The organism is Gottfriedia acidiceleris (assembly GCF_023115465.1).
GTDB lineage: Bacteria > Bacillota > Bacilli > Bacillales > Bacillaceae_G > Gottfriedia > Gottfriedia acidiceleris_B.
Window position 1 is genome coordinate 2,882,670 of sequence record NZ_CP096034.1, and the last position, 115,343, is coordinate 2,998,012.

At 32.8% G+C, this 115,343-nt stretch carries 101 protein-coding genes, 10 pseudogenes and 3 riboswitches (2 of these 114 cut by a window edge); of the genes and pseudogenes, 30 read left to right on the plus strand and 81 right to left on the minus strand.

Going from position 1 to position 115,343, the window contains the following annotated elements; all coding sequences use genetic code 11:
• A protein-coding gene (locus MY490_RS13735; RefSeq protein ID WP_248266234.1) for a magnesium transporter CorA family protein crosses the window boundary here: on the plus strand, positions 1-260 show its 3' end. The gene continues 697 nt to the left of window position 1, outside the view; 260 of the gene's 957 nt are visible here — the last part of the coding sequence; its start codon lies off the left edge, out of view; it ends in the stop codon at positions 258-260.
• An 8-nt stretch (positions 261-268) separates the two neighbouring features.
• On the opposite strand, the gene spoVK is transcribed toward MY490_RS13735, so the two are convergent.
• On the minus strand, positions 269-1,216 hold the full coding sequence (gene spoVK, locus MY490_RS13740; RefSeq protein WP_248266235.1) for a stage V sporulation protein K: 948 nt from the start codon (positions 1,214-1,216) through the stop codon (positions 269-271).
• A 258-nt stretch (positions 1,217-1,474) separates the two neighbouring features.
• Here spoVK and MY490_RS13745 point away from each other — a divergent pair, with 258 nt between their 5' ends.
• The gene (locus MY490_RS13745) at positions 1,475-2,464 is read left to right on the plus strand and encodes a tyrosine-type recombinase/integrase (RefSeq protein WP_248266236.1); all 990 of its coding nucleotides are present in this window, start codon (positions 1,475-1,477) and stop codon (positions 2,462-2,464) included.
• A gap of 47 nt (positions 2,465-2,511) precedes the next feature.
• Here MY490_RS13745 and MY490_RS13750 read toward each other — a convergent pair whose 3' ends face one another.
• The 3 genes from MY490_RS13750 to miaA form a co-directional block, all read right to left on the minus strand.
• Positions 2,512-3,138, minus strand: a complete 627-nt coding sequence (locus MY490_RS13750; RefSeq protein WP_248266237.1) for an FMN-binding negative transcriptional regulator — start codon at positions 3,136-3,138, stop codon at positions 2,512-2,514.
• Between the two features lie 105 nt (positions 3,139-3,243).
• Positions 3,244-3,465 carry an RNA chaperone Hfq gene (gene hfq / locus MY490_RS13755; RefSeq protein ID WP_056470298.1) on the minus strand — a complete coding sequence of 74 codons (222 nt, stop codon included), beginning with the start codon at positions 3,463-3,465 and terminating at the stop codon, positions 3,244-3,246.
• Between the two features lie 23 nt (positions 3,466-3,488).
• On the minus strand, positions 3,489-4,451 hold the full coding sequence (gene miaA / locus MY490_RS13760; protein WP_432707081.1) for a tRNA (adenosine(37)-N6)-dimethylallyltransferase MiaA: 963 nt from the start codon (positions 4,449-4,451) through the stop codon (positions 3,489-3,491).
• A 198-nt stretch (positions 4,452-4,649) separates the two neighbouring features.
• Between miaA and MY490_RS13765 the strand changes: the two genes are divergently transcribed.
• Complete coding sequence (locus MY490_RS13765; protein WP_248266238.1) at positions 4,650-6,500, plus strand: dihydroorotate dehydrogenase; 1,851 nt, start codon at positions 4,650-4,652, stop codon at positions 6,498-6,500.
• 41 nt (positions 6,501-6,541) lie between these two features.
• On the opposite strand, the pseudogene MY490_RS13770 reads toward MY490_RS13765, so the two are convergent.
• The 8 genes and pseudogenes from MY490_RS13770 to ilvA form a co-directional block, all read right to left on the minus strand.
• Positions 6,542-7,855, minus strand: a pseudogene (locus MY490_RS13770) (APC family permease).
• A gap of 51 nt (positions 7,856-7,906) precedes the next feature.
• Positions 7,907-8,914 (minus strand): bifunctional threonine ammonia-lyase/L-serine ammonia-lyase TdcB, encoded by a 1,008-nt coding sequence (tdcB, locus tag MY490_RS13775; RefSeq protein WP_248266239.1) that lies wholly within the window; start codon positions 8,912-8,914, stop codon positions 7,907-7,909.
• 153 nt (positions 8,915-9,067) lie between these two features.
• Positions 9,068-10,030, minus strand: a complete 963-nt coding sequence (locus MY490_RS13780) for an L-threonine 3-dehydrogenase (RefSeq protein ID WP_248266240.1) — start codon at positions 10,028-10,030, stop codon at positions 9,068-9,070.
• Between the two features lie 48 nt (positions 10,031-10,078).
• Positions 10,079-11,272, minus strand: coding sequence for a glycine C-acetyltransferase (locus MY490_RS13785; RefSeq protein ID WP_098233631.1), 1,194 nt, complete (start codon positions 11,270-11,272; stop codon positions 10,079-10,081).
• 652 nt (positions 11,273-11,924) lie between these two features.
• On the minus strand, positions 11,925-13,115 hold the full coding sequence (locus MY490_RS13790; RefSeq protein ID WP_248266241.1) for an MFS transporter: 1,191 nt from the start codon (positions 13,113-13,115) through the stop codon (positions 11,925-11,927).
• Positions 13,116-13,227: 112 nt separating this feature from the next.
• Positions 13,228-14,328: an alkene reductase gene (locus MY490_RS13795; RefSeq protein ID WP_248266242.1), complete on the minus strand. Its 1,101-nt coding sequence runs from the start codon at positions 14,326-14,328 to the stop codon at positions 13,228-13,230.
• Positions 14,329-14,404: 76 nt separating this feature from the next.
• The gene (locus MY490_RS13800) at positions 14,405-14,668 is read right to left on the minus strand and encodes an ArsR/SmtB family transcription factor (RefSeq protein WP_097978717.1); all 264 of its coding nucleotides are present in this window, start codon (positions 14,666-14,668) and stop codon (positions 14,405-14,407) included.
• 294 nt (positions 14,669-14,962) lie between these two features.
• Positions 14,963-16,222 carry a threonine ammonia-lyase IlvA gene (gene ilvA, locus MY490_RS13805; protein WP_248266243.1) on the minus strand — a complete coding sequence of 420 codons (1,260 nt, stop codon included), beginning with the start codon at positions 16,220-16,222 and terminating at the stop codon, positions 14,963-14,965.
• 238 nt (positions 16,223-16,460) lie between these two features.
• Here ilvA and MY490_RS13810 point away from each other — a divergent pair, with 238 nt between their 5' ends.
• Positions 16,461-17,342 carry a 5'-3' exonuclease gene (locus tag MY490_RS13810; RefSeq protein WP_248266244.1) on the plus strand — a complete coding sequence of 294 codons (882 nt, stop codon included), beginning with the start codon at positions 16,461-16,463 and terminating at the stop codon, positions 17,340-17,342.
• Between the two features lie 330 nt (positions 17,343-17,672).
• Positions 17,673-18,014: a hypothetical protein gene (locus MY490_RS13815; RefSeq protein ID WP_248266245.1), complete on the plus strand. Its 342-nt coding sequence runs from the start codon at positions 17,673-17,675 to the stop codon at positions 18,012-18,014.
• Between the two features lie 35 nt (positions 18,015-18,049).
• Here the strand turns inward: MY490_RS13815 and MY490_RS13820 are convergent.
• Positions 18,050-18,369 (minus strand): annotated as a pseudogene (locus MY490_RS13820) (IS1595 family transposase); the annotation flags it as partial.
• A 611-nt stretch (positions 18,370-18,980) separates the two neighbouring features.
• Here MY490_RS13820 and MY490_RS13825 point away from each other — a divergent pair.
• Entirely contained in the window at positions 18,981-19,796 is an 816-nt protein-coding gene (locus tag MY490_RS13825; protein WP_248266246.1) for an LCP family protein, read from the plus strand.
• 282 nt (positions 19,797-20,078) lie between these two features.
• Here the strand turns inward: MY490_RS13825 and MY490_RS13830 are convergent, their stop codons facing one another.
• Positions 20,079-20,627: a histidine phosphatase family protein gene (locus MY490_RS13830; protein ID WP_248266247.1), complete on the minus strand. Its 549-nt coding sequence runs from the start codon at positions 20,625-20,627 to the stop codon at positions 20,079-20,081.
• Between the two features lie 272 nt (positions 20,628-20,899).
• Between MY490_RS13830 and MY490_RS13835 the strand changes: the two genes are divergently transcribed.
• The gene (locus MY490_RS13835; RefSeq protein ID WP_248266248.1) at positions 20,900-21,712 is read left to right on the plus strand and encodes a MerR family transcriptional regulator; all 813 of its coding nucleotides are present in this window, start codon (positions 20,900-20,902) and stop codon (positions 21,710-21,712) included.
• A gap of 88 nt (positions 21,713-21,800) precedes the next feature.
• Complete coding sequence (locus MY490_RS13840; RefSeq protein ID WP_248266249.1) at positions 21,801-22,484, plus strand: DUF554 domain-containing protein; 684 nt, start codon at positions 21,801-21,803, stop codon at positions 22,482-22,484.
• Between the two features lie 130 nt (positions 22,485-22,614).
• Here MY490_RS13840 and MY490_RS13845 read toward each other — a convergent pair whose 3' ends face one another.
• From MY490_RS13845 to MY490_RS13860, 5 genes and pseudogenes are all read right to left on the minus strand, one after another.
• Positions 22,615-23,037 (minus strand): VOC family protein, encoded by a 423-nt coding sequence (locus MY490_RS13845; protein WP_248266250.1) that lies wholly within the window; start codon positions 23,035-23,037, stop codon positions 22,615-22,617.
• A gap of 132 nt (positions 23,038-23,169) precedes the next feature.
• A complete protein-coding gene (locus tag MY490_RS13850) occupies positions 23,170-23,640 on the minus strand; it encodes a hypothetical protein (RefSeq protein ID WP_248266251.1) in 471 nt (156 codons plus the stop codon).
• Between the two features lie 125 nt (positions 23,641-23,765).
• Positions 23,766-24,293, minus strand: coding sequence for a cysteine hydrolase family protein (locus MY490_RS13855; RefSeq protein WP_248266252.1), 528 nt, complete (start codon positions 24,291-24,293; stop codon positions 23,766-23,768).
• A gap of 255 nt (positions 24,294-24,548) precedes the next feature.
• Positions 24,549-24,623 (minus strand): annotated as a pseudogene (locus MY490_RS22350) (class I SAM-dependent methyltransferase); the annotation flags it as partial.
• 163 nt (positions 24,624-24,786) lie between these two features.
• Positions 24,787-26,241 carry an NAD(P)/FAD-dependent oxidoreductase gene (locus MY490_RS13860; RefSeq protein ID WP_248266253.1) on the minus strand — a complete coding sequence of 485 codons (1,455 nt, stop codon included), beginning with the start codon at positions 26,239-26,241 and terminating at the stop codon, positions 24,787-24,789.
• A 385-nt stretch (positions 26,242-26,626) separates the two neighbouring features.
• On the opposite strand from MY490_RS13860, the gene MY490_RS13865 reads away from it, so the two are divergent.
• Positions 26,627-27,049, plus strand: coding sequence for a hypothetical protein (locus MY490_RS13865; RefSeq protein ID WP_248266254.1), 423 nt, complete (start codon positions 26,627-26,629; stop codon positions 27,047-27,049).
• Positions 27,050-27,189: 140 nt separating this feature from the next.
• On the opposite strand, the gene MY490_RS13870 is transcribed toward MY490_RS13865, so the two are convergent.
• From MY490_RS13870 to MY490_RS13900, 7 genes are all read right to left on the minus strand, one after another.
• On the minus strand, positions 27,190-28,374 hold the full coding sequence (locus tag MY490_RS13870; RefSeq protein ID WP_248266255.1) for a trans-sulfuration enzyme family protein: 1,185 nt from the start codon (positions 28,372-28,374) through the stop codon (positions 27,190-27,192).
• Between the two features lie 5 nt (positions 28,375-28,379).
• Positions 28,380-29,549, minus strand: a complete 1,170-nt coding sequence (locus tag MY490_RS13875) for a trans-sulfuration enzyme family protein (protein WP_248266256.1) — start codon at positions 29,547-29,549, stop codon at positions 28,380-28,382.
• Between the two features lie 81 nt (positions 29,550-29,630).
• Positions 29,631-29,734: riboswitch (SAM riboswitch) on the minus strand.
• 79 nt (positions 29,735-29,813) lie between these two features.
• On the minus strand, positions 29,814-32,087 hold the full coding sequence (locus tag MY490_RS13880) for an ATP-dependent DNA helicase (protein WP_248266257.1): 2,274 nt from the start codon (positions 32,085-32,087) through the stop codon (positions 29,814-29,816).
• A gap of 124 nt (positions 32,088-32,211) precedes the next feature.
• Positions 32,212-32,739: a YcxB family protein gene (locus tag MY490_RS13885; RefSeq protein ID WP_248266258.1), complete on the minus strand. Its 528-nt coding sequence runs from the start codon at positions 32,737-32,739 to the stop codon at positions 32,212-32,214.
• Positions 32,740-33,146: 407 nt separating this feature from the next.
• Positions 33,147-34,934 (minus strand): ABC transporter ATP-binding protein, encoded by a 1,788-nt coding sequence (locus tag MY490_RS13890; RefSeq protein WP_248266259.1) that lies wholly within the window; start codon positions 34,932-34,934, stop codon positions 33,147-33,149.
• Positions 34,934-36,670, minus strand: a complete 1,737-nt coding sequence (locus MY490_RS13895; RefSeq protein ID WP_248266260.1) for an ABC transporter ATP-binding protein — start codon at positions 36,668-36,670, stop codon at positions 34,934-34,936. Before MY490_RS13895 ends, MY490_RS13890 begins: the two co-directional genes overlap by 1 nt.
• A 380-nt stretch (positions 36,671-37,050) precedes the next feature.
• On the minus strand, positions 37,051-38,679 hold the full coding sequence (locus tag MY490_RS13900) for a glycoside hydrolase family 13 protein (protein ID WP_248266261.1): 1,629 nt from the start codon (positions 38,677-38,679) through the stop codon (positions 37,051-37,053).
• 484 nt (positions 38,680-39,163) lie between these two features.
• Between MY490_RS13900 and MY490_RS13905 the strand changes: the two genes are divergently transcribed.
• Positions 39,164-40,057: a L,D-transpeptidase family protein gene (locus MY490_RS13905; protein WP_248266262.1), complete on the plus strand. Its 894-nt coding sequence runs from the start codon at positions 39,164-39,166 to the stop codon at positions 40,055-40,057.
• Positions 40,058-40,464: 407 nt separating this feature from the next.
• On the opposite strand, the gene MY490_RS13910 is transcribed toward MY490_RS13905, so the two are convergent.
• The gene (locus MY490_RS13910) at positions 40,465-41,502 is read right to left on the minus strand and encodes a M42 family metallopeptidase (RefSeq protein ID WP_025671177.1); all 1,038 of its coding nucleotides are present in this window, start codon (positions 41,500-41,502) and stop codon (positions 40,465-40,467) included.
• Positions 41,503-41,673: 171 nt separating this feature from the next.
• Between MY490_RS13910 and MY490_RS13915 the strand changes: the two genes are divergently transcribed.
• A complete protein-coding gene (locus MY490_RS13915; RefSeq protein WP_248266263.1) occupies positions 41,674-42,231 on the plus strand; it encodes a hypothetical protein in 558 nt (185 codons plus the stop codon).
• A 114-nt stretch (positions 42,232-42,345) separates the two neighbouring features.
• On the opposite strand, the gene MY490_RS13920 is transcribed toward MY490_RS13915, so the two are convergent.
• From MY490_RS13920 to MY490_RS22355, 3 genes are all read right to left on the minus strand, one after another.
• Positions 42,346-42,813, minus strand: a complete 468-nt coding sequence (locus tag MY490_RS13920; protein WP_248266264.1) for a UPF0158 family protein — start codon at positions 42,811-42,813, stop codon at positions 42,346-42,348.
• 168 nt (positions 42,814-42,981) lie between these two features.
• A complete protein-coding gene (locus tag MY490_RS13925) occupies positions 42,982-43,380 on the minus strand; it encodes an RDD family protein (protein ID WP_248266265.1) in 399 nt (132 codons plus the stop codon).
• Positions 43,381-43,732: 352 nt separating this feature from the next.
• Complete coding sequence (locus MY490_RS22355) at positions 43,733-43,933, minus strand: hypothetical protein (RefSeq protein WP_432707010.1); 201 nt, start codon at positions 43,931-43,933, stop codon at positions 43,733-43,735.
• Between the two features lie 308 nt (positions 43,934-44,241).
• On the opposite strand from MY490_RS22355, the gene MY490_RS13930 reads away from it, so the two are divergent.
• Positions 44,242-45,282, plus strand: a complete 1,041-nt coding sequence (locus MY490_RS13930) for a glycoside hydrolase family 5 protein (RefSeq protein ID WP_248266266.1) — start codon at positions 44,242-44,244, stop codon at positions 45,280-45,282.
• 339 nt (positions 45,283-45,621) lie between these two features.
• The gene (locus MY490_RS13935; RefSeq protein ID WP_097978684.1) at positions 45,622-45,747 is read left to right on the plus strand and encodes a GapA-binding peptide SR1P; all 126 of its coding nucleotides are present in this window, start codon (positions 45,622-45,624) and stop codon (positions 45,745-45,747) included.
• Between the two features lie 160 nt (positions 45,748-45,907).
• Here the strand turns inward: MY490_RS13935 and MY490_RS13940 are convergent, their stop codons facing one another.
• Together MY490_RS13940 and MY490_RS13945 are read right to left on the minus strand one after the other, a co-directional pair.
• Positions 45,908-46,360 carry an NUDIX hydrolase gene (locus MY490_RS13940; protein ID WP_248266267.1) on the minus strand — a complete coding sequence of 151 codons (453 nt, stop codon included), beginning with the start codon at positions 46,358-46,360 and terminating at the stop codon, positions 45,908-45,910.
• 445 nt (positions 46,361-46,805) lie between these two features.
• Positions 46,806-48,146 (minus strand): PQQ-dependent sugar dehydrogenase, encoded by a 1,341-nt coding sequence (locus MY490_RS13945; protein WP_248269376.1) that lies wholly within the window; start codon positions 48,144-48,146, stop codon positions 46,806-46,808.
• A 240-nt stretch (positions 48,147-48,386) separates the two neighbouring features.
• Here MY490_RS13945 and MY490_RS13950 point away from each other — a divergent pair.
• Positions 48,387-48,710: pseudogene (locus tag MY490_RS13950) on the plus strand (YnfA family protein).
• Positions 48,711-48,848: 138 nt separating this feature from the next.
• Positions 48,849-49,216, plus strand: a pseudogene (locus MY490_RS13955) (hotdog domain-containing protein).
• 151 nt (positions 49,217-49,367) lie between these two features.
• On the opposite strand, the gene MY490_RS13960 reads toward MY490_RS13955, so the two are convergent.
• Together MY490_RS13960 and adh are read right to left on the minus strand one after the other, a co-directional pair.
• On the minus strand, positions 49,368-49,640 hold the full coding sequence (locus tag MY490_RS13960) for a hypothetical protein (protein ID WP_248266268.1): 273 nt from the start codon (positions 49,638-49,640) through the stop codon (positions 49,368-49,370).
• A 148-nt stretch (positions 49,641-49,788) separates the two neighbouring features.
• Positions 49,789-51,306, minus strand: coding sequence for an aldehyde dehydrogenase (gene adh / locus MY490_RS13965; protein WP_248266269.1), 1,518 nt, complete (start codon positions 51,304-51,306; stop codon positions 49,789-49,791).
• Positions 51,307-51,471: 165 nt separating this feature from the next.
• On the opposite strand from adh, the gene MY490_RS13970 reads away from it, so the two are divergent.
• Positions 51,472-52,290 (plus strand): YitT family protein, encoded by an 819-nt coding sequence (locus MY490_RS13970; protein ID WP_248266270.1) that lies wholly within the window; start codon positions 51,472-51,474, stop codon positions 52,288-52,290.
• A 155-nt stretch (positions 52,291-52,445) separates the two neighbouring features.
• Here the strand turns inward: MY490_RS13970 and abc-f are convergent, their stop codons facing one another.
• The 11 genes from abc-f to MY490_RS14025 all read right to left on the minus strand — a co-directional run bounded on the left by abc-f (position 52,446) and on the right by MY490_RS14025 (position 69,520).
• On the minus strand, positions 52,446-54,278 hold the full coding sequence (abc-f, locus tag MY490_RS13975; RefSeq protein WP_248266271.1) for a ribosomal protection-like ABC-F family protein: 1,833 nt from the start codon (positions 54,276-54,278) through the stop codon (positions 52,446-52,448).
• Between the two features lie 418 nt (positions 54,279-54,696).
• Positions 54,697-55,191: an acyl-CoA thioesterase gene (locus tag MY490_RS13980; RefSeq protein ID WP_248266272.1), complete on the minus strand. Its 495-nt coding sequence runs from the start codon at positions 55,189-55,191 to the stop codon at positions 54,697-54,699.
• 16 nt (positions 55,192-55,207) lie between these two features.
• Positions 55,208-57,496: a 5-methyltetrahydropteroyltriglutamate--homocysteine S-methyltransferase gene (gene metE / locus MY490_RS13985; RefSeq protein WP_248266273.1), complete on the minus strand. Its 2,289-nt coding sequence runs from the start codon at positions 57,494-57,496 to the stop codon at positions 55,208-55,210.
• Between the two features lie 147 nt (positions 57,497-57,643).
• Positions 57,644-57,842, minus strand: a riboswitch (cobalamin riboswitch).
• Between the two features lie 269 nt (positions 57,843-58,111).
• Positions 58,112-59,500, minus strand: a complete 1,389-nt coding sequence (locus MY490_RS13990) for an amino acid permease (protein WP_248266274.1) — start codon at positions 59,498-59,500, stop codon at positions 58,112-58,114.
• 127 nt (positions 59,501-59,627) lie between these two features.
• A complete protein-coding gene (brnQ, locus tag MY490_RS13995; protein ID WP_248266275.1) occupies positions 59,628-60,983 on the minus strand; it encodes a branched-chain amino acid transport system II carrier protein in 1,356 nt (451 codons plus the stop codon).
• Positions 60,984-61,257: 274 nt separating this feature from the next.
• Positions 61,258-62,637, minus strand: coding sequence for an MATE family efflux transporter (locus MY490_RS14000; protein ID WP_248266276.1), 1,380 nt, complete (start codon positions 62,635-62,637; stop codon positions 61,258-61,260).
• Positions 62,638-62,758: 121 nt separating this feature from the next.
• Complete coding sequence (locus tag MY490_RS14005; RefSeq protein WP_248266277.1) at positions 62,759-63,178, minus strand: MarR family winged helix-turn-helix transcriptional regulator; 420 nt, start codon at positions 63,176-63,178, stop codon at positions 62,759-62,761.
• A gap of 541 nt (positions 63,179-63,719) precedes the next feature.
• A complete protein-coding gene (locus tag MY490_RS14010) occupies positions 63,720-65,066 on the minus strand; it encodes a GntP family permease (protein WP_248266278.1) in 1,347 nt (448 codons plus the stop codon).
• 22 nt (positions 65,067-65,088) lie between these two features.
• Complete coding sequence (gntK, locus tag MY490_RS14015) at positions 65,089-66,633, minus strand: gluconokinase (protein ID WP_248266279.1); 1,545 nt, start codon at positions 66,631-66,633, stop codon at positions 65,089-65,091.
• Positions 66,633-67,358, minus strand: a complete 726-nt coding sequence (locus MY490_RS14020) for a GntR family transcriptional regulator (RefSeq protein WP_248266280.1) — start codon at positions 67,356-67,358, stop codon at positions 66,633-66,635. The genes gntK and MY490_RS14020 overlap by 1 nt, the downstream gene beginning before the upstream one ends.
• A 494-nt stretch (positions 67,359-67,852) precedes the next feature.
• Positions 67,853-69,520, minus strand: a complete 1,668-nt coding sequence (locus MY490_RS14025; RefSeq protein ID WP_248266281.1) for a S53 family peptidase — start codon at positions 69,518-69,520, stop codon at positions 67,853-67,855.
• A 712-nt stretch (positions 69,521-70,232) separates the two neighbouring features.
• Here MY490_RS14025 and MY490_RS14030 point away from each other — a divergent pair.
• Complete coding sequence (locus tag MY490_RS14030) at positions 70,233-70,487, plus strand: hypothetical protein (RefSeq protein WP_248266282.1); 255 nt, start codon at positions 70,233-70,235, stop codon at positions 70,485-70,487.
• 79 nt (positions 70,488-70,566) lie between these two features.
• Here the strand turns inward: MY490_RS14030 and MY490_RS14035 are convergent, their stop codons facing one another.
• Complete coding sequence (locus MY490_RS14035) at positions 70,567-73,320, minus strand: dynamin family protein (protein WP_248266283.1); 2,754 nt, start codon at positions 73,318-73,320, stop codon at positions 70,567-70,569.
• Positions 73,321-73,523: 203 nt separating this feature from the next.
• Here MY490_RS14035 and MY490_RS14040 point away from each other — a divergent pair, with 203 nt between their 5' ends.
• A complete protein-coding gene (locus MY490_RS14040) occupies positions 73,524-73,988 on the plus strand; it encodes a hypothetical protein (protein ID WP_248266284.1) in 465 nt (154 codons plus the stop codon).
• Positions 73,989-74,047: 59 nt separating this feature from the next.
• On the opposite strand, the gene MY490_RS14045 is transcribed toward MY490_RS14040, so the two are convergent.
• Positions 74,048-74,191, minus strand: a complete 144-nt coding sequence (locus tag MY490_RS14045) for an imidazoleglycerol-phosphate dehydratase (RefSeq protein WP_248266285.1) — start codon at positions 74,189-74,191, stop codon at positions 74,048-74,050.
• Between the two features lie 101 nt (positions 74,192-74,292).
• Between MY490_RS14045 and MY490_RS22165 the strand changes: the two genes are divergently transcribed.
• Positions 74,293-74,427 (plus strand): hypothetical protein, encoded by a 135-nt coding sequence (locus tag MY490_RS22165; protein WP_282439797.1) that lies wholly within the window; start codon positions 74,293-74,295, stop codon positions 74,425-74,427.
• Between the two features lie 89 nt (positions 74,428-74,516).
• Positions 74,517-74,699: a hypothetical protein gene (locus tag MY490_RS14050; RefSeq protein ID WP_248266286.1), complete on the plus strand. Its 183-nt coding sequence runs from the start codon at positions 74,517-74,519 to the stop codon at positions 74,697-74,699.
• A 46-nt stretch (positions 74,700-74,745) separates the two neighbouring features.
• Here MY490_RS14050 and MY490_RS14055 read toward each other — a convergent pair whose 3' ends face one another.
• From MY490_RS14055 to MY490_RS14145, 19 genes and pseudogenes are all read right to left on the minus strand, one after another.
• A complete protein-coding gene (locus MY490_RS14055; RefSeq protein ID WP_248266287.1) occupies positions 74,746-75,321 on the minus strand; it encodes a GNAT family N-acetyltransferase in 576 nt (191 codons plus the stop codon).
• A 161-nt stretch (positions 75,322-75,482) separates the two neighbouring features.
• Positions 75,483-75,740 (minus strand): annotated as a pseudogene (locus MY490_RS14060) (GNAT family N-acetyltransferase); the annotation flags it as partial.
• 15 nt (positions 75,741-75,755) lie between these two features.
• On the minus strand, positions 75,756-76,226 hold the full coding sequence (locus tag MY490_RS14065; RefSeq protein ID WP_248266288.1) for a DinB family protein: 471 nt from the start codon (positions 76,224-76,226) through the stop codon (positions 75,756-75,758).
• A 295-nt stretch (positions 76,227-76,521) separates the two neighbouring features.
• Entirely contained in the window at positions 76,522-76,713 is a 192-nt protein-coding gene (locus MY490_RS14070; RefSeq protein WP_248266289.1) for a hypothetical protein, read from the minus strand.
• Between the two features lie 331 nt (positions 76,714-77,044).
• On the minus strand, positions 77,045-77,869 hold the full coding sequence (gene hisJ / locus MY490_RS14075; protein WP_248266290.1) for a histidinol-phosphatase HisJ: 825 nt from the start codon (positions 77,867-77,869) through the stop codon (positions 77,045-77,047).
• Positions 77,866-78,513 (minus strand): bifunctional phosphoribosyl-AMP cyclohydrolase/phosphoribosyl-ATP diphosphatase HisIE, encoded by a 648-nt coding sequence (gene hisIE / locus MY490_RS14080; RefSeq protein ID WP_248266291.1) that lies wholly within the window; start codon positions 78,511-78,513, stop codon positions 77,866-77,868. Before hisIE ends, hisJ begins: the two co-directional genes overlap by 4 nt.
• Positions 78,514-78,524: 11 nt before the next feature.
• Positions 78,525-79,283: an imidazole glycerol phosphate synthase subunit HisF gene (hisF, locus tag MY490_RS14085; protein WP_248266292.1), complete on the minus strand. Its 759-nt coding sequence runs from the start codon at positions 79,281-79,283 to the stop codon at positions 78,525-78,527.
• Positions 79,253-79,984: a 1-(5-phosphoribosyl)-5-[(5-phosphoribosylamino)methylideneamino]imidazole-4-carboxamide isomerase gene (hisA, locus tag MY490_RS14090; RefSeq protein WP_248266293.1), complete on the minus strand. Its 732-nt coding sequence runs from the start codon at positions 79,982-79,984 to the stop codon at positions 79,253-79,255. Before hisA ends, hisF begins: the two co-directional genes overlap by 31 nt.
• Positions 79,962-80,585, minus strand: coding sequence for an imidazole glycerol phosphate synthase subunit HisH (hisH, locus tag MY490_RS14095; protein ID WP_248266294.1), 624 nt, complete (start codon positions 80,583-80,585; stop codon positions 79,962-79,964). Before hisH ends, hisA begins: the two co-directional genes overlap by 23 nt.
• Positions 80,586-81,164, minus strand: a complete 579-nt coding sequence (hisB, locus tag MY490_RS14100; protein ID WP_282439798.1) for an imidazoleglycerol-phosphate dehydratase HisB — start codon at positions 81,162-81,164, stop codon at positions 80,586-80,588.
• Positions 81,161-82,447: a histidinol dehydrogenase gene (gene hisD, locus MY490_RS14105; protein ID WP_432707082.1), complete on the minus strand. Its 1,287-nt coding sequence runs from the start codon at positions 82,445-82,447 to the stop codon at positions 81,161-81,163. Before hisD ends, hisB begins: the two co-directional genes overlap by 4 nt.
• Positions 82,428-83,075, minus strand: coding sequence for an ATP phosphoribosyltransferase (gene hisG / locus MY490_RS14110; protein WP_248266296.1), 648 nt, complete (start codon positions 83,073-83,075; stop codon positions 82,428-82,430). The genes hisD and hisG overlap by 20 nt, the downstream gene beginning before the upstream one ends.
• Positions 83,072-83,989, minus strand: a complete 918-nt coding sequence (locus MY490_RS14115) for an ATP phosphoribosyltransferase regulatory subunit (protein ID WP_248266297.1) — start codon at positions 83,987-83,989, stop codon at positions 83,072-83,074. The genes hisG and MY490_RS14115 overlap by 4 nt, the downstream gene beginning before the upstream one ends.
• Positions 83,990-84,487: 498 nt before the next feature.
• Positions 84,488-85,123 carry a hypothetical protein gene (locus tag MY490_RS14120; protein WP_248266298.1) on the minus strand — a complete coding sequence of 212 codons (636 nt, stop codon included), beginning with the start codon at positions 85,121-85,123 and terminating at the stop codon, positions 84,488-84,490.
• 231 nt (positions 85,124-85,354) lie between these two features.
• On the minus strand, positions 85,355-86,443 hold the full coding sequence (locus MY490_RS14125; protein ID WP_248266299.1) for a DUF871 domain-containing protein: 1,089 nt from the start codon (positions 86,441-86,443) through the stop codon (positions 85,355-85,357).
• Complete coding sequence (locus MY490_RS14130; protein ID WP_248266300.1) at positions 86,443-86,901, minus strand: DUF3284 domain-containing protein; 459 nt, start codon at positions 86,899-86,901, stop codon at positions 86,443-86,445. Before MY490_RS14130 ends, MY490_RS14125 begins: the two co-directional genes overlap by 1 nt.
• Positions 86,901-87,227, minus strand: coding sequence for a PTS sugar transporter subunit IIA (locus MY490_RS14135; protein ID WP_248266301.1), 327 nt, complete (start codon positions 87,225-87,227; stop codon positions 86,901-86,903). The genes MY490_RS14130 and MY490_RS14135 overlap by 1 nt, the downstream gene beginning before the upstream one ends.
• A 70-nt stretch (positions 87,228-87,297) precedes the next feature.
• The gene (locus tag MY490_RS14140; protein WP_248266302.1) at positions 87,298-88,635 is read right to left on the minus strand and encodes a PTS sugar transporter subunit IIC; all 1,338 of its coding nucleotides are present in this window, start codon (positions 88,633-88,635) and stop codon (positions 87,298-87,300) included.
• A gap of 45 nt (positions 88,636-88,680) precedes the next feature.
• Positions 88,681-88,983 (minus strand): PTS sugar transporter subunit IIB, encoded by a 303-nt coding sequence (locus MY490_RS14145; protein ID WP_248266303.1) that lies wholly within the window; start codon positions 88,981-88,983, stop codon positions 88,681-88,683.
• A gap of 1,603 nt (positions 88,984-90,586) precedes the next feature.
• Here MY490_RS14145 and MY490_RS14150 point away from each other — a divergent pair.
• Both MY490_RS14150 and MY490_RS14155 read left to right on the plus strand, forming a co-directional pair.
• Positions 90,587-90,811, plus strand: a complete 225-nt coding sequence (locus MY490_RS14150) for a hypothetical protein (RefSeq protein ID WP_248266304.1) — start codon at positions 90,587-90,589, stop codon at positions 90,809-90,811.
• 114 nt (positions 90,812-90,925) lie between these two features.
• Positions 90,926-91,892: pseudogene (locus MY490_RS14155) on the plus strand (IS3 family transposase).
• 58 nt (positions 91,893-91,950) lie between these two features.
• Here MY490_RS14155 and adhE read toward each other — a convergent pair.
• Positions 91,951-94,551, minus strand: a complete 2,601-nt coding sequence (gene adhE / locus MY490_RS14160; RefSeq protein ID WP_248266305.1) for a bifunctional acetaldehyde-CoA/alcohol dehydrogenase — start codon at positions 94,549-94,551, stop codon at positions 91,951-91,953.
• 170 nt (positions 94,552-94,721) lie between these two features.
• Between adhE and pflB the strand changes: the two genes are divergently transcribed.
• The 3 genes and pseudogenes from pflB to MY490_RS14175 all read left to right on the plus strand — a co-directional run.
• The gene (gene pflB / locus MY490_RS14165; protein WP_248266306.1) at positions 94,722-96,947 is read left to right on the plus strand and encodes a formate C-acetyltransferase; all 2,226 of its coding nucleotides are present in this window, start codon (positions 94,722-94,724) and stop codon (positions 96,945-96,947) included.
• 14 nt (positions 96,948-96,961) lie between these two features.
• Complete coding sequence (gene pflA, locus MY490_RS14170) at positions 96,962-97,720, plus strand: pyruvate formate-lyase-activating protein (protein ID WP_248266307.1); 759 nt, start codon at positions 96,962-96,964, stop codon at positions 97,718-97,720.
• 404 nt (positions 97,721-98,124) lie between these two features.
• A pseudogene (locus MY490_RS14175) lies at positions 98,125-98,310 on the plus strand (aldo/keto reductase); the annotation flags it as partial.
• 182 nt (positions 98,311-98,492) lie between these two features.
• Here MY490_RS14175 and MY490_RS14180 read toward each other — a convergent pair.
• From MY490_RS14180 to MY490_RS14220, 9 genes and pseudogenes are all read right to left on the minus strand, one after another.
• Positions 98,493-98,693 carry a hypothetical protein gene (locus MY490_RS14180; protein ID WP_248266308.1) on the minus strand — a complete coding sequence of 67 codons (201 nt, stop codon included), beginning with the start codon at positions 98,691-98,693 and terminating at the stop codon, positions 98,493-98,495.
• 259 nt (positions 98,694-98,952) lie between these two features.
• Complete coding sequence (locus tag MY490_RS14185; protein WP_248266309.1) at positions 98,953-100,464, minus strand: M36 family metallopeptidase; 1,512 nt, start codon at positions 100,462-100,464, stop codon at positions 98,953-98,955.
• 1,052 nt (positions 100,465-101,516) lie between these two features.
• A pseudogene (locus MY490_RS14190) lies at positions 101,517-101,771 on the minus strand (CPCC family cysteine-rich protein); the annotation flags it as partial.
• 194 nt (positions 101,772-101,965) lie between these two features.
• Positions 101,966-103,048, minus strand: coding sequence for a histidinol-phosphate transaminase (gene hisC / locus MY490_RS14195; RefSeq protein WP_248266310.1), 1,083 nt, complete (start codon positions 103,046-103,048; stop codon positions 101,966-101,968).
• A 174-nt stretch (positions 103,049-103,222) separates the two neighbouring features.
• Positions 103,223-104,374 carry a homogentisate 1,2-dioxygenase gene (locus MY490_RS14200; RefSeq protein ID WP_248266311.1) on the minus strand — a complete coding sequence of 384 codons (1,152 nt, stop codon included), beginning with the start codon at positions 104,372-104,374 and terminating at the stop codon, positions 103,223-103,225.
• 10 nt (positions 104,375-104,384) lie between these two features.
• Positions 104,385-105,281 carry a fumarylacetoacetate hydrolase family protein gene (locus MY490_RS14205; RefSeq protein ID WP_248266312.1) on the minus strand — a complete coding sequence of 299 codons (897 nt, stop codon included), beginning with the start codon at positions 105,279-105,281 and terminating at the stop codon, positions 104,385-104,387.
• Between the two features lie 4 nt (positions 105,282-105,285).
• Positions 105,286-105,897 (minus strand): flavin reductase family protein, encoded by a 612-nt coding sequence (locus tag MY490_RS14210; RefSeq protein ID WP_248266313.1) that lies wholly within the window; start codon positions 105,895-105,897, stop codon positions 105,286-105,288.
• Between the two features lie 12 nt (positions 105,898-105,909).
• The gene (hppD, locus tag MY490_RS14215) at positions 105,910-107,025 is read right to left on the minus strand and encodes a 4-hydroxyphenylpyruvate dioxygenase (protein ID WP_069034473.1); all 1,116 of its coding nucleotides are present in this window, start codon (positions 107,023-107,025) and stop codon (positions 105,910-105,912) included.
• Positions 107,026-107,358: 333 nt separating this feature from the next.
• Positions 107,359-107,679 (minus strand): winged helix-turn-helix transcriptional regulator, encoded by a 321-nt coding sequence (locus MY490_RS14220; RefSeq protein WP_248266314.1) that lies wholly within the window; start codon positions 107,677-107,679, stop codon positions 107,359-107,361.
• 335 nt (positions 107,680-108,014) lie between these two features.
• Between MY490_RS14220 and MY490_RS14225 the strand changes: the two genes are divergently transcribed.
• Both MY490_RS14225 and MY490_RS14230 read left to right on the plus strand, forming a co-directional pair.
• Positions 108,015-108,551: a flavodoxin family protein gene (locus MY490_RS14225; RefSeq protein ID WP_248266315.1), complete on the plus strand. Its 537-nt coding sequence runs from the start codon at positions 108,015-108,017 to the stop codon at positions 108,549-108,551.
• Positions 108,552-108,574: 23 nt separating this feature from the next.
• On the plus strand, positions 108,575-109,732 hold the full coding sequence (locus tag MY490_RS14230; protein ID WP_248266316.1) for an iron-containing alcohol dehydrogenase: 1,158 nt from the start codon (positions 108,575-108,577) through the stop codon (positions 109,730-109,732).
• Positions 109,733-110,112: 380 nt separating this feature from the next.
• Here MY490_RS14230 and MY490_RS14235 read toward each other — a convergent pair whose 3' ends face one another.
• Entirely contained in the window at positions 110,113-111,066 is a 954-nt protein-coding gene (locus tag MY490_RS14235; RefSeq protein ID WP_248266317.1) for a carbohydrate kinase family protein, read from the minus strand.
• A gap of 182 nt (positions 111,067-111,248) precedes the next feature.
• Positions 111,249-111,293: riboswitch (PreQ1 riboswitch) on the plus strand.
• 5 nt (positions 111,294-111,298) lie between these two features.
• Between MY490_RS14235 and MY490_RS14240 the strand changes: the two genes are divergently transcribed.
• Positions 111,299-111,784, plus strand: a complete 486-nt coding sequence (locus tag MY490_RS14240; RefSeq protein ID WP_248266318.1) for a QueT transporter family protein — start codon at positions 111,299-111,301, stop codon at positions 111,782-111,784.
• 48 nt (positions 111,785-111,832) lie between these two features.
• On the opposite strand, the gene MY490_RS14245 is transcribed toward MY490_RS14240, so the two are convergent.
• Positions 111,833-112,210 (minus strand): VOC family protein, encoded by a 378-nt coding sequence (locus tag MY490_RS14245; protein WP_248266319.1) that lies wholly within the window; start codon positions 112,208-112,210, stop codon positions 111,833-111,835.
• A gap of 183 nt (positions 112,211-112,393) precedes the next feature.
• Here MY490_RS14245 and MY490_RS14250 point away from each other — a divergent pair, with 183 nt between their 5' ends.
• A complete protein-coding gene (locus MY490_RS14250) occupies positions 112,394-113,059 on the plus strand; it encodes an O-methyltransferase (protein WP_248266320.1) in 666 nt (221 codons plus the stop codon).
• Positions 113,060-113,290: 231 nt separating this feature from the next.
• Here MY490_RS14250 and MY490_RS14255 read toward each other — a convergent pair.
• Together MY490_RS14255 and MY490_RS14260 are read right to left on the minus strand one after the other, a co-directional pair.
• Positions 113,291-113,442 (minus strand): annotated as a pseudogene (locus tag MY490_RS14255) (phage tail protein); the annotation flags it as partial.
• 1 nt (position 113,443) lies between these two features.
• Positions 113,444-113,923 (minus strand): GyrI-like domain-containing protein, encoded by a 480-nt coding sequence (locus tag MY490_RS14260; protein WP_248266321.1) that lies wholly within the window; start codon positions 113,921-113,923, stop codon positions 113,444-113,446.
• A gap of 108 nt (positions 113,924-114,031) precedes the next feature.
• Here MY490_RS14260 and MY490_RS14265 point away from each other — a divergent pair, with 108 nt between their 5' ends.
• A complete protein-coding gene (locus MY490_RS14265) occupies positions 114,032-114,994 on the plus strand; it encodes a helix-turn-helix transcriptional regulator (RefSeq protein ID WP_248266322.1) in 963 nt (320 codons plus the stop codon).
• A gap of 320 nt (positions 114,995-115,314) precedes the next feature.
• On the opposite strand, the gene mutL is transcribed toward MY490_RS14265, so the two are convergent.
• On the minus strand, positions 115,315-115,343 hold the 3' end of the coding sequence (gene mutL, locus MY490_RS14270) for a DNA mismatch repair endonuclease MutL (RefSeq protein WP_248266323.1). 1,915 nt of this gene lie beyond the right edge of the window; 29 of the gene's 1,944 nt are visible here — the last part of the coding sequence; its start codon lies beyond the right edge, outside the window; its stop codon occupies positions 115,315-115,317.

Genomic DNA, 115,343 nt, shown 5'->3' on the forward strand with positions numbered 1-115,343 from the left:
GAGGCATTATCGAACTGCAAATGTCCTTAAAATCTGACCGGACAAATGATATTATGAAAACTTTAACACTCATAAGTGCCATTTTTTTACCGATGTCTTTTATCGCAGGATTTTATGGCATGAATTTTGCAAATATGCCTGAGTTAAAATGGAAATATGGCTATTTATATTGTATTGCCCTCAACATTTCAATTGGGATCATTATTTCAATTTATTTTTACGTTAAAGGTTGGTGGGGTAGAAAGCACCAGATAAAATAGGTAATCGTTTAATTAATCGAATCGATTTTATCTGTTGTAAATAGATCTTTTTCTTCAATCCTCATTAGTATTTCTCGATTAAATTGAGTCTCTGTTACTAATCTTGTTGCTTGTGTCCTAATCGATTTTTCAACAATATTACGGACAAATCGCCCATTGCTAAAATGAGCACGATTTTCAAGTTTTGCCTTTTGGATAAAGTCTCTTAATCGGTATTCCGCTTCTCGAGATAAAATATATTCTCGGTCAACAAACATTTTTTTTGATATATCTAGAAGCTCTTTGACAGAATAATCCTGGAATTCTAAAATGAATGGAAATCTTGATTTTAGTCCAGGATTCAAACTTAAGAAATAATCCATTTCGGTAGAATAACCTGCTAAAATTAGTACAAAGTCGCCATGTTTGTCTTCCATATGTTTAACAAGTGTATCAATCGCTTCTTTACCGAAATCTTTTTCCCCACCACGGCCAAGTGAGTAAGCCTCATCAATAAAAAGAATCCCACCATTTGCTTTTTTTACTAAATCTCTAGTTTTTTGAGCAGTGTGTCCAATATATTCTCCGACTAAATCAGCTCTTTCTGCTTCGATTAAGTGGCCTTTTGACAATACACCCATTTTCAAAAATAATTGACCAATAATCCTTGCTACAGTCGTTTTTCCAGTTCCTGGATTCCCTTTAAATAACATATGCAATACTTGTTTTTCGGCTTTTAAGTTTAATTCTTCTCTTTTTTTATTAATAAATATCCAAGCATAAATTTCATGAATCATTTTTTTTATTTCTTCCATGCCAATTAAATGTCTTAATTGATCTTCTATTTCAATTAATAACTCATGTTTAGGCTGTTTTGCTGTTTCGATACTTGGATTTGGAGAAACCTCTCCCCTTTTCACTGTATTAAGTACAACATTTATTTGGCCGTTATCTTTTAAACGAATTGGCTGCTCCAAACATGACACCTCTCTTATTCTGTCGAACATTTTTTTTTGTATTTATAGAAAGCACTCCGCGTGAAATCTAAATTCGTACGTTTTATGCGCTTTTGAAAGTATTTTACTAAATAAGTTTTTTACTATTATATGTACGAACAATTCGTTTCAAAACTTTTATTCTCCAGACTAACTGTTAAATGGATAAGATTGCTAAATTTTGCTAAATTCTATTAACTTATTTGATATAATGAGAGAAAAAGAGAAGAGTTGATAAATTTGACGATTCCAAACTTAACGACTGCTACTTTACCTGATGTCATCTTGCAATTTGCCTCTCATTTAAATAGTAAGGGAAGAAAAGAATCTACTATTAAGCGTTATTGCTATGATTTAGAAGAATGTTTCCGTTACTTTAAAAAAGTTAATGAAAGTTTTAGTACATTACAAGTTCAAGATTTTAATAATTATTTCTATTTTTTAACAGCTGAACGTGGATATAATGAGAAAACGATGCATCGAATTTATGTCGTACTAAATCAATTTTATAAATTTTTACATTCAAATAATTCTTCAATCGAGAATATCATTCCATTCACTAACTATTTAGCAGGACCTTCTCGCGCCCTTTCAACGGACGATTTTATCTCAGAAGAAGAAGAAAAAAAATTACTATCAATCGTTCAGTCCACTACAGATTTGTCTGAAAAACAGTTAAAAGCTAGATCATTTTTAATGGATCGTAACGAAATTATGATTCGTTTTATGCTGTTTTATGGACTGACTTTAAAGGAATTAATTGATTTACAAATGAGAGACATTAACTTCGCTTTAAATGAACTTGTTGTCCATAGCAAAGAAGGTACTAAAAGAACAATTATTCTCACAAAAGAAGATCGAGTACTATTATATAATTATTTTGTGACGATACCCGAGCCCGTAAGACCTCACTATCATTCAACTCATCCGCTCTTTGTTGCATTTGATTTTAACCGCATGACATTCCATTGGGTGTACGATACAGATTCACCGAAAGCACTAACTGAAATTGCATTTCAAAAAATGCTTAGGTTGGAAGTTAAAAGAGCTGGGCTTAGAAAAGGACTTTGCTCACAACATTTAAGAAACACTTTTATTCTACGGAAAATAAAAGAGGGATTATTAGTGGAAGATATTCAGCATTTAGTTGGATTGAAGACATCAGTTTCTTTAAAACGATACTTTCAATATTTTCAAGAAAATGAACGCCCAAATAAAAAGGAGTTATGATTTCTATCATCATAACTTCCTCCTTATTCTTTGTAGGTAACTTCTTTCTAAGAGCTTGTATTTAGTTTTGCTTTCATAAGTTCCGCGATTTCTTGCGAAGAATATTTTTCTTCATTTTGCAAAGCTGCAATCACTTTTTCTCTTCTTACAATCGAATGATTTTGACTTAATTTCTTTTTACCGATTAACTCTGTTACATCTATTTTTAAACAAACAATTCCTGAAAGTAATTTTTCAACATAATCTGCGTGATCTTCGTATTTCCATGGTTTTGATTGTCCTTTTTCAAAATAGTCGGTCGTTTTTAAAACAATTTGTCTCATTTCATCCTTCTTTTCAATTGTTGTTACTTTTCCATAAGCATGGATTGCTGTGTAGTTCCAAGTTGAAACTGTATTTTTTTCTTCATACCATGAAGCAGAAACGTATGCATGTGGCCCTGGAAAAATGATTAAACATTCTTTTCCGTCGATCGTTTTCCATTGAGGATTTGGCTTAGCTAAATGTGTAATGATCATTATATTCTCTTTGGCTTCTTGTATGATAAATGGTAAATGAGTTGCTTCTATTTTTGCCTCGTCATTATTTGATAATAATATTCCGAAGTTATTTTTCTTCATTTCGTCTATTAATCGATTTAAATCTGTTTCTTTAAATTCTTTTGGGACATACATTTGATTTCCTCCCTTTAGTTTACATAATATAATTATCTTCTTAATTTATAACATAATAAAAAAAGAACATTGACCATAAGATCAATGCTCTTTTTTCAATTTATTTTACATTTCAATTTGTACATTTTTAGATGGTACAAACGTTGAAATTGCATGTTTATATATTAATTGTTGTTTACCTTCAACATCTAACAATACCGTAAAGTTATCAAAGCTTTTTACTTTACCTTTGATTTGAAATCCATTTAGCAAAAATACTGTAACCGCTAGATTGTCTTTACGTAATTGGTTTAAGAACTGATCTTGAATGTTGATTGATGTTTTCATGTCCTTTTCCTCCTCTTCTACCTCTACATATATTTATTCGAGATGAAATAGCCCTTTCCTTCAAGTATAGCTAAAATTTCCAGTTTTTTTATATCAAAATTATGTCCATCCATATCAAACCACTGGATGTTCATTTTATTTCTAAACCACGTCATTTGCCTTTTTGCATACCTTCTTGAGCTTTGTTTAATTAGATCAATTGCTTCCTCTTTTGTTAAGATTCCATCAAAATAATCGTAAAGCTCTTTATAGCCAATCGCTTGCACAGATTGACAATTTCGAATACCTTTGTCGTAGAGCATTTTTGCTTCATCTACTAGTCCTTCTTCCAACATTAGATCAACTCGTAAATTAATTCGATTGTATAGTAGCTCTCTTTCCATCGATAATCCGATTATTTCTGCATCATATAAATACTCTGGCTCTTTTTTAAATGCGGTCTCTGAAAATTTTTGTCCCGTTAGTTTGAAAACTTCAATTGCACGGATTACTCTTCTGACATTATTCATATGTATTTGCTTTGCACTTTCTGGATCAATTTCTTTTAATTGATCATGTAATGCTTTATTCCCAGAAGCCATCGCAAAACCCTCTAATTGGTTTCTTAAAAGCTCATCACCTTCTTGCTCAGCAAATTCATATTTAGTTAATACACTTTGGATATATAATCCAGTACCACCAACAATAATTGGAATTTTCCCTCGATTAGCTATTTCTTTAATCTTCTCTCTAGCTAAAGTTTGAAAATCAGCAACTGTAAACGAATCTTTTGGATCAAGGAAATCAATTAAATGATGCGGAATTCCTTCCATTTCTTCTTCTGTAATTTTAGCTGCTCCAATATTTAATTCCTTATAAACTTGAGTTGCATCACCATTAATGATTTCTCCATCAACAGCTTTTGCAAGTTCAATACTTAGTTTTGTTTTCCCTACTGCTGTAGGACCAACGATGACTATCACTTTTTGCATATTTACCATTGTAATCACATATACGCCTTTCTATACAACCTTTTCCTTACTTGTCTTACTAATTTTGAAAGTAGATAACTCTTTTTATTTATACCATATTTATACAAAAATTCCAATGCGTTGTGAACTGATTCACAATATTAAAAGAAAGTGTTTTCATTTTATATTTGTCAAAGTAAACTAGAAGTAATCTGAAAAAAATGAGGTTATGCTATGCCTGATTGGTCTTATCATACAATTTTTAAACCATTGCTCTCAAGGCTTCCTTCAAGAGTTTCAAGAGAATTCATTCATGGTAGTATGAATAGAATCTCTACTATACCATTTGGTCCGAATCTAATCGAATTTCTAGGTCATTTAAACAATGATAGTTCCCTTGAAAATGAGATTCATCATTTGACAATAAAAAATCAAATTGGATTGGCCTCTAAAATTGACCCCTATCTATCTGGCACAAATGCTTTTATGAATTTAGGATTTGGTGTAATTGAAATTGGACCTATTTCGATAAACGACACTTTTATAAGCAAAAGTCCGCTCATTGATTTAAAACATAATCAATTAATCGGAACAGAGGAAAATAAAGTATTAACGGTAGAACAAACCATTCAAAAACTTTCAAAAATACATAAGAAGATTCCCATTTTTGCTAGAATAGTTGGGAGTTTTGATGAATTTAAACTGATTGAATCAAGGCTTTCTAATTTTGTTGATCTATTCATATTAGATTTTAATTTGGCCAGGAATTTAGCAGAAAATAATTTGGCTTCTACTAAACCTATTTGTCTATCAATTTGCCCAAATGAAATAGATGTTTTTCTTAAACAAGAAAATTACCCATTCCATTCAATTTTGATTGAAGAATTTCCAAATACAACTGATTTAGAGCAAAAAAATAACTTAATAAATACAATTCAAAAGTTAAAATCAAAACAACTAGAGAAACCAATTTTTACAAAAGGCGGAGTGGTTGAACCGATTGATGCTATTGAATTAATCGATACTGGAGCATCATTAATATTTTTGACTCATGGATATGTACTCAGTGGTCCTGGTTTACCGAAACGCATCAATGAAGCGATAAAGTATAGAAGAAAAAAAGCGAAGCCTAGTTTAAATGACGGTTGGAGATGGTACTTTTTATTTGGCCTTTTCATGTTTATTGGCGGATTACTTGCTCTATATATTAGTTTAACTTCCATTGTCCTTCCATATGATGAGCATTTTTTAACGATTGATCGTCAATTTATTTTACAATTTAATGATCGAATTCTCCCATTTATGTCACATGATCGGATGACACTTTCTGGGACGATTATGTCGGGTGGAATATTGTTCATGTCATTAGCCAGAAATGGAGTTAAACATCATTTTCATTGGGCAAAAAAAGCAATTGACACAAGTGCGTTCATAGGTTTTTTAGCAATATTCTTATTTATAGGATATGGTTACTTTGACTGGTTACACGTTTTATTTTGGGTCGTTTTATTAATACCATTCTTAATTGGTTTCTTTAAAACAAGAGGAATAAATAGAAGTCCAGAATCTGAAAATTTAACAAATAACAGCGTTTGGAAACTTAGTTTAATAGGTCAATTATTTTTTATTATACTAGGATTTTCGATTCTAATCGGGGGGTGTATTATTTCCTTTGTGGGTGTCACTACTACCTTTGTTAAAACAGATTTAAATTATTTATGTTTAACGCCTTCTGAGTTGGATGCATTTAATCAACACTTAATACCTGTTATCTCACATGATCGCGCCGGTTTTGGAGGTGGGTTAGTAAGTGTCGGTTTACTAGTACTCATGATTTCATTATGGGGCTTCCGACAAAATCAAAAATGGATCTGGTGGACTTTATTGTTCGGAAGCTTACCTGCGTTTATAACTGCGTTTGCAGTCCATTTTATGATTGATTATACAGATTTTTATCATCTATTACCACCAATCATTGCCAGTTTGTTTTTATTGATTGGAGTCATTACATCTTATAAATTTTTGAACTTTACTAAGAAGGATTCGAACGAAAACAATTTTCCTAAACTAAACAACCAGATATAAATTCAATAAGCAGACTAAAAGGTAGGAGGCATCCTACCTTTTTAGTCATCTACTACAACATGTTTTTTCGGTAACATGAAATAAACGGGAAGTCCAATTATTGTTAAACCAATTCCCCAAAATGCTAAAATAGGTTGCGTCATAAGTGTATTAACGACGATAAAGACTCCCCCAATTATTGCGATTGAGAGAACTAATGGTAAAAAAGGTACCCTATATGGCCTTTTCAGATTTGGTTCCCGTTTTCTTAAAATATAAACCGCAATAAATGTTAAAGTATAGAAAATCCAAATGACAAATACTAACATATCAGTTAATAAGTCAAATCCACCTATAAACATCATAAATATGGCAACTATTAGGATAAATAGACCAGAATTATATGGCACTCCAGTTTTAGATAATTTACCAAACCAACTACTAAAAGGAAGTTTTTGTTCTTTAGCCATTACATATGGGACCCTCATACCTGTCATTGTATAGCCATTAATTGTACCAAATACTGAAATCAAAATTCCGATCGAGACGAGTTTCCCTCCAAAATTACCGAATAGAACTTTCGAAACTTCAGTAGCAGGTGTGGATGTACCAGCTAATTGCGCTGCGGTTAATACAAATAAAAATGATATATTAATCAAAAGATATACCGCCATTACAGCTGCTAAACCAAATACGATTGCTTTTGGCAAATCATTTTTAGGATTTTTCATTTCGCCGGCAATATTTCCAACAAGTATCCAACCGTCATACGCAAACATCGTAGCAAGTAAAGCTGAACCAAGTGCTGGCAAAAAACTTCGATCAGTTCCTACCTCAATTGGAAAAAGCTGAAAAGTCACATTTCCTTCATGTAATAACCCAAATATTATTAAAATCGCCTAAGGTATTAGTTTACAAAATGTAAAAAGCGATTGAATACTACCAGCAGTTTTTGCTCCTAAAAAATTCATTAATGTGATAAAAATTGCAGTAACTACAGCAATAATCGTTACAGTGAACTTATTAGAACTGGCAGGAACCCCAAAAATGGAAACTGCTTGCGTACCAAATATAATCGAAAGCGCAGCAATATTAGCTGGAAAATAGATAATCGTTTGTGCCCAACCAAGTAAATAAGCTGTCAGATCTCCATATGTATGCTTTAAATAGGCAACCATTCCTCCTGTTTTTGGTATGGCTGCGGCAAGCTCAGCACCAGATAAGCCAGCACAAATTGTAATGATGCCTCCAATAATCCATGCTAATAAACCTAAGCTTGCAGATCCAGTTGCCCCGTATACAGCAGTGGCTTTAAAGAAAACACCACCACCAATTACAGTACCAATTACAGTAGTTAAAGCTGCAATAAACCCCATTTCTCTTCTTAGTTTATTTTCCGACAATAGGATCACCCATTCTTAAAAAAATCACTTTACTTCATTTCCAAAGAAATGTTCACAAACACTGGAAATTCTCTCTAGGTCAACATTACCACCCGATATGATTGCTACTACTTTTTTATCTTTTATGTATTTTGAAGCCTTACCTGATAAAATTGCTGCTGTTGCTAGGGCACCTGATCCTTCTACAACTGCTTTACCTCTTTGTAGTAAATCCTTCATTGCAACTTCTATTTCATCCTCACTCACTAGGATGATTTCGGTTACTAATTCCTTTACAATTTCATATGTTAATTTTCCTGGTACCTTAACAGAACAACCATCGGCTATTGTAGGAGCAATATAGTTACTCACTATTTCTCCGGCGTCTATTGATGCTTTCATGCCATGTACATTCTCTGCTTGAACACCAATAATGTCTATTGTAGGGTTAAATGATTTCAAAGCGACTGCAATTCCCGAAATTAGTCCACCACCACCAATTGGAACAATTATTGTATCAACATCCCAGAGATCATCTAAAATTTCAATACCGATAGTCCCTTGGCCAGCCATAATGTAAATATCATCGTATGGATGAATGAATGTTTCGCCAGTTTCTTCTCGTACTTTTGCACAATAGTCTTTCGCATCATCAAATGTATCACCGTGTAAAATGATATTTGAACCATAGCCTTCTGTTGCTTCAACCTTTGCTTTTGGTGCAGTTGAAGGCATGATGATTTTACTCTTAATATGCAGTAGCTTTGATGATAAAGCGACACCTTGTGCATGATTACCAGCTGAACATGCGATAATTCCTTTTTTTCTTTCTTCCTCAGTTAAATGAGAAATTTTATTAAATGCGCCTCGAAATTTAAATGAGCCTGTTAATTGCATATTTTCAAGTTTTAAATAAATTTCTCCTTCTGACTTTGAAGTTAAATAAAATGACTTTACTAAAGGTGTTTTTCGAACTTTACCTTCTAAAAGTTCATATGCCGTTTTAATCTCTTTAATCGTTAATGGTAATCCCTTATGATCTAAATTATTCATCTTCTAGCTTCCTTTTTATCAGCATTTTAATTTATCATTCTTTCTTGATACATGTTAAGTTTGTGTCAAAGTACGAAACAAAATACCAAAAACAGGAATTAGTAAAGGAAGAGAAAATAAAAAGAAGGCGACAATTGTCTCCTTCTTTTTAAATTAAGCTTGAGTTACGTTTAACTTTGCAGCTAATTTGTTTAACATATCTTCAGACATACGATCTAAATCAAATTTTGGATCGAAGCCCCACTCTTCTTTTGCAGCAGAGCTGTCAATTGAATTTGGCCATGAATTAGCAATTCCTTGACGAATAGGGTCAATGTCGAAATCTAATGTAAATTCAGGGATGAATTTACGAATTGATGCCGCAATTTGAGTTGGTTCAAATGACATCGCTGAAATATTAAATGCATTACGATGTTTAAGTTTTGATGGATCTGCTTCCATTAACTTAATAATAGCATCAATTGCATCAGGCATATACATCATATCCATGTAAGTTCCTTCACCGATAAATGAAGTATATTTCTTATTTTTTAATGCTTCATAATAAATATCAACAGCATAATCAGTAGTACCTCCACCAGGCACTGTATCATAAGAGATTAAGCCTGGGAAACGTACACCGCGAGTATCTACACCAAATTTTTCATAGTAGTAATCACATAATAATTCTCCAGCTACTTTTGTAACACCATACATTGTAGTAGGGCGTTGGATTGTATCTTGTGGTGTGTTATCCTTTGGTGTTGCTGGTCCAAATGCACCAATTGAACTTGGAGTAAAGAATTTTAAGCTTAATTCTCTGGCTACTTCAAGAGCATTCACTAATCCACCCATATTTAAGTCCCAAGCTAATGTAGGTTTTGCTTCTGCAACTGCTGATAAAAGAGCAGCTAAATGAATGAAGGTATCAACTTCATACTTTTTAGCAATCTCTAGCATTTTTTCTTTATCCATTACGTCTAAAATTTCAAAATGACCAGTTTCTAAAATTGGACTTCCTTCAAGACGGCGAATATCTGTCGCAACAACATTTTCATTACCGTATTCATTTCTAAGACGCATAGTTAATTCTGAACCGATTTGTCCAAAACAACCAGTTATTAATATTTTCTTCATTCCTTAGTCCACCTTATAGTAATAAAATATCGAAATTAATAGATTAAATTATTTAATAACGTTTAATTCGCGACCAACTTTTTCATAAATAGCTAAAACTTCATCTAGCATTTCTTTAGTATGCGCAGCTGTTGGCATATTACGAATACGACCAGTTCCAAGTGGTACTGTTGGGAATACGATTGACTTCGCATAAACTCCCTCTTCGTATAAACGTTTAGAAAATTCTTGTGTAAGATTTTCGTCACCGATAATACATGGTGTAATTGGTGTTTCAGACTCACCAATATTAAAACCAAGTTTTGATAAACCAGCTTTTAAGTAATCACCATTTTCCCAAAGCTTTTCGATTTTTTCTGGTTCTTCAGACATAATACGAATTGCTTCAATACATGCAGCAGCATTTGCTGGTGTTAAAGAAGTAGAAAATAAGAACGGACGTGCACGAACTTTTAACCAATCGATTAATTGTTGTGAACCAGCTACATATCCACCTACAACGCCAACTGCTTTAGAAAGTGTACCGATTTGGAAATCAATTTTATCTGATAATCCAAAATGCTTAACAGTTCCAGCTCCTTTACCCATAACGCCAGAACCATGAGCATCATCGATATATGTAATTAAGCCAAATTCTTCTGCAATTTTTACGATATCAGGAATATTTGCTACATCTCCATCCATAGAGAAAACACCATCTGCAATATACATAACTTTCTCGTATAAACCACAAGTTGTAGCTTCTTTTGCTTTTTCACGTAAATCATCCATATCTTGGTGCTTTACACGAATAATTTTTGCCCCAGAAAGTCTGCAACCATCGATAATTGAAGCATGGTTTAATTCATCAGATAGAATTGCATCTTTTTTTGTCATGACCGCTGAAATAGCACCCATATTACAGTTAAAACCAGATTGGAATGCAATAGCAGCCTCTGTATGTTTAAATTCAGCAATCGCTTTTTCAAGTTGATCGTGGATATCCATCGTACCATTAATCGTACGTACCGCTCCTGCACCAACTCCATATTTTTCAGTCGCTTCAATAGCAGCTTGTTTTAAACGAGGATGAGTCGCAAAACCAAGATAGTTATTTGAAGATAAATTTATAAATTGTTTACCACTAATTTGAATAGTAGCTTCGTTAGAACCTTCTAAAGAGTTAATCTCATTATAGAGCCCTTTCTCTTTTAACTCAGCTAATTGTGGAGTTAAAAATGCTTCTAATGTCTTGCTTGACATAAATACCAGCTCCTTAATTAAGTTTATTTATCTAAAAGGAGTAAGCCCCCATTTTATATCTATTATTTATTATTAAATAAATATAAAAAATTATCGTTTTATTATTTTCCATTTTTGTAAAAGAAAATTTTTTATGTATTGTTTAGGCTTTCCGAATTCAATTATAAATCGGTTACATTGCATTAGGAATACTTTTATTCAAAATTTATTCGAAAAAGGTTGAATTTAAATTATTATAAAAATTCATATAATTCCAATATTATTCAATTTGTTTTTTTTAGTAAAACATCTAGTGGTTAAAAAGGGGGTGAAGGAGAATCATGTCGATTTAAGTTGGGCTGTAAATAAATAGTTGAGAAGTACAAATAAATGATGAATTCCTACAAATAAACAATGAACTGCAAATAATTTTCGAAAAACTCAATTAAAATTTTCAAAACCACAATTTGCTCTCATCCTTACTAAAACCTATAAAAAATTTCTTATTCTCTCTAAAAAAGCTCCACTAAAACACTCATTCATTCTATTTTATAAATAAAAATAGGGCGGTCATTAGTCAATTAAACCGACACATAAGACAGCCCCATAAAATATAATTTATTTTTTCACAAAACTAAGTAATAAAATTTGTTTCAATTATAAATTAGTCCATTTAGGCTCTAATTTGTGTGCCAACGCCCTGTCTAACTTTCTTTTCATTCATTAAATAACGTGATAATCCAAATGTTATGATTAAAGAAACAAAAACAGGAATTGAACCCATCCATGTAATTGAACGGATTGACAATTGACTGACTGCAAGCCCTCCGATTGCTGCACCAAACGCAAAGCCCAATTGCATCATAGACTGATTTAAACCTAATAAAACATCAGATGATTTAGGAGAAATTGTTGCTAAGTTAAATTGTTGTGTAGCACCAGATGACCAACCAGAAAAAGACCATAATGTAAGGATAATAATCACTGTATTGATTGAACTAGAGATGAGAGATAATAATAAAATCGATAAAATATTAAGTACTAGTCCTCGTTTTAAAGTAAGCGAAATTCCCCACTTGTCTGCACTGAATCCCCCGAATTTAGATCCAAATAAACTTGCTATACCAAGTATTAGAAGAGCAAAACTTAATACGTGATCGCTCATTTTAGTAGTTTGAATAAGGTACGGTGATAAATAAGTAAACACGATTCCATATCCACTCATTAAGAAAAAAGTAATCGATAAAGCTAATGCAATTTTTGGTTGTTTAATCAGTGAAATTTGTTGCAATAATGGAATCGGTTGATCACCCATTGTTTGTGGTATTGTCTTAACGATAACTGCTAAAGAGATTAAAACGAATATGGCAACTCCAAGAAAGACGAATCTCCAATCATAAACAGCTGCTATAAATCTGCCAATTGGGACACCTATGATCAGTGAAGCAGTAAATCCCATGACAACAGTGGCAATTGAACTTGCCTTTCTATCTGCTGGAGCAATCTTTGCAGCCAAGCTAAGTACTGTTACAACAGTAACTCCCGCACTTAACGCCATTATAATGCGTGCAACCATAAACAAACCGTAACCAGGTGCAATTACTGCTAATAAATTTCCTAAAATAAATACGCTTAAAGAAAATAAAAGTAATTTTCGGCGTTCCATTTTGGCTAATAGGGCCATTAATATCGGTGTACCGATCGCATAAATCAATGAATACACCGTAATTAGTTGCCCTGCGGCCTCGATCGAAATACCTAATTCAACGGCCATTTTATCTAAGATTCCAGAAATAACATATTGTGAAGTTCCTACTAAAAAACTTATCATTGCTAAAATATAAATTTTCCCTTTATTTGTCATAAAATAATTCCTTTCAACATAATTATATATTTCTATAAACACCGAAATATAAAACTTTAGAGAAGGAAGCCAATTGATTAGCTTCCTTCCTACTATCTATTCATATCAAAGCTTAGATTAGAACATTTAGATGCTTTTTAACATCATATTCTTCAATTGCTTCACCATTTTTTAAACGGTGTAAAAGATCTGGATTCGAAATTAGAGGACGCCCAAACGCAGCAACATCAATTGTTCCTTCATTGATAGCTTTTTCTGCCATTTCAGGATTTAACGTACCTACTCCCACAATAATGCCATCCCAGTATTTTCTAACAAGTTGATGCATCGTTTTACCATCTGCAAGTATGCGATCAAATTGCATAATCGAAGGATGTAATAAAGTTGCACCTACTTCTTTAAATGCTTCAATAAATGTACGAATTGCATAATCTGGATCTTCCCACATATAGCCCGGAATATCAGCTTTATGTGCAGAAAATCGAATCATCGTTCTTTCAGTTCCTATGGCTTCGATAACTGCTTTTATTACTTCTTTCATGAAAGTTAATCTTTGTGGAAGCTCACCACCGTATTGATCTGTACGATGATTTGTAACATCTGAATTAAACTGATCGATTAAGTATCCATGTGCAGCATGAATTTCGACTCCATCAAAACCAGCTTCAATCGCATTTTTAGCTGCTTGAGCATATTGATTGATTACTTCTTTAATATCCTCGGTAGTCATTTCTTCTGGTATGTCATATGGTTTACGAAAACGAGAAACTAATCCCTCTGCAGGAATCGCTGAAGGTGCTTGTGGTGGCATATTTCCAGCAAGTTCGTGATGAGATAATCGGCCTACGTGCCATATTTGAGAAATCATTGTGCCACCCTCTTTATGAACAGCATCAGTTACCTTTTTCCAAGCTTTAACTTGATCCTCAGAATAAATACCCGGAATACCTGGGTAACCTTTTCCACGCGGACTAATTACTGTTCCTTCAGAAATAATCAAACCTACACCATCTGCAGCTCGTTTACGATAATATTCGACTATATCTTCTCCAACTACACCTGTTTGATCATCTGCAAAACTTCTTGTTAATGGTGCCATTACAGTACGACTACGTAAATTCCAAGCACCTATTTTTACTGGTTCAAAAAGCTTACTTGCTAGACCATTTTCTAATTTTCCCCAACTAGTTTCATCTTTGCTTACTAAACTCATATTCTCAATTCCCCCTTAAATTATTCGGTATTTCTACAAATACTGAAATATAAACTAAAATTATACCGCTTTATTTTTAAAGTAAAGCGGGTGCATATTTTTCCAAAACTTCTCGTTGTAAACTATAGTATCTGAAGGTTCCTTCTTTGCGAACTGTTAGCAAGCCGCAATCAAGTAATGGTTTTAAATGATGTGTCAATGTAGAATTGGCCGAGATCTTTATTTGATTTTTCATTTCTGAACAAGCTAATTCAGATTGCTTAGCCAGTACTTTAACAATTTGTAAACGAGTGGATTCTCCTAATGCTTTATAAACTTTTACTGCAATATCATCGTTCACCACTTTAACCTCCTCTCATTGCCTAATACTTATTTCAGTATTTATAGAAATATTGTATTTCAACTAATTTATGATGTCAAGAGTCAAGATTCAATCTAATAAAAAAAAATTTCGCTAATAAAATAGTTGGACTTGTTCACTTAATTTTAGAGTGTTGATTTTTTTAGAGGAAGACGATTTTAAGAAATAAGTACTTTATTCATTAACTATATATTCCACTTGTATAGTGTATTTTGCGAGAAATCAAAAACCCCACAAGGGAATTAATTACCTTGTGGGGTTTTTCACTTTCTACTAGATGAGTAGATTAAACAATGTTGGGTTATTGTTTATTTCCATGAATTGAATTTCATGACAATTCATTCGCTCAATCAATGCTTTGTAATCGGATTTATTGGCCAATTCTATTCCAACTAATGCTGGCCCATTGTCCTTATTGTTTTTCTTTGTGTATTCAAACCTCGTAATGTCATCGTTTGGTCCAAGTACTTTATCAAGAAATTCACGTAATGCGCCAGATCGTTGTGGGAAGTTGATGATGAAATAATGTTTTAGTCCTTCATGAATTAAAGACCTTTCTTTTATTTCTTGAAGTCGGTCAATATCATTATTTCCACCAGATACGATACAAACGACATTCTTTCCTTTTATTTCATCCTTAAATAATTCTAAAGCTGATACAGACATAGCTCCAGCGGGCTCTGCAATGATTGCATTTTTATTATAAAGCTCTAAAATCGTTGTACAAATCTCACCTTCTGGAATAGCGACAACTTGGTCAAGTACTTCTCTACAGATTTCATATGTTAAATAACCAACTTGGCCAACCGCTGCTCCATCCACAAACTTTTCAATGAAAGGTAAAGTTACAACTTTTCCATTTGCAATCGATTCGGCCATTGAAGCAGCACCCATCGGCTCTACTCCAATTACCTTAGTTGAAGGACTAATTCCTTTTATGTATGTTCCAACTCCAGAGCTTAATCCACCTCCGCCGATTGCTACGAAAAGATAATCTACTGGACGGTCAATTTCATTTAATATTTCAACTGCAACTGTACCTTGTCCTGCAATTACATCTTGATCATCAAATGGATGAATAAATGTCATTTGATTTTCATTGCAATAAGCTTGGGCATTTTGATGAGCAATATCAAAGGTGTCACCGATTAATATAACTTCAACAAATGGTCCACCAAAGAATTTCACTTGAGATACTTTTTGATTCGGCGTTGTTGATGGCATAAATATTTTCGCATACACCTGCAAATGATTACATGTATATGCTACACCTTGGGCATGATTGCCTGCACTTGCACATACAACCCCTTTTTGTCTTTCTTCATAAGACAAGTTGCTAATTTTGTAATATGCTCCTCTAAGCTTAAATGAGCGGATTATTTGTAAATCCTCTCGCTTTAAAAATACGTTACAATCATATTTTTCACTAAGCATTGTACTAATCTGCAAAGGTGTTTTATTCGTAACTTCTTTTAACATATTATAGGCAACTAAAATATCCTCAATCTTAACAGTACTTTTTACTTTCTCCATATAACTACCTACCCTTTGCATTTTTTTATATAGATTCCATTATAGTAAAAGTTAATTAATAAATAAACAGAAAATTCAATATTCTAATGAAAGTTTTATGTCATTATACATAAATGAAATAAAATGGGCTTAATATTCGTACTTTCATTCTAATTGGCAGTAATACACTAGTTATCATTTTTAGTCGGATATGCTATCATTTTCATATTAAATAAATAGATATTAGGTGATTTATAAAATGGAAAATCAATCTTTATTATTAATTGATGGCTTTAACTTATTAAGTAGAGGCTATTTTGCAACTTCTTATGGGAGAAGTGATGAACAACTTTCTAAGACGAAAGATGGCGTTTATATAAATGCATTAAGAGTATTTATTCCAAAGCTTTTTAACTTAATTAAAGAACACGACATTACTCATCTTGCAATTACTTGGGATGTTAAACGTGAAGAAACTGATCGTCGAAATAAATATGATTTTTATAAAGCAACTCGTGGAGAATTACCTACACCACTTATCGAACAATATTTCACTTTAAAAACAGCATTAGAAGAGATCGGTATTGCTCAACTAGAAATGGCACCATATGAAGCAGATGATTTAATAGGTACCCTATCTAATAATTGGTCTAATTCTGTTAAAAATAAATGCTATATTTATAGTAATGATCGAGACTTACTACAATTAATAAACGAGCATACATCTCAAATCATTGCTCAAAAAACTGGTGAAATTGTTTACTCCCTTGAGCATTTCAGTAATGATTATGGAATCCATCCCAAACAATGGGTTGATGTAAAGGCATTATTAGGTGATTCTAGTGATAATATACCTGGTTGCCCTGGAGTAGGAGAAAAATCGGCTATTCCATTAATTCAACTTTATAACTCCGTTGAAGAATTGTACGAAAATATGGAAAATCTTGATTCTAAATTTAATCGCTACAAAAAGAAACTAGAGGCTGGTAAGGACTCTACTTTTATTAGTAAAGAGCTTTCTGCCATTACAATTGATATACCTCATTTTGCTCAATATACTTTTGAGGATTTAAAAATTAGTATTAATGAAGAAAAATTGTCACTTAAGCTTGAGGAATTAGAAATTCGTGTTAAGCGATAAAAGTCGGTAATTATGATGGATGGGAAACTCTTGTTATCAAAGAATAAACATTAACTTCAAAAAATAAAATATGCCTTAAAAATTATAGATAAAAGAACACTACATTTTTCAATAACTAAGGTAGTGTTCTTTTTAATTGGCTCTTTTCGGAAAGTTTGTGGCTTTTAAAATTAATAGGAATTTTTGTAGAACGATTATCATAAAGATTGTTCGACTAAGTGTTAGTTGCATAAGCAATATATGAATGGGGAAAATTTATTTCAAATGTTTTTTAAACACGATAAAAATTCAATTTTTTTACTAACTTGAAGAAAAGGAAGGAGCAAAGGGATGGAAAAAAAGATTGCTAAAATTTGTGCGATAATTTCAACAATTATTTTTATCGCAAATGTTTTTTATATAAAAATATACATAATCTCTATATTTGCTTTTTTATTACTTACTGTACCAGCTATAATTTATAGAACAAAAATTATTATTAGTAAGAGGTATATATCGCTTAAAGAACTTATAAAAGGAGAAAAAGGTGATTTCCTTATTATAATTGCAATAATATTATTTGGGTTTCAGGTAGTATTTGAGAGTCCTACTTTTACACCAAGTCCACTAATTGGAATACTTGCTTCTTATGGTGTAATTGTTAAAAATAAGCAACAAAAAAAAGCACGATAAACTTTGGATGACCAGTTCTCTAATGATATCCTATTTCGTAAATACTTAACTGTAATGTCATTAAGATTTTGACAGGAACCTAACATCATACCCTTTACTCTCTCCTTAGTACTAACTTCTTATTTTGTTGTAAGAATTTGAACCAGTATAGGTAGTTGTCGACATATTTAGTGGCTACTCCTTGAAATCTATCCATCCAATCTCCAAGACGTTTATGAAAGCTATTGACATGCTGAACATGATCTATGCCTTTTTTCACATCCCCTTCTTTACTGACATTAATTGTTTCGTGTTTTAGACCTTTATCCAAAGCAAACTTTTTATAATTCGTAGCATTGTCAGTGCATAACAAAGCTATGATAAGCTAATCTCTTTAATTGCCCCTATTGCCGCATTAATTTGGATAAAAAAAATAATTCATTTTGCCTTGAAATACTAAATATCCTGAATTACTCATAATCATTTCTCCAGATTTAGGCATACTAATAGTTCAAATAGATTTACTAAGAATATCAATAGATAGCAATTTGACCTGTTAGTGTAATTAGAAGTAAAGTCGTTTTAATATACATTTCCTCAAAGGTTTTCTGGATTTTAAAAAAGTAAGTTTAGATTTTAAACAAAATTGCTCAAATTCCAGTTGAAATTGTTCTTTTTGGTTTATTCATTAAAAAAATTTAACAAAATCTGTATTGTAGAATAACGGCATAAATGTTTAAATTATACTAGTCATTTTTATCTTAAATATTCTTATTCAAATTAAAGGCAATACAAAAATCTCAAAAGGAGCCCGCCATTACTAAGCAAATGAAAGAAAAGCATAAAAAAATCAGAAAAACAAAAAGAATGTCTCTTAAAATATTGCTTGTGATTGTTCTAATTCTTATAGTATTCATAGGATATAAGGGAATAAAAACATACTATAAATTACAGAATGCTACTCAGGGTGAAGCTATTCACTCAAGTATGCGAAAACAAGAAATAAAAGATACTCAACCGTTTTCCATTTTATTTCTTGGAATTGAAAACTACGCAACAAAGGGTGAAGGTGGTAGAACTGATACCATCATTTTAGCAACTGTTAATCCCAAAGATAAAACAATACAAAAAATGAGCATTCCTCGTGATACATACGTGGAAATTCCAGATCAAAAAAGAAAATCTAAAATTAATGGTGCATATAATAGTGGTCTTCAATCAACTGTAAATACAGTAGAAAACTTTTTACATGTCCCAATCGACTATTATGTTACTGTAGACTTTGGTGGTTTTAAAAATATTGTAGATGAGATTGGTGGAATTGATGTTAATGTTCCATTTGATTTTTGGCAATATACTGATACTAAACCACGTTATAAGGTTTACTTCAAAAAAGGAAATCAACATCTAAATGGTACAGAAGCTTTAGCCTATGCTCGAATGAGAAAGCGCGATCCACGTGGTGATTTTGGACGCGAAGAACGTCAACAACAAGCTATGCTGGCAATTATCGATAAATTAAAGTCTCCCGAAACATTATTTAAAATAGATAAATATGCAAGTGTATTCAGTAAAAATGTCAAAACCAATATGAGCTTGTCTGAAGGTTTATACTTATTTAATGACATGAAAGGAGCAAATTCTAAAAACATCACTACATTAAAATTGGACGGAAAAGACGATTATATCAACAAGATTTACTATTATATGCCTAATCAAACTAGCGTAAATAATATATCAAGTAGTTTGAGAAACCATCTTGAGCTTGATAAATTACCAGCTAATTCAATTGAATCAAAATAATTGCATGTATCATTAATTTTTAATAAAAGAGGTAAATGAGTAAGCATACTCATTTATCTCTTTTCTTTTTTAAATCGATTTAGATTTCAATACATTTAACTTTTAGAGGCATAACTCTGAATGCTAAATCAATTAGTTTTTTTTGGAAACCCTTCAAGCATACCTTAGTTCTATAAGGAAATGTTTTGTAGAATACCTTAATTGTTTAGGTATTTTATTACTTTATTGAGAGAATCAATAATTTGTTTGCTTAGGCGAATTATACTTTTGTTATCGATTTTGTTATTCAACTTGCCACAAACGCTCAAAATCAAACTCGTTATTCTTATACTTCAAAAGATAAAGATCAGGATTACGTAAACTTTTCCAATTCTCAAAACCAAATTCTATGTTAAACTGTTTTAAAATTAAAGACATCAAATTCCCATGAGTGACAACGATTGTAATTTGATTTTCACTTTTGATGATCTCATCTATTACGCTCATTGCACGATTAGTAGCTTCTTGACTTGATTCACCACCATCAAATTTCAATTCTAGATCTTCAAATGTGGCTTCTAATTTTTCAAGCCAGTCAGGTAAATCAATCGAGCTTAGTTTCCGTTCAGACAGTCGCTCATCGAGAACAATGTCTATTTTCTTTTCATTACTTGTCGGTTCGATTGATTGAATTGCTCGTAAAAAAGGGCTTGATATAATTTGGTCAATTTTAATTTTTGAGAAAAATTCACTCAAATGCTTAGCCTGTGTTAAACCTCGCTTTGTTAGATTTGCTTCAAATGGCTGACCTTCTGCTTCACAGTGTCTAACTAAATAAATCTCTTTTTCCATTTTATCTGCTCCTACTTTTCATTAATTGATTGAATATACAAGTTTTCTTTCTATTTTTTTATATTATCATTAACTATTCTAATTTTGATAATTGAAGTCTCTGATTTTCATATTGGTCTTTATTAATTGATGACGTTCTGAATTGAATGTATTATTTAAATTACAACAATCATTCGAAGGTAATTATATTTATCAAAAGAGGTTATTTAATTAATGAATTTTTGAATATAAGGGATTTCATTTTCATAGCAAAATAGAGGGGTTTTTACGTAATGAAAGAGTATTTTACAATTGGTGAAGTATCAAAATTATTCCAAGTCAAAATTGGGACTCTTAGGTATTATGATCAGATTGGTCTTTTACGTCCGGAATTTATCGATAAAAAGACCAACTACAGATATTATTCAACACAGCAGTTTGAAAGGTTGAATTCAATAAAATATTTGAGGGCTTTAGATTTACCAATAAACGAAATTATAGATTTTTTTAATTATCGGGAGATTGATGCTCTTGTTGAAATGTTAAAAAAACAAAAAGATGAAGTTGCCCAAAAAAAGAAAGAATTGGAGATTATTGAAACTAAAATATCACGCCGCTTATTGCAAATTGAAGATGCTGTTAGTACACCTTTAGATAAAATATCGCAAATAAAACTTCCTGGAATGCATGTAGCATATTTACGTCATGATTACGTTATAGGCGATGACATTGAATTACCTATTACAGAATTAAGGAACAGTTTTGGAATTAATGAAGAAATTTTTTTAGGGAAAATAGGAATCTCAATTTCAGCTTCTAATTTGAATAATAGTGTTTTTGATAAATATTCTAGTATTTTCATGATACTAGAAGATGGTGATCACATTCCTGCAAACTCGATTCTTATTCCATCTAGAGATTATTTAAGAGTTCGATTTAAAGGTACTCACATTGATGCAGTTGGTTATTATAAAAAATTGTTGAACTATATGAAAAAACATAATTTTGAACTGTTAGACGATTCGTTTGAAATTACGCTTATTGATTATGGCTTTACCAACGATGAAGAAAAGCATGTCACGGAAATTTTATTACCTTACAAGTAAACATAATGATAAAAATCCACTTGACCCTCTAGTTACTAGAGGGTTTATTTTTTATTAATATACTATTAATAAAAGGAGAAATGGAATGATGTTTGGCACGATTTTTAACACAATGATGATTATAGTCGGGAGTTTGATTGGAAGCATCTTTAAAAAAGGGATAAAAGAAGAATATCATGAAATTCTTATGCAGGCGATGGGATTAGTAGCTTTGGTATTAGGGATAAACTCACTAGTACAACATTTGCCTTCCAGCAAATATCCAGTACTTTTTATTGTAAGTTTAGCCATTGGTGGATTAATTGGGCAAAAACTCAAGTTGGAATCAAGATTTAATAGTTTAGTTAATAAATATTCTAAAGGTAATTTGGCTGAAGGGTTATCAACTGCTATTTTATTATTTTGTATTGGAACATTATCGATTTTAGGACCAGTAGAAGCAGCGTTAAAAGGGGATTATACGTATCTCCTTGCAAATGGTACGTTGGATGGTATTACTTCGATTGTTTTAGCATCCACTTTTGGGATCGGAATCGTTTTTGCTGGCATCGCTTTATTTACATGGCAGGGTTCCATCTATTTAATTGCAGTACTAATGAAGAATTCCTTAAACAATGATCTTCTAAATGAAGTGACGATCGTCGGAGGTATATTAATTATAGCTTCAGGCTTAAGTATATTGGGGATTAAGAAATGTAATACTTTAAATCTTCTACCATCATTAATGATTCCTCCTATTGTATTTTTATTTATGCATTTATTCCATTTATAATGTTTGTGTAATGAATAAAAAAGCTTGGGAACCTCGCCAAAATGGAGGTTCCTCTAATTACTTTAGTATTCATCTAAATAAACGTTAACTGGAATTACTCAAAAAAATTTTAATAATCAAGTAAAAACTTTTATTTTATTCTTTTTGCAAGTGGATGATTGTCAATGTATTGTATTAAGTCCCATAAATTTCCGTATAAATCCTTAAATACCGCAACCGTACCATAATCTTCTACTTTTGGTTCTCTTACAAACTCAATTCCTTTTGAAATCATTTCGTCATAATCTCTCCAAAAATCATCCGTTCCTAAAAATAGAAAAACTCTTCCACCAGCTTGATTGCCAATGAATGGCTCTTGTTCTTGTTTCGATGCCTTAGCAAGTAGAATAGTCGTTCCAGAAGAACCAGGTGGACTTACAACTACCCATCTCTTATCTTGTTCAGGCTGATATGTATCTTCAATTAAATTAAAATGTAGTTTCTTAGTATAAAACTCGATAGCCTCATCATAATCTTTTACGACTAATGCAATATGAACGATTGACTGGATCATTGTCTTTTTCTCCTAACATGTTTTCTATTAAAAGTACTACTTGTTGATTTATATTTCAATCTAATAATATTCCCTTTATTAATTACTCATCTAATTTAGCATAATAAAAAGACTGCCGAAACAGCCTTCGTATTACTCATTTAATTTTGAAGCAAAAATTGGAATGATTATGATTGTAATAAAGATTAATGCCAAAACGATTAATGAGTTTTTCCATCTAAAATCATTTTCTCCATCATTTTTATGTTGATTTATGAATTCATCATATATTTTTGATGAAACAAATTTTCCTGGATCTAGTATTTCTCCAGTTTTTTCATCCAGTAAATACGTATCATAATTCGCTGTTTTAAAGAAACGATCTCTTACAGTGTCGTATTTTGCAGCAATAGCCACTACATTTTCGTTTGTGTTATTCTCTTTATTTGTTAAACTAAATTCTTTTTGTTCGACAATCACTGTTGATTTCTTTAGATAATAATTAACTTCCTTACGATTATTCTTATCTATTTGATCTAAATAGCGCGATGTTGCATTTGAGGTTGAGACATTAGATAAAAATAACAAAAAGAAACAGAAGATGCAAAATGCAACTCTTTTCATTTATATCCCCCCACTTCTATCCAAATCTACTAAATTATATTCACTAGATTTTTAAATAGTCCTAGAGAGTATTTCTCACCTACTCATTAATCTGGAGTAGCTAATTTTTTGCTAAAGCTCCCGCGTTATTTTACCTCTATTCTGAAATCATCTTCTATAACATTTAAAAATCGATGATTCCATATTTTTTCATAAAAATCAATTGTCTCTTTTGCAGACATGAATGGATTATTTAATGTAGACGTCGCTCCGTTTACCATGAAGTTTTCGTAACCTAATCCATGTGCAAATTTAATTGTAGCATCCATACAGTATTCAGTTTGGGCGCCGCAAAATTCTATTTTATGTACTGCTAATTGATCTAAAAGATTTTTTAAGTTTGTTTTGAAAAAAGAATTTGCATGTATTTTCTTAATAAAATAATCTTGTTCTTGAACATCTAGATTAGCATGAATAGCCCAAAGTTCTTCTCCAGGTACTAATTCTTCATCACAATGTTGAACAAAAATAATTGGCTTACTTAATTCTCTATATAATGATATTCTTTTATTAACTTTACTGATTAAATTTTGTAATTCAAATAAATGCTCACCGCTGTAACATACACCATTTTGCAAATCGATCACAATTAAAACATCTGCACAAGTATCCATTTTATCTACCTCATTTCTATTTGTATTGTGATATGTATATAATTCACTTAACGTTGAATTATATATAAATTAAACAAATTCAACTATTTGTTTTATTAAGATTTACATACTCTTTTAACAAATGGAATTTATTAATAGGAAACTCATCATTTCCCCATAATTCTTTGTACCCATCTGTTCCATGTTTTTCAAAAGTTTTTCTAATGAAATTGACAACTGTTTTACAAAAACCAACTATAATACATACTTCCTTCAATAATCAAGAGTTTGTACAGACGTAGGAAAAGCCTTTGCGAGTTTAATAATCAACGAACCGCTGCCAGTACCAATAACTAAAAGTGTACCGTTCCATCACACTTCACTTTTGACACGATTACAAAAAAATCTCGTTAATTATTTATTAAGCCAAAAGGTAAAAAATTGCTTATTGAATTGTCTAACAAATCAAACCTCTAATGCTATAACAATGCACTAGAGGTTTATTAATTAAGTATTAAACAGTAACTAATTCTTTTTCTTTATTACCGATTTTTTTAACGATATCACGAGCAATCCAGACGCCACATGCGCTTGCTTGAGCTAAACCACGAGTAACCCCTGCTCCATCTCCACCTAGATATAAACCAGAGATTTCACTTTCAAAGTGTTCATTAAGCTTTGGTCGAGCTGAATAGAATTTTGCTTCTACCCCATAGAAAAGTGTATGTTCCGCAGCGATACCTGGAGTCACATGGTTTAAAGCTTCTACCATTTCAATTAAACTTTTCATTGTGTTATATGGTAAAACTAATCCTAAGTCACCTGGTACTGCTTCTTTTAAAGTTGGTTCTAAAAAGCCTTCTTTAATACGTTTTTCAGTCGAACGGCGACCTTTTAAAATATCTCCGTATTTTTGTACGATTACTCCACCATGTGAAAGCATGTTTGCAAGGCGTGAAACCTCATGTGCATATTCATTTGGTTTGTCAAATGGTTCTGCGAATTGATGCGATACTAATAAGGCAAAGTTTGTATTTGGACTTCCTAATTTAGGGTCTTTATAAGCATGTCCATTAGCAGTCATAATTCCTGAATGATTTTCAACTACTACATGTCCAGACGGATTACTACAGAATGTTCTGACTTTTGTACCCACGCTAGTATTAAATACAAATTTTCCTTCGTATAAGTGCTTGTTGATCTCTTCCATTACTACGTTTGAAGTTTCAACACGAACGCCAATATCAACTTGATTCGTTGACATTTTTAATCGACGTTTTTTCATAACATCAGTTAACCATTTTGAGCCATCACGACCAGGTACAATTACAACTTTCTCAGCATGTAATTCTTCACCTTTTTTTAATTTAATTCCCTTTATGATATGAGTACCTTCAACCTTTTCAGTAATTAAGTCCTCTACTTCAGTTTTATACTTCATATCGATTTTCGTTTTTAAATACTCATAAATGCTTTTTAGAATTTCTAAATTTTGTTCTGTTCCTAAATGACGAACTTGTGCACGTAATAATTTAAGTCCTGCTGCGTAACCACGGCGTTCAATATCTCTAACTTCTTCTGTTAAAGGATCCGTAATTGATTCAGTGGCACCATGTTCTAGATTAATTCCATCAACGTATTTAATTAATTCAACTACTTGTGAATCAGATAAGTAATCTGTCATCCATCCACCAAATTCACTTGTAATATTAAATTTTCCATCTGAATATGCTCCAGCACCACCAAAACCATTTGTTATTGAACAAGCTGGTAAGCAACCTGAAAATTCTTTTTTACCTGCAGCAGGCGGACATTTTTCAATTTTCTTTTGTAAAATTGGACAATGTCTTGCGAATATATCATGTCCTTTATCAACAAGTAGTACTTTCGCATTCGGCATTTTTAAAGTTAATTCATAACAAGTAAAGATTCCAGCAGGTCCTGCTCCAACAACGATAACATCATACATCTATATATACCTCCAAATAAGGTTTAATTTATTTCATTTGATCAACCTAAAATAGAATACCATCAATATGAATGCGTTTCAAGTAAAAACACGAACATTTTTTGTGTTTTTTTCAAAAATTATTCGTTTATACATAAAGTGAAACCTTTTCATTAGAAATTACTATCTGTCAATTAGCTTTTTTATCCAATATTAGACAATTCAAACTTGAAAATTAATTAATTTTCAATCAGACTATTTATAATTTAACAATTAGTGGATTTCATGCTAATTTAACTAAAAGTTAATGATTGAAATACGAAAATATCTTATTAGATAGAATCACATTCCTACCAAGTTGAATAGTTATATAAATAACAGATTTTTTATATTGGAGATGGAAAATATGCTTGAAGAAAATTTAAAGGAAAAGGATGGTAAAGATCATTATCAAAAAACTAATTTAGAAGATGAGGAATTACAATCGAGTCTTGAGAAAAAAATTGTTGCTGTAACATGGGTTAAAGCAGTTGCACAATTATATGAAACGATAACATTATCAAAATTATACACGATTGACAAAGACCCAATCTTTCAAGGGAAAAGAGATATCTTATCGGGAATGTGGATTGGTACAGCAGGTCAATTTTCCGTAGCTTTTCACGTTTCGAAGCAATTGTTCACTTCAGATAAAAAAGATTTACTTGAGTTACAAAGAAAAATCGTACTTTCTGATTCAATTCAATTAGTAGGGAACGCTTTGGCGCTTATTGGTGCGTCTGAGGTAATTCAAGAGGAAATTGGTGACGGGGAAATATTCCTTGCATAAACATGAATTTATACTAGTTTTGTACGCATTATCAAAAACGCTAATTTAAAAAATATAAAATAAATAAATCCCACAGCAATTCAAATGTGGGATTTTTCATTAGTTTATATTTTGTTCTGTTTATACAGTGATTCTCCATTCTAATTATTCGTTTTCCCTATTCCTTGCACTTCCTGTTTTTCTCTTACTCCTACATTTAGTGCTTTTTGGAAGCTTGCAATCAAGTCTTCAATATCTTCTAAACCAACGGACACTCTTATTAATGTATCTTTAACGCCTAATCTTTCACGAACCTCGAGAGGTATTGCAGCATGTGACATCTTTACAGGATAAGATACAATTGTTTCAACTCCGCCTAGTGAAACTGCAACTGCAACGTTTTCGACTGATTGCAGGAAACTTGTCGTTTGTTCAATTGTTTTTAGTGTGAATGAAAGGACTGCTCCTCCTCCAGTAGCTTGCTCAAAATGTACATCGTGACCAGGATGATCTTTTAGTCCTGGGTAATATACATCTTCAACTTCTTCTTGTTCTAGGAGCCAATTTGCTAATTTTGATGCAGTTTGTTCATAGGCATCCATACGAACTTTTAACGTCTTTAATCCTCTTAATGTTAACCAACAGTCTTGTGGACCTAAAATTGCTCCGAATGAATTTTGAATCGTGTATAAATCATTTGCAAGTTCTTCCGAATTTACGACTGCTAATCCTCCGATTACATCGCTATGGCCTGCAATAAATTTTGTTGCACTATGAACGACAATATCAGCTCCTAAATCTAATGGTCTTTGTAAATAAGGTGATAAAAAACTATTATCTACAATGACAAGTATGTCATTTTCTTTTGCTATTTTAATTGCACTACTTAAATCAGTAATTTTCAAAAGAGGGTTAGACGGTGTTTCTAAATAAAGTCCTTTTGTATTAGACTTTATCCCGGCTTTAATCTCTTGTAATTTAGAAGCATCTACGAATGTAAAATCGATTCCGAAACGATTTAATACTTTTGTCGCTATTCTAAATGTTCCTCCATACACATCTTCACAAATGACTATATGATCTCCAGCTGAGAACAAAGATAATACAGATGAGATTGCAGCCATGCCTGATGAAAACGCAAAGCCGCGCACACCATTTTCTAATTTTGCAATTGTATTTTCTAGCGCTTCTCTTGTTGGATTTCCACTTCTTGCATAGTCGTATTTACTAAAATTCTCTATATCAAATTGATGAAATGTTGAAGTCTGATAAATAGGTATACTTAACGCTCCTGTTGCCTGATCTATTTCGTTGCCATTATGAATTAATTTCGTTCCAAATTGCATACTCATCACCCCAATGCATTTTCTAAGTCATTTAATAAATCATCAATATGTTCAATACCAACAGATAATCGAAGTGTATGGTCATCTAGACCAAGCTTTCTTTTAAATTCTTCTGGCATTTCTGAATGAGTTTGCGTATGAGGATACGTAATTAATGATTCAACTCCACCTAAGCTTTCTGCGAATGTAATGACTTTAACGCTACCTAAGACCTGTTCAACCAAACTTAAATCTTTCACTTTAAATGAAATCATCGCACCAAATCCAGTTGCTTGTTCTTTAATAATTGAATACCCTTTATGTGTTGGTAACCCTACATAATATACATCAGTAACATTTGGATGATTTTCTAAAAACTTCGCAAGTACAATTGCATTTTTTTGACTGTATTCCATGCGTAAATGTAATGTTTTAATTCCTCTTAAAATTAACCAAGAGTCAAAAGGAGCTAATGTTGCACCTGTTGATTTTTGATAATAACGAATTCGTTCATTCGTATATTCTGAATTAGTCACGACAAAACCAGCAAGTGTATCATTATGTCCACCTAAATACTTTGTTCCACTATGAACAACAACATCTGCCCCTAATTCAATTGGTCTAAAGAAATAAGGTGTTAAAAATGTATTATCCACAATCACAATAATATCTCGTTCTTTTGCAATCTCTACTACTCTTTTTAAATCAGTTACTTTCATCATTGGATTTGATGGTGTTTCAATAAAAATTCCTTTTGTGTTCGGTTTAAGTGCATCAAGAATATTTTCAATTTCTGTAGTATCCACAAAATTATGCTCAAGTCCATATGGTGAATAAATTTCTTCGAATAAACGATATGTACCACCGTATAAATCATCTGAAACAATTAGGTGGTCACCTTTTTTAAATAAGCTTAATACTGCAGTAACGGCTGCATTTCCTGTTGAGAATGCAACACCATAATTTGCACTTTCTAATTTTGCAACAGTATTTTCGACTTCTTCTCGAGTTGGATTTTGTAATCTTGCATAATCATACCCCGTCGATTGATGAAGTCCTGCATGCTTAAATGTAGCAGATTGATAAATTGGATAACTGATCGCACCTGTTAATGGATCATAGCCTTTACTTCCATGTACAGCTACTGTTTCAATCGATGTTTTATTCGTGTTTAAAGCCTCTTTTGTGTTAGTCATTATAAATCCCCCATTTTAGTCAAATAAAAAACCACTTCCTAAAAAATAAGAAGTGGTTATGTCCGCAAAATATACATATCGCTCTTATCTTCCAGGTTTTTCACCTGCAGGATTTAGCACTTTCTAGTTTTCACTAGAGTTGCCGGGTTTCGTCGGGCCAGTCCCTCCACCGCTCTTGATAAGATTATTAAATTATATTGATAAGTATATTAAAAACTCTGATAATTATCAATCATTTTTTTTCATCAGTTAATTATTAACTTTTCATTTCCATGCTTCAGGTAATAAACTTTGATAAAGTGTGCTCTTATATCGATCATCAATTAGTAATAAAGTCCCTTCATCTGATTCAGATCGAATAACTCTCCCACCCGCTTGCATTACTTTATTCATACCTGGAAAGACATATGCATAATAATACCCATTTTTTCCTACCGACTGAAAATGCTCCTTTAAAATATTTCTTTCTAAACAAATCTGCGGCAATCCTACACCAACTATTACGACACCATTTAATCGATCACCCTTTAAATCGATCCCTTCAGAGAATATACCACCTAATACAGCAAAGCCAACTAACGTTTCCTCATTGAGACTATCAAATTGTACAAGGAACTCTTCTCGCTCAATTTCAGTCATACCATTTTCTTGAATAATTGTTTTTATGTTAGGGTATTTCTCTTTAAATAAATCAACACTTTGAATTAAATATTGATAAGACGGATAAAAAACTAAATAATTACCTTTTCTTTTCGTAATTTCTTTATACACCGAATCAATTAATCTTTCTAAATTTCTTTCACGATCTTGATATCGTGTTGATAGAGGGTCAATTGTTACTTCCAGTTGCTCCCTATGAAAAGGAGAATCGATTGAAATTGTATAATCACGACTTTGATCACCAAGCATATCTTGAAAATATTGTATTGGCGTTAAAGTAGCTGAAAAATAGATTGTAGAGCGAAATCTTTTTATTACGTCATTCACTACTTTAGATGGATCAAGGCAAAATAACTTTAAATGAACTTCACTTTTATAAAATTCATAGTAGCATACGTAATTTTCATCAAAAAATTCTGTAATTTTGACGAAGTTAAGTGACTCAAAATAAGTATCAAGTAAAAGTTCTTTATTTTCGTCCTCGTCCATTTCCTGTAATTTTATTTCAACAATTTCATTAAATGTATGTAGAAGTTCCAATAAATCCTCATCAATTTCTTTTGAAACTGGGGTTACAACGTCCTTCCATTTCTTTCTTAATTCAATCAATCGCTTATTTATTTCATTTATTATGGCATAAAGTTCATCTTTTACATTTTTATATCTATTTTTCAACTCTAAAAATTTAGATTTGAATAGACTTGCAGAATACATTTCTCTTGCCCGATCAACAAGATTATGAGCTTCATCAATTAATAAAACTGAACTTCGTTTATGTTCATCAAATAATCGTTTCAACGATACTCTTGGATCGAAAATATAATTCACATCACAAATAATAGCATCTGAAGAATTTAATAAATCTAATGAGTATTCAAAAGGACAAACTGTATGTTTTCGTGCATATACTTCTATTTTCTCTCTGGTTAGCGCTTTTTCCGATGAAAGTATATCAAGGACAGCATCATTTATCCGGTCATAATAACCATTGGCATATTCACAATAATCCTTTTGACACATCGTCTCTTCCTTAAAACAGATTTTATCTTTTGCTGTAATCGTCGTACACTTTATACAAAGTCCTTGATCTGTCATGCGTTTAAACGCTTCTTCGGCAACAGTCCTAGTAATCGTCTTAGAAGTTAAGTAAAACATCCGATTTATACTATTTTCACCTATACTTTTAACAGTTGGAAAAATAGTTGATACCGTTTTTCCTATTCCAGTTGGTGCAACAGCAAATAAATTATTACCTTCTTGAATCGTTTGATAGACTGCACCAGCTAATTTTCTTTGTCCTTTTCTAAAAGAAGGAAAGGGAAAATTTAATTCTTTTATTGTCTCATTCCTTAACACAATATGATCATATTTCCATTTTGCAAATGGATAATAAATTTCTAGCATTTTGTATAAGTAATTTGTTAATTCATCCTTTGTAAACAAAAGATCGAAGCTTATTTTTTGTTCAGTTAAAATGTTAATATATGTAAGTCTAAGTATAATCTTTTCAAGCTTTAATTCTTCGCAAATAAAATATCCATACACTTTTGCTTGAGCCCAATGAACAGGATATGAATTCTCATTAATTTCATTTAAATCCTTCATTGTTGATTTAATTTCTTCTATTATATATTGATCATCCTTAAGTAATAATCCATCACAACGGCCTTCTATCTGAAACACCAATTGATCCAATGTTATGGTGCCGGATATAGGTCGTTCTTTTACATCCAATTCACCATATTCTCTTTGGATTTTTTGGTGTGCCTTTGTTCCCTCAATTAATGAAACCGAACTTTTATATGTTATATTGATACTTCCCGCTGTATGAGCATACTCAACTAGCGTTCGAACTGAAACCTTTATACAATTCTCCAAGTGAGTACCCTCCTTTTTTACATTTTATCATAATTCCTCTTTCTTGATTAAAAATGAAAAGTAACAATAAAAAAGTCCAAGTTAAAATAACTTGAACTTTTAGAGATCAGAATACACTATTCAACTAGCAATATAAAACTTGAATATTATATTTCCTGTAAAATTGTAATAATTTCTCAATATCATCTTTTATTGCTTCTAGTGGTATTACAATGGCTTGCATACTTGAAAAGTAAATATAAAAGTAATTCTTCGTTCCCTTTATTTCAACTATATCATCCCATTTTATTTCATGAACACTTGATTGTGTAATTTCTTTGATCCCATTCTCATCTACCTTTAGAGAATGTTCTCCGAATAGTGATTGATCGTTCTTTTCAGTTAAATGCTTAATCATTTTGTTTTTTGATGAACGGTAGAAATACTTTGGAAAATAAATGAACCAAAGAATGGCTGCTAACGAAAAGGCAAGTAAATAACCGAGAAGTGGTTGTTTGAATAGAAAAGAAATTAAAAATGGTAATACTAAATAAATTAAACTCACAGCAATTCGTTGATTAATTAATGACTTTTGAACAGTTTTTGAATGTTTTAGGTGATGTAAATTAAATTCAATATAATCATCCAAATTAATTTCATAATTAAGCTTCATACTTGACCTCCATTTTCGCAAAAATCTTTTAACCACTATTATTTTAACATTTAAAAAAAGCAGAAAATAAAGATATTTCACCTACTTATGTTAAGTTGACTTTTCAAGATTCATAGAATTAATTCTTATATTAAAAATTCGTAATAATTCATTTCCAAGGTTCTAATTTTAGATTTTTGGCATATAAATGGATGTCCTACCTGCAAATAAGGTTTTTAAAAACCGCAATTAAAATTGGAGAAACTACAATTAAGTTATGAGATGTTGGAATTAAACAGTGGACTGCAAATTAAAAAGCAGTTGGAATACCCCATAAGCACTAGTATATCTTCCAATAAAAAAAGAGCCGCTCATATGTCAGTTAACCTGACTTTTGAGACAGCCCCAATCTAATCAAAACAGATCAATTATGCTCCATCATTAATGAAACTATATTGCGCCATGTACAACTTATAATAATGTCCTTTTAATGCTAATAACTCTTCATGTGTACCGCTTTCCTCGACATTTCCATTTCCGATTACCATAATCTTGTCGCAGTCACGAATTGTTGATAATCGGTGGGCAATGACAAACGAAGTACGACCTTCTAATAGCTTTTCAATTCCATTTTGGACAAGCTTCTCTGTATGTGTATCGATATTTGAAGTAGCTTCATCTAATATCAAAATTCTAGGATCAGCTAGTAGAGCACGAGCAAAAGAGATTAATTGTCTCTGACCTAATGAAAGTCTTGAGCCCCTCTCGTTTACATCCGTATCATACCCATTCTCCATTTTAATAATAAAGTCATGAGCATGGACTGCTTTAGCTGCAGCAATTACTTCATCATCTGTAGCATTTAATTTACCGTATCGAATATTTTCCATAATCGATGTTGAGAATAGGAATGTATCTTGTAGCATAATTCCCATTTGACTTCTAAAAGATTCTAAATCTACTTTTTTAATATCGTTTCCATCTACTAGGATTTCACCTTTTAAAGGATCATAGAATCGGCTTAACAGTGAAACAATCGTCGTTTTCCCTGCTCCTGTTGCACCTACCAATGCAATTTTTTCACCGGGATTTATTGTGAAATTCACATTTTTTAATACGGTAGAGTTTTCATCATAACCAAAAGTCACGTTTCTAAACTGAACTTCACCATTAATTCGTCCAATTGGCGGTGCATTTTCTTCACTAATAATTTCTGGATCAATATCCATTATGTCAAAAATCCGATCCGCTGCGGAGAAGTTTGATATTAATGTATTATAAAAGTTAGATAAGTTCATAATTGGACGCCAGAACATACCAATATACATTGAAAATGCGATTAATGTTCCGACTTCAATATCTTGACTAGTTACAAGCTTATATCCAACATAAAATACAATTACAGTTCCAACACCCCATGAAAGCTCAACTAATGGCCAGAAGAAGTCATTCATTTTTACTGCTCTCATAAATGAGCCCATTAATTCAGAAACCTTTTCTTTGAAGTCTTTTTCTTTATCTTTTTCTTTCGCAAAGGATTGAACCACTTTTATTCCTGAAAAATCTTCATGTATAAACGCAATTAGATTTGAACGTTTCTTTCTATAATCATCCCATCTTTTACGTGCACGTGTTTCAATATAAAACATCGCAACTGCTAAAAATGGAAGAATTGATACTGATGCGATTGCAAGTTTTACATTTAAAATAAACATTACGACAGTAACACAAACTAAGCTTAGTAATTCCGGAATTAATGTCTGAATACTTTGGTTGAATAAATTTTGGAGAGCACTAATATCCCCCATTACACGAGCCAAAATTTTTCCTACTGGTCGATTATCAAAAAACGTAAATGATAGTTTTTGAATATGTGTGTAAAGCTCATGACGAATATTTACTAAAATATTATTCGTAACGGAGCTAATCATCGTCCAACGTATTTTTGAGGCAATCATCGCTAAGAAATTTAGTGCTAATAGTACAGCTCCAATCATTATGAGCCCTTTTACATCGTGATTTTTAATATTTGTATCAATTGCTACCTTTAGTAAATATGGGTTTAATATCCCAATTACCATTACAAATAACATTAAACAAATAACAGTAAATGTTTTTAATTTATATGGTTTTAAATATGTCCCGAGCCTAAGAATAAGCTCGGTTTTACTCCGATTTAGTTGGTCTTCATCACGATTGATCGTATTTTGTGCCATTAGACCACCCCGCTTTCTACTGTTTCAAAATCTTTGAATTGTTCTTCGTAGACTTCAAAGTATCTTCCTTTTTTATCAAGTAATTGTTTATGATTTCCTTTTTCAACTATTTCTCCATTTTCAACAAATAAAATTACATCGGCATTTTTTACTGCTGAAATTCGGTGTGCAATGATAAATGTTGTACTATGTGAGAAACGTTTATTTAAATTGTGTAATAATTCATACTCCGTTTCCATATCTAATGCAGAAGTTGCATCATCTAAAATTAGGATTGGAGCTTTTCTTAATAATGCGCGAGCAATTGATATACGTTGTTTTTGCCCACCAGATAAACCAATTCCTCGTTCACCAATTTCCGTGTTGAAACCTTCTTCTAGATCTTCAATAAAGTCTAAACAACAAGCAATACGGCAAGCCTCACGGATTTCATCCATTGTAGCTTCTGGGTTTCCTAGTTTAATATTGTTTTCAATCGTATCTGAAAAAAGGAATGTATCTTGAGAAACTAGTGACATATTTTGACGTAGAGATGTTAGATTAAAATCTTTCACATTAACGCCATCTACTAGTACCTCTCCTTCAGCAACATCGTATGAGCGACCAATCAGATGAAGAATTGAAGATTTCCCAGCACCTGTCGTTCCCATAATCGCTACTTTACTACCACTTGGAATATATAGATTAATATCTTTTAAGACAATTTCATCATTGTATTTAAAGCTTACATTTTTATATTCCACTGAACCGTCAACTAGATTAGGTGTATATGCACCTTCTTTGTTTTCAATTTCTGTTTTACGATCTAAAATTTCAAAAATCTTCTTCGCAGAAGCTTGGTTTTTAGAAAGTACGTCTGTTAACCAGCCTAACATTCTCATCGGCCAAATTAAGTTCCAAATATATCCACTAAATGCAACTAGTTCACCTAGTGTCATACTATTTTGTAAAACGAAATATCCACCAATAATAATCATTGCGACAAGCGCAATATTTGTTAAAAATTCAATATTAGGAAAATATTTACGCATTATTTTTGCTTGAGACATATTTAAATCATAATAACCACGATTCATTTTCAAAAATTTCAAAGTCTCATGCTTTTCTCTAGCAAATGCTTTAACCAATCTTACACCTGCAATATTTTGCTGAGCTGTTGTATTGATTTCAGCTGTATGGTCACTTATTTTACCGTAACCTTTATTAAGTAAGCGATTTAAACGCGTCCCCATATAACCAATTGGGATCATAATTGCTAAACAGATTAATGCTAACTTCCAATTAATTACAAATAAGATCACTGTACTAACAGTAAAATAAATAATATTTTCAACAAACAATCTTAGTCCAAACGCAATTGTTTGCCAAATATTTTCCACATCTTCATTAATTCTCGAAAGTAATTCACCCGTATTCATTGAGTCAAAATACTTAAATTCAAAACTCTGTATATGCTTGAACATATCATTTTTTATATCTTCATGTACCTCAGAGCTTACTAAGTCATATAGATATTCTTTTACATAACCAAATATTGATTTGATAATTGTGACACCTATAATACCTCCAATAACTGGTAGGACGACAGATGCTTTTCCTTTCGTAATACCATCATCGATTAAAATCATTTGTAAATAAGGAATTAAGTGATCCACACCTATTACTAAAACCATTGAGATTGAACCAATAATAAATGAAAGCTTATGCCTAAAGACATATTTTAAAATTCGAGACAAATTTATACCTCCCTTGTATCAATTAACCTAACTCTACACAGCCCTCCACTTTTTTTGACAATAAAAAGGCCATGGGAATATTTACCATCCCCCATGGCCATAAAGAAACGTTTCGCCCAAAAACAAATAAATGAATCATTTATTTTTGGCACAAAAAAGCCATAGGTAATATAAACCCATGGCTAGATCGTCAATTGAAATCTAAATTTCAACGTGGTCCGTCCTGCGTAGAGATAGGGTTCATAATCATTATGAAATTTTGTGATGATTCACAGTTAATTTTTCTTACAATCATCATGTTAACCTACCTCCTTCTTATTTGATATTCTTATCATATACGAGTGGACTTTAAAATGTCAAACTATTTTTAATAATTTTATTTATTTAATTTTATAAACAATTGCTTCATACGGTCTTAAGCTATTATTCACACCCACTAAACTTGAATCTTTATAATTACTTAAAATTATACTTACTTCATTATATATATTACTATGACTAAATTTTGATTCCTCATTTGTAAAGTTAGCTACAACTAAGAATTTTTCATCATTATACTGTCTTTCGTATGCAAATACTTTTTCATCCTTTTCAGCAAGCATTTCAAAAGAACCATAAACAATTGCAGGATTTTCTTTTCTTAATTGGATTAACTGACGATAATGATGGAAAATTGAATCTGGATCGTTTATCGATTGTTCAACATTTATTTTAGTAAAATTAGGATTTACTGTTAACCAAGGGTTTCCTTTTGTAAAACCTCCATGCTTTTCTACATTCCATTGCATTGGAGTACGTGCATTGTCTCTACCTTTTGTATAAATCGATTCCATTATGTCTTCGTGCTTGTAACCTTTTGAAATACGCTCATTATACATATTTTTCGTTTCAATATCGTCATAATCATCAATGCTTTCAAATCGAATATTTGTCATCCCAATTTCTTCACCTTGATAAATATATGGTGTACCTTGCATTAAATGAAGTATAGTAGCAAGCATTTTCGCACTTTCAATACGGTATTCTTTATCATTACCCCATCTAGAAACAATTCGTGGTAAATCATGATTGTTCCAAAACAAGCTATTCCAGGCCTTTCCATCAAGCTGAGTTTGCCACTTATTAAAAACTTCCTTTAGCTCTAACAAATTTAATGGCTTTAAATCCCATTTTTCTTTACCTTCTTGTTGATCAAGACCGATATGCTCAAATTGAAAGATCATACTTAATTCATTTCGAGCAGGATCCGAATAAAGCTTTGCAATTTCTGGAGTTGCTCCCCAAGTTTCACCAACAGTTAGTACATCGTGATTTCCAAAAGTCTTTTTATTCATCTCTTGTAAATATTCATGTAGCTTAGGACCATTTGCCGTAATCTCTTGATCAGGAATCTTCCCAATTAAATCAATTACATCCATTCGGAACCCACCAATTCCTTTATCAAGCCAAAAGTTCATCATATTATATACTTCTTCGTGGACTTTTGGATTCTCCCAGTTTAAATCTGGCTGCCTTTTACTAAATAAATGCAAGAAATATTGTCCAGTTTGTTCATCATATTCCCAAGCACTGCCGCTGAAAACAGAAGGAAGGTCATTTGGTTCACTTCCATTTACAGGATCTCTCCAAACATAATAGTCTCTATATGCATTATCTTTGCTCTTGCGAGATTCAATGAACCACGGATGCTCATCAGATGTATGGTTCACGACTAAATCCATTACAATTTTAATCCCTCTATGATTCGCTTCTAAAATTAATTCATCCATATCATTCATCGTGCCGAACTCTTCCATAATGTCACAATAATCACTAATATCGTAACCATTATCATCATTAGGAGATTTATAAACAGGACTTAACCAAATAACATCTATTCCTAAAAGCTTTAAATAATCAAGCTTTTCAATTATTCCTTTTAAATCACCGATTCCATCAGCGTTACTATCCATAAAACTTCTAGGATATATTTGATAAACTACACTATTATGCCACCATTTTTTCTCCATTTAAATTGCCTCCTAGATTATGTATACTTCTTAAAAACTAAAATAATTTAATTGTGATTTCTTCTAAATACATTTAATTTGGTACGTGAAATTTCAAATCATCCAAACTCTTTTCACTAAAAATGTGCAATCGTGTGCATATTTTAGTAGTAAAAGTTCCCTAGTTTTTAAAATTATTTATTCATATACCCTGTTTAACCGCTTACATTTTCTATTTTAACAAGAATAGTCATTAATGCAAACATTTACATTTTTGAACATAATTTTTAATTAATAATGTTTAATACGTTTTCTACCGTTTATCCAATATCAGACTTTGACTTAATTAAAAATCCGAAAAAATTACTGTTCCATTTTTAACCCTTTTCCAGCTTTCCAATTAATCTATTTTTTTCCTCATTTGAAATTTTTATTAGATAGGACAAGCAATCCTTTCATAATATATAAAGCTATCTATTTTCTAAATTTTGTTAGGGGGAAAATTTTGTTTAGGCGCTGGTTTCTTTTTTTCTTAGTTCTTCTTTTATTTTTGAGCACTTCTTTTGTTCAGTCTTACGCAGAAACAAAACCTGTTTCGCAATTTATCATTATTAATAAGTCAATTAATAGATTAGCTTTCTATGAGAATGGTAAATTGCTCAAAGTTTTTAAAGTTGCAACCGGTAAGAGTCAGGATCTAACTCCTGAAGGCAAGTTCAAAATCGTCGTTAAAATTGTTAATCGTCCTTATTATAAAGAGAATATTCCTGGTGGTGATCCGAGGAATCCGCTTGGTAATAGGTGGTTAGGTTTAAATGCTAGAGGGACATGGGGTACAACCTATGCAATCCACGGAAATAATAATCCAAGTTCTATAGGAACTTATGCTAGTCACGGATGTGTACGAATGTATGATGAAGAAGTAGAATGGTTATTTGATCGTGTACAAAAAAATACGACAGTTTTAATCACTTCATCAAACATGTCATTTCAAGATATCGCAGTTACGAATCATTTATTTGATGATGACTCAGGCACTGTTGTTGTAACAAAACCAACAGATATTCCTACTAGTTTACAACTAGGAAGTGTCGGTTCGGAGGTTGAATGGCTGCAGGATACATTAACAAAATTAGGTTACTCTACAAACGGGGTCGATGGCTATTTTGCTGAAGGCACAGATCAAGCAGTAAGAGCATTTCAACTAGATAATGGGTTAACTAATGATGGAGTTGTTGGTGCTGGTACAAAAAAATTATTGTTAGACAAACTTCAAGAAAAAAACCGTGAATTAGTGTCAGCTTATTTTTATACATTTACATTAAAGAAAAATGTAAAAACGAATGGCGAGGACCGATTTGACAGTCGATTAAATGGGGTTCAAAAATTAAATTATTAAACTATTAGTTGGTATCCAAAAGTCTAGTTTTTATTGGAACCCTTTATTAATAAAATAAGAAGGACTGCAAATAAAATCTGATTAGCTCAATTAAAATTGACAAAAATGCAATTAAATTTTGAGAATCGCAATTAAATTTAGCAAAAATGCAATTAACTCCCTAAGAATCGCAATGAAATCATATAATTACCTATACCAGTTAAGGTATTATGACCCAGAAACCTGTATAATAGCAGATCCTTTCTAAAGGAAAACTAGCAAATATGCTCTATAGAATAAAAATTTGCTAATTTTCTATCATAAAGAGCAACCTTATCTACTCAAAATAGAAAATACCTTTAAAATACAACATACTCGAGTTACATTACAAAAAAAGGGGCATCCCGTGGACTGCCCCTTTTACATTATTACTTTGTTAAATATAAATACAATAATTTCATCGTATTTTCCATCGCACTATAATGCGTTCTTTCCATACCATGAGAAGCGTGAACACCTGGTCCAATTAACGCACCACGAATATCTTGGCCTCCGCGTAAAGCAGCAACTGTATCAGAACCGTACATTGGATAAATATCTACTGCATAGCTAAGTTCATTTTCTTTTGCTAAGTTGACTAAATCCGTCGTCATATTGTAATCATATGGACCACCAGAGTCTTTTGCACAAATCGAGACATCGTATTCAGTACAGCTTAAATCATCTCCAATACAACCCATATCAACTGAAATTAATTCAGTAATATCAGATGGGATATAAGATGATCCATGTCCAACTTCTTCATACGTTGAAATAAATAATTTTGTTGTATATGTAGGTACAATTTTTTCTCTTTTAAATAATTCAAGTAAGCCGATTAAACATGCAACACTTGCTTTATCATCAATAAATCTTGATTTTATAAATCCGCTTTCAGTAATTGTCGTTTTTGGATCGAAGAAAATAAAGTCTCCAGGGCTAATTCCAAGATTTAGTACATCTTCTTTTGACTTAACGCATTCATCAATACGTACTTCCATGTTTTCTGGATCGCGTTTTTTTGTTTTACTATCTTCGAAAACGTGAATTGATGGACTTGTAGATAAAAATGTACCTGTATATAATTTTCCTTCGCGCGTTCTAATTTGACAATATTCACTATCAAGAGTTGGTACGATTGGTCCACCAATAATTGTAAATTTTAAAGTACCTTTACTTGTAATTGATCGAACCATTGCCCCTAATGTATCAACATGTGCTGATAATCCGATCACTTGCTCATTGCTTTTACCAGGAATTGTGATCACGCCACAACCTTTATTAGTCGTTTCAAAATCATATCCTAAACTATTTGTCCAAGACTGAATTAACTCCATAATTTCAAAACAAAAACCACTTGGGCTATTAAACTCTAGTAATTGTTTAGCTGTTTGTAGGACATATTCTTTGTCAATTTTAATATTCATAGCTTTTCCCCTTCAATTTTGAAATTTTCATGCAATTCTCAACGTATTTATCATACATTTATTTGTGTTTGTTATCAATAATTCAAAATACTGCCTTAACATGTTTGGCGTATTGCTATTGGATTATTTTCATATAAATGATGTATATCGTAGTTTAAATGAGGTGAAAATGTGTATTTATTCAAACCGATCACTGAAGAAATCCTATTGTTTCAACTAAAATTTACTAAACAAAATAAAACCAAGAAATTTATTTTGGCTTCTATATTTGCATGTATTGCTGCACTTTTTCAAGCAGCAGGTGGCCTATTACCAGGTATAGGATTATTTTTAAGTCCACTCGCCACTACACCAATTTTATTATGCTCTGTGTTTTCCATTACAGATGGCATAAAGTCCTATTTTCTAACAATTATGTTGTTATTCATCATACAGCCAACTGAACTGATTGTCTTTCCTTTTACAACAGGATTAATGGGACTTGGTTTAGGCTTGACTTTTCACTTTTTTAAAAACAGATTATCAATCATTGCGATTGGAGCGACTCTTTTAATGTTAGGTATTATGAGTCTACTATTTTTTTTCCACTTTCCAGTCTTAGGGCCTGGATTTTCTGATTCATTTTCAATCAATACTGTTCTAATTATTTTATTATTTTCTTTCCTTTATTGCTGGTTCTGGGTTGAAATTACTTTAATTATTTTTAGAAGGTTAGCTCAGCTAAACTAACTAATTACATATAAACGTTAAATATCCCTTCAGCGAAATCTGAAGGGATTCATTTCGGTTCGGATTAAGCTCCTTTTAGTCAAACACCACGAATCGCTCAACCCTTATTTTTTTCTAATCTATGTACTCAATATCATTATTTTGACACCATGCGATCACTAAGTCTTTATATCGTCTGTCACGATAACTATACCAATCCATATCAACATTTAACTTTATAACTGCATCTTTAAATCTTCTAAATGCGCCTTTTCCCTCGATTGCTATGAGTAATATGTTTTGTATTTTCTCATCTTTAATTGTTAAACAAAAGTCTTCAATCATTTTATATTCATTAATTTCATATTTTGAAGGTAATTCTTTATAGTCCTCAAAATTTTCCACAATTTCATTTGCGATTTCTATATTTTCTATCTGCCAATCTTGTAAATCATCGAAAACTTTTTCATCTTCAGCATCAATTAGATCATCTTCAGCAACCGAAAAAATTTCACCAGTTCCTATCTTAATAAATGATCGATAACCATCCATTTGCATTTCCAATTCCTCAATAATATCTTTTATCTTTGCTTTATTTGTCATAAACAATCACCTTCTTATTTTTTATATTAGGCAAATTAGTTGTGTTACATCGCTAATTATACTTGATCGTTCTATAAATGAATGCACTTTTCTTCTAAAAACTTCTAAAAGAAAATTGGAGCTTTAAAAAGCTCCAATTAAATGTCATAAGTAAATCAATTAATATTATTATTTATAGACTACATACGTATTGGCTAATTTATCATGTAAGGCTGTTTTCTTATTAGAAAAAGCAATCATTATATAACCTATAAATAAAATGAAACTGGAAACAACTTGAGCTAACCAACGACTAATTGCCTCAAATATGGATAACTTACTTCCATCTTTATTGATTACTTTAATGCCAACGGTGACCTTTCCAATTGTCCCTTGCAATTTTGTAGCTGGCAAAAGCATTAAGTAAATAATACCGATAAGATCAATGAGAAGATTGTATGTAATATTTGTATTAGTAAAGAATCTAAGAAGCAAGGGACTTAGAATGAAACCTAATAAAATAATGATACAATAATCAATGATATGGGCACATAATCTTATCCAAAATCCTGCATATTTAAATTCCAATTTTGACTCCCCCTAAAAAGTAACTAGCTATGAAATCACTTTTAGATATTAAAATAATTATACCTATCTAGTCATATTCTGTAACTTGGGGTAATTTGCCTTTTTTTCATTGAAAGTTAAATAGTCCATATGCTTAACTGACAATTTGTTGTAGCTAAAAAAATGGAAACAGCACCTTTCCGTTATGAAGCGCTGCGCTGTTTCCATTTTTTTCTTTAATTTTCTTTTGAATCCAACTTATTAAGAGCAAAGGGATAAGGATATGGTAAAAGTATGAATGTTATAATTTCTCCAAATGAGAACATAATTCCCAATGGAAATATAGCCTTTAAAACTCGTTCCCAACCATTTTCTAAAATCGGTAGTTATCGATTTGATACACATTTAAAATAAACTCAAAGCCAAAAATTAGACAAATAAACATAATTATAATTAAGAATAGAAATTCTGTTGTACTGGCAAATGTTCCAATCCCTTTGATTAAACCATAAATCACGACAATAAACATTAACATACCGATTGATCTTAATGATGAGACTGTGAACAAAGTCATAGTCACCAAATCTTCTAAATCCCGTATAATTTTCCCTGTGATATAAAAAAAACGATCTAAATCATAGCTAGTATTTTTCCAGCATATTTACCTAGTATAAATTGCACGTATTTGTTAATAGGTATTTTGGAAAATCTCCAATAATTTTATCTGTACAAAAAATAACATTCTTTATTGCAAACTTTCTTTCAGTTTCGTATACCTTTGTAAATCTATTACTTTATTATTTCTTTTTCAGTAAATCATAGAATAATATTAACGTTCTAAAAATAAATTTTACAGAGATTAATTAGATGAGGGGGGAAATTTTGAAAATAGTAAAAAGAGCAACCTTTATTGTTCTATGCTTTTTAGGTTCCATTATTTTACTGATTGCCTCTTCTTTTGCTTTTTTAAATCTTGTTAAAATCAACATTCATAAACCTACTTCACCACTGTCAGCTGGAATAAGGGGTGTGAATTGGGCGGATGAGCGAGACAATTTTGTTGATGGCGTCATTTATGTAAGTGGATTAACCAAAAATGATACAAATGACTCTGCCAAGGTGGTAGGCCGGCAAATTATCGGTCAGATGTTCGACGAAACAGGTGCTAACACAGTCAGACTACCCATTAACGAAGCTACAGTCACAAATTATTGGAGTACTTATACAGGGGCCATTGATGCTGCGTTAGAGAGAGGCAAAGTGATTTTTTGCTATTGGCCCCCGAAAAATGGCAAACCTGAAGATCTCAAAAAATATTTTAGCATGTGGAGTTCTGTTATCAAAAAATACGGAAACAACCCCAACTGTTATTTTGAACCTATTAATGAGCCCTATGGCTATAATACAAAAGATTTACGCAATCTCTATAATGATTGGCTAACAAGTTTCAAAGTTCCGAAGAAAAATGTAATTCTTGATGGAATTGGTTTGGCCGCTCTTTATATTAATCCTCTAGGTGATGACAAACGCCTTGACGGAACAATGCTTGCCGTTCACTGCTATGCGTTTTATGCAGGATATGTACATATTAATTCTCTCACAGAAACTGGATGGTCAAATATTTTAACAATCGAAATTGGAAAATACTCCAATCGTGCCATCATTACCGAGTGGGGAGCACCAATGAAAAGTGGCTTGGATTATTCGGTAAAAAAGAGTAAAAATGATATTAACTATGTTCGTGCAATGAGTAAGAAAATTAATACGATCGGTGCCGGAAGTGTTTATTGGCCAGGCTTGAGAGATGGGGATTCTTATAGTTTGATGGAGAAAAAAATTACAAACAAACAAATCACTCTTACAGTAACAAATCCATCTGGTCTTAAAAAATTGCAAGAATCCTGGGATTTACCTATTCACTAAAATTGTTCGAATGAAGATGACCTCTTGACGCTAGTCGAGGGGCCATTTTCAATTAAGATGAACTTTCATTAAGATTACATATAATCGCTTGATTTAATGAAATAATATAAAAATTTTTATTAGTTTCTCATGGACGAAATTGATACGAGAAACATAATCACTCGGTTCAAATTTTTGTTCTTTTTAAACCGAAAAAAATTTTTTTTAGTCCATTTCTGCTTGAAAACCTTGCTATTTCAACGTTTTTTCAACCGGGACTATTCACGTCCACAGGGTGGGTAAAGTCCCTGGAGAAATTGTGATTCGAACGTGTTATAGTGGCTTTAGGAGGTGTTTCTAATGCAAATTTTAATCTGTAAAGAATGCGAAGAAACTATTGAGTACGCGGAGTATAAAAAAGTTGTGAAAATCTATTCAACTTGCGAAAACTGCAAAAACGAAGCAGCAACTTCAACTGTAAAATAACATAGAACAAAAAAGCTAATAGTGTAATTTAGACTTTATTAAAAAATTTAATTTTTAAGGGTTTAACAAAATATCAATTAATATATTATTGAAAATGAAAAAAAAGGATCACAAAAGATCCTTTTTTATCTTTATATTGTCTAACTTCCACATTCTAAGTTCAAAAGTTAGTATCCTTAAACAAATTTAAAATAGGAAGTTCGCACGGATTAATTTCTGATGGAAGTTCATCAAAACTAAAAAAGCTTAACTCGAGCACTTCACTTTCTTCTGGCTCAATTTCCCCTGTATATTCAGTACAAACATAAGTCGCAATGACATTATATACCTCATCACCATGAGGATATTTATAATAAAATTCTTTTCCAGAAAAAATGTTAAAAAACTCAAGGTTTAATGCTGTTAGACCTGTTTCTTCTTTCAATTCTCTTTTAGCCACTTCTTCTAAATTTTCTCCCAACTCTAATGATCCACCAGGTAATCCCCAAGTCTTATTATCTTTTCTTAATTGTAATAACACTCTCTTCTGTGAATCTAATAGGATAACATTTGCACCTGCCATTAAGATAGGTCGGCTACCTACAACTTTTCTTAAATCCATAATATATCCCATTGATTTTCTCCTTAATATACGCTGATTATTTTTAATTCTACTTTATCAAATAATTCCATTTTTTTCCACCAATCTGACATTTACTTCAAAAACTAGTACAAGTCTTAAAATATACTTATTTTCCTTTTAACCTCTAACCCAAAAAGTAGAATTAATAAAAGGAATATTTTATCAATTTAATTACATATATATACTCTAGTTGTTTTAACTTTAAACAACTAGAGTATATTAAGATCAGACTATCTTTGTTAAAAGGAGAAAATTGAATGAGGTTGAATCATTTCTCAATAAATAAAACTCTTTGCAATGGCAAACAATCTTTTATGTTTAAGCAAGGCATTATTTATTTGAAAAACATCAATTATCAGCTAAATAAAACAACCACTGAAGTGTATATTATTACCTCCGTGGTTGTTAAATGCATAAAACACAAATTAATTATAAGCTACGGTACAATTTCATAAATCGTACCCATGTTTAAATCAGTTACTTTCATAGAACCATAAACCGCTAAATAGATTTTTGTTTGATTTAAATTTGTTCCCAAACCTACATAATAGGCCGGTTTAGATCCAAAGTCATAATCTGTTTGTATTACACTGAAATCACTTTGTTTACCATCCGGTCTTAATTTCGTATAAGCTAAAACCCCTTTAACCTGTGCTTGAGATCCTTTTTGTACCAAATCGGTAAACACAACGCTACCAGTTAAACTAGGAATTTCATTTCCTGTGTATGGCTGGACTCCAGTAAGTGCAGTTCCTTCAAATTTATCTGGTCTTGGATCTTTATGAAAATAGCTAGTTAAAGGTTGAAGACGGCTCGCTGAAAGTGTTACTGATTGATTGTAATAAGCTATTGTTTTTTCATCCACATCTGGATTTTCAGTGCAGCCTTTTATTGTCGAAGTAGGAAAAGCACCTTCCCAACCTCTCCAGCCGAAGTTAATAAATCCTTCCATTTCAAATTCAGAATTCATATGGATTAATTGAGTGACAGGCATTGGTTTATAATGAACAAATGAAAAAAGCGACTCGACCAAATCCTGACCGACATTTCCAACATATTTAATATATTGATGATAATATCTTTGATATGAAATACCTGTTATATTACGAACCCCTTTAGCTATTACTGTGAGAGTTTCTTGAATACTTGTTGGAAGTTCATTAAAACGAGTGACAATAGGTGGATTATTGCCGTTTATGTTTCTATCTACATCAATTTCAATTATTTTACCCGCAATTTCCAAATTATCTTGGCTTAAGTTAAACGGGTCATAGCCTGATCCACCATCTCCTGTTGTTAAAACAAGTTTACTTGTTTCGGGTGAAAAATTTAAGGTGTTTAGACCATTATGATTCAAGAACGGTCTTCTGATATTCAATAACGTCCGTCGTTTTTGAGGCTGACCATTTGATTGTAGAACCCATTCTTCAACTGTATCAATATGGTTATATTGAGTTTCCCTATTTAGCCATTTCAAATTTAATGTTTTGGGATCACATGGATTTGGTTTAAAAGGGGTTGAAAGAGCACTTGGCCCCTGAGAACCAGCTACTGAATAATGGAGATAAAACAACCCGTTATGATAAAAATTAGGATGAAATGCTAACCCAAGCAAGCCTCGTTCATCATAGCCTCCAGACTCACCTAATTTTATTACTCGAGGGCGAATATCTAAAAAAGTCCTGATTTCTCCATTTCCTATGTAAAAAATCTCTCCTACTTGTGTTGCAATAAATAATCTTTCAACTGAATCACCTGGAAGAATAGCTGTTTTCATAACGGTTGGTAAATTAATCTTACTAACAACGGGACGTAACTTAACTTTTAACAACTAACAATACACCTCCTTCATAGTATTTTCTTCTATAAAATTATGATGGGAATAGTTCTATTAGTACCGATATTCATTTCTAATAGATTGATAGTTTCTTTTAGTCTTAATTGTTAAAATAAGGGTATATACCTGTACATATGTTTTCATCAATTTGTCTTTTTATATAGAAAGGAAGAAGTTACTTTGATAACTGCAATATTTATTCTTTTATTAGCCGGTTTAACAGAAATTGGTGGTGGATACCTTATATGGTTATGGCTAAGAGAAGGTCAATCTGCCTATTTAGGATTAATCGGAGGCATTATTTTGGCAGTTTATGGTGTCATTGCAACGTTCCAAATTTCCCCATCATTTGGTAGAGTTTATGCTGCATGAGGTGTATTTATTGTTCTCTCAATCTTATAGGGCTGGGGAGTTGATAAAAAAACACCTGATTTATACGATTGGATCGGTGCAGCAATCTGTTTAATCGGTGTGTCTATCATTTTATGGGCACCTCGTAATTAATCCCCCTTACTTAATGATATCAAGCAGCAAATAGACTATTTAGTGAATTTTTTCAAACGATTTTGAAGGATAGTACAATAAGAAATTGAACTATTTAATTAAGAGGTTAATGCTTTTAATTTTTAAGGAGGGAAAAAATTGACATTGCAAGTAGGCGATATTATTACATTTGAACGAACTTTTGCTGTAAAAGACGTTGAATTGTTTACGAGGTGATGCGCAGTGCTCACCATGTTACGCCTGATGAACAAGGAAGACTTGTTATTCAAGGTTTGTTGACTGCAACTTTACCAAGTAAAATAGGTGGAGATCACAACGCACTAGCACGAACGATAAATTTCGAATTTTTAAGACCTGTTTACTCAGGAGATACAATAACCTGTGAAGTTACAATCGAGAAATTTGAAAAAAAGGAGAATAGAATATCGATCATGTCATCCTTCTTCTGTACTAATCAGAATAATAAACAAGTATTAAGTGGGAGCTTTGCAGGAGTAATATTATAACTAAGTAAAATAACTAGTATTCTTCTTTTCTAGCAACTAAATCAAGGATGCCCGGCTCCTAGTCGAGAAGCGGTAAGACTTAAGCCACATTTCACCCAACCTGACAATGGCCAAAGTCTCAGAACGCGAACATCTTACAGTTGACTTCGAATTAATTTTCATAAAAAGATTGTAATGCCAAATGTTCTAAATCTTTTTTTACATAAATATCATATTGAGTATTCTCATTAAATCTCCTACCATTAAAACTCATCGGTAATTTCGTCTTATACTCAATTCCATTCTTCTTCAATTTTCCAATCATTGTAAAATAGTTTTGATATCCATACGTAGTATAGATTAATTTCCACTTTCGGTTTAAATTTAATTGAATGAAACTAGACAGTACTATAATGATAATTACATAGATTGCTAGATTTAACATAGTTAGTCCCTCCAAATCATACTTTTTATTTAACATATAAATAGCTACTAGTTTTTATGTATGGATTTTAGAAAAAAAATAATTTTAAAGTATTCTTTCCATTTAAATAAAAACACTCCAGTCAATGAATACTGGAGTTTAAAAGTTATTAAAAGAATCCAAGTTTACTCGGTGAATAACTAACTAGCAAATTCTTTGTATTTTGATAGTGATCCAACATCATTTTATGCGTTTCACGACCTACTCCTGAATTTTTATACCCACCAAAGGCTGCATGTGCAGGATATGCGTGATAACAGTTTACCCAAACTCGACCTGCTTCGATGTTGCGTCCGAATCGATAAGCAGTATCCATATCACGAGTCCATACACCCGCTCCTAATCCGTATAATGTATCATTAGCGATTTCCAAAGCCTCTTCTTTTGTTTTAAATGTAGTAACCGAAACAACAGGACCAAAAATTTCTTCTTGGAATACTCTCATTTTATTATTCCCTTTAAAAATGGTAGGGTTTACATAGAAACCATCTTTTAATTCTCCATCAAGAACGTTGCGACTACCACCAACTAAAACTTCTGCACCTTCATTCTTTCCAATTTCAAAATAAGATAAAATCTTATTCAATTGCTCGTGCGAAGCTTGAGAACCGATCATTGTTTGAGGATCCAATGGATTTCCTTGTTTAATCGCTTTAACACGATTTACTGCTCTATCCATAAATTCCTCATAAATTGATTCATGAATAAGCGCTCTTGAAGGACAGGTACATACTTCTCCCTGATTTAAAGCAAACATCGTAAAGCCTTCAAGTGCTTTATCGAAAAACTCTTCATTATCTACTACATCTTCAAAGAATATATTAGGAGATTTACCACCTAATTCTAATGTAACAGGAATTAAATTCTTAGATGCATATTCCATAATTAGTCGCCCAGTTGAAGTTTCACCAGTAAATGCAATTTTTGCAATTCGATCACTTGAAGCTAATGGTTTACCAGCTTCAAGTCCAAATCCGTTTACTACATTAACAACTCCAGGTGGTAATAAATCTTGAATTAGTTCCATTAAAACTAACACAGAAGTTGGCGTTTGTTCAGCAGGTTTTAGAACAACACAATTCCCTGCAGCAAGGGCTGGAGCAAGCTTCCAAACAGCCATTAATATTGGAAAGTTCCATGGAATTATCTGTCCGACAACTCCTAATGGCTCTTTATAGTGATATGCAACTGTATCACCATCAAGTTCACCGAGTGATCCTTCTTGCGACCTGATACATCCGGCAAAATAACGGAAATGGTCTATTGCTAAAGGAATATCTGCAGCTAAAGTTTCACGAACAGGTTTGCCATTTTCCCAAGTTTCAGCAACAGCAAGATATTCTTTATTCGCTTCCATACGATCTGCAATCTTATGTAAAATATTAGCCCTCTCAGTTACTGACGTTCTCCCCCATTTACCTTTTGCACCGTGTGCTGCATCAAGTGCTTTTTCGATATCTTCTGAAGTCGATCTAGCCACTTCACAAAAGACTTGTCCAGTTACAGGCGATACATTTCCAAAATACTGTTCTCTTACTGGTCTTACCCATTCCCCACCAATAAAATTGTCATAACGATTTTTAAACGTAATTAATGAACCAGATTTTCCAGGTGTAGCAAATACCATACTAATTCCCCCTTAATAGCTTGTCTCTTTATAAACCTATGAAAGCGTGTATCTAACTATGACTACTAATAGATTATTTGTTTAATAGGAATTTTTTGATTCAACACTCATTATTAGGTAGAATGATAGAAGTGAAAAAAATCTGTTAGAAAATGAGGGATAACTGTGCGTAAAAACTTCGTAGATATTTTATATCTCCTTGTTGGATCAGCTATCTTTGCAGTCGGTGTTAACTTCTTTGCAATACCGAATAAATTAGCTGAGGGTGGCTTTACCGGCATTACGATGATTACTTATTATCTATTTAACTGGTCACCTGATGTCGTATATTTTGTTTTAAATGCTTCCTTGTTAATAATTGGATATAACTATTTAAAGAAACAACTAATAATTTATACAGTTATTTCCATCGTAGCGATTTCATTTTTCTTACGTATTACGGACGGTTATGGCGTACCAACAAGCGAAACATTACTAGGGACTATTTTTGCGGGTGTTTTAATTGGTCTGGGCTTAGGAATTGTCTTTCGTGCAGGTGGTACAACAGGCGGTTCGACAGTTCTTGCACAAATGGTACATCAGTCCTTTGGGTGGAGTATTAGTAAATCCTTACTTTTATTTGATTTAATTGTCGTTTTAGGTGGCTATTTTGTAATCGGCTTTGAGAAAACATTATATACAGTAATTTCTATTTATATCGGTATTAAAGTTATGGATTTTATTATGGAAGGTTTAAATCCTAAAAAAGCGATTACGATTATTTCCGATCAAGCAAATGAAATTGCACAAATCGTATCAAATGAAATGAATCGAGGCGTAACAATTTATCCAGCAAAGGGCCATTTCTCTGGCCTAAGAAAAGAGTCCTTATACATTATTCTTAATAATAAAGAACTATTTGAACTAAAAAAAATAATTCACACAATTGATCCAAAAGCATTTGTCGTTATACATGATGTAAATGATGTGTTGAAAGCAGGCTAAAAGCTTTAGGTAAAGCAAAAAACAAATCGCGTTTAGTAATCAAACTTAAGCGATTTGTTTTTTTATTTTTTATTGCTTTCGCTTTTATGGTGACACATCATTTTCGACAACTACTAAGGCGTTTTAATTTTAAAGATTACACACAATGCAATAACTTATATTGTTTTTCCTTTTATATCTACACTTAACCTTTCATTTATTCCATCTAGTTCCTTTTGTAATGTAACGATTTTTAAGATTTGAGCTTTCTTTTCTTCATCCGTATCTTTTTCTTCTGCATTCATTGCAGCTATTTCTAGTTGTAATTTAATTCGTTCATTTAATAAAGTTTGCTGATCGTTTGAGATTTTCTGTCTTCCGTTCCAATCTGCAAAAGATCCTTTGAATTCATAAAGATTTCCATTTTCAATATGAATTACTCGATTTGAGACCTTTTTTAGTAAATATGGATCATGTGACACTACAACTACTGCTCCAGGATAGGCTGCTAATGCTTCTTCAATTCTTTCTCTCGTGTGAATATCTAAATAGTTTGTTGGCTCATCAAGCACTAGTAGATTAGCATCAGAAAAGTATAACTTTACGAAAGCAACTCGACATTTCTCACCCATGCTTAATTGAGCAATATTCTTGTAAACATCCTCTCTTCTAAAAAGGAAACAGGCTAAAATTGTTCTGGCTTCTGTTTCAGTCATATTTGGAAGTGATAAAATTTCATTTAAAATTGTTGAATCCTCATTTAACGCTTCAAGCTCCTGCATAAAGTAACCTATTTTTAATTGAGGGTTATGTCGTACAGATCCATTATTAGGAGTCATTAACCCTGTTAATAATTTTAAAAATGTAGATTTACCAGAGCCATTTTTTCCGATTACAGCTAATCGATCTTCTCGATTTAGAATAAAATCAACTTGGTTAAATAATGATTTTTCATCATATGAAAAATCAACTTTTTCAAATGTAATCATTTGTTTAGCTGAAAATGAATCATTTTCAAAGCTTGCTGAAATTGTTTTAGCTTCTTTTGGTTTTTCTACTTTTCTTTTCTCTAAACGTTCTAAATCCTTTTCTTTTGATTTAAACCTTAATGCGTTTTTTGCCGCTTGTTTCTTCGCAAAAGGATCACGTTCACTGGCTGCATTATGCGAGCTTGTAAACCATTGTTTATATTGATTAATTGTTTCAATAAGTTTTTTCTTTTCTGCTTCTTGTTTTTCATATTGTGCTTGTTGAGTTTTTCGCTCATGTTCTTTTTGTATTTTGTATGTTGAATAGCCACCACTATACTTAAATGTACCACTTTCGGTTAATTCAACTGTAACAGTCGCAACATCATCAATGAATTGTCGTTCATGAGAAATAAAAAGTACACTACCTTTAAAGTTTTGTAACCATTCCGTTAACCATTGGATTGACTCAGTGTCTAAATGATTTGTTGGTTCATCCAAAATTAACAGTTTTGGTTCCTTCATCATAATTTTTGCTAATTTGACTTTTGTTTTTTGTCCACCACTTAATTGACTGAATGGAATATTCCATAACTCCTGCGGTAATTGAAATTTCTTTAAAACTTGATCTATTTTCGTTTCCCAATCATAGCCATCTAATTCTAAATAGTTACTTAAACTCTCGTTATATTTAGCAAGATTTTCTTCATTAGACAAATCAAGTAAATACATTTCTAAATTCTTTTTGATGAAATATCGCTTTTGATCAAACGATTCGATCACTTCCCTTGTTGACAGGTTCTCCTGATTCTCTTCATCTGTTAAAAGCCATCCAATTTCATCTTTTGAATAGTGAATTTGTAACATTCCTTTTTTCAATGAAATATTACCTATAAGGGCATTAATAAATGTTGACTTTCCAACTCCATTTTCACCAATTAAAGCAACCCTTTCACCTTCTTTTATATCTAAGTTTCCATTTTTAAAAATTGTTTTTCCGTTTAATTCGATCTCTATATTCGATGCTTTTATAATAAACATATACTTCACTCCATCCGATTTAAAATTACTCTGATTAAAAATACAATCTGTTTTCGAAAGTATTTTTTAATGAGAGAACATAAAAAACACACAAGCAGTATCTGCCTGTGTGTAAATTGGATGTGATTTAATAAGCCGTGTATATATAAAAATATATAACGTTAGAATATATTTCAAATGAAATATATTAGTAAATAAACCATGCATTTAAGACAATGGATTAATTTAATATTAGTATAGGCTCATAAATAGACATAGTTATCCAATTTCTCTGATTTCAGGCAGAGTACTTTTTTGCTATAAAATTCGTTAGCTTAAAAAGTTATCGGATATTGTACATAGTGTCTAAATTTGATGCCTCCTTAAAAATATTAATTTAATCTTAGCTTACTTTTAGTATGATTTCAATGCTTTCTTTTTATTCTTTCCAAATTAATGCGAATTCCTTACTCAGTTTCTTTCTTAATTGGCGACTTTCTAATCGTTTAAATGCTAATTGCTGTAATTTAATTTCTTCCTCTGTTTCTGGTATTACCTCTACTACTTTATGTGGTTTTCCATCTTTAAGTGCAACAAATGTTACAAAACATGTTGCAGCAACTCTTTTTTCACCTGAAAGTAGGTCTTCGGCAGTAGCTCGAACAAATACTTCCATTGAGCTTGAGCCTGTTAAGATCACGAACGATTCATAATATATGCAGTCACTTTCACGAACTGGACATAAAAATTCTACTGAATCCATCGATGCGGTTACACATTCCATTCTTGAATGCTTTGTAGCTGAAATGGAGGCAATTAAGTCCATTGCGGCAAGCATTCTTCCTCCGAATAATGTACCATGGTTATTTAAATCAGTTGGAAATATTCTACTACTATCAAATACTCTGGATTCTTTTACATATCTACCATTCATCGATTTCACCCTATCATTAAATAATTGAATAATATTTTTCTCGGACTTTTTTCGCAGATTTTACCATATTTGATAAAGCATCTATTACCTCAGATTCATTACGCGTCTTTAATCCACAGTCTGGATTAACCCAAAATCTATTTGCATCACAAACTTTTAAAGAACTAATAATATTTTCTTCCATTTCCTCAACCGACGGTACCCTTGGGCTATGAATATCATACACGCCTAATCCAATACCAAATGGATAAGGGGACTCAGCTAAATAAGTAGAAAATTCTTGATGACTTCTTGCATGTTCAATTGAAATAACATCAGCATCTAAATCAATAATTGTGTCCATAATATCGCTAAAATTGCTATAACACATATGAGTATGTATTTGCGTTTCATTTCGGACGCTTGAGGTAGCTAAACGAAATGCTCTCGTTACCCAATGTAAATATTGATCCCAATCTTTTTGCTTCAAAGGTAAACCTTCTCGAATTGCAGGTTCATCAACTTGAATAATTGAAATGCCAGCAGCTTCGAGTGCTTTTACTTCTTTACGTAAAGCTAATGCAATTTCATTTGCTATTTCTTCTCTTGTACGATCCTCACGAACAAATGACCAATTTAATATTGTAACTGGACCTGTTAACATCCCTTTGACTGGTTTAGCTGTTAAGCTTTGTGCATACTCAGTTTCATTTACAGTAATTGGCTTTGTAAATTCCACTTTACTAAAAATAATTGGCGGTTTAACACAGCGCGATCCATAAGATTGAACCCATGCTTTTTTCGTAAATGCAAAACCCTCTAGTTTCTCACCAAAATATTCAACCATATCCGTACGCTCATACTCACCATGTACTAATACATCCATATCAATATTTTCTTGAATTTCAATCCATTCTTTAATTTTCAATTTAATTTGATTCATATATTCTGAATCATCTATTGTACTTTTGCGCCATTGCTGTCTTAATTGTTTAATTTCCTTCGTTTGAGGGAAGCTTCCAATTGTAGTCGTTGGTAAAATCGGTAAATTCATTACTTTATTTTGTAATGGATATCTTAAATGGAATGGTACTGGTCTTCTAAAATCATCTTCATTAATGGATTCCAATTCATTCTGAGTTGAATGATTTTTTCTGCTAAGTTGTTTTAAATTTACTAAACAATTACTTGCATATTTAACTTCATTATCAAACATGCTCGCTTTGTTTATTACTAAACTTTTTAGTATCACTAACTCTTCTAATTTTTCATCGGCAAACGATAATGCCTCGAACAATGTTTCATTTAATAAATTCTCTTCAACTTTTGTAACTGGTACGTGAAGCAAACTACAAGACGGTTGAATCCACCAATCCTTTGGACTTATTTCTTGTTTAAGAGAATTTAAAAATTCAATCGAATCATTTAAATCATTTCTCCAAATATTACGTCCATTAAGTATTCCTACGCCTAGTACTTTGTCATCTGGAAATCCGTACTCAAGGATCGACTGTAAATTCCCATCTTTACCGTGAACAAAATCAAGACCAATGCCTTCTACTGGGAACGAAATTAGTTCTTTATATTGTTCAACTGCTTCAAAGTAGGTTTGAAGCATAATTGATAATGTAGGTACAGCTTTTGCGATTTGATCATAAACTTTTTTCAAAAATCGAATATCTTCGCTTGATTCTTCTAACACAAAACATGGTTCATCAATTTGTACCCACTCAACACCTTCATTCTCTAGCTCTTTAAGCATTTGTATATAAAGGTTTACTAGATTATTTATTATGTTTCGTTTTTCTTCTTCCTGGTAACCTTTTGCTAACTGTACAAATGAATAGATTCCTAGAATGACAGGTTTCGTTTTTATACCAAGCTCAATTAATGCCTCTTTGTATGCTTCTAGTGGCTTATTAAATAATAATCTAGATTGCATTTCTTTTTGATATTCAGGGACGATATAGTGATAGTTTGTATTAAACCATTTCGTCATTTCACAAGCTACAATGTTCTTACTTCCTCTTGCTAATGCAAAATAAGTATCTAGACTTGGTCTTTGATTTATTACACCAAATCGACTAGGAATCCAGCCAAACATAGTAGCAAAATCTAACACATGATCATAAAACGTAAAATCATTTACGGGGACTAGCTCTACACCTAAATCGTGCTGTTTCTTTATTGAGCATAATCTCAGTGATTTCATTTCTTTTTCAAATTCTTCTTGATTAATTTTATTTTGCCAAAAGCTTTCTAACGTTTTTTTCCATTCACGATTTTCACCAATTCTCGGATATCCTAGATTACTTATGTGTACCAATTTGTCCCTCTCCTTTTAACTAAAATAAAAAAGCATTTTTATCTCATAAGAGACAAAAATGCCTTTAAGTTGGAAAACATAAATCATTAGAATACGTTAACTTAAGCTTTCTTTCCATAAGGCACCTCCCTATCTCTCGTAGGTCAAACAGCGTCGTTAGAATAGGCAGGTCTCCTGACTTAAGAATCTTTGTAAATAAAAGCCTTCCCTATTTAAATAAGTGGCATCTTCTTATTTACTCCTCTATTACAGTGGCGGGACCGTGTTGGAATTAAACCAAACTTCCCTTTTAAGTAAATGATTTCAAACTTCGAACTTCATTTACACCTATTCCCTACTATTTAGTTTTCATCATTTTGTCATAAAATACAAAAATAGTCAAAATATTTATTTTTTATTTTCCGTACTATTTTAAAAAAAATTTTATTTTGGGTTAAATAAATAATGTCGATTTAGTTATTCAGGTAATTTAAAAAATGCGTTCGTATAATAATCTCATCCAGTTTCATTACTGTTTGATCTAATTATACGAACGCATTGATTGTTTATAAAATTTATATTTTTATTGAATAGCTATATTCATAGGAACATCTTACCATCAAACTAAGTGATGCATTAGTTAGCTATTTCTTCATCTGCTTTTGTATCTATTGGTACACGTTTTCCGATCCCGAAAGCATAGAAACAAATGACAAGTATTGCCAAGAAAATTATCCCTACAATAAGTGAGATACGTGTGTCATCATTAAACCACATACCAATTAATACCAATACTAAATAGGCTAATGTTAAGTAGTTAGTAAATGGTGCAAAAGGCATTTTAAAAGGATGATTTTTAATTTCATCTCCCTTTACTTTTCTGAAACGAATATGACTAATTAAAATGACAAACCACGGGATCATCCCAGGAAGTACGCTTGCACTGTATACATACACGAATAAGTTTTTTGGTGCAATAAAATTTAAAATAACACCAATTATTAAGCCTATTAATACACCGATTGTACCGAATAAAGGCACTCCGTTATTTGAGACTTTTGTAAAATATTTTGGTGCTTGTCCATTTATACCTAATGTATAAAGCATGCGTCCAGCACTATAAATACCACTGTTACAACCAGACATTGCAGCAGTAATTACTACAAAGTTAATAATTCCAGCTGCAGCTGTAATACCAAATTTTGCAAAAGTTACAACAAACGGGCTACCAATTGAATTTAGTTGATCCCAAGGGAAAACTGTTACAATTACAAAAATAGCACCAATATAGAAAATTAAAATACGCCAAATAAGACTTTGAATCGCATCTTTTAATGTTTTTTTCGGATTTTCTGCTTCTCCAGCTGTAATACCAATTAATTCAACGCCTTGATAAGCTCCAACTACTAGTGAAAGAGCAAAGAAGAAGCCTGACCAACCTCCTGTAAAGAAACCACCATTTTTCCAAAGATTAGATAGTCCAATCGCATGTCCTCCGTTTCCAAGACCGAAGAAAATAAGACCAAACCCAGCAACAATCATCAATAAAATCGTAACAACTTTAATCATTGCGAACCAAAATTCAAATTCACCAAATGATTTAACAGAAATTAAATTTGCTGCACCAAGAATCACAATTGCAATAATTCCTGGTATCCAAGCAGGTAGATCTGGAAACCAGTACTTCATATATGCCCCAACTGCTATAATTTCTGACATTCCAACAATTACCCACTGGAACCAGTTACTCCAAGCTGTCATATACCCTGCTAAAGGGTGTATATATTTATGGCCAAATGTCGCAAATGAACCTGTACTTGGCTCAACGTATAACATTTCCCCCATTGCACGCATAATGAAGAAGATAAAAATCCCCGAAATTGCATAAGCAAGCATTACTGATGGGCCTGTCCAATGAATTGTACTCGTCGAACCCATAAATAAACCTACACCGATTGTACCGCCTAATGCAATCATCTGAATATGGCGCGCTTTCAATCCTTTTTTCAATTCCTTATGTGCCATACTATTTCCTCCCCTTTCTGATGAAACAAGTGTCACTTTTTGAATCAATCTTAAAAACTTCTCCCCTAAAACCAGTACTAACTTATTAAGAAAATTTACAGTTAAAAGCTTTTTTAATTTCCTAAAATTAACTTATCTTTCGAATTGAACTAGGAATATCTTTCTTATTTTTCTTACGTAAAATACTAATAAAATAACCAATAAAACCACCAATAATAGCTGGAAATATCCAACCTAAACCTAAACTATACAACGGTAGGTACTTAGTGAAGAAATGATGAATTACTTCAATTTGTATTCCAGCTGAGTTTAATCCATCAAATAGACTCACAATAAAAGTTAAGATCAAACTGCCTTGATACACTTCTGACCTACCTTTAAAGGTATAGTGTAAGAATGTTAAGAAAATTAAGGATATAGCGATAGGATATAGTGTCATTAATACAGGAATTGAAACTTTAATTAGCTGTGTTAAACCTATATTTGCTATAAGTGTACTAAATACAGTCATAATGATCGCAATTTTTTTGTAAGAAAGGGCTGGAAACAATTCGTGAAAAAAAGTAGAACAAGCAGTGATTAGACCTACACTCGTAGTCAAACATGCCACTGTAATCATTAAACCTAATAATATTGCCCCATAAGAACCAAAATAATAGTCTGAAACTTTCGCTAAAACTTCAGCTCCATTATCTAATCGACCAAGTTTCTCAACACTTGAAGCGCCCATATAAGAAAGAGCAGAATAGATTATTGCTAAAAGTGAAGCAGCTATTGCTGTTGACTTTCCACAAACGATCATTAGCTGTTTTTTAGAAGTAACTCCTTTTCCCTTAATTGCGTTTACAATAATAATTCCAAAAACAAAAGCTACAAGAGCATCCATTGTTAAATAGCCTTCTTGGAAACCTTTAAAAAACACATTTGTTGTGTATCCTTTAAATGGCTCTTGAAATTTCCCAATTGGATGAACAATAGCGATTACAACAAGCAATCCGATAAATGTTAATTTAATAGGAGTAAGAAATTTTCCTACGACATCAATAATCTTTGTAGGATTAAGTGATAACAAGCAGGTAACTGTGAAAAATAAGATTGTAAATATGATTAGTGCACCAGGACTTGCATCATTTGATAAAAAAGGTTTAACGCCAATTTCAAACGATACATTCCCTGATCTAGGGATAGCAAAAAAAGGACCAATTGCTAGATAAAGAACCGTAGTAAATACAATACCAAACAACGGATGTACACGTCTAGCTAAAGATTGCAAATTTTTTTCACCTGAAAAAACAAAAGCTGTAACACCTAATAATGGTAATCCAACTCCAGTAACTAAAAAGCCAGCATTGGCTATCCATATGTTTTTTCCGGCTAACTGTCCGAGTATGGGTGGAAAAATTAGATTTCCAGCTCCAAAAAACAGTGCAAATAACATAAAACCTAGAATGATTATAAAAGTATTAGGTACTCTTGGTGACATAAACAACAACTCCGATTAATAATTTGTATAAAGTTCCCAATTGGACTAATTTTCAGACCAAACAATCTTACCTCACATTTTCATCAAATTCAATAAAATAAAATTATAATAAGATATTGTTTCTTCACATTATTATATTTTGTCACAAATTTTTCAAATCTATAAAAACCATTCATCGATTCTCTTTAGATTTGTTGCTTGTTTAATTAAATATTAGTCAAAAAAGCACCCCAGTTGATAAACTTGTGTGCTTTTAGATTCTAGTCCTATTTCCCTATTTTTTATGATCAATTGTTATATCTGGCATTTTCTTAAGTTTTCTTAAGTAAGGTATCATTAGAATAGCCCCCATAAAGAACGTGATCCCCTCAGTAAGTGTTAAAGACCAAATTATGCCATTTAATCCATAAAAATGATGCAAGATGATAACAACTGGAATGAAAAGAATACCTTGTGTAATTGACATTATTCCTGTCGCAAGACCTTCCCCAGACGCTTGGAAGATACTAGTGAATAAACCTGTGAATCCATTAAAAACAGATGATATAAGTTGCGCTATTAAGATTAATGCTCCAATACTTAGCACAGCTGAATCGTTTGTAAAGAAACCGAGTACTTGAATTTTAAAAAGATATACGATACCACCAAATACAATTGAGATCCCACCAATCCATAATGTTAACTCTTTTAATGTTTCATATAGACGCAGTTTATTTTTTCCACCATAGTTATAAGCAATTAAAGAAATAGCCCCTATAAATAAACCCATCGTAATAAACTCTGGGAGTTGTGCAATCCTTACTGCAATTCCAAAGCTTGCTACAACATGCTCGCCGTATTCAATGGCATAGTTGTTTAATAGTAAAGTTGTAACAATCATAAATGACATTTTAAATAACTCTGGAACACCGACTTTATAGATTTCTAATTGATCGGTCATTGATACTTTCCAATGCTTTAAGAAACCTCTTAATGTTTCACTTTTTCTTTCTAAAAACCAAATGTAATATATGCTTGCCGCAATATTTGCTAAAACCATTGAAAGGGCAGCACCCATTACATGAAGGTTTAAAACTAAAATGAATAACACATCAAAAATGATACTAAAAATAACACTAATGAACATGCCATACATTGATTCTTTTGCTGCACCTTCAGAACGCACAATTTGTTCTAATGCAAAATTCAAAATAAAGGCAAAGCCACCAATAAAAAGCGTGGTTGTATATTGTTTTGTATAAAGCAATGTTGTAGCGTCCGCTCCCAACAAATGTACAATTGGATTAACAAATAGTAAGGCAATTACTGCAATAATTAATCCACATATAAGGCTCATATAAAAAGCATATCCAGCTACTGACTTCCCTTTCTGAAGATTCCCTTCACCTAAGAGACGAGTAACAAAAGTTCCTGCACCAACCCCAAATACATTCCCAATCGCCATTAGTACTGTAAAGATCGGTAAGCCTAATGTAATGGCGCTTAACATCGCTGTATCATGAACTAAACCGATAAAAAATACGTTTATTAAGTTATAAATTGTACCAGCAGAAATCCCGATCATCATTGGAATACATAAACGAGCTAACGATTTACGTATCGGTGCATCTTTTAAATAATAAATATTAGATTGATCTACTTCAAATTCTTCCATTATATTCCATCCTCCCGAAACTTATCTTTTTTATTTTATTTTGGTTTAAGATTAAATAGTTAGAGTTCTAACATTTAGGATTCTAATCATTTATCGATACGACCGTAATGGCCGTAGTCACTCAAAGGTTTGAATCAATTTTTTTCAATAGGCGTAAAAATTCATTTTTTTCTTCTTCAGTCAATGACTCTGTTAATCGTGATTCCATTGCCAAAAACATTTCATCAATCTGATTAACGATTTCTTTCCCTTTATCTAAAACAAAAATTTGCTTCTGCCGTTCGTTATCAGCTTGAATTTTTCTACCGATATATCCATTCTTTTCAAGTCCTTGAAGCATGCTGGTTATACTTGCACCTCTTCGATTAAATGCATCTGCTAAATCCTTTTGAATTAAACCTCGATCCTGATGCTCAGCAATATAACTGATCATCCTACCTTGTTGTGGATTTACATCAAGTTCTTTCGTATGATTTGACAATTGATCCCGTACCTTATGCATAATGGTACTAAGAAGTCTCGTATAAGGTGTATCAATCAAATCGTTCACCTCCGAATAATTAGAATTCTAACTGTCTGAAACCAATATAACTTGGTAGGAGTTCTATGTCAATTAAAAAGATCGAATTCTAACAATTAGATTTTTAACTTTTAGGGATTTGTGAAACTTCAAATTGAATCGTTTTTTAACCCAAAAAAAGATTTATTATGTCATTTGTCCTGTATTTTTACAAGTCTAAAATCATTAACAAAAGAAAGAACAACTACTATTTATCTCTTTAAATATAGGTCTGTTTAACCAAAGCAATATTATGAACTAAGTTGCAAACCTACCATCTAGTAGAACTATATTTCTCAATTAGTAAAGGGTATCATTACCCAATCGATTACCACGTTGAAATTGTCACGTCCTTTCTTGAATGTAAATTGGTTCTCAAAGACTAAAACGATAAAAAAATAAAAGAGCAGTATGCCACTACTATAATACGTAAAAGTTTCTAAGTATTATAATGCGGATACTGCCCTAATAATTAATTAACCTAAAGTAGGAGAAAAGTAAAACATTCTGCTGGTTATTTCCATTATACGAATAAACTTAGTAAAAGAATAAAGATCAATCCGCAAACAGAAATAATTGTTTCTAGTAATGTCCAAGTTAAGAAAGTTTCTTTCATACTTAACCCAAAATATTCTTTAAACATCCAGAAGCCTGCGTCATTAACGTGTGAAGCGATTAAACTCCCTGCTCCAGTTGCTAGAACGACTAAAGCTAAGTTAGCATCAGAATGACCTAACATTGGAATAACTAAACCAGAAGTGGTCAAAGCTGCAACAGTAGCAGAACCTAAGGAAATTCGTAGGATTGCTGCAATAATCCAAGCAAGTAAAATCGGTGACATTGAAGTTCCTTTGAATAATTCGGCTACGTAATCACCAACACCTCCATCGATTAACACTTGTTTGAAGGCGCCGCCACCTCCGATGATTAATAGCATCATCCCAATATGTGTAATTGCAGTTGTACAAGAGTTCATAACTTCTTTAATTGGTATTTTTCTAGCTAATCCCATTGTATAAATTGCCACTAATAATGAAATAACCATTGCAGTACCAGCATTACCGATAAAGCGAATCCCTACTAGTAAACTATTATCATCAAAACCAATTGTTTTTTGCAGTAAATTAACAATTGTTGCAAATGACATTAAAATCACAGGAAGTAAAGCTGTAAAAACACTGATTCCAAAACCAGGAGTTTCTTCAAGTTTAAATGTTTTTTGTTCACCTAAAGATGCAATATTACCCGTTTTAGTGAAGGATGCTGGTACTAGCTTTTTAGCAAGCTTTGTAAATAAAGGACCTGCGATAAAAACAGTTGGTAAAGCAATAATAAAACCGTAAAGTAATACTTCACCAATATTTGCATGATATTCACCAGCGATTACAGTTGGACCTGGATGTGGCGGTAAGAAACCATGTGTAACAGATAAAGCAGCCGCCATTGGAATACCTAAATATAAAATAGAAACTTTTAATTGTTTTGATATGGCAAATACTATCGGAATCAATAATACTAATCCTACTTCGAAGAATAGAGCAACACCGATAATGAATGAAGCAGCAACAACTGCCCATTGAATGTTCTTTTCACCGAATTTGTTAACAAGCGTCATCGCAATACGTTGTGCACCACCAGAATCTGCGATTAACTTACCAAGCATTGCACCAAGTCCGAAGATTAATGCTAAATGACCAAGTGTTCCGCCTAAGCCAGCTTCAATGGTTGTACCAATATTGTCTGGTTTCATTCCAAGAGCTAAAGCAACTCCAAATGAAACAATAATTAGTGAAAGGAAAGTATTTAATTTTAACTTCATAATTAAAACAAGTAATGCGATTATTCCGATTGCAACTATAACTAGTGGCATGGAAATCCCCCCCAAAAAATCTCTATTTATTTTTATTAATTAATCCTCTTTGATAATTAGCAATCCGTTTATAATCTTTTTCTAACACTCTCGATAAGCTAATAAAGATTGGCAATAATTCTCGATATTCTCTTACAGCCTCTTCATTAGGAGTATGTTTGTGAGTATTACCGACCATTTCAGATACTACTTCAAAGGATTCTATTTTTCCTGTTGCATAAAGACCTAAAATACAAGCACCAAGACATGAACTTTCATAGCTTTCTGGTACGACTACATCTAAATCAAAAATATCAGACATCATCTGACGCCATACATTCGATCTTGCAAACCCACCAGTTGCTTGGATTTTAGATACTGGTCCATCCATACATTCAATTAAAGCTAAAAATACTGTGTAAAGATTGTATATAACACCTTCAAGTGCAGAGCGAATCATATGCTCCTTCTTATGTGCCATCGTTAAGCCGAAAAATGATCCTCGAACATCAGGGTTCCATAATGGTGCACGTTCACCCGCTAAATAAGGATGGAATAACAAGCCATCTGCCCCAGGTTTTACTCCTTCAGCAATTTTTGTTAATACTTCATATGGATCAATCCCTAATCTTTTTGCAGTTTCGACTTCTGAAGCCGCAAATTCATCACGTATCCAGCGAAAAATCATACCGCCATTGTTCACTGGCCCACCAATGACCCAATGTTTTTCCGTTAATGCGTAGCAAAAGATTCGTCCTTTTTCGTCAGTTTGTGGTTTGTCAATAATCGTTCGAATTGCCCCACTTGTCCCTATTGTGACTGCAATTTCTCCTTTTCGAATCGCATTCACACCTAGATTGGAAAGTACGCCATCACTTGCACCAATTACAAATGGAGTTTGAGGATCAATTCCCATTTGTCTAGCTAAATCAGGGTTACAATTTGTAAAAATCTCAGTAGTAGGTACTAGTCTAGATAGTTGTTCTGCTGAAATCCCTGCAATTTGTAAAGCTTCCTCATCCCAATCTAATGTTTTAAGATTCATCATACCCATGGCTGAAGCAATCGAATGATCTACAACATATTGGTCAAAGAATTTTTTAAATACATATTCTTTTATCCCAATATATTTATTCGCTTTTTTTGCGATTTCTGGTCGTTCATTTACAATCCATGTAATCTTGCTTAAAGGTGACATTGGATGAATAGGAGTTCCTGTTCGTTTGTATATTTCGTGACCATTTAATTCATCTTTAATTTTATGAGTCCAAGTCTCACTTCGATTATCTGCCCATGTAATACAAGGCGTTAAAGGTTGATCATTTTCATCCATAGCAATTAGACTATGCATTGCACTACTAAAAGAAATAAATACTATCTCTTTTTGAGAATGTTGTTTCATAATTTTAGAAATTGCTTGTACTAAAGCTGTAAAGATCTCTTCTGGGTCTTGTTCAGCTGTTGAAATATCAGGTGTATAGAGTGGGTATCCGATATTCTCTTGCTGGATGACTTCACCTGTTTCAGTAAATAAAACAGCTTTTGTGCTTGTGGTCCCGATGTCTAACCCTAACATATAGTTTGTCATTATTCCTGTTCTACTCCTTTTGAAAACATTTGTTGAGATCTCCATAGATCTTCTACTTTTCCTTGAACATCATCAAAGTTTTGATGTAAGGATTGAATCATAAGGTCTCTATTCTTCGTACCAATTGCATCAATATATAATTGATGATTTTCGACTATTCGTTGAAAGTCTTCGTAATTTTCTTTAAACCGTACTCGCATTGATAAAAGTATAAACGCTTCCATAACTGGTTTTGCATTATTCCAGATCATCAAAATATAAGAATGATCAATCGCTCGAATAATCGTTTCATGGAATAATACATCTTGAAATGAAAACTCATCGGCATCTTGATATTTAATGGCAATTTTCATCATTTCAAGAATTTTACTCAGTTCCATAACCAATTCTTTTGTGTCTAATTTTACCAACCGTTCAAATACAAAAGTTTCGATTAGTAATCGCACATCATATATTTCTTCTATCTCTTTTTCAGTTAATCCAATAACAACTGCACCCATTCTTTCTAAACGAATTAAATTTTCAGATGCTAAAGTTTTTAATGCCTCTCTAATTGGAGAACGACTTACATTAAAATCGGTAGCCAATTTATTTTCTGACAACTTGGTACCGCTTTCAATTAGACCAGAAATTATCTGCATCCTTAATTCATATGTTACACGATCACCAGCTGAAACTTTTGATAGCCATTTTTCCGGATAAAGATTCTTCTTTAATTCTGTCATAAGTTCACCTTCATTCCCATACGAGTATACTTGTATACAAGTATTATAAAACAAAATTAAATAAATGCAAGCGCTTTTATTCAACTTGCTCCACTATGTAGTAGATTTTGAATATCATGAACAATTTATTACTACAAGTTTATTTAATACGACGCACTCGCCAGTTAAGAATTCCCTAGTAATTATTTGTGACTATCCACCGTTTAGGAATCCTATAACATCAATAGATTAGGGCATTAGAAATACCTTTGTAGTGCCTTTTAGAAATAAAAAAAGAACATGAAGAATAAAATCATTATGTTCTTTTTTATAAAATGATCTAGTTACCATTATTCCCACATATTTCCACATGGATTGAGGTATTATTGAAAAACTTTTTTATATGATTATTTCACCCTCTAAAGGATTAGACGTGAATTTAAGATTGACTCTTATTTTCTATCTAAAAACAAAAATGACAGCCTCCAATATTTGGAGACTGCCGATATACTACTTTAAAACCCATTTATATCGCGAATTAAATTATATGCATCTGGTGTCCCAATACCTGAAGCCATATCATAGCCAGATGTAGCCGGATAATACAAGTTTGTTCCAGACGTAATATCATGATAAGCTGCATACTTCTGAGTTGTATTAAAGACTTGATAAAGAGTTGGATTTGCTTGACCAAGGTTGCCCTTGCCATTTGCTTGTGCAAATTGATTATTGAGTGCAGCGATTCCTGCCCATAATGGTGCGGCAGCTGATGTTCCCCCGACTACATGCCAAGCACCTCCAGTATAGATTGAATATCCCGTGTTCGGGTCGGCAGCTGCCGATACATCTGGAACCTCCCTTTTACCATTCGAATAACTGTTTTGGACACCAGGACCTGACTGGAATGACGGCATAGCATAAACTTTAGATAATCCTCCACCGTCACCTGATTTGGTTGTTTTATTACTCCATACGGATTCTGAACTATATGAAGTACCGCTTATATTCAGGTGAGTTCCACCAACTCCAGTCACATAAGGGTCATTTGCGGGACTATCAACCTCTAAAGTTCTACCTCCAGAATCGTAGGCACCATTGTCTCCAGACGCAGCAAAAATACTTTGTCCTTGAGCAGCAAATTGTTGGAATATGGTATGTAAGCTATTCATCGTTGCAGTTGCTTCATGCTGCTCGCCGATCCCCCAGCTGACAGAAATTGATTTTGCCGTATTATCAGAGGCAATTTTTTGATAAGTATCAATTAAGCCTTGGGCGCTATTTGGCCCTTCGTATACAACCACTTGTGCTTTTGGCGCAATTGCATTGATTACTTCAATATCAAGTTCAACCTCAATTGCACCTTGACCGGCAGCACCACTATAACCATCAATATATACATTTGTTGGTGCAGGGCTTCCTAGGCCATAGTAGTTGTTATAAGTACTAATGTTAGTTGCTTTATATCCATCCAACTCCATGACTGCTACAGTTTGGCCAGATCCAGTATATCCGGCAGTTGACAGTGGGTTAATATCGTAAGCACCTTTTAATTCAGCCGGTGTATAACCGCCAGCTGGACCACTGCCCACTTTCGGTGTCACTCCTTTATTCAGTTGTGAGACTTGCATTGATGAGCTACTAATTTTCGAATGTGTATAATGTGGTTCATTATTGAGACCTTCAACATTTGTAATCACCCCAGAAAATTCAGCGGGAATGGAAGGAGCTTGCTCATTGGCATAATAGGTTTCGCCATTTGAATCTTTATAGTTATTTATGGTTACACCAAAAGTATCCTCCATTTGACCAATGGTGCCACTGACGGTAATAAAGGCGTTATTGGAAGAAACATTTTCTACTTTAAAGCCTTGACCTGTCAAATAGCTTTTAACATTAGCAACAGTTGTATCAGTTGGTCCATATTGATTTTTAAATTCGTCGGGAGTTAAGTATTTCTTGTAGTTGATGGAATCAGGGTTCTTTAAGCTGGCAATATAATGATCCAGTTTATCGCTGTTTCTTAGCTGAAGGGCAATAGTAATAGAAGCTTTTGAGTTGCGGTTTGTGTGACCAATGGCAGTGCCGTGATTTGCAGCGATTGGAGCTGCCTGAATAAGTTGTACATGTTTGGAAGCTGCCGCAAAAGTTGAGCCTCCTGGGAAATACATCGATAATGTTAACAAAGAAGCAACAGTCGGTACTAATAATTTTCGGTTTCTTTTTTTCATCCTTACACCTCTCCTTAGTTCCTAAATAAGGTTGTTCTTACCAAAAATCTAGAAATCAAAAGACGATTTGGGGCTGCCCGACTACCATGAAATTTAAATTTTCCAGTCATCCCTTTTGGTTATCGGCTTCGAGTTTTGTATCACATCCTTTCAAGAATATACTTTTCCATTTGTTTGAGTTTGACGTAAAAATTAGAATCTCCTGCAAAATACATTTTTTTTAATTGAATTCTAAAGAATCTTAAGGAATTTTAAAACAGCTAGACTCCCAGATAGATGAAGAACAAAAAAAAGCGTTATTTTTACAACTCCTTTAAACTTTTTTATCAATATGTTTTTTAACTCTTAGCCTGTATCCTAAATTCTCCGACATACTTTCATAAAAAAGCGTATTGTTGATTATGAACTAGTCTGCGAACCACCTATGAGTTAATAATTCTCATACTTTTGCATTTTTACTTACTAATGAACCCTTCTATCTCAAATTTTTTCACTTTATTTCTTACTCATGAATCCTTTATGAGAAATAGTTTTAAGTTACCATCCTCTAGAATAGAATTAATTTAAAGATGCCCTCACCTGTTTTTTCGGGTCATTTTGCTAACTGTTTTCCCAATTACATTATTTCGTTTTGAAGAAACTATACTGATAGAAGGTGATCTATTTTATGAGTCATTTCTTATTAAGTAGACTTGGCAACTGGAAAATACAAATACATTGTCATCCTGGTATTAGAACAGTTGGGAATGAGCGGGAAGTGCTTTTACTCGATGAAGAACATGAAAAAGTTGCACATTTTTCAATTGATACAAAAGGAGCCTTTTTAATACTTCAAATCCCTTGGGGTGGTTATGTAAAAATTAAAGAAGGTTACCAAACAATCGTTGTACATATTCCATTTGAAGAAGATCCAGAAGAATAGAGCAATGCAATACTGGCATGTAAAATAGCTGCATAGTTCAATGAAAAAAGAGTGTGCCCTTTAGCACACTCTTTCCTTATTATTTACGTAATGTTAAAAACTCTAATTGTCTTAATCTTACTGTGAAGAATGTAATCGGATCGAAGTAAATACTTGGATTAGATTTCATATCTTCTAAAGTTTGATTATAGTTAGAAATTGCAACTCTTGTTTCATCAACTAGTTCATGAATTTGCTCAAATGGTGCATGTAGGAACATTGATAAATCTCTTGGTAAAGTTTTTTCAAACATTTCAAATTGTAGGAAAAACTTCGTTGATAATTCTGATGTTACATCATCATAGTTTACATTATCAACATACTTTTGATATTGAGCAACAAGCTTTGATTTATTTTGAGGCAGTAAACCTAATAAGATACCTGAGCTCTTTAAGATAAATTGAGATGGTGATGAATTTAATAAAATATTCATATCATCTAACTGCGTCATACTAGTCATTCGATCAGCATCACGGCGCCAGTCATCTAATACTTTAAAATCACACTCAAGATTTAAAAATTCATTTCCAATGTACTCATTTAAAGAATTACTCATTTCAGTTAAGTAACCTTGAGTACCTTCTAATAAAACGCCTGATTCTTTAATCCAATTTTGAAGAGCTTCATTTAATTTTGGTAAAGTATTCTCTCTTACATACTCACCAATTCGAAGATTCATCTCTTCGTTTAGCGTTTCAAGAATTGTACCAAAATCACTATCTTCTTTGATTAAGTCTTTACATTCTTTTAGTAGACCAGGAATACTTAGCTTTAGGTCATATTTTAATTCGTCTTTTAATTCACGATATGAGCTTTTAATTGTATTTAAATGTTCCATTTCTTTATCTTTTAAAGAATGCAATAGACCATTTAATTTGTCATCAAGAACTTCATTCCATTCAACATTAGCACGTAATTCGTCTTCTTTCTCAACTCGTTTTTCTAATAAGAAATTAATTAATTTACGAATAGCTAATAATAATTTCTCTGTTTGTTTAGAATTTGCTTCAGTTGAAAGAACGTTATCCTCAATAAATAATTCTAAATCTTTAAATTGATCTTGATTACTATAAATTGAAGAATAAGGTAATACTTTAGCGTTAGGGAAATCTAGACTAACTTTCGCTTGAATTTCACCGCGAACTCGATCAATCTCTTCTTTACTATAAATAGAATCCATCTTATTTAAAATAAAGTGAATCGGTAGAGTTGGTAATTCTGTATGAATTTTAACTAGTAAAGATCGTTCGTTTTCAGTGTAAGGTGCTGTAGCATTTAAAACATAAACAAGACGATCTGCAAGTTTTACAGATTTTAATAATGCTTTTGTATTTACCTGGTTTCCATCAATTCCAGGTGTGTCAATGATTGATAGACGATGCTTTTCTAAAAATGAATTTGGTAATTTATAGTATACTAATTCATCACCTTTTAACAGATTATTTTCAACTGTTGTTAAATCGTAAAAATCTGCAAATTCAGCAAGCTGTGTATTTCCTTCTTTCGAAAATACGATAATATTTGAATCACTAGCTTGTTCAAATAATACAGGCATTGTCGTAGAAGAACCCATCATTTTCTCACCTAAAAGTGAGTTAACAAATGAAGATTTACCGTTACCTGATGTACCTGCAACAAGCATTGTTGTATTTTCAAATTGTGTTAATTTACTTGTCCACCACTCAAAACGGTCTCCAACTTCTATTTCATTTAAAGCAGACCATTGTAGGATGTTTTCAAATAATTCTTTTCCAATTTCAAAGCAATCAGGCGTTTTTAATAACTGTTCAAATGCCATTTCTGCGTCAGCAACAATTTGATAATCAATACGGCCTGGGAATAATCGATCCCATGCAAGTGTTGCAGTCGTTGCTAAAACCGCACCTTTTAAATCGGTAATACGTAACCAATTTGTTAAGAAGCTTGGCATCATTTCCTCAAGCTGAGCTACAAAATAATCACCTTCAACTAATTCTTCGTATGTCATTGAATAGATTGATGGCAAACGATTCCACTTCACACCTGTCTCAACGTTGATTTGGAATAACATATCATTAAATGTTTGTAACCAATTTACATAAACTGATTGTTCTCTGTAACTATTCCAAAGTGCTTCTACCATTAATTCAAAGTGTTCAAGATCGACTTTAGCCAATGATAGTAACGGTTGCACAAAGTAACTTGGTGCCATTTCTTTTGTTACACCATTTATAATGTATTCTCTTAATACAATAAACCATTTCAAATCTTCTGTACGAATTGATTCATCTGAAGCTAGCGCTACAGCACTATTCCAATCGTGATGTTTTTCATAAAAATTACGTGCAATTCTCGTTACGTTTGGATAATCAGGATTATATTTTACTGCTTCTTTAATAATACGATCTGCTTCCTCGTATTTCGAAACATCGATATAAAGTGAGAATAAATTTAAGAATATTTCAGAAGTCAACGTACTACTATCTGTTTTAACTTCTTTATATAGCTTTTCAGCTGTTTCAAATGCACCAATTTCATAATATGAATCAGCAATATTTTTCTTTGCCCAATCGCTTAACTGGTTTCCGACTTTTTCCCACTTGAAAACTGCAGATTCAAAATCTTTATTTTCAAAATAAACTTCACCTTGTGCAAATCGGATAGATGAAAGATCCATATCATCATTTTGTTCATTGTAAAGGTCAGCTAAAACTGCAATAGGATGGATATTGTTTTCATTTTCATTTAAATACGATTTATAAAATTGTTTTTTAATAAATTGTTCTTTCAATTTCACTTTAACTTCCACTGTCATGTTATCACCTACTATGTATAATAAAATCAAATAAAGTCCAAAAATAAGCCAAAAGGAATATGTTAAATTTATACAGCATTATTATTCTACCAAATTAGAGTAGCTGAAATTGTGACAATTCTATGTCATTTTCAAAAGATTTTTGTTATATTTGTTACGTTACATACAAAACATAGGTAAAAGAATATTTATTTGGAGGCATTATGCTAACTTACGAAGAAAAATTAACAATTATTGAATCATTTCCAGAATTAACTAAAAAGCCAGTTTCACTTGGACGTACAAATTTTCAATATGAAGAAAGCTTAAAAGAAAAAAAGAATGTGGTATTTCATTTACATCCTAATGGTAATGGCTTTGTCTATGCTGAAGGTATAAAAGGGTACAACACAAACGAAAAAGGTATGGTAAATATAAGAGAATTTACTGAAGAGGAACTTCGTACAGTACTTACTAAATCAATTGAAAGCCTATCATTCGAACCAATTTTTGAAGAGGATGAAGAAGTAGAAGAAATATGGGTTAATGCGAATGGACAAGTACTTAAACTTGTTTCAGAAATGGACATGTGGAATGTTTACGCAGGAGAAAATCTTGATGGTACATTCAATAGCTATGGTGAAGCTTGTGAATATTTAGATGAAGAAGGATTTAATGTTCAAGACTGAACTTAGTTAGAACAAATATAGAGCTTGGGGAAATCCAAGCTCTTTTTTAAATGAAAATTTTAGTGTAATTCAGTTTGTGATTTACTACCCTTTTTAGAGCGATAGTCATTTCCTTTTGTGTTGTCACCACTAGTAGGTGCTTGTCCATGAAGTTCTGGTGCGTTTTGATTTTTACTTCCTTTACTGCCATTTTTGCTTGTCATTTTGCTTCCTCCTAATCCAATTATCATAAATAGATTCCCATTTTAAATAAAAGATTATTCAAGGAATTTAAGCACATAATAATAAAAAAGGAGGGTTAAACATGGCTAAAGGACATACAAACAAAGGTCCACAGAAAAGTTCTGTCAATCAATTTGGACATTCTGAGGAATCTGCTTATTCAAAGAGTGAAAAAATGGAAGAATTTCATAAGAAAAATACAGAAAAAGAAAGCTAATAGAACTTTTAATTCTTTTAAATGTACTTGCTAATTTTCCTTCAACAAGTCATTATAAAAGTATGATTAAATTGGAGGAAACTAAATTTATGAGCGAAAATACAAATGAACCAAAAAAAGTTAGTCTTCAGGAATTAATGAAGCAAAAGTTAGCTAGCAAAAAACAGCAAAATTCAAATCAAAATACTGGAGTAAATGCTGTTAAAGATCTGACGAAAAAGAATCAAATTTCTAAAAAACCAAACAATCAACGCAAACGTATGGGTGTGTAATTAGAAAAAACGACTGAGGTATTCAGTCGTTTTTGATTTCGCTTTGTTATATGTCTTCTAAGAGATTTTGACTGCTATTATTTTCTCCAAAGGTTAAAACTTCCTCTACTGGCTGATAAGATTCACCGTAAAAATGGGTATCCCTATATGAATGAATCATATTATATGTTTTTTTCATCGCTTTAAAAATCATTTCTTCACCCTCATTATTTGGAGACCAGTACAAAATCTCCATAGGGTTTATTTCTTGAGTAGCTAGTGAGCGTCTGTTATATCCAATCGACTGAGCATGCTCAAATCCTTCTCTTTTATAAAAGCGAAGCCTTTTTTCTGTATCTGTATCTTCATAATTAACTGGTTCAACCTCTAAAATAATCGGTTTACCCTTCTTCTTTAGCTTTTCAAGCAATTTATACCCAAGACCCTGTCCACGAGCATCTTTCGAAACGAACAAGTAATCGATAAATACAAAATCATCTAGTTCCGCGTACATTAAAACATGATGTGGACCTTCATCTTTATGGTAAATTTCTGACCGCTCTTTCAATAAAGTTTCCATATGTTCCCTTGATTTCATTTCTTCAACTGGAAAATACTGATTTAGTTTTTCATACCAATGCATTGATATTCTCCTTTTCTTACATGCAGTTAAGATCATCACGCTAGACAAGCATTATGAGTAATTAATCACTATACAAAAATAATTAGTAAGTCCTTTCAAATGAAGTATTTGAAGTATTAATACTTTTCATGCAAGAAAAAAAGTTTGATATGAAATTAACATTATTTCCTTAATGAAACCCAATCTTCCGCTAACATCCCATAAACGATGTGATCTACATAATGATCATACAACCATTCGGCCCTCCTGATCCGACCTTCTTGAAAAAATCCTAACCTCTCAGGTATAGCACGGCTTTTTGTATTTTCAACTGCAGCACGAATCTCGACCCGATTTAGCAATAGATCTGTTTATGCATAATTAACAAATGCATGACAAGCTTTTGTCATTATGCCTGTACCTTCAAACCCCTTTCCTAGCCTTTATTGATTAAGTCAACGATGTGATGGCCACGATCCTTGGATTTTTCTTATTTGAATAATTTGTCCAGTATGGTAAGCGTCATGTAATAATAAATCCATTAATTTTACTTCAAAAGAATTTCTCATTAATTCATCATCTGTCATATTACTCAATAGCTGTCTTAAACTACAACTAGTATTCTCCAAACGTTCAACTACCTTCTTCCATTCATTTACATCATTCGTTGGTTCAGTAAAAAAGAATGTTTGGTCACCGTCTAAGTTTTGTGTCCACTCGCTACCTTCTAAAATTGCTACAATCTTCTCTTTGTAATAAAGGAGATGATTAACGTTTTCCCAAATTGACTTAGTTGCTTCCCCTGATGGTCTCCAACTAGCTTGTTCAGCTGAAATTCCTTCAATTGAATCTTTTAGAGGAGCAAACCAACTTTCCTTATTAAATGTTTTGTCTAATACGTTTAAAAACATTTCTTTTCGATTCAAAAAAATTCGCTCCTTTTTTAAACTCTAATAATTTTTAGAAATAACTTCTGAGTCTCCTCATAACCATTAAACTGTCATTAATAAAGTAGGACTAAATTTGAACTAAATGATAAGGATTGATTGATATTGAGGTCACCACTGTTTATTTATTCAACAAATGGCTATTTTTACCTTTTATTTTTTAACTTTCTTATAACATTTGGATCTTTGTGATCAACCTTCTAGAAATTAGCCAAAAATACATCTATAAAAAGGAAAAATGTCACAAAGATGACTCTTTTAGTAGCATTAACAATTAACTTAGAATGTTAAGTACAAACATAACTAAAAACACACCAGAAAGTATACTAATTTTTTGAAACTTTGTTCGTTTTTCAAACCAGTTCCATCTTTGATTCTCGGTATTAACAAGTCCAAAATAAAACATCAAATAATCAATAGTACTCATTAATAAAGCCCCTAATATGATCCAAAAAATATTTGACATTCAAATTCTCCCTTTATGTAAACGATAATTAGTAAAAAATTTCTAATTTTTCTTAATTATACATTAATGTTTGATATTTGTAATTTGGAGGAATTTCACTATTTTAAGAAAATTATCGCAAAAAAAAAAAACGATAAATTATCAATTTATCGTCAGTGTGTGTTGAAATAAAAGCAAAATCATAAAAGTTCATGTCTCCTTACTCATGAGTGCTTCATGAGTATGTAAAAAAGCCAAAACATAAAAATTGGTTCTCATAAGGGATTCATGAGTAGGCTAATTAGTAAAAACATGAAAATTATTTACTCATAAATGGTCTAACAGTTCAGTTTCACCTTTTACTTTTCGAAAAATAAACCTCATATCCTCTTCCAACATCTTTTACACTATGGGAATCAGAACCATACATTAACTCTATATTTAAGGAATTTGCAATTTCAACGACATGGTTTGGTGGATATGTTTCACCACAATACTCTTTAAATAATCCTGCTGTATTATAGTCTAAAATATAATTTTTTTCTTTTACTAGCTTTAATAGTTCAACTTGTTTATTTAGGATCTTTTCTGTATCATCACATTTCAAAAATTGCTTAAATTTATTACATAAAGTCATATGTCCTATTCTTTTTGGTTTAAATGGACCAAAATCTTCAATGATTGACTGTTTTACTAGATCGTAATAAGCAAGTTGAAACGCTTCTGCACTCCCATAGTAATTTACTAAGCCAGTAAGAGTATCTTCAGCTTTATAATCTATACAATGCCATCCATTTATTCCTTCTAAGTAATGGACTGATAAAAGTCCTGTGTCACAATATTTACCGTATTCTTTTAAAAAGTTTTTAAACCATACTGATTCACCCGGTAAATAATCGTATTCAAATCCAACTTTTATACGAATTCGATCCTTATACTTGTCTCTTACTTTATCCATTTCGTTAATATATTCGTCTACTTCATTTTCAGACATCGCAAGCGAAGCAACTGCATCATTTGGCTTTAAGCAGTTTTTAAATGATGATGGTACTGGTGTATGTTCAGTGATATGGTATTCATCGAACCCAAGTTCAATCGCTCTTTCGATCATTAATTGTACGTCATCACCACTTCCGTGCGGACAATATTGTGTATGCGTGTGACCATCAATTTTCAAGATTTTACTTTCTCCTTCCTATTTATTAAGCAATTGTTTATCTCTTCAAGTTTTATTCCTTTTTCAACCATTAAAACAATTGTGTGATAGACAAGATCACTAATTTCATAAATTAATTCTTCAGTTCCTTCATTTTTTGCTCCAATAATTACTTCGCTTGTCTCTTCGCCTACTTTTTTCAATATCTTATCAATGCCCTCATTAAATAAATATGTTGTATAGGATCCTTCAATCGGATTCTTTTTTCGGTCTTGTATCGTTTCATAGAGATTTGGCAAATAACTTAATGATTCATTTTGAACTATATTTTTTTCTTGCATTAAAGTTAATTTTTCGGAAAAACAACTGTAGCTTCCTGTGTGGCAAGCTACTCCTACTTGTTCAACCTGTAGTAAAATTGAATCTTGGTCACAATCATAAGAAATCGATTTGACATATTGAAGATTCCCCGATGTTTCTCCTTTTTTCCAAATTGACCTACGACTTCTACTATAAAATGTAGCAAATCCAGTATCGATTGTGAGTTTAATTGATTCATTATTCATATATGCCAACATTAATACTTCTTTCGTGCTAATATCTTGCACAATTGCTGGTACTAACCCTTGTTCATTAAAGCGAATTTTTTCGATATCAAAAAACATGTTTTCTCCTCCTATATTCGAACTGGAATATTTTTTTCATTTAAATAGTCTTTTAATTCACTAATTTTGATTTCTCCAAAATGGAATACGGATGCTGCTAAAACTCCATCGACATTGGCATATTCAATCGCATCATAAAAGTGTTCTACTTTTCCAGCGCCACCAGATGCGATAACCGGAACGTTAACTGCATTAGTAATTTTTTGCAGCAATCGGATATCAAACCCTCTTTTCATACCATCTTCATCGATGCTATTTAAGACAATTTCACCCGCTCCAAGCTCCACACCTTTCTTTGCCCAATCACTCGCATCCCATTCAGTCTCTTTCCGACCACCATTTATAAAAACTTTATAATTGCCATCTTTATTTAACTTTGCATCAATTGAAAGCACCACACATTGCGATCCAAAACGATCAGATGCTTCCTTAATTAAATTCGGATTTAAAATTGCGGCAGAATTGATTGATACTTTATCGGCTCCATTTCTTAATAGTTTCGTAAAATCATCAATCGAACGTACTCCCCCTCCAACACTGAAAGGAATACGCAATTCCTTCGCTACTTCTAAAACAAATTTCAATGAAATATCTCTTTCCTCATTTGAGGCCGTAATATCGTAAAATACTAACTCGTCAGCACCATTATCACTATAATATTTTCCAAGTTTCGTAGGTGAGTCAACATCTTGAATACTTGTAAACTGTTTTCCTTTCACGACGCGTCCATTACGAACGTCTAAGCACGGTATAATTCTTCTTGCAAGCATTTAAGTGCCTCCTCAACTGTAAATTTTCCTTCATATAATGCTTTACCAGATATCGCACCATAAATATTTAACCTGCGAAGTGACTTCAGATCATTGATCGAGCTCACTCCACCTGAAGCAATAATATTTAGGTTTGTTTCTTCAGCTAATCTTTTATATGCTTCTAAATTAGGTCCACTTAACATGCCGTCCTTTGATATATCAGTGTAAACAACTGTTTTCACACCAAGCAACTCTAGCTGTTTACAAAATTCAAAGCTATCTTGATTTGTCGATTCTTCCCATCCATTTATGGCTACAAAACTGTTTTTTGCATCTACGCCTACAATGATTCGATCACCGTATTTTAGAACAGCTTGTTCTAAAAGTTGTCTATTATTAATTGCAGCTGTCCCTAAAATTACTTTATCAACACCTAATTCTAACCAAAACGAAATCGAATCTAGTGACCTTATTCCTCCACCTAACTGAATGTTTAAATTCGTATTTTGAACGATTTCTTTTATAACAGAAGCATTCTTCCTTTCTCCAGTTCTTGCTCCATCTAAATCAACGATATGTAATACTTTTGCACCTGCTTTTTCAAAATCTAGCGCAACTTCAAGTGGTGAACTCTTATAAATTACTTTCTTATTAAAATCTCCTTGCTCAAGGCGAACGCAATTACCGTCCTTTACATCAATTGCTGGATATAGAATCATATATACACATCTCCTTAAATGCTTTTAATAATTTCAGACCTGTTTCTGCACTTTTTTCAGGATGAAATTGCATTCCGTAAATATTATCGGATTTAATAATCGCTGGAATCTTTACCCCGTATTCGGAATAAGCTAAAAGCTCATCATTTGTTGAACTAATATAAAATGAGTGTACAAAATACACATAATCGCCTTGATTTATATATTTTAATAATGATTCCACTTTAGTAAAATTTAACTTGTTCCAGCCCATATGTGGAACTTTTACAAAGTCAGGTATACGTTTTACTTGACCTTTAATTAAGCCAAGCCCCCTTACTCCAATATTTTCTTCACTAAATTCATATAGTAATTGCATTCCTAGACAAATTCCTAAAATCGGAGTACCGCTTTTTGCCTTAGACTTTATACAATTTACTAAACCAAGTCGATTTAATTCGTTCATCGCTGCTTCATATGCCCCAACTCCTGGGAGAATAATAGAAGAAGCTTGCTCAATTACATCTATTTCATTTGTAATAACTACAGGAAAATCAATCTCTTCACATGCTCTTTTTAATGAATCTAAATTACCTACACCATAATCAATAATAATATTCACTTATAACATTCCTTTCGTGGAAGGTAATTTAGTTGAAGTTACTTCAACTGCTTGTTTTACCGCTCTGCCAAATGCTTTAAATAAAGCTTCAATTTTGTGGTGATCATTTTCTCCATATAAAACTTCCATATGACAATTCATTCTAGCTTCAGAGCTTAATGATTTAAAAAATTCTTTAAAATTCTGTGTATCAATCATTCCTATTCGTTCTCTTACTGTTCGGTCATTATATACTAGATACGGTCTTCCACTAAAATCGACGACAACTCTTGCTAACGTTTCATCCATTGGAATGTAGCATGAACCGTAACGATTAATGCCAATTTTTTCGCCTAACGCAATTAATAAGGCTTTACCTAGCGCAATTCCAACATCTTCTGTTGTGTGATGATCATCAACTTCTAGATCACCCTCACAAAATACTTCTAAGTCTATTCCACTATGGAATGAAAATAACGTTAACATATGATCTAAAAAGCCAATACCAGTTTGAATAGTACTTTCTCCACCACCATCTAAATTTAATTTCAAACGAATATTTGTTTCATTTGTTTGTCTTGTTATCATTGCAGTTCTCACTTTGAATCCTCCTCAAATCGAATACTAATTGCTTTACCGTGACCAAATAGTCCTTCTTCTTCTGCGATTAATTCTATATGTTTTCTTGCTTCTCTTAAGGCAGCCTTATTGTAATAAACAACGGATGTTTTCTTTTGAAAATCATTTACATTTAATGGCGAGGTAAATCTTGCAGTTCCGCTAGTTGGTAATGTATGATTCGTTCCCGCAAAGTAATCGCCAACAGGCTCTGGAGTATAGTCTCCTAAAAAAATAGCACCAGCATTTTTAATTTTATGAACGAACGACTCTGGTTTTTTTATCATTAGCTCAAGATGTTCAGGCGCTAGCTTATTCACAAGCTCAATTCCTTCCTTGATTGTTTTAACGACGATAATGGCACCATAATTTTCGAATGAACTTTGAATAATTTCTTTTCTCGGTTGTTCTTCTAATAAGTTTGGTATTTCTTGCTGTATTTTTTGCGCAAACTCTTCTGAATTCGTAATAACAATACTAGATGCCATTTCATCATGCTCTGCCTGTGCCATTAAGTCAGCAGCAATAAATCTCGGATTGGCTGTTTCATCTGCTAATATGACAACCTCAGTTGGACCTGCAACCATATCAATTCCTACAATGCCTGAAACACTTTTCTTAGCGAGCGCCACATAAATATTGCCTGGACCAACTATTTTATCTACTTTTTCTATTGTTTCAGTTCCAAACGCCAGTGCCCCGATTGCTTGTGCTCCACCAATTTTTAACACTTTTGTAGCACCAGCTAATTTGGCAGCTACAAGAATGGAAGGCTTAATTTTTCCTTCTTTATTTGGTGGTGTTACAATGACAATTTCATTCACTCCTGCTATTTTTGCAGGAATCACATTCATTAAAACTGTTGATGGATATGCCGCTTTTCCACCTGGGATATACACACCAACTCTTTCAATTGGATTAATTAATTGTTGAACATATGAATTTTTTTCATTTATTTTATAACCATCTTGCAGTTGTTTTTCATGATATGTCTCTATATTTTTCTTAGCTTCAATCAATGCATTTATTAAGTTTTCATCAGTTTGTTCTAGGGCTTCATTAAACTCATCTTCACTTACTTCAAAGCTTTTTAGTTTCACCTCATCATAAATTAAAGAATACTGACGTACCGCTTCATCACCATTTTCTTTCACATTTAATAAAATCTTTTCTACGCTTTTTGTGATCTCAACAGTAGGTAAATTCGTTCGGCTTATAATACTTTCAAGTTTTTCGCTTTTTTGATTAATCGATAGAATTTCCAGCATATATGTTCCTACCCTTCTTAATTTTTTCTATAAATTCAGTAATACGGAAATAGTTAAATCGATAACTTACACGATTTGAAATAACTCTAGCACTGATCGGAATCATTTCTTCTAAGATGACTAACCCATTTGCTTTTAAAGTACTTCCTGTTTCTACTAAGTCAACAATAATATCTGACATTCCTACAATTGGAGCTAATTCAACAGAACCGTTTAAATATATAAGTTCAATATTTTGCCTAAACTGAAAATACTTCGAAGTAATATTTGGATATTTTGTTGCAACTCTTAACGTTTCATCACCCCGATCAATTAACGTTCCTGGAAAACCCGCTGCTGCAAAAATGCATTTTCCAAGTTCTAAATCCATCAACTCATATACATCTTTCTCTTGTTCTAGCAGAATGTCTTTTCCTACAAAACCAAGATCGCAAACACCTCGTTCAACATATGTAGCGACATCCACTGGTTTCACTACTAAATATTTAATTTTATGTAACTCATCTTCAAAAATTAGTTTTCTAGTTTTAGAATCAATTACTCTTTGATAACCAGACTGACTTAATATTTTAATAACCTCATCTTCAAGTCTTCCTTTTGCAACTGCAACTGTTAGCCAACTCACTTTACATCCCTCATTTGACATGTTATCCAAGCATTTGTTTCAATCGAAAATCCAATTGCATCAATACTGTTTTCCGAATCTTCAGACACCAGAAGATAGCGTCCTCCACTTAAAACCTCTTTATTTAACTGATCATAATACCCTTTAAAAACGATTCCGTCATAATAATCAAATTCATTTACAATTGATAAATCAAGAAGAATATTTGGGCTAATTTCTTGAAATTTGATGACCTTTTCAACTGCATTTTCCATTTCATTATTTAGTACTAAACTTCTAAGTAATGAATGAAGTTTTTCTCCTTTACCTTGTAAACTAAATAACTGTTCAAAAACATGTCTAGCTTGAAACGGTAAATTAATTGACTGAATAAACCGTTCTAATTCATCTATGTTTTTTAAATAAATTAGCTTTTTCAATTTGTTTTTTTGCGACTTGGTTAAATTACATTCTTTAAATAATCCTTCGATAAATCCTATATGCCCGATTTCTAAAATAAAAGGCACATTGCTTAATAAATCAATTGCCATAATAACTACTTCTATTTCAGATGCTTCAGTAATTTTCCCTAAATTTTCAATTCCAAATTGATTAATTTCCTCAAGCTCTACCCCATTATTTCGATAGATTGTTGATTGATAAAATACTTTACATTTCTCTTCCTTCAGCGCGATTGGATAAATTTCTTTCATCAATGCACTTGTTAAATCAGGTCTTAACAATAAAATTTGCTGTAAACGTGTTAAAACAACAACTAAGTCTTCTCTAGCTAATCTTGGGTTTCGACTCGAAAATGAATCATACTCTTCAAATAACTGAGGATGAAACGGAATATATCCTCGCTCTAGTGCATAATCTTCCATTTTTCTTTTATATCGATAATTGACTAATGACTGCTTTAATTTCCCATCCAATTGAACATTCCCCCTTCTAAAAAAAACAAAAAGGCCATACAGGTTAAATGCCTGTATGGCCTTCTGGCACGACACAAGCACCTTTTTCGTAACACGAAGAGGGCTTGCATCTACGGTCAATTTTTGTCCATAGATTCAAACCCTGGGTGGATGATGATGTTGTAGCCCATTATTCGTGCGTGCGAAAAACATGTTCATGTCTCCTTTTTCATTTTATTTTTATTCATCTTAATGAATTTAATATAAGTTGTCAATCCCTTTTGAAAAATAAAAAATTTGAAAGGGTTTACATTAAGATTTTTTAATTTATTGAATCTGTTTAGCTAAAATGCCTTTTTTATTCTTATAGCGATTAGTTTTGTTAAAGTAAATTGTTGCGAGTAGTCATAAAACACAATTATTATATTTATGAAAGTTATATTATGTTAAACAAATAAAAAAAGACAATGGTAATAATATATCCAATGCCTTTTTCATTTAGTTCATATTACATATTTACTAGCTTTTTAGGTCTTGTTCTCCAACTAATTTCATTAATTCTGATTCTGTATTTCGCGTAAGATAAGCAATGTGTAAACTGACGAAAAGAGCAGGGATAAACAAGATTAACCAATAGCAAACTGTTCTAATTAATCGTCCTTCATCAACTTCCCCAATTGGATAGTATGTCCACAAGTCAATTACATAAAAAGCAGATAATTTGATGAAAATAGCGAACGGGATTAGGGCGATGATGCGTTTTTTTTCATTCCAGTTTTGGAGAATCATAAATAGACCGAAACATAAAATTGATATTTGCAAAATCAAATCGGCGATAAAAATATCATTGTAACCATTTATAAATAAAAGCATGAATATATTTAACGAGCAGATTGTGATCAACGTTGTACTACTAAAAAAAACAGTCGCAATCAGAAGGCTGACCGATTTAATTTGAATAGAAATGTTATCATTTGTGATGAAAGGGAATTTTAACAATAAAAGAGTTAACCCACTTAATAGTATTCCGATTAAAATGTTTCGAAAGGTTAGATTTTTTTTCCGTAATTTTTGACCACCCCATAAATAGGGTGATGCAAAATAAAAGAAAGTGATAATGGTGCATAGATTAATAAAAATATGTTTAAGGAGCATTTTTGCCTCCGGTCGTTTACAATAGTAAGGTTTAATTCAATTAAAGCTACAACTGGATTTTTACATCTAGTTCATTCAAAAAGTAACAAGATTTTTTGTAAGAATTGGGATAGGCTATAGTATAATTCATGGTCTGAAAACTGTAAAAAGGGGGAAAACCTTTCTACTTACTAGCGAACATGTAGAATATTTTCCACCCATTATGAGTTACCTTTGAATTCGTGTCATTCCTTATTGGATAATTTCAAATACTCTCCAAGGTTCAATGTAATCTAAGAGTTTCAATTCATTTTCCGGTATCCTGCCAACTATATTTTTACGACCATCATTTGGCATGTCCTTTAAAATAATATGAAGTTCACCTTTATAACGACCATATTCATTATTGATAATTATGATGTCGCCACGTTTTAATTCATCGGTATGATGCGGCTCAATGCTTGCATCTTTATACGCAATACGTGACATTGTTGATCTTGCCATGTATTCACTCATGTCTCCACGAACAAAATGAGGGAAATTAAAAATAATTTCTTTTTCCACATCGCTCACTTTGTCAGTTAAATCGATCTTGAAAGATAACTTTGATGGATTGACCTTACTAAGTGCCTTTAGTTCTTCTTCGCTTGCATAGGCATTGGCTACGATCACATCATCTACTAAACCAGTTGCGAATAAGTGACGGGCAGCTACATCAATTGGAAGAAAACGATGCTCCTCTAACGTACAAAGTCCCTCATTCACTGGCCAAGGTCCAAACGTTGAGTTATTCTGACTAGAAACAAATGCAGCAACCCTTAAACCTAGGTCTTTTACATCCTTACTGCATTTTTCAAAATGTTTGAAGCTTAATCCTGAGTACATTTGTGGGTAAAAATTATGGCAGGTAATAAGATTTTCTTTATTTGCTTTATAACTTAAAATATTATCTAGATATTTCGTACCAATACTGGCATTCACTTCAATTTTTAGATTATATTGGTTAAACGTCATGAATGCTTCTTTTGCACCGTCAAAACCTTCATCCAATCGAATACCTGCTGCACCTAATTCAGCAAAAAGGCTCAAGTCCTCATAAGTGATCCCCAGTTTCGAAAAAATAGTGGGTGCAACATCCAAAATCACTTCCATGCCTAATGAATTCGCATGACCAATGATTTCTTTGAATTCGTCTTTGATTTCGTCTACATTTTTCCCTTCAACACTTAATAAACAAGTAAACACTCGTTTAAACCCATATTTTGCAGCCAATGATAAATACGCCAGATCTTTTTCCTTTGAAGAGTGTTCTGGATATATTGAGACACCTAATCTTGGCATCATATCACCTCTTTTTGACAGGATCGGTTTTCGTTGATAGCTTCTTCGAGATAAGCGAATTGCTTTCGCATATTCTTTTTGCTTTTTCGAGCGAAAAAAATGGAGGCTATGCTGTAATTCCAATTTTGCAGTGTTGATGAAGCTTGGTAACTCTCTTTATAGTGAATCTTGACCCCTTTTTCGGTATCGGTTAGGGTGTATTCCATTGTATTGATTCCTTTTGAATGCTCAATCGTTGCACGATATTCTTTCGATGGAATTAACTCATCGATATGAACTTTCACTGGTGTATCATAACCCATGCGGTTTTTAATGTTTTTTTGATAGGAAAATTCTTTCACTAATTGTTCTTTCGAAATTGTCTGACCTGTACTCTGTTTAATATCATGTAGAATAGAATGAAGCAATTGCTCGTATATCTCTTCTGCGCGAACTTGCAACAGTACGTTTAATTCCATTATTTCGCACACTCAAAAGCAGTTAGTTTCTTGTATAACATAATAAACTCTTCTGCCATTATTTTGATCGTCTCTGCGCTCATCATTTGATCTTCAGCGTGTACCAATAGTAAGTTAATTTCCGTTTTTTCACCACGTGCTTCTTGTTGGATTAATTTTGCGTGATATTGATGTCCTTTTGCATAAACATCAAGTCCTTCTTCTATTAAGAAAGCAGCTTTTTCGAAATCCCCATTTTTCGCTTCAGTCATCGCTTCTAAATACATGGACTTTGCAGAACCAACTGCTGAAATGATTTGAAAACAGATTAATTCGTTATGTTCCAATTTCCATTCCTCCTACTTGTTTTTTAAAATAGAGAAAAAGAAGTCTTTCTTCTTTTCTCTATTTTAGTTTTTATGAAACTTTTTCTGATTCGTGACGGTTCGCTAATTTAATGAATGGGTAATAAATGACAACCGCAATTGCTAAGTTGATAATCGCCACTAAAGCGGCTTTGATGTCTCCAGATGTCGACAAGAATGCACTTAGACCAACCGGTGTTACCCAAGGTACAACTACGTTTGTATACCCAATGAAACCTGTTACCGTCGCTACATAAGCTGTAAGGGTTAAGACAACTGGCACGATCATGAACGGAATGATTAATATTGGACTTAACACGACTGGTAATCCAAACATGATTGGTTCGTTTATTTGGAAAAGTGAGGCCGCTCCGCCAATTTTTGAAATTTCGCGATAATCTCGACGCTTAGAAGCAATAAAGATCGCGATAACAAGTGCTAATGTCGCACCGGCACCGCCAAGGTGAACGAATGAATCAAAGAAAACAGATGTGAAGACGTTGTGCCCACCGCTTGCATTGGCTGCAACTTGTGGCAGATAAATCGCGTTTGTAATGGCACCCATCATGTTGCCGCCATGTAAACCGAAGAACCAAAGAACTTGAATCATTAAAACATAGATAATAGCTGAGAATGGATTTTGTGATAAATGCATGAATGGATCAGTAATAAATTTTGTAATTAAGTCGAAGAGATTCGTTTCGACTAAGATTTTTGCTTCATTTAACATTGTGAATAATACTGGCACAAACGCGCCAACGATAATCGCTACTAAACCAGGTATGATCGCCGAGAATGCACGTCCAACTGCTGGTGGTACATTATCTGGTAATTTTATTGTAAGATTTTTCTTCATTAAAAAGACGAATATTTGAGTGATGACCAATGTGACAATGATCGCTGTTAATAACGCTCCGAAGTTAAAGTATTGCCAACCAAAGTTCCCCCATGTTCCTTGTGTCGTTTTTCCATCTGCTAAAGTAATCGTTACACCTTGAGGTGTTAATGCAAGAAAACCTGCTACAGCAACGACGGCAGCTGATAAAGGGTTCACATCGTATGATTTTGCTAAACTGTATGCGACTGTAAAGACCAAAACAAGTGATAGCACCGCAAAGGTTCCCCACCAAATATTCCCCATTAAAGGTTGGAGGTATTTTGTTGTAAATTGCAGATACCCACTTGTTTCTGGTTTTAAGTTAAACCAGTCTGCGATTAGTGAAGCTGGTGTAAAGAAAACGTTATTTAATAAGACGGCTAATGATCCGGCCATGACTAATGGCATTAACGCGACGAATCCATCGCGGATTGCGACTAAGTGACGCTGGCCACCAATTTTAGCTGCAATTGGTACAAAGTGTTCTTCCATCCATTTTATGAAACGATTCATATAGTGAATCCTCCCTGAATTGTTGTTCTTTTTATCGTGAAACCATTATCTTAATCGAGCAAGTGCATCGTCCAACACTTTTTTTCCATTCATGGTGCCATAAGACATCATATCAATCACAGATACGGGGATTTTGTGTTGAACCATTTCGTTGATTTTTCCTTCAAGGTATTTCACTTGTGGTCCAAGAAGAATAATATCTGCTTTCTCCCAAACGGATTTAACTTCTGCTTCTGCATTTGCCCAGATATTTACTTCGATACCTTCCTTAGTTGCATAATCTTTCATTTTGTTGACCAGTAAACTCGTTGACATACCTGCTGAACAAACTAACATAATGTTAATCATCTATTTGCCTCCTAAAATTGAAGATTTTCAAATACTTTTCATCCCTTTAACAACATTAGAATGATATCTTTAGAGCGATTAATTATCATTTTCTTTAAGAGTTCTTCTTTTAATTCCCCTCCTCTTTTTAAGCGAATTACTATACTTGAATAATAACACCCCAATCGGATTTTGGATTGTGAAAAAATGTACAAATTGTGTACAATGTTAAAAAAGACTATTCAGTCAAATACTTAAATAAAAAGCAGCCAGTCGCTGCTCTAAACTGTAGTAATAAAATTTCTATTTTCACCTTCGAATTTATAAGCATAATAAAGATGTTAAACACTGAAAATTGACCTTTCCTTTTTCAAGTAAACTGCCAGTATGTTAAAAAAAAAAAAGATCGCCAAAGCTGTCGATCGTACTTCAACTAAAGCATGGTTAATTGATCAACAAACTTAGGAGCTAATTGATAAAACAACACTTATAATTCATCTAGTTAAACATTTATCGTTTGTTCACACATTTCTATCACAGGTATAAATGTATTTTTGATGGATAAAATATATTTGTACCCATAATGGTACAGGCATGAATAGAAAAATTGTGAACGTTTTTCTTTCAACTGTGAAACACAGTAACAGACAAAAAGGGCACACGATGACGGTGTGTCTTTTTTGTTTGCAAAAATACTATAATATCTTGTCACTATTGTGGATAGAAACTTTTTATAAAGCTGTAGAAATAAGTATAAAACGGTCTAATATAACTTACTGTTTAACTTTTTATTTCTTTTTCAATTCTCTTAAGTTGTTATTAATCCTTTTTAGCATTTGGAAAATATAATACAATTAGTGAACCGTTGGGAAATTCGCTTTAGATTCCTTTTATCCACCTACAATATTCCCTAGTACTTATAAATAGCTCAGCGCCTCCATATATAAATCAAGATTAGTGCAGTAGCGAAAACAAATGGATAGGCGATAGATGTGAATGGAGAATTGTGAAAGCCCAAATAATATAGAGGCTAGCGCTACTCTAATTAAGTATTTGATAGGACTCGTATCAGTGTCTTTTTCTTTGTTAGGTTAAATAATCCATTTCGCTAAGGACATAATATAAATATCCTTCATAGAAGGTTTAGTATTTTATGGCGTGGAAATAAGTAATTACATACACATTCTTCATCAGGTTTATAAGCTAGTAATGGCACAGTTAAAATTAACAACAAAAATATGTGTAAAGGCCAAACAAAAAAGACAAGTTCAACAGGAGTAATTCCTCTGCTTTTCTTTTTGAACTACACTGTATAGATGATAGAAAAAACTTGTCATAAAATAATAAAAAAAGCAACTGAACAACACTACTCCTTGCAATTAGAATTCATTTAAGCGTTTGTATGATTGTTAGTAGTTTTTCAGTAAAGAACTACTTTGGTGATCAAAATGAAATGGATGAATAGAAGAACGAATTCGTTAAAAAAAGAATGGAAACGATAGGGGTGCATCCGGCCCTCTAATACGTTCATCCATCTCAACTCCCCTTCCTTATTTATTATCAATATTTTAATAAAATCAATATGACTGAACTAACGAAAAATATCCTAGAAGGAGTGTAAAAAATGATCAAGTGTGAATGGATTGAATTTATGTATGAAAATGATCCGCTGACTGAAAAGGAATTTGAAGAAATGATGGGTGAAACTTTTCAGGCTATGATGGTAGATGAAAATAATTTCCCTCAGTTTATATGGACAGCTAATCATGTCGTGATTGTCACTAAGAGAGTTAGACATGTGGAAGACGTTGAGTTCAAAAAAATCCCAAGAAATCCAGGTTGTGAATAAAAAAAGCAGATGGTGATTATAAAATGTACCCTATAGAGTAGACACTTTAAAAAAGTGACCTCTATAGGGTACTTTTGTTTATAATTAGAAAAAACGGGATCGGGGAAATATTAGATGAGCGATAAAATATTTACAGATAAAGAAATTAATCTACTTTCCAAAAACCAACACGTAAAGTCAGTTAGTTCGAAAGGGATCACTTACACCGATGAGTTCAAGCGTATTTTTATTTCGGAAAATAAGAAAGGAAAATTACCGAGACAAATATTTGAAGAGTGCGGATTTGATATAGAAGTGATTGGAATGAAAAGAGTTCGATCTGCTGGTAGTAGATGGCGTTCTGCGTATAGAGAGAATGGTGAACTTGGTCTTCGTGACACGAGATCCGATAGCTCAGGAAGACCTTTAAATAGAGAACTAACTTAGAGGAAAAGAAAGCTCGTTTAGAAGCAGAAATTAATCTACTTAAAGCTGAAAATGAACTACTAAAAAAGATTCGTTTCTTAGAAGGGAGGATGAAGTAGTCGTTATTTCTCCTAGCCAAAAATATACTCTAATACGTTCCATAATTGAAAAGTTTGAAATAAAACATATGGTAACTTACCTTTGTAAGATAGCTGGCGTATCAAGAAGTGGTCAGAAAGCATATTTATCAACAATTTTAGATAGTTCAACAAATGAAATAATGGCATACCATGTTTCAGACCGAATAACAATGGAGTTAGCTACAGATACTCTTCGGAAGTTAAAAAGGAATCGTAACTTTAAGAAAGTAGAAGGTTCACTCATTCATTCAGATCAAGGAACACATTATACACACCCAGACTTTCAAAAACTAGTAAAAAAATTAGGTTTAATTCAATCAATGTCTAGACGTGGAAACTGTTGGGATAACGCTGCACAAGAATCATTTTTTGGCCATTTTAAAGATGAAGCCTCTATTAAGTCATGTCAAAATTTAGAAGAGCTTAATAAAGAAATAAAACATTATATGAACTATTACAATCATTATAGATATCAGTGGAATTTAAAGAAGATGACCCCTGTTCAATACAGAAATCATCTCCTTAAAGTTGCATAGACTTTTTTTCAATGTCCTTTACAAAGGGTACATTTTATTATGCCATCTGCTTTTTCATTTAAAATCCTCTATATGCATTTAAATAGACTTCTTCAAGTTCCTTTACAAGCGGTAGGCGTGGGTTTGCAGTTGTACATTGGTCCTCAAAGGCTTTATCCGCTAAATACGAAACTTTCTCTAAGAACTCCTCTTCCTTCACGCCTTGAGCTCGAATACTCATTTCAATACCTAACTCTTTTCCTAATTTTACGATCGCCTTAATTAAGTTATCTACACCTTCTTCTGTCGTTGATGCTGGTAGCCCTAGCATGCGAGCAATTTCAGCATAGCGCTGGTCAGCGATGAAAAACTTATATTTAGGGAACGACACAAATTTGGTTGGTTTTTGAGAATTATAACGGATCACGTGTGGCATTAAAATGGTATTCGCACGTCCATGTGGAATATGGAACTCTGCTCCAATTTTGTGAGCCAAACTATGATTGATTCCGAGGAATGCATTGGCAAATGCCATACCCGCAATAGCTGAAGCATTATGCATTTTTTCACGAGCCTCGAGATCGCTACCATCATGGTATGCTCTTGGTAAGTAAGTGAATACCATTTTGATTGCTTGCATTGCAAGACCATCCGTATAATCGTTCGCTAATACACTTACATACGCTTCAATCGCATGAGTTAATACGTCCATACCTGTATCAGCCGTAATCGATTTTGGTACAGTTGCGACGAATTGCGGATCAATTATCGCAACGTCTGGTGTTAATTCATAATCAGCTAATGGGTATTTTACGTTTTTCGCTTTATCAGTAATAACCGTAAATGGTGTTACTTCTGAACCAGTTCCTGAAGTCGTTGGTATAGCAACGAATTTCGCTTTGCGACCCAGGTGAGGATACTTGTAAGCACGCTTACGAATATCTAAGAACTTCAATTTTGGTCCTTCTAAATCAGTTTCTGGATACTCATAGAATAGCCACATACCTTTTGCAGCGTCCATTGCGGAACCACCACCAAAGGCAATAATCGTATCTGGTTCAAATGAACGCATACGTTCTGCACCTTTATATACCGTTAAGTCTGATGGATCAGGCTCAACATCGGAGAAGATCTCAATCTGAATATTTTCCCCTTGTTTTTCTAAATGGTATTTGATGACGTCAACATAACCAAGTTTTACCATTGCTGCGTCAGTCACAATAAAGGCTTTCTTAATACCTTGCATCACTTCTAAGTATTGAGTTGAATACTTTTCAAAATAAATTTTAGGCGGTATTTTGAACCATTGCATATTCGTATTTCTTCTTCCTAATTTTTTGAAATTCAATAGGTGAGTTGAAGTCACGTTTGCGGAAACTGAGTTCTTACCATATGAGCCACAGCCTAAAGTAAGAGATGGAATAAAGGCATTGTAAATGTCTCCGATTCCACCGTGAGTAGAAGGAGAATTAAAAATAATACGATACGCTCTCATCCGTAGCCCGAATTCTTTTTGAATTTCTTCGTCACCTGTATGGATAACAGCAGAATGACCTAGGCCGCCGAAATGTAAAATCTCGTCACACGTTTTAATGCCTTCGTCTTTGCCTTTTACTTTAATAGCTGCAAGCACTGGACTTAATTTTTCACGTGTTAACGGTTCACCAACTCGTTCACATTCCACAATCAATATTTTTGTATCTTGCGGAACATCGACACCAGCTTTAGTTGCGATTTCATAAGGTGATTTACCAACAATATCGGCATTAACCGCACAGGTATTTTCGTTAATCACAAGACTTTCTAATTTCTTCTTCTCTTCTGGGCTTGCGAAATAACACTTATTATCAAGTAACTCTTGTTTTACTTCGTCGTAAATAGCTTCGTCGACTACAATGGATTGTTCTGAAGCACAAATCATCCCATTATCAAACGTTTTTGAAAGCATTAAATCATTACATGCTTGTTTAATATTTGCTGTTTTTTCAATATAACAAGGAACATTACCTGGACCAACACCTAGAGCCGGTTTTCCTGTACTGTATGCTGATTTTACCATTCCTGAACCACCAGTAGCTAAGACTAGTGAGACACCTTCATGGTTCATTAATTGTTTAGTCGCTTCAATCGAAGGTACTTTAATCCACTGAATACAATCTTCTGGTGCACCTGCTGATACAGCAGCTTCTAAAAGAATGCGAGCGGCTTCCAAACTACAGTTTTGTGCAGATGGATGGAACGCAAAAATAATTGGATTTCTTGTTTTAATAGAAATAATGGATTTAAACATTGTCGTTGAAGTTGGATTGGTTGTAGGTGTCACACCTGCTATTACCCCAACTGGTTCTGCGATTTCAATAATTCCTGATTGCTTATCTTCTCTAACTACACCCACGGTTTTGTTATCCTTGATGGAATTCCATATATATTCAGTTGCAAATATGTTTTTAATGATTTTATCTTCATATACACCTCGGCCAGTTTCTTCAACGGCCATTTTTGCCAGTCGCATATGGTGATCTAAACCTGCCAGCACCATTGCATGACAAATTTTATCAACTTGTTCTTGCGTGTAACTTTCAAACTGACTTAAAGCTTTTCGGCCTTTTTCAACCATTTCATTGATTGTTTGCGTTACACCAGATAAATCCTCTGTTACTTCCTTCTTGTTCACTGCCATATAGTACCCCCTAACAATCAAACTTAATTTAAACCCTTTTCAGCACGGGCACTTTTATTATGCGAAAATAAAAAGGTTTGATGATTGAGAAATATTGTTAATACATCTTTGCAGAAAAATGAGCAAGCTATCTAAGGTAGTTTGATTTCAATACATAAGAGGTGAACTTAATGGAGCAATGGAAAGGTTTTAAAGAAGGTTCATGGACAAGAAAAGTAAATGTACGCGAATTTATTAATTTAAATTACGCTGAATATAAAGGAAATGACGAATTTTTATCGCCTCCTACAGAAGCGACGAATACACTTTGGGCACAAGTGATGGAGCTAACAAAACAAGAAAGAGAAAAAGGTGGAATGTACGATATGGATACGAAAACGGTATCCACCATCACATCTCATGGAGCTGGTTATTTAAATAAGGAACTTGAAAAAGTAGTGGGTGTTCAGACAGATGAACCATTTAAACGTTCGATGCAACCATTTGGTGGGATACGAATGGCAAAAGCTGCATGTGAAGCATACGGTTACAAATTAGACCCTGAAACTGAGAGAATCTTTACGGACTACCGAAAAACACATAACCAAGGCGTGTTTGATGCGTACACAAAAGAGATGGTACTTGCTCGAAAAACAGGTATCATTACTGGACTACCAGATGCTTATGGTCGTGGACGCATTATCGGAGACTATCGACGTGTTGCGTTGTACGGTGTAGATTTCTTGATGGCAGAAAAGCTAAAAGAGTTTCACAATACTAGTACCGTTATGTCTGAAGATACGATTCGGTTACGTGAAGAAATGTCTGAACAATACCGAGCATTAAAAGAATTAAAAGAACTTGGTGGCATTTATGGTTTTGATTTATCACGTCCAGCGGCGAATACACAAGAAGCATTTCAATGGTTGTACTTAGCTTATCTTGCAGCGATTAAAGAGCAAAATGGAGCGGCTATGAGCATAGGACGAATCTCTACCTTCTTAGATATTTACATTGAGCGTGATTTACAGAATGGTGCGATTTCAGAGGAACAGGTTCAAGAAATCGTTGACCATTTTGTCATGAAACTCCGTATTGTAAAGTTTGCTAGAACACCTGATTATAACGAATTATTTAGCGGTGATCCAACATGGGTAACTGAATCAATTGGAGGTATGTCAAATGACGGAAGATCACTTGTGACTAAATCATCTTTCCGTTTCTTGCACACTCTGAACAATTTAGGTCCAGCTCCAGAACCAAACTTAACGGTTTTATGGTCACCACAAATGCCTGAGAGCTTTCGAAGATTTTGTGCAAAAACATCAATTGATACGAGCTCAATTCAGTATGAAAATGACGACATCATGCGCCCTGAATATGGCGATGATTATGGGATTGCTTGTTGCGTTTCCGCAATGGAAATCGGGAAACAAATGCAGTTCTTTGGTGCGCGTGCAAATCTTGCTAAAGCATTATTATATGCAATCAACGGATGCATTGATGAAAAACTAAAGATACAAGCTGGACCACAATTTAAACCAATTACCTCAGACATTTTAAACTACGATGAGGTTATACAAAAATTTGATAATGTAATGGAATGGCTTGCAGGTCTTTATATAAACACATTAAATGTTATTCATTACATGCATGATAAATATAGTTATGAGCGAATCGAAATGGCATTACATGATACCAAAATCTTACGCACAATGGCGACTGGTATCGCAGGACTAAGCGTAGTGGCTGATTCATTAAGCGCAATTAAATACGGTCAAGTAAAAGTAATCCGTGACGAGAATGGTCTAGCAGTTGATTTTGAAACAACTGGTGACTATCCGAAGTACGGTAACAACGATGATCGAGTAGACAGTATCGCAGTAAGTCTAGTGGAAACGTTCATGCAGAAGTTGCGTAAACATCCTACGTATCGCAATTCACTTCATACCTTATCCGTTCTAACGATTACATCAAATGTTGTATATGGGAAGAAAACAGGTAATACACCAGATACTCGTCGAGCAGGAGAACCATTCGCACCTGGGGCTAACCCAATGCATGGTCGAGATGTAAAAGGTACACTCGCTTCACTTGCATCGGTTGCGAAACTTCCATACGCTGACGCAATGGATGGAATCTCAAATACGTTCTCAATTGTTCCAAAAGCACTAGGGAAAGAAAAAGATGACCAAATCGGCAACCTCGTGTCCATTTTAGATGGATATGCAATCAAGTCTGGGCACCATTTAAATGTAAACGTATTAAATCGAGAAACATTAATGAAGGCGATGGAACATCCTGAAGAGTATCCTCAATTAACCATTCGTGTATCTGGTTATGCCGTAAACTTTATTAAGTTAACGAAAGAGCAACAGCTCGATGTTATTAACCGAACATTCCACGAATCATTATAAAAGGAGGGGGACTAGTGGAAGGAAACATTCACTCAATTGAAAGCTTGGGCACTGTCGATGGCCCAGGAATACGGTATGTTGTATTTACACAAGGTTGCCTTCTACGCTGTCAATTTTGCCATAACGCAGATACATGGGAAATTGGTACAGGGAAGAAAGTATCCGTTTCTGAAATCATGAAAGAATTGGAAAGCTATTTACCTTTTATTCAACCGTCTGGTGGTGGCATAACAGTAAGTGGAGGAGAGCCTCTGCTACAAATGCCGTTTTTGATTGAATTATTTAAAGAGTGTAAAAAGAAAGGGATTCATACGACAATCGACTCTTCGGGCGGTTCTTTTAATGCAGAGTCAGAAACGTATATGAATAATCTAGATGAACTATTAGGATATACAGATCTTATCTTATTGGACTTAAAGCACATTAATCGCAAAAAACATATTAAATTAACAGGGATGCCAAACGATCACATAATCGATTTTGCGCAGTTGTTATCTGAACGACAAAAACCTGTATGGATACGACATGTTTTGATTCCTACGGTAACAGATGATGATGAAGATTTAACAAAGCTAGGCGAATTTATTGGCACACTTATAAACGTGGATCGAGTTGAAATCCTTCCGTATCATAAGCTAGGCGTTTATAAATGGAAGGCACTTGGTCTTGAGTACCCCTTAGAAGGGATCGATACGCCAACTGATGAAGAAGTCGAATATGCTTTGAAAAAAATAACTGCACATTATAAAAAACGAAACGTGACTGTCATATAAAAAATTAAACGTAACTAAGATGAGTTTTATGAACATTTTAGTTACGTTTATGAACTATTAAATTTTACTTATGATTCAATAATGTTTCAATTGCATTAACTAATTTTGCATCATCTTTTTTATCTTTCCTTCTATTTCACTAGATGTGAAACTCCTTAACTTTTTGGCTTGATTATACAATGTAACACTGTATAACCATCCCTTTATATCAGTGTTTTTATTTTGGGCAACTTTAATATCTTTAATATCACTAATAAGTTTTTAATTTCCTTCTGATCTGTTATTACTTTTTTCACCCCATTCTGACCGTTAGTAACTTCAATTTAATTAATTTCATTTAAATTTCTTTGATACACTTAAACTCTTTTTATCCGTATTACAACCGGATAGTAATGAAAATACACTCAGCCCTTCAATTTTCAATATCAAATCCAGCAGTTGCAACAGTAATTCCAGGTGCATGTATACCAGAGCGAATTTCTGAAGTCCAAGCTACATTAAATGAAGTAATTCCAGCTGTATCTGGCATGAAATGAGAGAACAAAAACTAGTTTTCAGAAAATACACCTCTACAAATAAACATTAAATAATCATTATATAATAGGAGCGATATAAAATGGCGAACACAATCTTAACGATGGAAATTCCTGCAACCCCTGAAAAAGTATGTCAATTAATTGGCGAAAAACCTCTTCATCATTGAATGCTTCAAGACGTTTGAAAAAATATAACTGATCAGGAGATAAGCTCTCCAAATCAGTTATATTTTTTGTTAGATTACAACCCAACCTATCCCTGGAATAAATTGCCACCTTCTCCCATAGGGATTATAATAACCTCCATGTAAATAACCACTTTGGCTATATATTGGATATCCTTGAACATATCCACTGCTCTGCCATGTGCCTATACCTGACCCACCACATCCGCAGCTTGGACCTGGAGAACGATAAAAGTTATCGAATACACTCATCAAATTCACCACCTAAAGATTCGAAATCATAATACTTTATGGTGTTTTAGTTAAGCTTGAGCAGGTCCATTTTATATTATCCATTATTCTAGCTTAAAAATTACTATATACATTCATATCTACAATAGAAGAATTATATTCCATTCACAGTGGTGAACCGTTCGTTAGATTAAAGATACTTTTATGTAACTAGCTTTATACACCAATATTAAAAATAAAAAACTCTTCCCTATTTTGTGTAGGAAGAGCTTTGAAATTTTTAATTGGTTGAAATTCCACGAGCTGCCCAGATTGAATCAATTTGAGCTCCGTGCGACCCACCGTAGAGCAGTACATCAGCTTGTTTAATAGCTCTAGCTCCATCTCTGAATGTTGCATTTGGAGTCAAAGAGAAGTGAGATTGCAAGATAATCTTGGTTGCAATATCCCGTCCAAACGCTTGCGCCATGTCATACTCCCCTTGAGACCAGATTTCACCATCCGCATGCACTTCCCCTGCCCAATCACGAGGATACACTTTATTATTGTCTAGTCGACGTAGGCAAGGAGGATTGCTTGAAGAATAAGAAGTAGCATCCCATTCACCGATGCATCCTTTACCATATCCATTTGTTGACAGAGAATCTTCATAAGTAGCACCTAGGAAATCCCCGAATCCTTCTCCCATTGCACCTGCCTCAGCAGAATTGCCAAAGCCAGGCACTTGGTTATCTTGGATCGAGTGTCCATATTCATGTGCAACAATTCCTGCATCCTCAGCATCATCCACTCCGCCAGATCCAAACGTCAACTCTTTCGTGGATGGAGAGTAGAAAGAGTTATCCTGAGTATAGGTATTTACATTGGCTTTAATCGAACGATTATTAATATTCTGAAAACCGATTGACTGGATATAACGTTGTAACGTGTCAATATGATAATATGTGTTCACATCCTCGAAGCTATCATTTGATCGGGTATAATTGAAGGTATTCGATGATGAGAAGGTTTTTGCTTTCGAGTATATGTTTACATAGCTACCTTTTAAGTAGCCAGATCCATCAAGTCCTAATAGACTGACTGCTTTTAATTGATTGTTCAGAGCAGTGGAGTCTGCATCTCTTTTATCAGTGAGACCTGTAATAGAGCCTTGAGATGCCACTGGATTGGGCATGAATACTTGTCCTGTTCCAGTCGCACGCTGGTTTAGGTTTCTTTTCTTTAATAGTTTTCCATTTTCAGCATGAATGTACGTTTCCCAAGCACCAAACGGCTCGTTTGTATGTACAACAACGCGATAGATCGGAATAGCTACACCATCTTGAACTATATAACCAAATTCTTTAGAATTTTTTGCCCAATTGCCCTTGTCTTTTTCACCGATGTTTTTAAGCGCTTTTGATTCTGCATCCTCTTTAGACATTTTATTTTTTATTTTTTCAACTGATTTGTACGGTGCATAATCGGAAACAACAAGCAGAATTTTTCCTGATTGATTCAAAGTAACCGTAAGTTGATTAGAAAATACTGGTGCTCCCTCTATTGTTTGCTGATAGCGGACATAGGAACCGTTTTCTGAATTAATTACGGTTTCAACAGTCAAATCGGAGAGGTCTTCTTTTAGGTTATACTTGGAAGCGTGTTCCTTTAGATACTGATTCGCAACTGTTCTGGCATCGGACGTTTCGATTACTGCTGCTTGTGAGTGATCGCCCCTTTCTGCCATGACGGTTGGAACCGTCATCGTTAATAAAATAGATGTGGCTACGATAATATTCCTGCGTTTCTTCATTGTTTTTCCTCCCATTCTTTTAAAAATTTTTAATGTTCAGAATTATTTTATAATTTATACCTCAAATTGACAATATTTACTTTTTATTAAATTACGTCAAGTTTCGCAGACTGAAATTGGCAAATACACCTTGATATAAACTTGGAAGTCCTGAATCTATTCCCGTATTTGAACATGAGAGCTGGATGATAGCCAAAATGGGGGGTGAAATGAGGATTGTGCCCCACGAGCACGTAAGGTTACCGGCATAGAGATATTTTCGCTCCTTAAGATGTTGAACATTTTTTTGAAACATCTTCCTATGAACCTAGGTAAAAAGCAAAAAAAAGAATGGAAACAGAATAAATTCATTCTTCTGTAATTTCCATCCTTTTTTGCATCACAAATATCTTCTTTTACTTAACAAAATTTTATTTGTTGTTCAACTAACGCACTCGTTAGCTTAATAATAATTACTTATTCTTCAGCTTTTTTGTTATACGAGACTCGACAAAAACAAACCCAATTGAGACTCCGAAAGTTGTGGAAAATGCAGTCAAAATGTTTAAATCGTGTTTTAGAAAATGGCTAACATTTAAATTGCTAATGAATAAACCCAAAAAGAGAAAAAAAGAGGTACGTATATATCGTTTCACTATTATTTACCACCTAAAAATATTCGTTTATTAGTACAAATAGAATATACAACAAAGATTAAAATACTTCCTGCTTATGGAAGTAAACTGCCATTTACTTGAATAAGAAAAAGCTACCGAAGCAGCTTAAAGGTTGTTCAACTATTGCATGCTTTAGTTGCATAACTAATCTTGATCTTCTACTCTGATATTTAACCGTTCTAACAATTTATTTACTACTTCTATCGCTTCTTCTCTTTGTTTATAGTCGGTAGTGCAAAACCTAATCATTTCTAAATCATTCTCTGTTTGTTTAACAATTTCTGTTATTTCTTTAGGGAGATCAATCCAAGATAAGTTATGTTCTAGGACTGCAATATCATAATTTCCCTCCATAAACTTTCTGCATGCTAATTTCAATTCATACAAATGATCTTCAATTGCTCTCCAATTAGGGTCTCTCTTATCTTGTAAATTAGGTTTTCTAATATTTTTAAGATAAATCTTTTCACAAGCACCATATTTAATATAATTTTTTTGTGCTTCTATTAGAGGAATTTTGTTCGCTCCTAAATCATATTCATTTTCTTTTTGAAATGGGTCATCTTCCCAGTAACAAATAGGACATATATCGTAGTTACCGTCACTATCCATCGTTTTATAACCACAACAGGGACAAGTGTACTTTTTCATTATTCACTCCTATTACTAATTATTTTATGTTCTTATTTTAACATTTCTTATTGAACTAAACTGCCATTTAGTTAAACAAGCTCATATTACATTCCTGTTTAGCGACTTTCAATAAAGCTTGTCTTCACCCCATATAGGTTATAGATAGATAATAAAAAAATCGTCATTTTTACAAATGACGATTTTCCAATTTATTAGATTGTAGAAGTATTTTTCGTTAATGCTGGCTTTAAATGTAGGATTAGTCCTTCATTTTCAGCAGTAGTTCCGATTGTAATTCGAATTCCATTAGGGAATGCACGGATAATGTATCCTTTTGATTCTAGATCTTTAAAGATTTCTTGGCTGTTTTCAAGTGGAACAAATATAAAGTTTGCTTGAGATGGGTAGTATTCAATTCCATAGCTGTTGAAAAACTCTTCGTATTGTTCCATGCCTTTTTTATTTTGTTCAACACAGTTTTTAATAAAGACTTGGTCTTCAAGTGCTGCTATAGCTGCTACTTGAGATAGCATTGAAGTGTTGAATGGTAATCTAGCGATATTTAATTCTTGAATTAATTTACTATTTGCGATTCCGTAACCGATTCGGAATGATGCTAGGCCGTATGCTTTTGAAAAAGTTCTTAAAACGATTAGATTTTCAAATTTATTTAGTAATGAGATTGTATCAGGGAAGTCTGAAGCTGATACATATTCAACGTAAGCTTCGTCAACAACTACAAAAGTAGTGCTTGGTACTTTTTCTAAAAACTCAACTAATTTGCGGCTTCCAATATATGTACCTGTTGGGTTATTTGGATTACAAATCCAAACAATTTTAGTATTCTCATCTACTTGTGCAAGCATAGAATCTAAATCGTGTACACCTTTAACTAAAGGAACAGGCCTAACTTCAGCACCTTCAATAACTGCGTGATGAGCATATTGTGAAAAAGTTTGAGATGCTTGTACAATATTATGTTCTTTCGTTAGCAACGCTCGACTAATCATCTGAATAACTTCGTCAGCACCACTTCCGAATATTAATTGATTTGGTTGTATATTTAGGAAATTTGCTAGTTTCTTACTAATTTCTTCTGTCGCTCCATCTGGATAAATCGCAAACTTACTTACTACATTACGTAGTTCTTCAAAAACTTTAGGAGAACATCCGAATGGATTTTCATTTGATGCAAGTTTTACTACTTTGTCTAGACCATATTCACGCATGACTACTTCACTTGGTTTTCCTGGTGTGTATGCTTGAAGAGTCAAAATTTGTGGTTTCACGTACATGCTTATTTCTCCTTTTATTCAAAGTTTTGTATAATGTTGTCAGTTTATCATATTATTAAGCTGTTAATCTAGTACTATTTTCAAGAATATTTCAAATTATCTAGTTCCATTATGCCTGTGTTATCTTTGACATAGCTTGTTTCAAATTCAAATAAAAAGTAGAATCAAAAGACTCTACTTTTCAATCCAACTACCCATATAAGCCGGATCTTCATATTGATGTGCTTCTTTTAATACGTAAAGTGGTCTAAATGTATCAATCATAACTGCTAGTTCTAATGTTTCTTTCTTTCCAATACTACCTTCAGTTTTACCTGGATGTGGTCCATGTGGAATACCTGATGGATGTAATGTAATTGACTCTTGTTCAATTCCTTTTCTACTCATAAAGTTTCCTTCTACATAGTAAAGGACTTCATCACTGTTTACATTACTGTGTACATAAGGTGCCGGAATTGCTTCAGGATGGTAATCATACATCCTTGGTACAAATGAGCACACTACAAAATTATGTCCTTCGAATGTTTGATGTACTGGTGGTGGCTGATGAATTCTGCCTGTAATCGGTTCGAAATCTTCAATATTAAATGCCCATGGATATAAATACCCATCCCAACCTACTACATCAAATGGATGATGTGTTAAGACATGTTTATAAAGGTTTCCTCTTGCTCGAGTTAAAACAGTAAATTCACCTTTTTCATCATATGTCTCTAAGGTTTCTGGTCCTCTAAAATCACGTTCGCAAAATGGGCTATGCTCAAGCATTTGGCCATACTCATTGCGATAACGTCTTGGCGTTGTTAATTGGCTATTTGACTCAACAATTAAAAACTTCGTATCATCATTTGGAACTACTTTGTAAATTGTTCCAATAGGGATCATGATATAATCCCCTTTACGGTAAGTAATTGTTCCAAACATTGTTTGGATTTCACCTGAACCGTAATGGACGAAGAACATTTCATCTCCTTCACCATTTCGATAAAAATGCTTGCTTTCTTCCGTTACGTTTGCAACTGCAATTAACAGATCAGAATTACCTAAAACGTATACTCTTCCTTCTAAAGCATCACCTGTACGCTCTAAATTGTTTGTACGAATATGGCGGTGTTGCAGTGATGTCTGTTCTTCAAATTCGATTTGAAGTGATTTATAAAATGATGTTTCACTAACTGATGTAGGCATATGGTTATGATATAAAATAGATTGAGTACCTGAAAATCCTTTTGTACCCATTACTTGCTCTCTGTATAATGATCCATCTTCTTTACGAAATTGAATATGTCTTTTCTTAGGAATCTTACCTAGACTACGATAATACACACGCTTCCCCTCACTTTCTTACAGTATTTCGTAATGTACCTAAACCTGTAATGCTTAACTCAACGACGTCTCCATCTTCTAACCAACGATGTTTTTCTTCACCAAGCTCTAAAATACAACCTGTTCCAACAGTTCCGGAACCAATTACATCACCTGGATAAAGTGTTACATTTTTTGAAGCATGAGAAATTAATTCTGGAACGGAATAATAAATTGAAGAAAAGTTGCCACTAGAAATGACTTTTCCATTAACTGCAGCTGTCATCTTCAAATCATAACTTTTACCTGTTCTAAATTTTTCAATTTCATCTTTCGTTACAATACAAGGTCCTAAAGAAGTAGCAAAATCCTTACCTTTTGATGGACCTAAGCCAACCTTTACTTCATGTGCTTGAATATCTCTAGCACTCCAGTCATTCAAAATTGTATAGCCAAGAATATAATTATCGGCTTCTTCTACTGGAATATCTTTACCTTCTTTACCAATAATACAAGCGATTTCTAATTCAAAATCCATCTTTTTGCAATTAGTTGGAATGCTGACATGATCTTCAGGTCCAATAACCGCTCGATGATTCGTAAAATAGAAAACCGGTACGTCATACCACTCAGGTATCATCTCTAGACCTCTTCTGCCGCGAGCAGTTTTCACATGCTCCTCAAAGGCATAAAAGTCACGAATACTTTGTGGTTTTGGTAATGGTGCTCGCAATTGAACGGAAGAAAGTGGAATACCTTCTCCTGTTATTTCTGCTATTTCATTTTTATATAAATCATAGTTTTCTAGAATCGTTAGTAAATCCGCTGGAATTTGGCCATTACTAGCTTTGTTAAGATCGATTATTTGATCTTCGACTAATAATCCTGCACGCTCATTACCATCATATTGAAAAGTTATAAATTTCATACCTTCACCTTTTTCTTTCAATTGCAAAAGTATCAGAAATAGCACGAGTGTAAGAATGACCAGCAAGACGGCCAACAGGATTTAGCTTTTCAGTATTGATTTTGCCATCAGCATATAATTCATCATTTATATGAACATTAACGACTTTACCAATTACTAAACTACCAGCACCTTTGTTCTCACCAAAATGTAGTAGCTCATGAAGCTCACATTCTAGTCCTACTAAACTTTCTTTTACTCGAGGAACTTGCACAGTTGTCCCATCCACTTTTGTTAGGCCAACTTGTTCAAATTCATCTACACCATATGGAAAATCTGCAGCAGCATTATTAACTTGTTCGCAAATTTCTTCACTTACTATATTAATAATAAATCGTTTCGTTTGTTCAATATTTTTTAATGTGTCTTTTTTCTCGCCGTCTGTACCTCTAATCATTGGTGCAAAGCACACTAACATCGGGTCAGCACAAATTGCTGTAAAGAAACTAAAAGGTGCAACATTCGCTACACCTTCTAAGTTTACAGTTGAAACAAAAGCAATCGGACGAGGCAACACTGAACCAATTAACAACTTATAAGCATCTTGCCATGGTAAAGTATCCGGTCTAATTTCCATTGTTACAACTCCTTATAGATTTCCTCGAAGTTCTTGCTCACGCTCGATTGATTCGAATAATGCTTTAAAGTTACCATCACCGAATCCTCTAGCACCTTTACGTTGAATAATTTCAATAAATAAAGTTGGACGGTCAACGATTGGACGAGTGAAAATTTGTAATAAATACCCCTCATCATCACGGTCAACTAAAATCTTTAATTCTCTTAATTTCTCAATATCTTCATCAATTTTTCCAACGCGCTCTGTTAACATATCATAGTACGTATCTGGTGTTTTTAAGAATTCTACACCTAAAGCTCTTAGCTTAGTAACTGTATCAACAATATCTTCAGTTAATAAAGCAATATGTTGTACGCCTGGTCCATTGTTATAGTCTAAGTACTCTTGGATTTGTGATTTCTTTTTACCTTCAGCTGGTTCATTAATTGGGAATTTAATTCTGCTTCCATTTGTCATAACTTTTGACATTAATGCAGAATACTCCGTACTAATATCGTCATCATCAAAATGGATCATTGATTGGAATCCCATTACATTTTCATAATAAGAAACCCATTCTTCCATTCTTTCAACGTTACCAACTACATGGTCTAATGCGATTAGTCCTGTTTCATTTACAGGAATTGTGAAAGCACGATCTTTATATCCTGGTAAGAAAGGACCATTGTAATCGCCCTTTTCGATTAATGTGTGAATTGTATCACCATAAGTTCCGATTACAGCTTTTTTAACTGTTCCGTACTCATCGCTAACTTCAGTTGGAGGTAATATTTTAATCGCTCCACGGCTTACTGCACCTTGATACGCTGCTTCGATATCATCTACTAATAAAGCGATATCTTTAACACCATCGCCATGTTTTTTAATGAAGTCAGCAATTTTAGAATCTTCTTTTAAAGTTCCAGTAATAACTAGACGGATTGTACCATTTTTTAATACGTAAGAAACTTTATCACGTACTTTTGTTTCTAAACCAGAGTATGCTACTGGTGTAAATCCAAAAGTGTTTGCGAAGAAATAAGCTGTTTGTTTCGCGTTCCCTACATATAGTTCTAAATGATGCACATCTGATACTGGAAAAACATCATAGCTAGTATTTGTTTGTTTTAATTCATCTTGTTTCATTTCAATTTCCCCCTATAAATTACGATTTTTGTAAAGAAAAGAAAAAACTATGTTGAGCGCTAAGTAAACGCTTACAAAACAAATAAACCGCATAAAAAAAATTCTTATCAAGGATGACTATTCGCCAAGAATACCATTTAGAAATATATGGGAAATTCCCTAACGAACACACAACCTTTACTACTATATTAATGTAATGATCGTTTTATGAATCGATTTTACATTTATATAGTAGTCTCTAATATAAATATTTCTACATTTCTTTTTAAATTCCTTCAAAAAATTTTCAATTAAATAAATTTTTTGTCGTTTCCTAATTTTTTAACGATAGTATTAGTTCGTTTTGCTTTTCTTTATATGATTTCCGCCCCAAGTACATAAGAGATCCAATATTGGTTTCATAGATTTACCGTAATCATTTAATTCATATTCCACTTTTGGTGGAATTTGATCATAAGCAATACGATTAATTAGTCCATCCGCTTCTAATTCTCTTAATTGCTGTGTTAACATTTTTTGAGTTATTTTAGGCATCAGTTTTCTAAGCTCATTTGTTCTTTTTTTACCATTTTCTAAATGGCAAAGTATAATACATTTCCACTTACCACCTATTACCTCAATCGCTGCTTCAATCGGCATATTATATTCTTTCATAAATCCTCCATCATTGCTAATTGCTAATTAATTAAAAATAAAGTTATTTTACTCAACTTTTTTAGTACAAACGAAAACTTCAAAATCTATATATATTGTGGATATTATCACTATTTTCCTATCAATGAATTTGCAGTCAACAGTAAAGGTTCATAAAATATAGCATACAAATAATTAATAGTTCAATTATTTATTCGATAAAAAAGAACAAACTTAGTTCTATAGACTTAGATTACCAAAAAAGTTTTATAGGCACTTTTTAGTACGTACTTTATTTTAAGATCGTTATCATTCATAATTACAATCATAATTTATTTAAAAGGAGTGGAAACAATATGTTTATCATTCACGGTAGTTCTAGGGAAAACGGAAATACAGAGCAGCTAACAAACCTCATTACAAAAGATGTTGCCAAGACGGAAGTGCAATTGCGTCATAAAAATATTAAGGCGATTAATGATCAAAGACACGAGCCAAATGGCTTCCAACCAATTGATGATGATTACGAGGAAATTGTTAAAGAAATGCTCGAGCATGATACGATTATTTTTTCAACACCTTTATATTGGTATGGTATGAGTGGATACATGAAAAACTTTATTGATCGTTGGTCTCAAAGTCTTCGTAATAAAGATCTACAATTCGCTGAAAAAATGAAAAACAAAAAAATGTATGTCGTAATTGTTGGTGGCGATCAGCCAAAAATTAAAGCTCTACCATTAATTTTGCAATTTAAACATATTTTCGAATTTGTTGGAGCAACACTTGAAGGATATATTATTGGAACCGGAAATTCACCTGGAGCAATATTGGAAGATCAATTAGCCATTCAACAAGCTGAATCGCTAAACACAACACTAAAAAATAAGTAAGTACAACTAGAAGGAGCAGTACCTTGATTCCATTTTTACAACATAACCCAACTAAATTATGGTTTGGGAAAAATCAAATTGAACAATTAGCAAATGAAGTACAAGAATATCATCGTATACTTGTCGTATATGGTGGCGGCAGTATTAAACAAAATGGCGTATATGATGACGTAATGAGTCAGTTAAGTGGTAAAACGATTTTTGAACTTTCTGGGGTTGAACCAAATCCGAGACTAACGACGGTACAAAAAGGAATTCAAATTTGTAGAGATAATAAAATTGATTTTATTTTAGCTGTAGGCGGTGGCAGTGTAATCGATTGTGTTAAAGCAATCGCAATTGGCGTTCCATTCGAAGGAGATGTGTGGGATCTTATTACTAGAAAATCCCAACCAACTGCTGCAACTCCTTTTGGTACTGTTTTAACTTTAGCTGCAACCGGATCAGAAATGAACTGTACATCAGTCATATCTAATATGGAAGTAAATGAAAAAAGAGGATGGAGTCATCCATTGGTTTTTCCTAAATTTTCAATTTTAGACCCTTCTTATACATTCTCGGTACCAATCGATCAAACAATCTATGGAATTGTTGACATTATGTCACATGCATTAGAGCAATACTTCCACCGTGTTAGCAATACACCTATGATTGATCGCTTTATCGAAAGTTTATTAATTACTGTAATCGAAGCTGGAGAAAAGCTAGTTAAGGATTTAGAAAACTATGAATTACGTGAAACAATTATGTACGCTGGAACAACAGCATTTAATGATACGTTATTAAATGGTACAGATGGCGGCGACTGGGCATCACATCAAATTGAACATGCAGTATCTGCTATTTACGATATTCCACACGGCGGTGGATTAGCGATCATATTCCCTAACTGGTTAAGTCACTGCTTAGACTATGATCCAAGCAGAATTAAAATGCTAGCAACAAATGTTTTTGGAATTTCCGAAGAAGGAAAAACAACAAAGCAAGTTGCAGAAGAAGGGATCCAAGCACTAAGAAGTTTTTGGAACTCAATCGGTGCACCAAACCGTTTAGCAGATTATCAAATTGACGACTCACGTTTAGATGAATTAGTAGAAAAATCCTTTGTAAAATCAGTAGTTGGTGGTTACAAAATTTTGGATAAAGAAAGTGCGAGAGATATTTTAGTTCGTTCTCTTTAATGATGGAAAGAACCTTGCATTAAGCGAGGTTCTTTTTTTTAGTATGTGTGTGAAAGTTTAACATTATTGTTCTTAACGAATACCTTTTGGTTCGATCTAATGAGTTTTTTGATTCATTTCTGCTGTTTTTATTTTTCAGAGGTTTATTGTTGGCTAATTTGAGGATATATTCGTTTTATTTGTAGTTTTGTAAATTTTATTTGCACCTATCCTTGATTTTATTGGCAACTTCATTGACCTTATTTGCACTCTCTAATTTACTTTGCACTAAGCTTTACTAATAGTATTTGCAATTCCAAATCTAGCTGCTACTTACCTGAATTTACTGGCAATTTTTCTAATCAAAACAAAAAAAAGAGAACCAAATAAAAGGTTCTCAACTAAAATTGCATTTCTACCCAATTAAGTTCATTAATATGGTGATCTACAACGTTACAACACATATTCGGGTTAATCGTATCGACATGTGAAATTGTAATAGAAGACATTGAAACCGAATATTTAACTGTATCAACTATGCTCATATTATTCATATAGCCATATCCAATCCCAGCAACTAATGCATCTCCTGCTCCTGTTACATTAACGACTGAAACACCATCGGCTTGGATAATACCTTCTTCTATTCCGTCATTATAATAGATTCCTTCTGCATCTAAACTAATGAAAACATTTGTCACGCCTAATTCTCTAAAATATCTACCTGCTTTTCGAACATCTTCTACAGAAGTAATTTCAAATCCACATAGTACTTCAGCTTCATGTCGATTTGGTTTAATCGTATGAAAATATTCAATATAGTCTCTTATTTTTGAAGCTTTTGAAGCAGAAACTGGATCTAAAATAAATTTTGTTTCATTATGGAAATTGGATAATAAATAAGCTAAAATCCCTGGATTATCCGCGTCAACCACCATATATTCAGCATTTCGAATAACTTCTGCTTTGGAGTCTATAAACTCTTTTGTAAAATTGTTTGTGATATCTAAATCTACTACTGCAGAGACCATTTCTCCGCTTTCATTTAAAATGGCTAAATATGTTGGGGTAGATTCACCTTTAATAATTAACGTGTCTTCCATATCTATGTTCAAATTTTTTGCGTGATTTAACATGTTGATGCCATTGATATCATCACCAATGACTGAAATAAACTTTGTATTTACGTTGATCTTTGCCATATTTTCTGCGATATTACGGCAAACACCACCAAACGATACTTTTACACTGCCTGGATTTGAATCATATGGACGATAATTTTTTTTCGTAAATCCGATAATATCACATATAGAAACACCAAATACCAAAATATATGGGTTAGAAGGAATTGTCATTTTGTCAGTCCTTTCACTTTAAACTGAAAGAAAATAAATTGTTTCGATTCACTAATTATACCAGTATAATATATTTTTTATAAAGTATTTTTTTGAACTTATTTTCATAATTAATTACATTATTATTATTGACTAAAATTATTTTTAAGTATAATATTTATTCTTACGTTTAAAAAATATATTTTTACGTGGTTCGAGAACCTCCCACGAAAAAAAACTAAGGAGAAACAAAATGAAGTTAAAGACCATTACTGTTAATGGAGTATTTGCTGCACTTTATATTGCCGTTACTTACTTTATTCAACCGTTCGGGTTTACGAATGTACAATTTCGTGTATCCGAAATATTTAACCACTTAGTTGTATTTAATAAAAAGTATATATATGGAGTAGTCTTAGGAGTTTTTTTAGCTAATTTTTTCTTTTCTCCAATAATGGCATATGATTTAGTCTTTGGTGTTGGCCAATCAATTATTTCTTTATTAATTACAATCGCAACGTCAAAATTTATAAAAGGTATTATACCGAGAATGATTGTTAACACGGTTGTCTTTACGATTACTATGTTTTTAATCGCAATCGAATTAAAATTAGCATTTCATTTACCTTTCCCAATGACTTATTTAACTACAGCCATTGGTGAATTTGTAGTGATGGTTGTTGGTATACCGATTATGTTCTATTTGAATAAACGAGTAAAATTCGAACATCTTATTTAAGTAAAAAAGAGTTGTTTCTCTAAAAGGAAACAACTCTTTTTTTATGTATTATTTGTCTTCTCTTAATAAATAATCATTACCATCTTGATCGTAGAAATTAAACATTGAACCGAATGGCATTTTCATCAGGTCATCAACTTTTACGCCATTTTGTTTCATTTTTTCATAAGCAGCTTCAATATCCGTTGTACTAAAAAGTACAGATGGATGAGCTATTTTTTCTGGTTTAAATTGTTGCATCGAAGTTTTTGAGTAAAGAACTAAAGTAGTAAATTCATTTTCGCTTGGACCTACTTCAATCCATTTAGCATCTGGCCCCATTGGCATTTCTAATTTTAGAACAAACCCCATTTTATTTATCCAAAAATCTTTTGCTTGCTCTTGATCTTCCACATAAACAGTAACTTTACCGATTTTATTAATCATATAAAAATCTCCTCTACTGGTTAATTTTACTACCAATCTATTTTAGCAAACAAAAATTTGTAAAACAAACCGTTTAAGTATGAATTTTCACTTCATGTGTATGACTTTTTTCCTGTAGAAAGCATTTTTATCAAACAATACCATATACTTTTTTGAAACAGTACAAAATAAGGGGGAATAATCTTGCCTAATAACGTAATTTGGAACGATGTTGATGAATATTTTATAGAAAAACTAATTCCCAATGATCCGATCTTAGAAAATGTATTACTTGCAAATAATCAAGCGGGCCTACCTGGTATAGATGTGTCTCCTACTCAAGGTAAATTACTTTATCTATTAGCAAAAATTAAATGCGCTAAAAACATTTTAGAAATTGGTACTTTAGGTGGATATAGTAGTATTTGGTTAGCACGTGCACTTCCTGAAGATGGCAAATTAACAACCTTAGAAATTAGCCATGAGCATGCAAAAGTTGCCAAACAAAATATCATAGAAGCAAAATTGCAAGAAAAAGTTGATATTATTATTGGAAAAGCGTTAGATACTTTACCAACTCTAAAAGAATCAAAGCCTTTATTCGATTTTATATTTATCGATGCCGATAAACCAAATAATCCTCACTATTTAAAATGGGCATTAAAATTAGCAAGTCCTGGCGCATTAATTATTGTAGATAATGTTGTTCGAAACGGAGAGGTAATTTATGAAACGAGTCAAGATGAAAGTGTAAAAGGTGTTCATGAGCTTATGGAGCTAATCACTACAGACTCTCGAATTGACACTACCGCTATTCAGACTGTTGGATTAAAAGGATATGATGGTTTTGTGATTGGTGTTGTTAAGTAATATCCAAAATTAACTTTTTTGATGTGGGTTTATTTAGCTCTAGGAAAGATATTTCGAGTCCTGCTCAGTACTAAATTTAATTGAATTGAGTGCTAAATAAGCAAAAAAGAAGTATGAACAATCAGTAACCGTCCATACTTCTTTACTATTTAATCGTAATAATTGCAGCTTACGGTTGTATACTGTACAGGAGAGTTAACTAATTTAATATTCTTCTTTAATTATAAAAAATTAGCCCCCAATTGTTCCAGTAAGTTTAGACTTTTGCTTTGCAAATTTAAACCTATCTATTAATTCCTTTAGTACTTTCATCCCTTCAGAAAGTTTCCCCCCACTGCTCGCATCTTTGAATCGTCAACTGGATAACTGACCACAACCTCAAGTTTATTTCTTCACAACAGGAATCCACATTTCTCCAAAGACTAAGCCGTTTCGATTTCCCATAATAACCGCTGCGTTTGGCCCACCAACATAGGCAAAATCCTTTACTTCTGGTAACACTTGACCAAAGGCGATGCCAGTTAGGGTATTACACAACTCATCAGCTGTATTCCCTTCTCCTTCTACAACTAGATATTCTCCTTTAGGGAATTGGATATCTCTAGACTCTTCAGGTACTGTTGCCTCTGTCATGACTCCAGCATAATGCATCATCTTATTGTTCACAGCTTCATTCACAGAAAAAATATAGTCATTTGTAGCTATGGCTTTTAAAGCGTTCAATCTACCATCTTCTTTAATAGCCACCCAAAAGTTTTCCTTTTCTTTGTTGATCCCTACATAATCTGTATAATCGCTTTTAAGTTCAATTCCAATACCTAAAACTCTAAAACTGTCTTTTTCTTCTAATTTATAATTTGTCATATTAAAAACCTTCCTTTTTTAAAATTATCAAGCGATTTATTTCATCAGCTGATATGTTTATAATAAACTTAAATCATGTCAAAAAATGATACTGTTTAGGAGATACCGATGAAAAAAGTTGAACGTATTAATATCATCATGCGATATATTAACAATCGTGCCAAGTTTACAATTTCTGAAGTCATGCAAGAATTTAACATCTCCCGTTCAACTGCTTTAAGAGATATTAAAGAAATTGAAGCGATGGGGATGCCTCTTGTCGCTGAAGTTGGAAGAGATGGGGGTTATTTTGTTTTGAACAACTCTGTCCTCCCAACAGTTCGCTTTACAGATAATGAAATAAAAGCGCTATTTATTGCATTTATGGCCACAAGAAATAAACAACTTCCTTATCTAAAAAGTCGTCAATCTTTAACAGAAAAATTACTTGGTCTTATCACTGAAAATCAACAAGATGAACTTGTTCATTTAAATCAGATATTGCTTTTTGAAGGGACTAATCCAAAAAATCCCGACTTACTTGATTTATCAGACTTACCTCATCCAATGTTAGAAAAACTAATCCAAGTCCTTTTAATGGATACTTGTTTATTGATTACGATCAAAGAAGAGTTTGAACCCATTTCTTACCCGATTTATCTTTTGCACCTATATCATGACAAAGGCTTTTGGCTAATTGAAGGTTTTGACTTGTTGGATGAAAAGAAAAAGATTTTCCCTGTTGATAATCTTATTGATGTCAAACCACACCATTCAAAAAAAAGATTAAGTAAAAAAAGAATTCTAGAAAAATTAAGCAAGCAAGAAGAAGAAATTAATCTTAAAGTTGAACTTGGTCCGGTCGCGATTGCTCAGTTCAAAAAGTACCATCCTTTAAAAGTCTCAATTTCCTATACAAATCCTTACCAATCCACAGCTATTCTAAGAACTTATTTAAATGTTAAAAATATTGGAGAATTAACCGAGTTTACAAATTGGCTTCTATATTTAGGTGAAGATATCAAGATAAGGAAAATTCCAGAAGAAGTCTTAGAAAATTTACAAAAAAGAATAAATTTATTCTGCCCCTAAGCAGAATATTTGAGGTAGGCAATACTATTAAGAATGCCCATTTTTTAACTTTTGTATCAAAATGCTTAAAAACAACGAACTACAAATAAAATCTGAAAATCGCAAATAAATTAAAAAATTACCTATACCAGTTTAAGTATTACGACTAAATTGAACTAAAAAACATATAAAACTCTGCTAAAATTTATAAAAAGAATGGACTTCATATGCGGAGAGCTTCAGAAATACCTCCCACTACCTTATTAAAATTAGTATAGTAAAAAAGTGCTGTAGTCCCATATTCAGTTAACCTGATTGATGGAACTACAGCACTTTAAAAATTACATAACACGCTTAAACATTTTCTCTA

Coding starts and splice junctions, on each gene's coding strand:
- MY490_RS13750 (WP_248266237.1), bottom strand. CDS start 3,138: ATGTATGTCCCAAAAGAATTTAAAGAAACAGATTTAAATCGATTAATA.
- hfq (WP_056470298.1), bottom strand. CDS start 3,465: ATGAAAACATCAATCAACATTCAAGATCAGTTCTTAAACCAATTACGT.
- MY490_RS13765 (WP_248266238.1), top strand. CDS start 4,650: ATGCCTGATTGGTCTTATCATACAATTTTTAAACCATTGCTCTCAAGG.
- tdcB (WP_248266239.1), bottom strand. CDS start 8,914: ATGAATAATTTAGATCATAAGGGATTACCATTAACGATTAAAGAGATT.
- MY490_RS13780 (WP_248266240.1), bottom strand. CDS start 10,030: ATGAAGAAAATATTAATAACTGGTTGTTTTGGACAAATCGGTTCAGAA.
- MY490_RS13785 (WP_098233631.1), bottom strand. CDS start 11,272: ATGTCAAGCAAGACATTAGAAGCATTTTTAACTCCACAATTAGCTGAG.
- MY490_RS13790 (WP_248266241.1), bottom strand. CDS start 13,115: ATGACAAATAAAGGGAAAATTTATATTTTAGCAATGATAAGTTTTTTA.
- MY490_RS13795 (WP_248266242.1), bottom strand. CDS start 14,328: ATGAGTTTAGTAAGCAAAGATGAAACTAGTTGGGGAAAATTAGAAAAT.
- ilvA (WP_248266243.1), bottom strand. CDS start 16,222: ATGGAGAAAGTAAAAAGTACTGTTAAGATTGAGGATATTTTAGTTGCC.
- MY490_RS13810 (WP_248266244.1), top strand. CDS start 16,461: ATGGAAAATCAATCTTTATTATTAATTGATGGCTTTAACTTATTAAGT.
- MY490_RS13815 (WP_248266245.1), top strand. CDS start 17,673: ATGGAAAAAAAGATTGCTAAAATTTGTGCGATAATTTCAACAATTATT.
- MY490_RS13825 (WP_248266246.1), top strand. CDS start 18,981: ATGCGAAAACAAGAAATAAAAGATACTCAACCGTTTTCCATTTTATTT.
- MY490_RS13830 (WP_248266247.1), bottom strand. CDS start 20,627: ATGGAAAAAGAGATTTATTTAGTTAGACACTGTGAAGCAGAAGGTCAG.
- MY490_RS13835 (WP_248266248.1), top strand. CDS start 20,900: ATGAAAGAGTATTTTACAATTGGTGAAGTATCAAAATTATTCCAAGTC.
- MY490_RS13840 (WP_248266249.1), top strand. CDS start 21,801: ATGTTTGGCACGATTTTTAACACAATGATGATTATAGTCGGGAGTTTG.
- MY490_RS13845 (WP_248266250.1), bottom strand. CDS start 23,037: ATGATCCAGTCAATCGTTCATATTGCATTAGTCGTAAAAGATTATGAT.
- MY490_RS13850 (WP_248266251.1), bottom strand. CDS start 23,640: ATGAAAAGAGTTGCATTTTGCATCTTCTGTTTCTTTTTGTTATTTTTA.
- MY490_RS13855 (WP_248266252.1), bottom strand. CDS start 24,293: ATGGATACTTGTGCAGATGTTTTAATTGTGATCGATTTGCAAAATGGT.
- MY490_RS13860 (WP_248266253.1), bottom strand. CDS start 26,241: ATGTATGATGTTATCGTTGTTGGAGCAGGACCTGCTGGAATCTTTACT.
- MY490_RS13865 (WP_248266254.1), top strand. CDS start 26,627: ATGCTTGAAGAAAATTTAAAGGAAAAGGATGGTAAAGATCATTATCAA.
- MY490_RS13870 (WP_248266255.1), bottom strand. CDS start 28,374: ATGCAATTTGGAACGAAATTAATTCATAATGGCAACGAAATAGATCAG.
- MY490_RS13875 (WP_248266256.1), bottom strand. CDS start 29,549: ATGACTAACACAAAAGAGGCTTTAAACACGAATAAAACATCGATTGAA.
- MY490_RS13885 (WP_248266258.1), bottom strand. CDS start 32,739: ATGAAGCTTAATTATGAAATTAATTTGGATGATTATATTGAATTTAAT.
- MY490_RS13890 (WP_248266259.1), bottom strand. CDS start 34,934: ATGGCACAAAATACGATCAATCGTGATGAAGACCAACTAAATCGGAGT.
- MY490_RS13900 (WP_248266261.1), bottom strand. CDS start 38,679: ATGGAGAAAAAATGGTGGCATAATAGTGTAGTTTATCAAATATATCCT.
- MY490_RS13910 (WP_025671177.1), bottom strand. CDS start 41,502: ATGAATATTAAAATTGACAAAGAATATGTCCTACAAACAGCTAAACAA.
- MY490_RS13920 (WP_248266264.1), bottom strand. CDS start 42,813: ATGACAAATAAAGCAAAGATAAAAGATATTATTGAGGAATTGGAAATG.
- MY490_RS22355 (WP_432707010.1), bottom strand. CDS start 43,933: ATGACTTTGTTCACAGTCTCATCATTAAGATCAATCGGTATGTTAATG.
- MY490_RS13935 (WP_097978684.1), top strand. CDS start 45,622: ATGCAAATTTTAATCTGTAAAGAATGCGAAGAAACTATTGAGTACGCG.
- MY490_RS13940 (WP_248266267.1), bottom strand. CDS start 46,360: ATGGGATATATTATGGATTTAAGAAAAGTTGTAGGTAGCCGACCTATC.
- MY490_RS13945 (WP_248269376.1), bottom strand. CDS start 48,146: ATGAAAACAGCTATTCTTCCAGGTGATTCAGTTGAAAGATTATTTATT.
- MY490_RS13960 (WP_248266268.1), bottom strand. CDS start 49,640: ATGTTAAATCTAGCAATCTATGTAATTATCATTATAGTACTGTCTAGT.
- adh (WP_248266269.1), bottom strand. CDS start 51,306: ATGGTATTTGCTACACCTGGAAAATCTGGTTCATTAATTACGTTTAAA.
- abc-f (WP_248266271.1), bottom strand. CDS start 54,278: ATGTTTATTATAAAAGCATCGAATATAGAGATCGAATTAAACGGAAAA.
- MY490_RS13980 (WP_248266272.1), bottom strand. CDS start 55,191: ATGAATGGTAGATATGTAAAAGAATCCAGAGTATTTGATAGTAGTAGA.
- MY490_RS13990 (WP_248266274.1), bottom strand. CDS start 59,500: ATGGCACATAAGGAATTGAAAAAAGGATTGAAAGCGCGCCATATTCAG.
- brnQ (WP_248266275.1), bottom strand. CDS start 60,983: ATGTCACCAAGAGTACCTAATACTTTTATAATCATTCTAGGTTTTATG.
- MY490_RS14000 (WP_248266276.1), bottom strand. CDS start 62,637: ATGGAAGAATTTGAAGTAGATCAATCTAATATTTATTATTTAAAAGAT.
- MY490_RS14010 (WP_248266278.1), bottom strand. CDS start 65,066: ATGCCACTAGTTATAGTTGCAATCGGAATAATCGCATTACTTGTTTTA.
- gntK (WP_248266279.1), bottom strand. CDS start 66,633: ATGACAAACTATATGTTAGGGTTAGACATCGGGACCACAAGCACAAAA.
- MY490_RS14020 (WP_248266280.1), bottom strand. CDS start 67,358: ATGACAGAATTAAAGAAGAATCTTTATCCGGAAAAATGGCTATCAAAA.
- MY490_RS14030 (WP_248266282.1), top strand. CDS start 70,233: ATGAGTCATTTCTTATTAAGTAGACTTGGCAACTGGAAAATACAAATA.
- MY490_RS14035 (WP_248266283.1), bottom strand. CDS start 73,320: ATGACAGTGGAAGTTAAAGTGAAATTGAAAGAACAATTTATTAAAAAA.
- MY490_RS14040 (WP_248266284.1), top strand. CDS start 73,524: ATGCTAACTTACGAAGAAAAATTAACAATTATTGAATCATTTCCAGAA.
- MY490_RS14045 (WP_248266285.1), bottom strand. CDS start 74,191: ATGACAAGCAAAAATGGCAGTAAAGGAAGTAAAAATCAAAACGCACCA.
- MY490_RS22165 (WP_282439797.1), top strand. CDS start 74,293: ATGGCTAAAGGACATACAAACAAAGGTCCACAGAAAAGTTCTGTCAAT.
- MY490_RS14050 (WP_248266286.1), top strand. CDS start 74,517: ATGAGCGAAAATACAAATGAACCAAAAAAAGTTAGTCTTCAGGAATTA.
- MY490_RS14055 (WP_248266287.1), bottom strand. CDS start 75,321: ATGCATTGGTATGAAAAACTAAATCAGTATTTTCCAGTTGAAGAAATG.
- MY490_RS14070 (WP_248266289.1), bottom strand. CDS start 76,713: ATGTCAAATATTTTTTGGATCATATTAGGGGCTTTATTAATGAGTACT.
- hisIE (WP_248266291.1), bottom strand. CDS start 78,513: ATGTTTTTTGATATCGAAAAAATTCGCTTTAATGAACAAGGGTTAGTA.
- hisF (WP_248266292.1), bottom strand. CDS start 79,283: ATGCTTGCAAGAAGAATTATACCGTGCTTAGACGTTCGTAATGGACGC.
- hisA (WP_248266293.1), bottom strand. CDS start 79,984: ATGATTCTATATCCAGCAATTGATGTAAAGGACGGTAATTGCGTTCGC.
- MY490_RS14120 (WP_248266298.1), bottom strand. CDS start 85,123: ATGCTCCTTAAACATATTTTTATTAATCTATGCACCATTATCACTTTC.
- MY490_RS14125 (WP_248266299.1), bottom strand. CDS start 86,443: ATGCCAAGATTAGGTGTCTCAATATATCCAGAACACTCTTCAAAGGAA.
- MY490_RS14130 (WP_248266300.1), bottom strand. CDS start 86,901: ATGGAATTAAACGTACTGTTGCAAGTTCGCGCAGAAGAGATATACGAG.
- MY490_RS14140 (WP_248266302.1), bottom strand. CDS start 88,635: ATGAATCGTTTCATAAAATGGATGGAAGAACACTTTGTACCAATTGCA.
- MY490_RS14145 (WP_248266303.1), bottom strand. CDS start 88,983: ATGATTAACATTATGTTAGTTTGTTCAGCAGGTATGTCAACGAGTTTA.
- MY490_RS14150 (WP_248266304.1), top strand. CDS start 90,587: ATGATCAAGTGTGAATGGATTGAATTTATGTATGAAAATGATCCGCTG.
- adhE (WP_248266305.1), bottom strand. CDS start 94,551: ATGGCAGTGAACAAGAAGGAAGTAACAGAGGATTTATCTGGTGTAACG.
- pflB (WP_248266306.1), top strand. CDS start 94,722: ATGGAGCAATGGAAAGGTTTTAAAGAAGGTTCATGGACAAGAAAAGTA.
- MY490_RS14180 (WP_248266308.1), bottom strand. CDS start 98,693: ATGAGTGTATTCGATAACTTTTATCGTTCTCCAGGTCCAAGCTGCGGA.
- MY490_RS14185 (WP_248266309.1), bottom strand. CDS start 100,464: ATGAAGAAACGCAGGAATATTATCGTAGCCACATCTATTTTATTAACG.
- hisC (WP_248266310.1), bottom strand. CDS start 103,048: ATGTACGTGAAACCACAAATTTTGACTCTTCAAGCATACACACCAGGA.
- MY490_RS14205 (WP_248266312.1), bottom strand. CDS start 105,281: ATGAAATTTATAACTTTTCAATATGATGGTAATGAGCGTGCAGGATTA.
- MY490_RS14210 (WP_248266313.1), bottom strand. CDS start 105,897: ATGGAAATTAGACCGGATACTTTACCATGGCAAGATGCTTATAAGTTG.
- hppD (WP_069034473.1), bottom strand. CDS start 107,025: ATGAAACAAGATGAATTAAAACAAACAAATACTAGCTATGATGTTTTT.
- MY490_RS14220 (WP_248266314.1), bottom strand. CDS start 107,679: ATGAAAGAATATAATATGCCGATTGAAGCAGCGATTGAGGTAATAGGT.
- MY490_RS14225 (WP_248266315.1), top strand. CDS start 108,015: ATGTTTATCATTCACGGTAGTTCTAGGGAAAACGGAAATACAGAGCAG.
- MY490_RS14235 (WP_248266317.1), bottom strand. CDS start 111,066: ATGACAATTCCTTCTAACCCATATATTTTGGTATTTGGTGTTTCTATA.
- MY490_RS14240 (WP_248266318.1), top strand. CDS start 111,299: ATGAAGTTAAAGACCATTACTGTTAATGGAGTATTTGCTGCACTTTAT.
- MY490_RS14245 (WP_248266319.1), bottom strand. CDS start 112,210: ATGATTAATAAAATCGGTAAAGTTACTGTTTATGTGGAAGATCAAGAG.
- MY490_RS14260 (WP_248266321.1), bottom strand. CDS start 113,923: ATGACAAATTATAAATTAGAAGAAAAAGACAGTTTTAGAGTTTTAGGT.
- MY490_RS14265 (WP_248266322.1), top strand. CDS start 114,032: ATGAAAAAAGTTGAACGTATTAATATCATCATGCGATATATTAACAAT.